Annotated in this window: 109 protein-coding genes, 1 pseudogene and 1 riboswitch (1 of these 111 only partly in view); of the genes and pseudogenes, 47 read left to right on the forward strand and 63 right to left on the reverse strand. The window is 59.2% G+C overall.

Going from position 1 to position 113,761, the window contains the following annotated elements:
* The first annotated feature begins 166 nt into the window (after positions 1–166).
* The 8 genes from FHT85_RS20640 to FHT85_RS20675 all read left to right on the forward strand — a co-directional run bounded on the left by FHT85_RS20640 (position 167) and on the right by FHT85_RS20675 (position 7,788).
* On the forward strand, positions 167–376 hold the full coding sequence (locus tag FHT85_RS20640) for a hypothetical protein (protein ID WP_310234476.1): 210 nt from the start codon (positions 167–169) through the stop codon (positions 374–376).
* A 332-nt stretch (positions 377–708) separates the two neighbouring features.
* The gene (gene tauA / locus FHT85_RS20645) at positions 709–1,689 is read left to right on the forward strand and encodes a taurine ABC transporter substrate-binding protein (RefSeq protein ID WP_405048036.1); all 981 of its coding nucleotides are present in this window, start codon (positions 709–711) and stop codon (positions 1,687–1,689) included.
* Positions 1,690–1,744: 55 nt separating this feature from the next.
* Positions 1,745–2,533, forward strand: a complete 789-nt coding sequence (locus tag FHT85_RS20650; protein ID WP_112411316.1) for a taurine ABC transporter ATP-binding protein — start codon at positions 1,745–1,747, stop codon at positions 2,531–2,533.
* The gene (locus tag FHT85_RS20655; RefSeq protein WP_112411315.1) at positions 2,530–3,384 is read left to right on the forward strand and encodes an ABC transporter permease subunit; all 855 of its coding nucleotides are present in this window, start codon (positions 2,530–2,532) and stop codon (positions 3,382–3,384) included. The genes FHT85_RS20650 and FHT85_RS20655 overlap by 4 nt, the downstream gene beginning before the upstream one ends.
* 84 nt (positions 3,385–3,468) lie before the next feature.
* Positions 3,469–4,539, forward strand: coding sequence for an LLM class flavin-dependent oxidoreductase (locus FHT85_RS20660; RefSeq protein WP_112411314.1), 1,071 nt, complete (start codon positions 3,469–3,471; stop codon positions 4,537–4,539).
* Between the two features lie 152 nt (positions 4,540–4,691).
* Positions 4,692–5,141: a manganese-binding transcriptional regulator MntR gene (gene mntR / locus FHT85_RS20665; protein WP_112337240.1), complete on the forward strand. Its 450-nt coding sequence runs from the start codon at positions 4,692–4,694 to the stop codon at positions 5,139–5,141.
* Positions 5,142–5,358: 217 nt separating this feature from the next.
* Positions 5,359–6,828, forward strand: coding sequence for a sensor domain-containing diguanylate cyclase (locus tag FHT85_RS20670; protein WP_246780046.1), 1,470 nt, complete (start codon positions 5,359–5,361; stop codon positions 6,826–6,828).
* Positions 6,829–6,948: 120 nt separating this feature from the next.
* Entirely contained in the window at positions 6,949–7,788 is an 840-nt protein-coding gene (locus FHT85_RS20675) for a mechanosensitive ion channel family protein (RefSeq protein WP_112411313.1), read from the forward strand.
* Positions 7,789–7,938: 150 nt separating this feature from the next.
* Here FHT85_RS20675 and FHT85_RS20680 read toward each other — a convergent pair whose 3' ends face one another.
* From FHT85_RS20680 to FHT85_RS20695, 4 genes are all read right to left on the reverse strand, one after another.
* The gene (locus FHT85_RS20680; protein ID WP_112337243.1) at positions 7,939–8,601 is read right to left on the reverse strand and encodes a hypothetical protein; all 663 of its coding nucleotides are present in this window, start codon (positions 8,599–8,601) and stop codon (positions 7,939–7,941) included.
* 414 nt (positions 8,602–9,015) lie between these two features.
* The gene (locus FHT85_RS20685) at positions 9,016–10,107 is read right to left on the reverse strand and encodes an LLM class flavin-dependent oxidoreductase (RefSeq protein WP_112411312.1); all 1,092 of its coding nucleotides are present in this window, start codon (positions 10,105–10,107) and stop codon (positions 9,016–9,018) included.
* Positions 10,108–10,234: 127 nt separating this feature from the next.
* Positions 10,235–10,984, reverse strand: a complete 750-nt coding sequence (locus FHT85_RS20690; RefSeq protein ID WP_112411311.1) for a nucleotidyltransferase domain-containing protein — start codon at positions 10,982–10,984, stop codon at positions 10,235–10,237.
* Between the two features lie 129 nt (positions 10,985–11,113).
* Positions 11,114–11,584, reverse strand: a complete 471-nt coding sequence (locus FHT85_RS20695) for an Lrp/AsnC family transcriptional regulator (protein WP_112337245.1) — start codon at positions 11,582–11,584, stop codon at positions 11,114–11,116.
* Positions 11,585–11,711: 127 nt separating this feature from the next.
* Between FHT85_RS20695 and FHT85_RS20700 the strand changes: the two genes are divergently transcribed.
* Both FHT85_RS20700 and FHT85_RS20705 read left to right on the forward strand, forming a co-directional pair.
* Positions 11,712–12,938: an argininosuccinate synthase gene (locus tag FHT85_RS20700; RefSeq protein WP_112411310.1), complete on the forward strand. Its 1,227-nt coding sequence runs from the start codon at positions 11,712–11,714 to the stop codon at positions 12,936–12,938.
* Between the two features lie 151 nt (positions 12,939–13,089).
* Positions 13,090–14,007, forward strand: a complete 918-nt coding sequence (locus FHT85_RS20705) for an ornithine cyclodeaminase family protein (RefSeq protein WP_112411309.1) — start codon at positions 13,090–13,092, stop codon at positions 14,005–14,007.
* 38 nt (positions 14,008–14,045) lie between these two features.
* On the opposite strand, the gene FHT85_RS20710 is transcribed toward FHT85_RS20705, so the two are convergent.
* Positions 14,046–14,984 (reverse strand): LysR family transcriptional regulator, encoded by a 939-nt coding sequence (locus tag FHT85_RS20710; protein ID WP_112411308.1) that lies wholly within the window; start codon positions 14,982–14,984, stop codon positions 14,046–14,048.
* Between the two features lie 104 nt (positions 14,985–15,088).
* Between FHT85_RS20710 and FHT85_RS20715 the strand changes: the two genes are divergently transcribed.
* From FHT85_RS20715 to FHT85_RS20730, 4 genes and pseudogenes are all read left to right on the forward strand, one after another.
* Positions 15,089–16,483, forward strand: coding sequence for a VOC family protein (locus tag FHT85_RS20715; protein WP_112411307.1), 1,395 nt, complete (start codon positions 15,089–15,091; stop codon positions 16,481–16,483).
* 57 nt (positions 16,484–16,540) lie between these two features.
* Positions 16,541–18,073, forward strand: coding sequence for an aldehyde dehydrogenase family protein (locus tag FHT85_RS20720; RefSeq protein WP_112411306.1), 1,533 nt, complete (start codon positions 16,541–16,543; stop codon positions 18,071–18,073).
* Positions 18,074–18,078: 5 nt separating this feature from the next.
* Positions 18,079–19,305: pseudogene (locus FHT85_RS20725) on the forward strand (pyridoxal phosphate-dependent aminotransferase); the annotation flags it as partial.
* Positions 19,306–19,449: 144 nt separating this feature from the next.
* Positions 19,450–22,485: an FAD-binding and (Fe-S)-binding domain-containing protein gene (locus FHT85_RS20730; protein WP_183774280.1), complete on the forward strand. Its 3,036-nt coding sequence runs from the start codon at positions 19,450–19,452 to the stop codon at positions 22,483–22,485.
* A gap of 83 nt (positions 22,486–22,568) precedes the next feature.
* Here the strand turns inward: FHT85_RS20730 and FHT85_RS20735 are convergent, their stop codons facing one another.
* Positions 22,569–23,672, reverse strand: coding sequence for a saccharopine dehydrogenase family protein (locus FHT85_RS20735; protein ID WP_112411304.1), 1,104 nt, complete (start codon positions 23,670–23,672; stop codon positions 22,569–22,571).
* 138 nt (positions 23,673–23,810) lie between these two features.
* On the opposite strand from FHT85_RS20735, the gene FHT85_RS20740 reads away from it, so the two are divergent.
* Complete coding sequence (locus FHT85_RS20740; RefSeq protein ID WP_041678395.1) at positions 23,811–24,242, forward strand: Lrp/AsnC family transcriptional regulator; 432 nt, start codon at positions 23,811–23,813, stop codon at positions 24,240–24,242.
* A gap of 10 nt (positions 24,243–24,252) precedes the next feature.
* On the opposite strand, the gene FHT85_RS20745 is transcribed toward FHT85_RS20740, so the two are convergent.
* The 8 genes from FHT85_RS20745 to FHT85_RS20780 all read right to left on the reverse strand — a co-directional run bounded on the left by FHT85_RS20745 (position 24,253) and on the right by FHT85_RS20780 (position 33,480).
* A complete protein-coding gene (locus tag FHT85_RS20745) occupies positions 24,253–25,077 on the reverse strand; it encodes an ABC transporter ATP-binding protein (protein WP_112411303.1) in 825 nt (274 codons plus the stop codon).
* Positions 25,074–26,063: an ABC transporter ATP-binding protein gene (locus FHT85_RS20750; RefSeq protein WP_112411302.1), complete on the reverse strand. Its 990-nt coding sequence runs from the start codon at positions 26,061–26,063 to the stop codon at positions 25,074–25,076. Before FHT85_RS20750 ends, FHT85_RS20745 begins: the two co-directional genes overlap by 4 nt.
* 3 nt (positions 26,064–26,066) lie before the next feature.
* Entirely contained in the window at positions 26,067–26,924 is an 858-nt protein-coding gene (locus FHT85_RS20755; RefSeq protein WP_015342901.1) for an ABC transporter permease, read from the reverse strand.
* 3 nt (positions 26,925–26,927) lie between these two features.
* Positions 26,928–27,932, reverse strand: a complete 1,005-nt coding sequence (locus FHT85_RS20760) for an ABC transporter permease (RefSeq protein WP_112337257.1) — start codon at positions 27,930–27,932, stop codon at positions 26,928–26,930.
* Positions 27,933–28,049: 117 nt separating this feature from the next.
* Entirely contained in the window at positions 28,050–29,951 is a 1,902-nt protein-coding gene (locus FHT85_RS20765; protein WP_112337258.1) for an ABC transporter substrate-binding protein, read from the reverse strand.
* A gap of 193 nt (positions 29,952–30,144) precedes the next feature.
* Positions 30,145–31,653: an alpha-N-arabinofuranosidase gene (locus FHT85_RS20770; RefSeq protein ID WP_112337259.1), complete on the reverse strand. Its 1,509-nt coding sequence runs from the start codon at positions 31,651–31,653 to the stop codon at positions 30,145–30,147.
* Between the two features lie 218 nt (positions 31,654–31,871).
* Positions 31,872–32,801, reverse strand: a complete 930-nt coding sequence (locus FHT85_RS20775; RefSeq protein WP_112337260.1) for an ArsR/SmtB family transcription factor — start codon at positions 32,799–32,801, stop codon at positions 31,872–31,874.
* Positions 32,802–32,979: 178 nt separating this feature from the next.
* Positions 32,980–33,480, reverse strand: coding sequence for an invasion associated locus B family protein (locus FHT85_RS20780; RefSeq protein ID WP_112411301.1), 501 nt, complete (start codon positions 33,478–33,480; stop codon positions 32,980–32,982).
* A 362-nt stretch (positions 33,481–33,842) separates the two neighbouring features.
* Here FHT85_RS20780 and FHT85_RS20785 point away from each other — a divergent pair, with 362 nt between their 5' ends.
* Complete coding sequence (locus tag FHT85_RS20785) at positions 33,843–34,865, forward strand: LLM class flavin-dependent oxidoreductase (RefSeq protein ID WP_112411300.1); 1,023 nt, start codon at positions 33,843–33,845, stop codon at positions 34,863–34,865.
* Between the two features lie 99 nt (positions 34,866–34,964).
* Here FHT85_RS20785 and cml read toward each other — a convergent pair whose 3' ends face one another.
* The gene (gene cml, locus FHT85_RS20790) at positions 34,965–36,161 is read right to left on the reverse strand and encodes a CmlA/FloR family chloramphenicol efflux MFS transporter (protein ID WP_112411299.1); all 1,197 of its coding nucleotides are present in this window, start codon (positions 36,159–36,161) and stop codon (positions 34,965–34,967) included.
* Here cml and FHT85_RS20795 point away from each other — a divergent pair.
* On the forward strand, positions 36,151–36,318 hold the full coding sequence (locus FHT85_RS20795; RefSeq protein ID WP_162709682.1) for a hypothetical protein: 168 nt from the start codon (positions 36,151–36,153) through the stop codon (positions 36,316–36,318). The genes cml and FHT85_RS20795 overlap by 11 nt on opposite strands.
* A 124-nt stretch (positions 36,319–36,442) precedes the next feature.
* Here FHT85_RS20795 and FHT85_RS20800 read toward each other — a convergent pair whose 3' ends face one another.
* Positions 36,443–37,318, reverse strand: coding sequence for a LysR family transcriptional regulator (locus FHT85_RS20800; RefSeq protein ID WP_112411298.1), 876 nt, complete (start codon positions 37,316–37,318; stop codon positions 36,443–36,445).
* A 169-nt stretch (positions 37,319–37,487) separates the two neighbouring features.
* Between FHT85_RS20800 and bla the strand changes: the two genes are divergently transcribed.
* From bla to FHT85_RS20825, 5 genes are all read left to right on the forward strand, one after another.
* Positions 37,488–38,381, forward strand: a complete 894-nt coding sequence (bla, locus tag FHT85_RS20805; RefSeq protein ID WP_112411297.1) for a class A beta-lactamase — start codon at positions 37,488–37,490, stop codon at positions 38,379–38,381.
* 100 nt (positions 38,382–38,481) lie between these two features.
* Positions 38,482–39,669, forward strand: coding sequence for a class C beta-lactamase (gene ampC, locus FHT85_RS20810; protein WP_162709688.1), 1,188 nt, complete (start codon positions 38,482–38,484; stop codon positions 39,667–39,669).
* Positions 39,670–39,827: 158 nt separating this feature from the next.
* Entirely contained in the window at positions 39,828–40,148 is a 321-nt protein-coding gene (locus FHT85_RS20815; protein WP_162709680.1) for a hypothetical protein, read from the forward strand.
* Positions 40,149–40,196: 48 nt separating this feature from the next.
* Entirely contained in the window at positions 40,197–40,580 is a 384-nt protein-coding gene (locus tag FHT85_RS20820) for a hypothetical protein (RefSeq protein ID WP_112337267.1), read from the forward strand.
* 397 nt (positions 40,581–40,977) lie between these two features.
* Complete coding sequence (locus FHT85_RS20825) at positions 40,978–42,195, forward strand: SfnB family sulfur acquisition oxidoreductase (RefSeq protein ID WP_112411295.1); 1,218 nt, start codon at positions 40,978–40,980, stop codon at positions 42,193–42,195.
* A gap of 82 nt (positions 42,196–42,277) precedes the next feature.
* Here FHT85_RS20825 and ftsZ read toward each other — a convergent pair whose 3' ends face one another.
* From ftsZ to FHT85_RS20840, 3 genes are all read right to left on the reverse strand, one after another.
* A complete protein-coding gene (ftsZ, locus tag FHT85_RS20830; RefSeq protein ID WP_112411418.1) occupies positions 42,278–43,285 on the reverse strand; it encodes a cell division protein FtsZ in 1,008 nt (335 codons plus the stop codon).
* A gap of 373 nt (positions 43,286–43,658) precedes the next feature.
* Complete coding sequence (locus FHT85_RS20835) at positions 43,659–44,864, reverse strand: acyl-CoA dehydrogenase family protein (protein ID WP_112411294.1); 1,206 nt, start codon at positions 44,862–44,864, stop codon at positions 43,659–43,661.
* Positions 44,865–44,937: 73 nt separating this feature from the next.
* Positions 44,938–45,981, reverse strand: a complete 1,044-nt coding sequence (locus FHT85_RS20840; protein WP_112411293.1) for a substrate-binding domain-containing protein — start codon at positions 45,979–45,981, stop codon at positions 44,938–44,940.
* 429 nt (positions 45,982–46,410) lie between these two features.
* Here FHT85_RS20840 and FHT85_RS20845 point away from each other — a divergent pair, with 429 nt between their 5' ends.
* The 5 genes from FHT85_RS20845 (at position 46,411) to FHT85_RS20865 (ending at position 52,451) form a co-directional block, all read left to right on the forward strand.
* Positions 46,411–47,418, forward strand: coding sequence for a sugar ABC transporter substrate-binding protein (locus FHT85_RS20845; RefSeq protein ID WP_112411292.1), 1,008 nt, complete (start codon positions 46,411–46,413; stop codon positions 47,416–47,418).
* Positions 47,419–47,479: 61 nt separating this feature from the next.
* On the forward strand, positions 47,480–49,030 hold the full coding sequence (locus tag FHT85_RS20850) for a sugar ABC transporter ATP-binding protein (RefSeq protein ID WP_112411417.1): 1,551 nt from the start codon (positions 47,480–47,482) through the stop codon (positions 49,028–49,030).
* Positions 49,020–50,036: an ABC transporter permease gene (locus FHT85_RS20855; protein ID WP_112411291.1), complete on the forward strand. Its 1,017-nt coding sequence runs from the start codon at positions 49,020–49,022 to the stop codon at positions 50,034–50,036. The genes FHT85_RS20850 and FHT85_RS20855 overlap by 11 nt, the downstream gene beginning before the upstream one ends.
* Before the next feature lie 3 nt (positions 50,037–50,039).
* On the forward strand, positions 50,040–51,017 hold the full coding sequence (locus FHT85_RS20860; protein ID WP_112411290.1) for an ABC transporter permease: 978 nt from the start codon (positions 50,040–50,042) through the stop codon (positions 51,015–51,017).
* Positions 51,018–51,053: 36 nt separating this feature from the next.
* Positions 51,054–52,451 carry an LLM class flavin-dependent oxidoreductase gene (locus FHT85_RS20865; RefSeq protein ID WP_112411289.1) on the forward strand — a complete coding sequence of 466 codons (1,398 nt, stop codon included), beginning with the start codon at positions 51,054–51,056 and terminating at the stop codon, positions 52,449–52,451.
* A 49-nt stretch (positions 52,452–52,500) separates the two neighbouring features.
* Here FHT85_RS20865 and FHT85_RS20870 read toward each other — a convergent pair whose 3' ends face one another.
* Positions 52,501–53,538: a dipeptidase gene (locus tag FHT85_RS20870; RefSeq protein WP_112411288.1), complete on the reverse strand. Its 1,038-nt coding sequence runs from the start codon at positions 53,536–53,538 to the stop codon at positions 52,501–52,503.
* A gap of 668 nt (positions 53,539–54,206) precedes the next feature.
* Between FHT85_RS20870 and FHT85_RS20875 the strand changes: the two genes are divergently transcribed.
* From FHT85_RS20875 to FHT85_RS20885, 3 genes are all read left to right on the forward strand, one after another.
* Entirely contained in the window at positions 54,207–55,310 is a 1,104-nt protein-coding gene (locus FHT85_RS20875; RefSeq protein ID WP_112411287.1) for a helix-turn-helix domain-containing protein, read from the forward strand.
* 277 nt (positions 55,311–55,587) lie between these two features.
* Entirely contained in the window at positions 55,588–55,809 is a 222-nt protein-coding gene (locus FHT85_RS20880; RefSeq protein ID WP_112337277.1) for a hypothetical protein, read from the forward strand.
* 189 nt (positions 55,810–55,998) lie between these two features.
* Entirely contained in the window at positions 55,999–56,442 is a 444-nt protein-coding gene (locus FHT85_RS20885; protein ID WP_112411416.1) for a VOC family protein, read from the forward strand.
* Positions 56,443–56,584: 142 nt separating this feature from the next.
* Here FHT85_RS20885 and FHT85_RS20890 read toward each other — a convergent pair whose 3' ends face one another.
* The 3 genes from FHT85_RS20890 to FHT85_RS20900 all read right to left on the reverse strand — a co-directional run bounded on the left by FHT85_RS20890 (position 56,585) and on the right by FHT85_RS20900 (position 58,656).
* Positions 56,585–56,956: a hypothetical protein gene (locus FHT85_RS20890; RefSeq protein ID WP_181476262.1), complete on the reverse strand. Its 372-nt coding sequence runs from the start codon at positions 56,954–56,956 to the stop codon at positions 56,585–56,587.
* A 157-nt stretch (positions 56,957–57,113) separates the two neighbouring features.
* Complete coding sequence (locus tag FHT85_RS20895; RefSeq protein ID WP_246780047.1) at positions 57,114–57,539, reverse strand: hypothetical protein; 426 nt, start codon at positions 57,537–57,539, stop codon at positions 57,114–57,116.
* Positions 57,540–57,657: 118 nt separating this feature from the next.
* On the reverse strand, positions 57,658–58,656 hold the full coding sequence (locus FHT85_RS20900; RefSeq protein WP_112411286.1) for a LacI family DNA-binding transcriptional regulator: 999 nt from the start codon (positions 58,654–58,656) through the stop codon (positions 57,658–57,660).
* 168 nt (positions 58,657–58,824) lie between these two features.
* On the opposite strand from FHT85_RS20900, the gene ltnD reads away from it, so the two are divergent.
* The 6 genes from ltnD to FHT85_RS20930 all read left to right on the forward strand — a co-directional run bounded on the left by ltnD (position 58,825) and on the right by FHT85_RS20930 (position 64,385).
* Complete coding sequence (ltnD, locus tag FHT85_RS20905) at positions 58,825–59,733, forward strand: L-threonate dehydrogenase (RefSeq protein WP_112411285.1); 909 nt, start codon at positions 58,825–58,827, stop codon at positions 59,731–59,733.
* A gap of 3 nt (positions 59,734–59,736) precedes the next feature.
* A complete protein-coding gene (gene otnK / locus FHT85_RS20910; RefSeq protein WP_112411284.1) occupies positions 59,737–61,011 on the forward strand; it encodes a 3-oxo-tetronate kinase in 1,275 nt (424 codons plus the stop codon).
* Positions 61,008–61,658: a 3-oxo-tetronate 4-phosphate decarboxylase gene (otnC, locus tag FHT85_RS20915; RefSeq protein WP_112411283.1), complete on the forward strand. Its 651-nt coding sequence runs from the start codon at positions 61,008–61,010 to the stop codon at positions 61,656–61,658. Before otnK ends, otnC begins: the two co-directional genes overlap by 4 nt.
* A gap of 2 nt (positions 61,659–61,660) precedes the next feature.
* Entirely contained in the window at positions 61,661–62,425 is a 765-nt protein-coding gene (locus FHT85_RS20920; RefSeq protein WP_183774283.1) for a hydroxypyruvate isomerase family protein, read from the forward strand.
* 200 nt (positions 62,426–62,625) lie between these two features.
* Entirely contained in the window at positions 62,626–63,612 is a 987-nt protein-coding gene (denD, locus tag FHT85_RS20925; protein WP_112411281.1) for a D-erythronate dehydrogenase, read from the forward strand.
* Positions 63,609–64,385, forward strand: a complete 777-nt coding sequence (locus tag FHT85_RS20930) for an SDR family oxidoreductase (protein WP_112411280.1) — start codon at positions 63,609–63,611, stop codon at positions 64,383–64,385. Before denD ends, FHT85_RS20930 begins: the two co-directional genes overlap by 4 nt.
* 57 nt (positions 64,386–64,442) lie before the next feature.
* Here FHT85_RS20930 and FHT85_RS20935 read toward each other — a convergent pair whose 3' ends face one another.
* From FHT85_RS20935 to FHT85_RS20945, 3 genes are all read right to left on the reverse strand, one after another.
* Entirely contained in the window at positions 64,443–65,405 is a 963-nt protein-coding gene (locus tag FHT85_RS20935; RefSeq protein ID WP_112337285.1) for a S1C family serine protease, read from the reverse strand.
* Positions 65,406–65,566: 161 nt separating this feature from the next.
* Positions 65,567–67,150 (reverse strand): diguanylate cyclase domain-containing protein, encoded by a 1,584-nt coding sequence (locus FHT85_RS20940; RefSeq protein ID WP_112411279.1) that lies wholly within the window; start codon positions 67,148–67,150, stop codon positions 65,567–65,569.
* A 129-nt stretch (positions 67,151–67,279) separates the two neighbouring features.
* Positions 67,280–67,762: a MarR family winged helix-turn-helix transcriptional regulator gene (locus FHT85_RS20945; RefSeq protein WP_246780048.1), complete on the reverse strand. Its 483-nt coding sequence runs from the start codon at positions 67,760–67,762 to the stop codon at positions 67,280–67,282.
* A gap of 39 nt (positions 67,763–67,801) precedes the next feature.
* Here FHT85_RS20945 and FHT85_RS20950 point away from each other — a divergent pair, with 39 nt between their 5' ends.
* On the forward strand, positions 67,802–69,070 hold the full coding sequence (locus FHT85_RS20950) for an FAD-dependent monooxygenase (protein WP_112411277.1): 1,269 nt from the start codon (positions 67,802–67,804) through the stop codon (positions 69,068–69,070).
* A gap of 78 nt (positions 69,071–69,148) precedes the next feature.
* On the opposite strand, the gene FHT85_RS20955 is transcribed toward FHT85_RS20950, so the two are convergent.
* On the reverse strand, positions 69,149–69,655 hold the full coding sequence (locus FHT85_RS20955; RefSeq protein ID WP_112411276.1) for a hypothetical protein: 507 nt from the start codon (positions 69,653–69,655) through the stop codon (positions 69,149–69,151).
* Between the two features lie 167 nt (positions 69,656–69,822).
* Between FHT85_RS20955 and FHT85_RS20960 the strand changes: the two genes are divergently transcribed.
* Positions 69,823–70,455, forward strand: a complete 633-nt coding sequence (locus tag FHT85_RS20960; protein WP_112337289.1) for a lysozyme inhibitor LprI family protein — start codon at positions 69,823–69,825, stop codon at positions 70,453–70,455.
* Between the two features lie 151 nt (positions 70,456–70,606).
* Here the strand turns inward: FHT85_RS20960 and FHT85_RS20965 are convergent, their stop codons facing one another.
* The gene (locus FHT85_RS20965) at positions 70,607–70,855 is read right to left on the reverse strand and encodes a hypothetical protein (protein WP_112411274.1); all 249 of its coding nucleotides are present in this window, start codon (positions 70,853–70,855) and stop codon (positions 70,607–70,609) included.
* A 276-nt stretch (positions 70,856–71,131) separates the two neighbouring features.
* Here FHT85_RS20965 and FHT85_RS20970 point away from each other — a divergent pair, with 276 nt between their 5' ends.
* The gene (locus tag FHT85_RS20970; RefSeq protein ID WP_112337291.1) at positions 71,132–72,352 is read left to right on the forward strand and encodes an ROK family transcriptional regulator; all 1,221 of its coding nucleotides are present in this window, start codon (positions 71,132–71,134) and stop codon (positions 72,350–72,352) included.
* Between the two features lie 82 nt (positions 72,353–72,434).
* Here FHT85_RS20970 and FHT85_RS20975 read toward each other — a convergent pair whose 3' ends face one another.
* The 8 genes from FHT85_RS20975 to FHT85_RS21010 form a co-directional block, all read right to left on the reverse strand.
* Positions 72,435–74,462, reverse strand: a complete 2,028-nt coding sequence (locus FHT85_RS20975; RefSeq protein ID WP_183774286.1) for a beta-N-acetylhexosaminidase — start codon at positions 74,460–74,462, stop codon at positions 72,435–72,437.
* Between the two features lie 22 nt (positions 74,463–74,484).
* Positions 74,485–74,955, reverse strand: a complete 471-nt coding sequence (locus FHT85_RS20980; RefSeq protein ID WP_112337292.1) for a GNAT family N-acetyltransferase — start codon at positions 74,953–74,955, stop codon at positions 74,485–74,487.
* An 11-nt stretch (positions 74,956–74,966) separates the two neighbouring features.
* Positions 74,967–75,893 (reverse strand): ABC transporter ATP-binding protein, encoded by a 927-nt coding sequence (locus tag FHT85_RS20985; RefSeq protein WP_112411273.1) that lies wholly within the window; start codon positions 75,891–75,893, stop codon positions 74,967–74,969.
* Entirely contained in the window at positions 75,890–76,705 is an 816-nt protein-coding gene (locus FHT85_RS20990) for an ABC transporter ATP-binding protein (protein WP_112411272.1), read from the reverse strand. The genes FHT85_RS20985 and FHT85_RS20990 overlap by 4 nt, the downstream gene beginning before the upstream one ends.
* A complete protein-coding gene (locus FHT85_RS20995) occupies positions 76,702–77,604 on the reverse strand; it encodes an ABC transporter permease (RefSeq protein ID WP_112411271.1) in 903 nt (300 codons plus the stop codon). Before FHT85_RS20995 ends, FHT85_RS20990 begins: the two co-directional genes overlap by 4 nt.
* Positions 77,601–78,584 carry an ABC transporter permease gene (locus tag FHT85_RS21000; RefSeq protein ID WP_112411270.1) on the reverse strand — a complete coding sequence of 328 codons (984 nt, stop codon included), beginning with the start codon at positions 78,582–78,584 and terminating at the stop codon, positions 77,601–77,603. Before FHT85_RS21000 ends, FHT85_RS20995 begins: the two co-directional genes overlap by 4 nt.
* Before the next feature lie 22 nt (positions 78,585–78,606).
* The gene (locus FHT85_RS21005; protein WP_409527345.1) at positions 78,607–80,202 is read right to left on the reverse strand and encodes an ABC transporter substrate-binding protein; all 1,596 of its coding nucleotides are present in this window, start codon (positions 80,200–80,202) and stop codon (positions 78,607–78,609) included.
* Between the two features lie 494 nt (positions 80,203–80,696).
* Entirely contained in the window at positions 80,697–81,092 is a 396-nt protein-coding gene (locus tag FHT85_RS21010; protein WP_112411413.1) for a RidA family protein, read from the reverse strand.
* Positions 81,093–81,446: 354 nt separating this feature from the next.
* Here FHT85_RS21010 and FHT85_RS21015 point away from each other — a divergent pair, with 354 nt between their 5' ends.
* Together FHT85_RS21015 and ligD are read left to right on the forward strand one after the other, a co-directional pair.
* Positions 81,447–82,241 carry an SDR family NAD(P)-dependent oxidoreductase gene (locus FHT85_RS21015; protein WP_112411268.1) on the forward strand — a complete coding sequence of 265 codons (795 nt, stop codon included), beginning with the start codon at positions 81,447–81,449 and terminating at the stop codon, positions 82,239–82,241.
* An 83-nt stretch (positions 82,242–82,324) separates the two neighbouring features.
* Entirely contained in the window at positions 82,325–83,218 is an 894-nt protein-coding gene (gene ligD, locus FHT85_RS21020; RefSeq protein ID WP_409527344.1) for a non-homologous end-joining DNA ligase, read from the forward strand.
* A 2-nt stretch (positions 83,219–83,220) separates the two neighbouring features.
* Here ligD and FHT85_RS21025 read toward each other — a convergent pair whose 3' ends face one another.
* The 5 genes from FHT85_RS21025 to FHT85_RS21045 all read right to left on the reverse strand — a co-directional run bounded on the left by FHT85_RS21025 (position 83,221) and on the right by FHT85_RS21045 (position 85,861).
* Positions 83,221–83,787 carry a methyltransferase family protein gene (locus tag FHT85_RS21025; protein ID WP_112411267.1) on the reverse strand — a complete coding sequence of 189 codons (567 nt, stop codon included), beginning with the start codon at positions 83,785–83,787 and terminating at the stop codon, positions 83,221–83,223.
* A 3-nt stretch (positions 83,788–83,790) separates the two neighbouring features.
* Positions 83,791–84,528, reverse strand: a complete 738-nt coding sequence (locus tag FHT85_RS21030) for a glutathione S-transferase family protein (RefSeq protein ID WP_112398532.1) — start codon at positions 84,526–84,528, stop codon at positions 83,791–83,793.
* 225 nt (positions 84,529–84,753) lie between these two features.
* Complete coding sequence (locus FHT85_RS21035) at positions 84,754–85,068, reverse strand: plasmid stabilization protein (protein WP_112411266.1); 315 nt, start codon at positions 85,066–85,068, stop codon at positions 84,754–84,756.
* A gap of 38 nt (positions 85,069–85,106) precedes the next feature.
* Positions 85,107–85,358 carry a hypothetical protein gene (locus FHT85_RS21040; RefSeq protein ID WP_312861353.1) on the reverse strand — a complete coding sequence of 84 codons (252 nt, stop codon included), beginning with the start codon at positions 85,356–85,358 and terminating at the stop codon, positions 85,107–85,109.
* 233 nt (positions 85,359–85,591) lie between these two features.
* A complete protein-coding gene (locus FHT85_RS21045; RefSeq protein WP_112398567.1) occupies positions 85,592–85,861 on the reverse strand; it encodes a DUF2934 domain-containing protein in 270 nt (89 codons plus the stop codon).
* A 326-nt stretch (positions 85,862–86,187) separates the two neighbouring features.
* On the opposite strand from FHT85_RS21045, the gene FHT85_RS21050 reads away from it, so the two are divergent.
* From FHT85_RS21050 to FHT85_RS21060, 3 genes are all read left to right on the forward strand, one after another.
* Positions 86,188–87,651 (forward strand): phosphatidylserine/phosphatidylglycerophosphate/cardiolipin synthase family protein, encoded by a 1,464-nt coding sequence (locus FHT85_RS21050; protein WP_183774289.1) that lies wholly within the window; start codon positions 86,188–86,190, stop codon positions 87,649–87,651.
* 123 nt (positions 87,652–87,774) lie between these two features.
* Entirely contained in the window at positions 87,775–88,617 is an 843-nt protein-coding gene (locus FHT85_RS21055; RefSeq protein ID WP_112411263.1) for an endonuclease/exonuclease/phosphatase family protein, read from the forward strand.
* A 102-nt stretch (positions 88,618–88,719) separates the two neighbouring features.
* Positions 88,720–89,517, forward strand: coding sequence for an NAD-dependent epimerase/dehydratase family protein (locus tag FHT85_RS21060; protein ID WP_112411262.1), 798 nt, complete (start codon positions 88,720–88,722; stop codon positions 89,515–89,517).
* Positions 89,518–89,520: 3 nt separating this feature from the next.
* On the opposite strand, the gene FHT85_RS21065 is transcribed toward FHT85_RS21060, so the two are convergent.
* The 15 genes from FHT85_RS21065 to FHT85_RS21135 all read right to left on the reverse strand — a co-directional run bounded on the left by FHT85_RS21065 (position 89,521) and on the right by FHT85_RS21135 (position 105,469).
* A complete protein-coding gene (locus FHT85_RS21065) occupies positions 89,521–90,567 on the reverse strand; it encodes a sulfate/molybdate ABC transporter ATP-binding protein (RefSeq protein WP_112411261.1) in 1,047 nt (348 codons plus the stop codon).
* A gap of 11 nt (positions 90,568–90,578) precedes the next feature.
* Positions 90,579–91,451: a sulfate ABC transporter permease subunit CysW gene (gene cysW, locus FHT85_RS21070; protein WP_112337308.1), complete on the reverse strand. Its 873-nt coding sequence runs from the start codon at positions 91,449–91,451 to the stop codon at positions 90,579–90,581.
* Positions 91,441–92,298, reverse strand: coding sequence for a sulfate ABC transporter permease subunit CysT (gene cysT, locus FHT85_RS21075; protein ID WP_112411260.1), 858 nt, complete (start codon positions 92,296–92,298; stop codon positions 91,441–91,443). Before cysT ends, cysW begins: the two co-directional genes overlap by 11 nt.
* A 6-nt stretch (positions 92,299–92,304) precedes the next feature.
* Complete coding sequence (locus tag FHT85_RS21080; RefSeq protein WP_112411259.1) at positions 92,305–93,333, reverse strand: sulfate ABC transporter substrate-binding protein; 1,029 nt, start codon at positions 93,331–93,333, stop codon at positions 92,305–92,307.
* 161 nt (positions 93,334–93,494) lie between these two features.
* Positions 93,495–93,950 carry a PTS sugar transporter subunit IIA gene (locus FHT85_RS21085; RefSeq protein ID WP_112337311.1) on the reverse strand — a complete coding sequence of 152 codons (456 nt, stop codon included), beginning with the start codon at positions 93,948–93,950 and terminating at the stop codon, positions 93,495–93,497.
* Between the two features lie 99 nt (positions 93,951–94,049).
* Entirely contained in the window at positions 94,050–94,742 is a 693-nt protein-coding gene (locus FHT85_RS21090) for a response regulator transcription factor (RefSeq protein ID WP_015342832.1), read from the reverse strand.
* A complete protein-coding gene (locus FHT85_RS21095; protein ID WP_112411258.1) occupies positions 94,739–97,450 on the reverse strand; it encodes a sensor histidine kinase in 2,712 nt (903 codons plus the stop codon). The genes FHT85_RS21090 and FHT85_RS21095 overlap by 4 nt, the downstream gene beginning before the upstream one ends.
* A 59-nt stretch (positions 97,451–97,509) precedes the next feature.
* Positions 97,510–98,115 carry a K(+)-transporting ATPase subunit C gene (locus FHT85_RS21100; protein ID WP_112337313.1) on the reverse strand — a complete coding sequence of 202 codons (606 nt, stop codon included), beginning with the start codon at positions 98,113–98,115 and terminating at the stop codon, positions 97,510–97,512.
* A 12-nt stretch (positions 98,116–98,127) separates the two neighbouring features.
* On the reverse strand, positions 98,128–100,215 hold the full coding sequence (gene kdpB / locus FHT85_RS21105; RefSeq protein WP_112337314.1) for a potassium-transporting ATPase subunit KdpB: 2,088 nt from the start codon (positions 100,213–100,215) through the stop codon (positions 98,128–98,130).
* Positions 100,216–100,263: 48 nt separating this feature from the next.
* Positions 100,264–100,425, reverse strand: a complete 162-nt coding sequence (locus FHT85_RS21110; RefSeq protein WP_162707999.1) for a hypothetical protein — start codon at positions 100,423–100,425, stop codon at positions 100,264–100,266.
* Between the two features lie 12 nt (positions 100,426–100,437).
* The gene (kdpA, locus tag FHT85_RS21115; protein ID WP_112411257.1) at positions 100,438–102,141 is read right to left on the reverse strand and encodes a potassium-transporting ATPase subunit KdpA; all 1,704 of its coding nucleotides are present in this window, start codon (positions 102,139–102,141) and stop codon (positions 100,438–100,440) included.
* A gap of 27 nt (positions 102,142–102,168) precedes the next feature.
* Positions 102,169–102,258 (reverse strand): K(+)-transporting ATPase subunit F, encoded by a 90-nt coding sequence (gene kdpF / locus FHT85_RS21120; RefSeq protein WP_041678183.1) that lies wholly within the window; start codon positions 102,256–102,258, stop codon positions 102,169–102,171.
* A gap of 502 nt (positions 102,259–102,760) precedes the next feature.
* The gene (locus FHT85_RS21125) at positions 102,761–103,771 is read right to left on the reverse strand and encodes a zinc-dependent alcohol dehydrogenase family protein (RefSeq protein ID WP_112398521.1); all 1,011 of its coding nucleotides are present in this window, start codon (positions 103,769–103,771) and stop codon (positions 102,761–102,763) included.
* 318 nt (positions 103,772–104,089) lie between these two features.
* Positions 104,090–105,088, reverse strand: coding sequence for a Tim44 domain-containing protein (locus FHT85_RS21130; protein WP_112337317.1), 999 nt, complete (start codon positions 105,086–105,088; stop codon positions 104,090–104,092).
* Positions 105,089–105,247: 159 nt separating this feature from the next.
* Positions 105,248–105,469, reverse strand: coding sequence for a hypothetical protein (locus FHT85_RS21135; protein ID WP_112337318.1), 222 nt, complete (start codon positions 105,467–105,469; stop codon positions 105,248–105,250).
* A gap of 354 nt (positions 105,470–105,823) precedes the next feature.
* Between FHT85_RS21135 and FHT85_RS21140 the strand changes: the two genes are divergently transcribed.
* The gene (locus FHT85_RS21140) at positions 105,824–106,102 is read left to right on the forward strand and encodes an HU family DNA-binding protein (RefSeq protein WP_112411256.1); all 279 of its coding nucleotides are present in this window, start codon (positions 105,824–105,826) and stop codon (positions 106,100–106,102) included.
* 153 nt (positions 106,103–106,255) lie between these two features.
* Here the strand turns inward: FHT85_RS21140 and nrdF are convergent, their stop codons facing one another.
* From nrdF to FHT85_RS21175, 7 genes are all read right to left on the reverse strand, one after another.
* Positions 106,256–107,230, reverse strand: a complete 975-nt coding sequence (nrdF, locus tag FHT85_RS21145; RefSeq protein ID WP_112398517.1) for a class 1b ribonucleoside-diphosphate reductase subunit beta — start codon at positions 107,228–107,230, stop codon at positions 106,256–106,258.
* 20 nt (positions 107,231–107,250) lie between these two features.
* The gene (gene nrdE / locus FHT85_RS21150) at positions 107,251–109,362 is read right to left on the reverse strand and encodes a class 1b ribonucleoside-diphosphate reductase subunit alpha (RefSeq protein ID WP_405048035.1); all 2,112 of its coding nucleotides are present in this window, start codon (positions 109,360–109,362) and stop codon (positions 107,251–107,253) included.
* 86 nt (positions 109,363–109,448) lie between these two features.
* Positions 109,449–109,844 (reverse strand): class Ib ribonucleoside-diphosphate reductase assembly flavoprotein NrdI, encoded by a 396-nt coding sequence (gene nrdI, locus FHT85_RS21155; protein WP_112411255.1) that lies wholly within the window; start codon positions 109,842–109,844, stop codon positions 109,449–109,451.
* A gap of 11 nt (positions 109,845–109,855) precedes the next feature.
* Positions 109,856–110,077 (reverse strand): glutaredoxin-like protein NrdH, encoded by a 222-nt coding sequence (gene nrdH, locus FHT85_RS21160; protein WP_015342817.1) that lies wholly within the window; start codon positions 110,075–110,077, stop codon positions 109,856–109,858.
* 247 nt (positions 110,078–110,324) lie between these two features.
* Positions 110,325–110,543, reverse strand: a riboswitch (cobalamin riboswitch).
* Between the two features lie 121 nt (positions 110,544–110,664).
* On the reverse strand, positions 110,665–111,762 hold the full coding sequence (locus FHT85_RS21165) for an FUSC family protein (protein ID WP_112411254.1): 1,098 nt from the start codon (positions 111,760–111,762) through the stop codon (positions 110,665–110,667).
* 224 nt (positions 111,763–111,986) lie between these two features.
* Positions 111,987–112,529: a DUF1269 domain-containing protein gene (locus tag FHT85_RS21170; RefSeq protein ID WP_112411253.1), complete on the reverse strand. Its 543-nt coding sequence runs from the start codon at positions 112,527–112,529 to the stop codon at positions 111,987–111,989.
* 54 nt (positions 112,530–112,583) lie between these two features.
* Positions 112,584–112,874, reverse strand: coding sequence for a hypothetical protein (locus tag FHT85_RS21175; RefSeq protein WP_112337326.1), 291 nt, complete (start codon positions 112,872–112,874; stop codon positions 112,584–112,586).
* A 281-nt stretch (positions 112,875–113,155) separates the two neighbouring features.
* On the opposite strand from FHT85_RS21175, the gene FHT85_RS21180 reads away from it, so the two are divergent.
* Together FHT85_RS21180 and FHT85_RS21185 are read left to right on the forward strand one after the other, a co-directional pair.
* Complete coding sequence (locus FHT85_RS21180; protein WP_246780049.1) at positions 113,156–113,422, forward strand: hypothetical protein; 267 nt, start codon at positions 113,156–113,158, stop codon at positions 113,420–113,422.
* 62 nt (positions 113,423–113,484) lie between these two features.
* Positions 113,485–113,761: the 5' portion of a pyridoxamine 5'-phosphate oxidase family protein gene (locus FHT85_RS21185; RefSeq protein ID WP_112411252.1), read on the forward strand. It continues 203 nt past the right edge of the window; 277 of the gene's 480 nt are visible here — the first part of the coding sequence; its start codon is at positions 113,485–113,487; its stop codon lies beyond the right edge, outside the window.

Genomic DNA, 113,761 nt, shown 5'->3' on the forward strand with positions numbered 1-113,761 from the left:
GATGCGGAAAAAAACGGCAGTGTCGTGCGAGCTGGCAGTGAATTCACGATTCCAAGCGCATTCGGCAAAGGGAAAAGGCACAATCGACGGCGATTGCATGCAATAGATTGCCAAAACCCGCAAATCAGTTCACCTTTCGACCATGCCAGATATCGCACGACCATTCGTGACCGATGATGACCCTGATCGGGACATTCGCTGCCAGGACGCGCTTCAAGCCGCTTATCGAGAATTGGTGAGCGCTGCGATCATGGCGGGATGGTCTGAACGTGAGGTCGTTCTCGCGATTGGTGAGCTTGCGGACAAGCACTTGCTCTCGCTTGAAACCAATGACAACGCAGATGCTTTGATTGCATTGCTCCGGCGGATGACCTGATGGCCCCATCCGGGCCACGTCGCAAGCGACCTTAAATTTCGGCTCTTTCGCTATTGAGGCGTGGGTAGGTTATCCTCACGAGGGCAGGCGCTACAGTTCATATGTTGATGGCAGCCGGTTGTTTCTCTTGCTGGAAAGATGCCACGGTCGCAGTCTGTACGAGTTCAGACAAACAATTCCTATTATAGTCTATAAAAATAGTTTGCTATTTCTATCGATCCAGTCCCCGATTTCGCTAGGTTCTGCGCATTGCATTCACGGAACCGCCGGCAGATCTGATCCGGCCAAGGGGACTAGTTATGAAGTTCAACACACTGATCACTGCGGCCGTGATGGGTTTCGCCAGCATTTCGATGGCGGTCGGCGCGGCCGCTGCCGACAAGAAGGTCGTCGTCGCCTATCAGACCGATGCCCTGCCCTCCTCCGTCGCGATCGCCAACGGCGAGTTCGCCAAAGAGACCGGCTATGAGATCGACTTCCGCAAGTTCAACTCCGGAGCGGAGATCTTTGCCGCCATCGCATCCGGCGACGTCCAGATCGGCTATGTCGGCTCAAGCCCGTTTGCCGCTGCCGCCTCGCGCGGGCTGGAGGTGAAGGCATTCTACCTCTCGTCCATCTCCGGCGTCGATGAAGCGCTCGTGGTGCGCAATGGCTCCGGCATCAACACACTTGCCGATCTGAAGGGGAAGAAGCTCGCGGCAGCCCCCGTTTCCACCGACCACTATCAGCTGCTCGCTCTCATCAAGTCCCTTGGTCTGAGCGAAAAGGACGTACAGGTCTTCGCCGTTCCGCAGCCGGAAATCGTCGCAAGCTACAATCGCGGCGATATCGACGGCGGTTTCGTCTGGGACCCGGCACTCACCGAGCTGAAGAAGAACGGCAAGGTGCTGGTGACATCCAAGGACGTGGCCGACAAGGGTGCCCCGACGTTTTCCGCCTGGGTCGCAACCTCGAAATTTGCCGCGGACAATCCAAAATTCCTGAAGGCCTATGCCTCGGTGATCAACAAATACTACGCCTCGTTTGCAGCCGATAAGGCCGCCTGGGGGCCGGACAGCGACAATGCCAAGGCGCTCGCCAAGCTTCTGGGCGGCACGGCAGACCAGCAGGCAGCCGCGCTCAAGAACCTCACACTGTTGACGCCCGACGTGCAGGCATCGGCCGCCTGGCTCGGTGGCGGCGATCAGTCCGGTGCGGCCAAGATCCTCAAGGACACGGCAGCCTTCCTGAAGAGCCAAGGAAAAGTCTCCGAAGTCCTGCCGAACTACGGCGCGTTCGTCACCGCCGACGCGCTTGTCAGCGCAAGCAACTGATCCTCCCTGGCGTCGGCGCGCTTGTCGCGCCGGCGTCGCAATATCGAGAGAGTCCATGCTTCAAGTCGACCATGCTAGCGTCTTCTTTGCGGCGCGTGACGGCAGAACCGTTCACGCGCTCGATCGTGTTTCCTTCACCATTCCGGAGCGCGGTATCGTCGTAGCGCTCGGCGCGTCCGGCTGCGGCAAATCCACCCTGCTCAATGCGATCGCCGGCTTCCTGCCATTGTCCGAGGGGAAGATCACCCTCGACGGCAGGCCTGTTTCAGGACCAGGTGCCGATCGAGGCGTGGTCTTCCAGAAGGATTCGCTGCTGCCATGGAAGTCCGTCATCGACAACGTGGCTCTCGGCCTCCAATTTGCCGGATTGGGCAAGCGGGAACGCCGTGATCGCGCTTCCGAGCTTTTGCGGCTGGTGGGCCTCACCGACTTTGCCAGCGCTCTGCCCTATGAATTATCGGGCGGCATGCGCCAGCGCGTCGGCATTGCCCGGGCACTCACCACTGATCCCGACATATTGCTGATGGACGAACCCTTCGGCGCGCTCGACAGCCTGACGCGCGAGCAGATGCAGGAACTGCTGGTCTCCGTCTGGGCCAGAACCGACAAACGCATTTTCTTCATTACCCACTCGATAGAGGAGGCGCTTTTCCTCGGAACGGAGGTTCTGGTCATGTCTCCGAGACCGGGGCGTGTCGTTGCGCGTTTCGAACTCGATTTCGTACATCGCTTTGCTGCCAGCGGCGATACGAGAGCGATCCTGTCATCTCCCGAATTCGGCAACCTTCGGGACGAGATTCGCGCGATCCTTCACAGCGCCGATCACGTCAGGAGCGCGGCATGAGCGATATTATCGAAACGCGCCCAATCGCCGGACCTGAAAAGGAAACGCGCCCGAAGCTGGTTCGCATTCCCGGCTTCGGCGTTGGTGAAAAACCCACCATCGCCATCAGCATCGCCACTGCGGTCGCCTGCCTGGCGCTGTGGTGGCTCGTCGCCAAGCTCGGGCTGGTGTCGCATCTCTTCCTGCCTCGACCTGACGAGGTGCTGACGCAGATCGGCGTCGTCTACCGCGATGGCTATGCCGGCGCCTCGCTTTCCGAACACATATTGGCGAGCTTGTTTCGTATCGTCGTTGCTGCGGCCATCGCGATCGGGATAGGCATTCCCGTTGGTTTACTGATGGGTCTCAACCGCTGGGCAAAGGGAATTCTGGATACGCCAATCGAATTCTATTGGCCGCTGCCTCCCCTTTCCTACCTGCCGCTGATGATCATATGGCTTGGGATCGGAGAGACCTCGAAGATCACCCTTCTCGTGCTCGCCATGTTCGCGCCGATCTGCCTATCCGCTCAGGCCGGCGTCCGTTCGCTGCCGCTGGAGCGGGTCAATGCCGCGCGTTCGCTGGGGGCAAACCGGCTGCAGCTTTTCCTGAATGTCGTCCTGCCTTCGGCCCTGCCGGAAATCCTGACCGGCATACGGATCGCCTTCGGCATCGGCTGGGGAACGCTGGTGGCTGCGGAACTCATCGCTTCGACACGCGGCATCGGCTTCATGATCATGTCGGCATCGCAGTTCCTTGCCACGGATGTCGTCTTCGTCGGCATCGGCATCATTGCGGTCTGCGCCTTCGCATTTTCCGCCGCCATTCGGATCCTCGAGGCGGTCCTCGTTCCGTGGAAGGGCAAGCTTTAGTCGCAACGGCCGGAAGCCGAGATCGCTGACGGCTTTCCTCTCCATCAAGTCCCTCGTTGGGTTCAGAAGACTGACAGGCACAGCATGAGCAGCAATTGCGAATTTCTTTGGTACATCCCCAATGACGTCAAACCAGGCCATCGCGGCGATTCCGCCGTCGAGAATCATAACAGCCTGGAGACCCTGACCAGCCATGCCAAAACCCTGGAAGATCACGGCTGGAAGGGCGCATTGATCGGTACCGGCTGGGGCCGCCCCGACACCTTCACCGTCGCGGCCGCACTTACCGCACGCACCACGACCTTCGAACCGCTCATCGCAATCCGCCCCGGCTACTGGCGGCCGGCGCACTTCGCCTCCGCCGCCGCCACGTTGGATCAGCTGAGCGGCGGCCGGGTGCGCGTCAACATCGTTTCCGGCAAGGACAATCTTGCCGCCTATGGCGACAGCGAGGGCGATCAAGCCCACCGCTATGGCCGCACCAAGGAATTCATGCGGCTCACCCGCAGGCTCTGGACCGAAGAGAACGTCACCTATGAAGGCGAACATTTTCGCGTCAGCGAATCCACGACTGCGCCCCGCATCGAGCCTCGCGGCAAACGCCTGCATCCCAAACTCTATTTCGGCGGCGCTTCGGATGCGGCAGAGCGTGTCTCAGCAACGGAGGCCGATGTGCAGCTTTTCTGGGGCGAGCCGCTCGCCGACATCGCTGAGCGGATCAGCCGGCTCAGGACACTCAGCCGAGATCTTGATCGCGATCTGCCGCCGCTGGAATTCGGGCTGCGCATAACGACGCTTGTGCGCGACACGACGGAGCAGGCCTGGATCGATGCCGAGGCGAAAGTCGCCGAGATGGCTGAGAATAAGGGCGTCGGCTGGAACGATCACCGGCAATCGATCGCGGTGGGCCAGAAACGGCTATTCGATCTCGCCGCGCGTGGCGACGTGCTTGATGACAATCTCTATACCGCGCCCGGCAAGTTCGGCGGTGGCGGCGCCGGCACCACATGGCTGGTCGGCTCGGCAGAGGATGTCGCCCGCTCCCTGCGCAAATACCGCGATCTCGGCATCACGCACTTCGTCCTCTCGGACACGCCCTATCTGCCGGAGATCAAACGGCAGGGCGAGCAGCTGCTGCCGCTTTTACGCGGCTGAAGTCTCTCAGACGCCATATCAGCTTAGGCAGGACTATTTCGATTCCACAGACGGCCGAAATCGGCCATCGGGGTTTCATAACGTCGCTGAATTATTTATAGTCGAGGCTAAACATCATTACACGGTTCTTAATCATGGGGAGATGAGCCGCCTTGACGAAATTGCCTGCCGCCGCGGAAAGCCGTCTGTCGTCGACCGAGATCGAGACGCACGCCGAGGCCTTTCAGAAAAGCCGCGAAGATCGACGCACGGAATTGATGGAAGACTATGTCGAGCTCATCGCCGATCTGATAGAACATGCCGGCGAGGCACGCCAGACCGATATTGCACAGAGGCTGGGAGTAACGCAGCCGACAGTTGCCAAGATGCTCAAGCGGCTAGCCGAGGAAAACCTCATCACACAGCGCCCCTATCGCGGCGTCTTTCTGACCGAAGAAGGCCAGCGCCTGGCCGCGGCAACCCGACGACGTCACGAGATCGTGGAGGCGGTCCTCTGCCGTCTCGGCGTCGATCCCGATACGGCAAGAAATGACGCCGAAGGAATTGAACATCACGTCAGCCAAAGGACACTCGAAGCCTTCGAGCGCTTCTTGAGGACGTGACTGCTTGCAGCTGACAAAAACCGATTGCAATCAAGCCAGAGCCTCTTCTGGGCATATTTTCAACAAGAATGAGTTGAAAAGAAATCGATGCGCAGCGTCCGGCTTGACCCGCTACTTGATGTCAATGCAAGCTTTACGAATGCTTGCTAACCAGAACTTAGCGAACTGCTGGCCTTTGTATTACGAATACCGATTTTTATTGCCGGCGCAGGGAATCATGATGAACGCCCAGGACTTCAGCAGCACCATTTTCGATCTTGCCCCCGTCGCCATGTGGCTGGAGGACTTCAGCGGCGTCAAGGAGCAGTTCGAATTCTGGCGCGCTGAAGGCGTGACGGACCTGCGTTCCTATCTGCTTGCCGATTTACAGCGCGTTGCGACCTGCTCGCAGAAGATCAGGCTTCTTGCCGTCAACGCCAGGACGCTTGAGCTTTTCGAGGCGCCGTCCTTCGAAACGCTTGTCGGAAATCTCTCGCAGGTGTTCCGGGACGAGATGCTGCAAAGCCATGTAAACGAACTTGTGGCGCTCTGGGAAGGCAAGACCGAATTTTCCGGCACCGCGGTCAACTACTCGCTCGGCGGCAAAAGGCTCGACATCCAGCTGCGCGGCATCATCCTGCCCGGTCACGAGAGCTCCTGGAGCCGATTGTTGCTGACCACGGAAGACGTGACCGCTCGTGAGGAGGCAAGACGGCAGGAAGAGCGGCAGCGCCGCTATGCGGAAGGCATGTTCGAACATTCGCCCGTTTCCCTCTGGGTCGAGGATTTCAGCCGCGTAAAAATCCTGCTCGATAAAATCCGCGACCGCGGCATCGTCGACTTTCAGGTCTTTCTCGATGTGCATCCGGAATTCGTCCAGCAATGCATGAGCGAAATCAGCGTCCTTGACGTCAATCAGGCAACGCTCGATCTCTTCTGTGCGCCGGATCGCCAGACCTTGCTCCACCGGATCGGTGAAGTGTTCCGCGGCGATATGGAGAAGCATTTTCGCGGGCAATTGATGGAATTGTGGAACGGACGCCTCTTCCATCAGCGCGAGGTGCTGAACTACGCTCTCGATGGATCGGAGCGCCATGTCCTCCTGCAATTTTCCGTATTTCCCGGTTACGAGAACGACTGGTCGCTCGTGCAGGTGGCACTGACGGATATTACCGCCCGCAAGAAAGCGGAAGCCTATCTCGAATATCTCGGCAAGCACGATGTACTCACCCGGCTTTTCAACCGCGCTTTCTATATGGAAGAGCTCAACAGGCTGGAGCGCAAATCGCTTCGGCCTGTCTCCGCCATCATCATCGACCTCGATGGCCTCAAGGAAGCCAATGACGAAAGCGGCCACGACGCCGGCGACGCGCTGTTGCGCCGCATGGGCGAGGTGCTTAACAGCGTCGTCTCGCTGCCAAATCACGCGGCGCGCATCGGCGGCGACGAATTTGCCGTTCTCCTGCCGGGTGCCGACGAAATCACTGCCGCCGCAATGGTCGAGACGATCAACGAGTTGCTGAAGATCAACAACCAGTTCTACTCCAGCGCGCCGCTCAACGTCTCCGTCGGCGTTGCAACGAGCCAACCCGGCGAGACCATGGAAGCCATGATCAAGCGCGCGGATATCGGCATGTACGAGCAGAAGAAGGCTCATTACGCCGCGGCGGCTACCACACGCGCCCGTCGCGCAAAGAATGGCGCCTGAGGCCCTGCGCTCAGCTAGAGCCCTATAATCCATTGAAACAATTCGTTTTCACAGGCCCGATCACCGGGAACAAAGATCGCGACTTCTCATTTGGCTCGCGGGGAAAGATGGAGTTTTGACATGGACGATCAAGCCGCCAACATCGTCGTCGCAACCCGGACCGCGCTCGACCAGGCCTCAGCACTCGCGGTCCAATACGGTTTCTCGCTTCTTGGCGCGATCATTCTTCTGATCGGTGGCTGGCTTCTTGCGGGTGTTATCAGCCGCTCGGCCTATCGCGTCATCTCACGCATTCGCGGCATAGACGAAACGCTGGCGAGCTTCTTTCAGAATGTGCTGCACTATAGCTTGCTCATCCTTGTCTTCATCACCGTACTTGGCCAGTTCGGCGTGCAGACCGCCTCCATCATCGCCGCTCTCGGCGCCGCGGGTCTCGCGATCGGCCTCGCGCTGCAGGGCACGCTTCAAAACATCGCCGCCGGCATCATGCTGCTGATTCTGCGGCCGTTCCGGGTTGGCGAATATATCGAGACGACGAACGTCAAAGGCTATATCAAGGAGATCGGGCTCTTCGCGACGGAGATGAGGACGGCCGACGGTCTCTACCTCATGGCGCCGAACTCGACGCTCTGGAACACGCCCATCCTCAACCACAGCCGCGAGCCGGACCGCCGCCAGCAATTGTCCGTTGCAATGGGTGAGAAAATCGACATCGATCTTGCCCGCAAGACAATCCTCGACATCCTGAAAGCGGATCAGCGCATCAAGGCCGCGCCTGCACCGAAGGTCTACCTCGATGATCTGTCGGCCGATCAAGCCGTGCTCGACATAGAATATTGGACAGTCACATCGTCCTGGTCGGATGTCCGGCATGACGTGGTGTCCAAGCTGAAGGCTCGCCTTGCCGAACCGGACATCACAATCAAAACGACGGCAGGCGTGGGTGGATCCGACGAATGATCTCGACGAAAGCCAAGCCTGCCGCCGGCAGGGAGCTGAGCAAGCGGCAGGCTTTGCGAGGCACGACACCTCAAGCAAGATCGATTTCTTGCGAGGTCTAAACTTCCGCTAGCGGCATTTGTTCCGCATCATCCGAACTCTGCGATTACCCTACCATTTGATGCGGTAGTCCAGACGGACATTGCCAGCTGGCGTCAAAGTCTGCGGATCAGCAAAAGACGCTGAGAAATTCAGGTTCGGTGCCAAGGGTTGCCGAAATGAGACCGTGCTGGAAAAGGCACTGCCGACGTCCTTCAGGTTGCCGATCGCGGAGATCGAAGTTCCTGTCCAGGGAACGGCAACGGTAACGGCCTGCGTCGCGACAATGGAGTTTGCCGCGCTCCGCGTGCCCGCGTAGTTGACGTTCAGCGACCTCGAAGTGCTCATGTCCAGGTTTTCCGACACCGTCCAGCTCCGCGAGCGTTCGAGGCAAAGCGTTCCCGTGCTGTTAAGCGCATCGACCCTCAATGACACCTCGCGGCGCCATGCGGTGGAAAAGCGCTTGTGATCGTCGATTGCCGTGCCCCAGAGGGTCGCCAAGCTGCTGCTTCGCAAGATCGCGCCGGTGGCCGCGCTACCAAGTCCGAGATCCATGCCGGCGCTGACATCCCAGGCCATCGGCAGCCGGAAACCGAGAGTGGTCTTGTATGTTCTGGGAGCGACCTTGACCGGCGACCAGATCATCAGATCGCTGGCTTTGGTGACCTGCGGCAAGCTGACACTCGCAAGAAGACCAAGAACGCCGCGGAGGACGCGTTTTGACTTGAAGCCCATGTTAAAGCCCGCATTCTCTATGCCCCGACCTGACGATATTCAGGCGTACCAAGGCAACAGCCAGATGCGGAACAACCGCATTCCGGCTTCAGATTGATTTTTTCGGTTAAGCGCCGGCAAAATTGCGGCACATCGGAGCCAAGGATGACGGCATCCGGTTGAAGGGAACAACGCTGCTTCCAGTCAAGCAGCACCCTTCGCTTAAAAGAATCCCATCCGGGGCCACGCTTGTAAACCCCTTGTTCTCAAGTTTTTTGCTGCGTTGCACACATGTCGCACCTGCGACACCATCTCATGAAAGCGACAGTGCCGTGAGTGGCCTGAAAAACCAGCCTTGCGGGGACAAATATGTCGCCATCAAAGGGATGGTCACATTCGCGCGAGCCGCGAGGTGCAAAGCATCGAAGCGGTGGCTCACTCCGCCCGGAGGCCAGCCTTCTTCAGAATCGGAAGCACTCGATCGCAGAAATAGGGCAGTTCCTGCGTATAATTGACGAAGGACAAGGCGATGCCGGCATAGCCTTGCTCGGCAATGGCGATCATCTCTTCGGCGATGCGTTGCGGCGTGCCAATCAGCGGATAGCTGCCCGCTCCACCGGCAAAGCGCTGGCGATAGTGGTCATAGGCCTCGCGATCATGGGATTGCGAGAACTCCTTCTTGCCGGCCATGTGCTGATCGACGGCAGCGTGATCGGCCATGGTCACGGCATAACGCGTATAGTAGTCCTCCGCCTCCGCTTGCGTCTCGCGGCAGACGACGTGACAAACCGTATAAACGCCGACCTGCCTGCCCGTGCCTTCCGCCCGTGCAGCGATGTCGGTCACATGCTTTCCGGCTTCATCAATCTCGGTAAAGGTGGTGAAGAGATAGTCGCAATGCGCGGCGGCAAAGTCTCGGCCGGGGCCGCCGAAAGCCGCATTCATTGTCACCGGCCGCGGCGCCTGCAGACTTGCGGGGCGGCTGACGGCTTCTTTCAGATTATAGTAGCTGCCCACATAGTCGATCGGCTCATCGGAGGCGTAGAGCCTCTCGACGATTTCGAGCCATTCGGCGGCCTGATCGTAGCCCTTTTCGACGAGCGGCACGCCGAACATGCCGAATTCCTTCGGGTTCCAACCACAGACAATGTTCAGCCCCGCTCGCCCCTGGCTGATATGATCGACAGTCGCAAGCGACTTGGCAGCATAAAGGGGATGGACGAGCGGCACGTGCACCGTCATGAAGAGACCGATCTGCTCGGTCGCGGCCGAAAGAGCCGCCGCCCAGGTGAAGGTCTCGAACGACCATTCGCGCACGCGGTTCTTGCCGCCGAAGCCGCGCCAGCGGGCAATCGGCAGAAAGAATTCGAGCCCCGCCCGGTCGGCGATTTGTGCTGCAGTCAGATTATCCTGCCAGCCTGCCGTCCAGCGCTCCGGTACATCGGTAATGGCAAGGCCGCCATCTGCATTGGTCGAGAAAACACCGAGCTTCAGCCGGTTCGGCCCCTTCAGCGGATGCATCTTCATGGCGGCTTCCTCCTCCCCCGAGTTCACCTCGCGTCCATCCTGCAAGATCCGCAGCGACCCGATAGGAATGTGTTAGCGTTGCCATAAAGAATTTCAAGCTTAAAATTTTACGATCAGCGGATAACGATCAACTCAGTGAAACAAGGCTCTTTCGTCTTGCCTGTTGCGACGCCATACGCTTGTCACCGGCGAAAAACGGCCCACCATGCCGGCCCAATTCGCTAAGCGTCAGGTCGCACAGTGCCTCAACATCTCCCGCTGAGGCCCGACCGAAAGCATCGTCGAAGCCATCGGCCAAGTCCCGATCCACCTCATGAAGCAGGCGGGGAATCCATTTGCCCCTGCCTGACCATCTTCCTCGTCCCAGTAGCATAAGGTCGGCCAAAGGCTGGTAGAGTTGCGCGGCAATCGCTTGTATCTCCGGAGCCGTCGGCTCACCATGAAGGTCATCGAGAAGATCGGTGATCTGATATTTCAGAGCATTCAGCTTCTCACCTTCCAGCTCGGGTGGGCTGGCGTGGAGAATGCTGGCAGCATAGTCCCTCCAGATCTGCCCCTTGTCGGGATTTGGCCCGAGGATCTGGCCTGTCGCAACCATATGAATGATAACGGGATAGCCGCGCGCAACATCGCTCTCAAAGAACCAGCTGAGCGTCTCCGGGTCGTGAACAAACACTTCGAATGGAAACTCGCCCTCGATAAAGGTTTCGCGCCAGGCGGTTTCGAGCCGATCGAAGACCACAACCAGATCGATGTCAGAGCCCTTTCTTCCCTCGCCTCGTATGATTGACCCTGAGGCAAAGGCAAAGGAATAGCCCGGAAAACGGTTTGCGAGAACCGGGCGTGTCGCCTGCATCGCCGTTTCGAATATGCTCATTTCGCTCTCCAAACATCAATTCTATTGCAGGTCCGATATGCCCGCCAGGGTCCGAGCAGGCAGGCATCGGCTCCGTGAGCTGAACGGCACTTCGCCGCCGCCATAATTGGCCGACAGCTGGCCGCAATGCTACGAGGCCAAGGGCAACTCGAAGCTTCGCTTCAGCGTTTCCATCGGCACATCGGTCTTGACGTTCAATACGCTCGGGATGCGAGTCAAGTGGTCGGCCTGAAACCGCCAATAGCTGTGCAGATCAGTTGTGACGATGCGCAGGACGGCATCGCACTCGCCGGTAGTCAGATAACATTCCATCACTTCGGGAAACCGCCTGACAGCCTCCGCAAATTGCATGGTGACCTGCGCATCCTGCGTCTTGAACCAGACGCGGGCGAACACGGTAAGGCCCGCACCCACCTTTGCCGGGTCCAGTACGGCAACATAGCGATCGATGATGCCGGCATCCTCCAGCAATCGCACGCGGCGAAGACAGGGTGATGGCGAAAGCCCCACTTCCTTCGCAAGATCGACATTGGAAATGCGTCCATCCCGTTGCAACACCTTGAGAATACGCCGGTCTATCTCGTCCAGAGTCGATGACACTATATAGCTCCCATGAACAACAAAGTGGCATAATATGCCAAATTCTCTCGTATTCTTGAACTCTTTGCAAACTCATTGCGCACAGATTGGCCTATCGTTTCATGGATTAACATGGAGACGAAAGCTGATGTCGAAAAAGCTCAAGAAAATCGTGCTGGCCTATTCGGGAGGACTGGACACATCCATCATCCTGAAATGGCTGCAGCAAACCTACGACTGTGAAGTCGTGACCTTTACCGCCGACCTTGGCCAGGGCGAAGAGCTTGGGCCTGCTCGCCGAAAGGCCGAGCAATTGGGCGTGACAGATATCAGGATCGAGGATGTCCGCGAGGAATTCGTTCGGGATTTCGTCTTCCCGATGTTCCGGGCAAACGCGCTCTATGAGGGGCAATATCTCCTCGGCTCCTCCATCGCCCGCCCGCTGATCACCAAGCATCTCATCAATATCGCACGCGAGGTGGGTGCCGATGCCATTGCCCACGGCTCCACAGGCAAGGGCAATGACCAGGTGCGTTTCGAACTGGCGGCCAATGCGCTCGATCCATCGATCAAGATCATTGCGCCATGGCGCGAGTGGGCCATCCAATCGCGCACCCAGCTGATCGAATACGCCGAAGCGCACCAAATTCCAGTGCCGAAGGATAAGCGTGGCGAGGCTCCCTTTTCGACCGACGCAAATCTCCTGCACACGTCTACCGAGGGCAAAGTCCTCGAAGACCCGGCCGAGATCGCGCCATCCTATATCTATCAGCGCACCGTCGATCCTCTGGAGGCACCCGATGAGCCGGAAATCGTCGTCATCGGCTTTGAAAAGGGCGATGCCGTTTCCTTGAATGGCGAAGCAATGGCAGCAGCAGCGCTCCTGACGAAGCTCAACCAAGCGGGCGGCAGGCATGGGATCGGCAGGATCGATCTCGTCGAGAACCGTTTCGTCGGGATGAAATCGCGCGGCGTTTACGAAACTCCTGGCGGCACGATCCTGCTTGCCGCCCATCGGGGGATCGAATCCATCACGCTCGATCGCGCCGCTGCACATTTGAAGGACGAGATCATGCCTCGCTATGCTGCGCTGATCTACAACGGATTTTGGTATTCGCCCGAGCGGGAAATGCTGCAGGCATTGATAGACCGGAGCCAAATCCATGTCAGCGGCGAAGTGACGCTCAGGCTCTACAAGGGCTCAGCCAGTATGATCGCCCGCACCTCGCCCGCTTCGCTCTACTCGACCGACCTCGTCACCTTCGAGGAGAGTTCCGGAGCATACGACCACCGCGATGCCGAGGGCTTCATCAAACTCAATGGCTTGCGCCTGAAAAGCTGGGCAACGCGAAACGCTAGAATAGCCGCACCGTAAGAGTGGTCGTGAACTTGGATAGCCGTGCGATATGATTCATGCTTGCCGACACCTTGCGTCCATTGTTTTCAAACCTGCTATTGCCGGCCGCTATTGACCTCAGGTGCGCTTGAGGTTGCAGAGTGGCCGGGAACAAGGAGGGCGTTCCGCAATGAAGATATTGAAGGACGAAGATTTACGCCCAGCCGCAATCATGCGGGGAGCGATCGATGCCTTGGAAATCGCCTTTCGGGCAAAGGCGGCGGGAGAGACGGTGTCCCCACCCCGGCATCATGTCTCCTTTCCAAAGCGTGGAGATATCGTGTTTACCGTCGGCGGCATCGATGGTGAGCGGCCGCTTGCCGGCTTTCGTGCCTATGAGACCTTTGATGGCGGGCAGCATTCACAAGTCGTCGCTGTCTGGCGTGCCGACACTGCTGAACTGCAGGGCGTCATCCTGGGCGAGCGGCTTGGCCAGATAAGGACCGCGGCAATCGGCGGCGTGGCCATCCGTTACCTCAGCGCTCCAACCGCCAGAACGCTCGGCATCATAGGCAGTGGTGCGCAGGCGCGAACCCAGCTGGTCGCCGCGGCCGCCGTTCGCGACATAAGCTCGGTCCGCGTCTTCAGCCGAAGCCCAAGAAACTGCGCCGCATTCGCTGAGGAGATGCAATTAGAACTCGGCATTGCGGTTGAACCGGTCACAAGTGCCGCAAAAGCCGTGGCCGATGCCGATATTGTTTTATGCGCCACAAGCAGCGACATACCGGTGATCGATGCTTCTGATTTAAAAGCCGGCGCCCATATCAATACAATCGGTCCGAAGACGCTCAAGGGGCATGAACTCGGCCTGGGTGTCGCGGACATCGCTGGCGTCATCGCCACGGATTCTCCGGAGCAAACGCGCGCCTATGCGTCGCCATTTTTCCTTTCCGGGACTATGCACGAGAAGCGAATGATCGATCTTGCGACAATAGTCGCCGGCCATACGGCCGGTCGAACATCGCTTCTCGACACGACACTCTTCTGTTCGGTGGGCCTCGCGGGTACGGAAGTCATCGTCGCTTCGGCCATATTCGACGCGATCTAACGTCGGGTCGGAGATCGCACCGGTTGCGCCTAACGACATTACCTTTCATGCGCAAGGCGCTCCGGGTTCATCGCTTGTGGTCGCGGCGCGACCTCGCTCAGCAGCCAATCCTGAAACAATATCGCCGTCTCATTCGTCTGCTTCTTTTCCGGCATAACGACGTAATAGCTGTTCTCGGTCGGCATCGGCAGATTAAACAGCGGCAGAAGCGTGCCGGCCTTGAGCTCATCCTCGATCAGATACGTCGGCAGAAGCGCCACGCCGAGCCCGGCGATGGCGGCGGCGATGATCATGGAAAACTGGTCGAAGCGCGCGCCGGGATAGGCGTTCTCGGTCGGCAGCTCCTGAAGATCGAACCATTGCGCCCAGAGCTTCGGACGCGTCGTCAGATGCAGGAGCGGCGCTCCCGACAGCTCGTCCGGCGCGGCAAGACCCAGCCGTGCGGCAAGCTCCCGGCTGGCTACAGGCAAGACGGTCTCGTTGCAAAGAAAGGTCGCAACAGCGCCCGCCCAAGCCGGCAGGCCGTAGTGGATGGCGAGATCGAAATTATCCTCCTCAAAATTGAAGGGCCTGGAGCGCGATTCCACCGTGATGGCGACATCGCGATGTTCGTCGAGAAACCGGCCGAGGCGCGGCACCAGCCAACGCGTACCGAAAGTCGGCAAGGTCGCGACCTTCAGCGATAATTTCATCTGGCCGGCGGCAACAGCGCCGATCATCAGCCGCTCGGAGCGCAGAAGCAGGTCCTTCACCTCCGGCAACAGCCGAAGTCCGGCCTCGGACAGCACGACGCGCTGCCGAACACGCTCGAACAATTTCAGGCCCGTCTGCTGCTCGAGATCGCTGATCTGGCGGCTGACGGCGCTTTGGGTCAGATTGAGTTCTTCGGCGGCGCGCGAAAAATTCTGATGGCGCGCGGCGCATTCGAATGCCTGCAGGTTAACGATGTCAGGGATGAGACGGCGGCGCATGGTCATTCCATTTTCGCATCAAGTTAGAATTTTCTCTCACAAGACCGGTAGTCGAACAAGAGATATTCTGCCAGATAGGAATGACATAGTCTTTCAGGAAGAGATCCCACATGAAGCCTGATCACGTCTCGACCAGCGATATTCGCAGCGCTTTTTCCGCCGCCATGTCGGCGATGTATCGCGAAGAAGTGCCCGCCTATGGCACGCTCATGGAACTGGTCGCCCGCGTCAACGACGAAACGCTGACAGCACAGCCCAAGCTGAGAGAGCGGCTGGAAGCGACCGATTATCTCGATCGCATCTCCGAGGAGCGGCATGGCGCCATCCGGCTCGGCACGGCGGCGGAACTTGCGATGATGGCCCGCGTCTTCGCCGTCATGGGCATGTACCCGGTCGGCTATTACGACCTCTCGACCGCCGGCGTACCGGTTCATTCGACCGCATTCCGACCGACCGGCGATGCGGAGCTGAAGCGCAATCCCTTCCGCGTTTTCACCTCGCTGCTGCGGCTTGATCTCATCGCCGACGAAGACCTTCGCAAGGCCGCCGCAGACATTCTCGCGAAGCGCCAGATTTTCACCGATCGCGCCGTTGCACTCACCGAAAAGGCCGAGCGCGAAGGTGGCCTGAACAAGGACGACGCCCAGCGCTTCGTCGGCGAGGTTTTGGAAACCTTCCGCTGGCATGACGAGGCCAATGTCGATGCCGACATGTACCATCGCCTGCACGATGCCCATCGCCTGATTGCCGATGTCGTGTCCTTCAAGGGGCCGCACATCAATCATCTGACGCCGCGCACGCTGGATATTGATCGCGTCCAGGCGCTGATGCCGGAGTACGACATCGCGCCAAAAGCAGTGGTCGAGGGGCCGCCCACGCGCAACTGCCCGATCCTGCTACGCCAGACCTCGTTCAAGGCGCTCGAAGAACCCGTTTCCTTCCGTAGTGCCGATGGCATCTGGGAAGCCGGCTCGCACACCGCGCGCTTCGGCGAGATCGAACAGCGCGGCATTGCGCTGACGCCGAAGGGTCGCGCGCTTTATGACAAGCTGCTCGATCAGTCGCGCAAGATCGTACGCCCGGCAGCCGACGGATCGAACGCGCGCGACTATGAGGCGGCACTTGCCCAGAGCTTTGCCGAATTCCCGGATGACTGGGCGGCAATCCGCGCCGAAGGGCTCGGCTATTTCACCTATTCGCTGACGGCCAAGGGCAAGACTGCCGCGATGAGCCATAGGGACATCGACACGCTGATCGACCAGGGCCTCGTCCAGTTCGATCCGATCGTCTACGAGGATTTCCTCCCCGTCAGCGCCGCCGGCATCTTCCAGTCCAATCTCGGCGATGGTGCGCAGCAGGACTTCGTCGCCAGTCCGAACCAGCAGCGCTTCGAAGCCGATCTCGGCATGAAGGTGCTGAACGAATTCGACCATTACGCCGGCATCGAACAGGCATCGATCGATGCCTGCCTGCACGCCCTTTCCAAGCAAGACGCCGCCGAGTGAGACCGAGCCCCCAATCGCCGCTCACCCCCGGATCAAAGATAATTGGAGTTTCTAAAGATGAACATCGCTGCAAAAACCTCTTCCGTTGCTGCGGAAGCTGCCGCCATCCTCGAAAAGCTCGGCGTCGACAAGGCGCTCTATGCTGAAGGCGACATGCCCTCCTACTCCCCGGTCACCGGCGAGAAGATCGGCAGCCTCAAGACCGTTTCTGCCGAAGAAGCAGCAAGCAAGATCGAAAAGGCGCATGCAGCATTCCGCGCCTGGCGCCTCGTGCCGGCCCCGAAGCGCGGCGAACTGGTGCGCCTGCTCGGAGAAGAGCTACGCGCCGCCAAGGACGATCTCGGCCGCCTGGTTTCCATCGAAGCCGGCAAGATCCGCTCCGAAGGACTCGGCGAAGTGCAGGAAATGATCGACATCTGCGATTTCGCCGTCGGTCTTTCCCGTCAGCTCTACGGCCTGACGATCGCCACCGAACGCCCGGGCCATCGCATGATGGAAACCTGGCATCCACTCGGCGTCGTCGGCATCATCTCCGCCTTCAACTTCCCGGTTGCGGTCTGGTCGTGGAATGCGGCGCTGGCGCTGATCTGCGGAGACGCCGTCGTCTGGAAGCCCTCGGAAAAGACGCCGCTGACCGCGCTTGCCTCGCAGGCTATCCTTGATCGTGCGCTTGCCCGCTTCGGCGATGCGCCGGAAGGTCTTTCGCAGGTACTGATCGGCGATCGCGCTATCGGCGAAATCCTGGTCGACCATCCGCAGGTGCCGCTCGTTTCGGCAACCGGCTCGACACGCATGGGGCGTGAAGTCGGGCCGAGGCTTGCCAAGCGCTTTGCCCGCGCCATCCTCGAACTCGGCGGCAACAATGCCGGCATCGTCTGCCCGTCGGCCGATCTCGACATGGCATTGCGCGCCATCGCTTTTGGCGCCATGGGCACGGCCGGCCAGCGCTGCACGACGCTGCGCCGTCTCTTCGTCCACGCAAGCGTCTACGATCAGCTCGTGCCGCGGCTGAAGAAAGCCTATCAGAGTGTCTCGGTCGGCGATCCCCTGCATTCCTCCGCGCTCGTCGGCCCGTTGATCGACAAGGCCGCGTTCGACAACATGCAGAAGGCGATTGCCGAGGCCAAGGCCCATGGCGGCTCCATCACCGGCGGCGAGCGCATCGATGTCGGCCATGCCGACGGCTATTACGCGAAGCCGGCGCTTGTGGAAATGCCGAAGCAGGCAGGCCCGGTGATGGAAGAAACCTTCGCGCCGATCCTCTATGTCATGCCCTATGACGATTTCGACGTCGTCATCGACGAGCACAATGCCGTGGCCGCCGGCCTCTCGTCCTCGATCTTCACGCGCGACATGCAGGAATCCGAGCGTTTCCTCGCAGCCGATGGCTCCGATTGCGGCATCGCCAACGTCAATATCGGCACCTCGGGCGCTGAAATCGGCGGCGCATTCGGCGGCGAGAAGGAAACGGGCGGCGGCCGCGAATCCGGTTCGGATGCCTGGAAGGCCTATATGCGCCGGGCGACGAACACGGTGAACTACTCCAAGGCCCTGCCGCTTGCGCAGGGTGTCTCCTTCGACATCGAGTAAGCTCCATGACGATCGCCACGAAAATCGAAGAAGCGGGCTTCAAGCCCGCTTCGCGGATCACCTCCATCGGCGTTTCCACCATTCTTCAGATCGGCGCGCGCGCCAGCGCGATGAAGCGGGAAGGCCTGCCCGTTATCATTCTTGGTGCGGGCGAACCGGATTTCGATACACCCGACAACGTGAAGGAAGCGGCTAAGGCCGCCATCGATCGCGGTGAAACGAAGTACACCGCTCTCGACGGCACGCCGGAGCTGAAGAAGGCGATTGCCGGAAAGTTCCAGCGCGAGAATGGCATCGACTACGCGCTCGACGAAATCACCGTGGCGACGGGTGCCAAGCAGATCCTGTTCAACGCCTTCATGGCCTCGATCAATCCGGGCGACGAAGTCATCATCCCGACGCCCTATTGGACCTCCTATTCCGATATCGTCGAAATCTGCGGCGGCGTGCCTGTTCTGATCTCCTGCGATGCCAAGGCCGGTTTTCGCCTCAGGGCGGATCAGCTCGAGAAGGCCATTACCCCGAAGACGCGCTGGCTGTTGCTCAATTCACCGTCGAACCCATCGGGTGCCGCCTATTCCAAGGCCGATTATCTGCCGCTGATCGATGTGCTGTTGCGCCATCCGCATGTCTGGCTGATGGTCGACGACATGTATGAGCATATCGTCTATGAGGGCTTTCAGTTCACCACGCCCGTCGCGATCGAGCCGAGCCTCAAAAGCCGGACGCTGACGGTCAACGGCGTTTCCAAGGCCTATGCCATGACCGGCTGGCGCATCGGCTATGCCGGCGGCCCCAAGGCTCTCATCAAGGCGATGGCCGTTATCCAGAGCCAGGCGACCTCCTGTCCCTCCTCGGTCAGCCAGGCCGCGGCCGTTGCTGCGCTCAACGGCCCGCAGGATTTTCTTGAGGGTCGCAAGGCAAGCTTCCAACGTCGGCGCGATCTGGTGGTTGGTCGGCTTAACGCCATTGAAGGCCTGGATTGCCTGGTGCCGGAAGGTGCCTTCTACACATTCTCGGGCTGTGCAGGCATACTCGGAACGAGGACACCATCCGGAAAGATGATCGAAACGGATGCGGATTTCTGCGCCTATCTGCTCGATGAGGCCCATGTAGCCGTCGTGCCCGGCTCGGCATTCGGATTGTCGCCCTATTTCCGTATTTCCTACGCGACGTCGGAAGCTGATCTCATCGAAGCCCTTGATCGTATCGAGCGCGCCTGCGCGGCGCTCCGACGCCAGAACAGTGGCGGCAGACGCGCAAGACGGCTGCCCATACGGAATTGCGTGAAAACAAAGAGATAGAGCATTTCCATAATTCCGTTTAAAAGCGGGAATGCTTCAATCACCGCGTAAGACGCCGGAAGTCTTCATATCATGATACCACGCCTCGTTTCGGCGAAAGACAGTTCGCAACATCAGATCGGCGCCTTCGAGCGCCGACTGGGCGCACTAGGCTTTCAAGGAGATGTTGAGACGGATGACGGCGCGCGGACGGTCGCCTCGACCGACAATTCCATCTATCAGGTCAAGCCAACGGCAATCCTATATCCACGCGGCGTCGAAGATCTGAAACTCGTCGCCAAAGCCATATCCGAGCCCGCCTTTTCCGATCTCGTCATCGCACCGCGCGGCGGCGGCACCGGAACGAACGGACAATCGTTGACCTCGGGCATTATCGTCGATTGCTCCAGGCATATGAACCGCATCCTGGAGATCGATCCGGTCCGAAAGACCGCCCGTGTCGAGGCCGGTGTCGTCAAGGATCAACTCAACAAGGCATTGAAGCCCTACGGCCTGTTCTTCGCCCCAGAGCTTTCCACCTCCAACCGCGCCACGATCGGCGGCATGATTTCCACCGATGCCTGCGGCCAGGGCTCGTGTCTCTACGGCAAGACCAGCAACCATGTTCTCGGCCTGCATGTGGTGCTCTCAGATGGCAGCGATTGGTGGTCGCGCCCGCTCGCCGAGACCGAGCTGAACGAGATCAAGGCGCGTGATGATCGGATCGGCGAAATTCACCGGGTGGTCGATGCGATCGCCAGGGACAAAAGCGAGCTGATAGCGGCGACCTTTCCGAAGCTTAACCGCTACATGACCGGCTATGATCTCGCCCATATCCGGCGAGAGGACGGCCGCTTCGATCTGAATGCGGTACTGTGCGGCTCGGAAGGCACGCTTGCTTTGATTGCCGAGGCCGAACTCAACGTACTGCCGATACCGGCGCAATCGGCCCTCATCAACATCCGCTATGATGATTTCAACACGGCGCTCGAGGATGCCCGGCGGCTGGTGGCGCTGAAGGTCGCCTCGGTCGAAACGGTCGATGAGAAAGTGCTGGGTCTCGCCAAGGGCGACATCGTCTGGAGCGGTATCGCCCACTTCTTTCCGGAGGATGCGTCCGGCTCGGCCAACGGCATCAATATCGTCGAGGTGCTGGCCGACGATCGCGATGAGCTGGGGCGCAAGCTCGCAGATGTCACCACCGCGCTTGATGACCGCTCTTCAGCACGCCACAAGGGTTATACAATCGCACGCGAAAAGGCCGAGATCGAAGCAATCTGGTCGATGCGCAAGCGCGCGGTCGGCCTGCTCGGCAATGTCGAAGGACCGGTGCGCCCGGTGCCCTTCGTGGAGGACACTGCCGTTCCGCCCGAGCATCTGGCTGCCTATATAAGGGAATTCCGCGCCCTTCTTGATGCCGAAGGGCTGGATTACGGCATGTTCGGCCATGTCGATGCCGGGGTGCTGCATGTTCGCCCGGCGCTTGATCTTACCCGCGCCGACCACCAGCCGCTTGTCCGCAAGATCAGCGACGGCGTCGTTAGCCTCACCCGCAAATATGGCGGTGTGCTCTGGGGCGAACATGGCAAGGGCGTTCGCTCGGAATATGTCCCTGAGTATTTTGGCGAGCTTTATCCCAGCCTGCAGGACATCAAGCGCGCATTCGACCCCAGCGATCGCCTCAATCCCGGCAAGATCGCATCCGGCTCCTCCCGCCCGTTGCTGAAGATCGACGAAGTATCACTGCGCGGTGACTTTGATCGCATTATCGGCAACGATATCCGCGCCGCCTTCGATAATGCCGCCTATTGTAACGGCAACGGGGCCTGTTTCGATTTCGATACCACGAGCCCAATGTGCCCCTCCTTCAAGGCGACGGGCGATCGGCGCTATTCGCCGAAGGGTCGCGCGGCAATGATGCGCGAATGGCTGCGCCTGCTTGCCGAGCGTAAGGTCGATCCGCGGCGAGAGGCGGACATGCTGCGCCGAGCCAACCCTATCGGCAACCTCCTGCGGCGGACAGTTAACTCGCTCAATCCAGCCAATCGGAACGATTTCTCTCATGAAGTGCGGACGGCAATGGATACCTGCCTCGCCTGCAAGGCTTGTGCCGGCCAATGTCCCGTCAAGGTCAGCGTCCCGGCTTTCCGCTCGAAATTCCTGGAGCTCTATTACGGCCGATACCTCAGGCCCTTCAAGGACCCAATCGTTGCTGCCATCGAGACGACCCTTCCGCTAATGGCGCGTTTCAAACTAGGCTACAATGTGCTGACCGGATCGACCGCCGGCCAGGGCTTGATGCGGCTTGCCGGTCTCTCCGCGCTTCCCGTCATGCCTGCGATGTCGCTGGAAAGGGAAGCCGCTCGTCTCAACGTGCAGGTTGCTACTCCGGAACGGTTGGGAAAGCTCTCCGCAGAGGAGCGAGCCCAAGCGATCGTCATTGTAGCCGATATCTTCTCCACCTATTTCGATCCAGCCGTCGTCATCGCCGCGCTCAAGCTTGCCCTGAAGATGGGCTTCCAACCGTTGCTCGCTATGTCGCAGAACAACGGCAAGGCCCTGCATGTGCATGGCTATCTCGGCCGCTTCGAGAAGGCGGCAGCGAAATCGCGTGATTATCTCGATCGTATTTCGCAAATGGGCATTCCGCTTGTCGGCATCGATCCGTCAATGACGCTGACCTATCGCAGCGAATATGCCGCCCTGCGCTCTGCGCGATTGCAGGCGCCCGTGCTGCTGCTTCAGGAATGGCTTGCCTCCAATCTCGAGCGATTGTCGCCGGCACAGACTTCGCAGCAAGAGCGTTTTACGCTGCTTGCCCACTGCACGGAGAGAACGAATGCGCCGGCTGCTCTCAAGCAATGGTCCGTGCTTTTCGGGAAATTGGGTATCAAGCTCGACATGGCCGATGTCGGCTGCTGCGGCATGGCCGGCACCTTCGGCCATGAAGTGCGCAATCGCGCCATTTCGGAAAAGCTCTACGCGATGAGCTGGCAGGACAAGATCGCCGAAAACGGCAATCAGACGATGGTTATGGCGACCGGCTTTTCCTGTCGTTCGCAAGTTGCCAAGATCGATCACCAGGCCATCCCGCATCCCGTTGAGATCCTCGAACGGCTGATTGCTTAGCCGTTGCAGAACCGTTTCCAACGGTCAAAACACATGTGGCGCCAGAAGGCGCCACATACGAAAATAATAGAAAGAAAAGCCGCTTAGACGGCTTCTCTCATCTTGATCTTCTCAAGGCTGTAGACCTGCCCGAAGCGATTGGCGAGGAAATCACCGAGATCGATTTCCTCCTGGCAGACAAAACCCTTGGCGGGCAGCTTACCCTGAGCCAGCAGATCGAGCACCGTGGTAATGCCGGCAGCCGTGGTGATCTGGATGGCGCTCATCTTCTTGCCGGCGACGATGCCTGCATAGACCTTGTTGGCATAGGTTTCCTGCATATAACGGCCCTCGCGCCAACCGCAGACTGTGACGAAAACGACGACCACGTCCTGCATGGTGGCCGGCAGCGCGTTCTCGAAGAGATCTTTCAGCACATCACGGCGGTTCTTGAGGTTGAGGTCGTTGAGCAGCGCCTTGATGATGGCCTGATGGCCAGGATAGCGGATGGTGCGGTAGTTCATCGTGCGCACGCGGCCAGCCAACGTCTTGGCAAGAGTTCCAAGGCCGCCGGACGTGTTGAAGGCCTCGTAGGTGACGCCGTCGAGCGAGAATTCCTCGCGTTCTTCCATGGCAGGCACGGTGACGAGCTTACCTTCGACGATCGCTTCGCAGGGCTCGATATATTCGTTGATGAGGCCGTCCGTGCTCCAGGTCAGATTGTAGTTCAGAGCGTTGGACGGATATTGCGGCAGCGCGCCGACGCGCATGCGCACGCTGTCGAGGCTATCGAAATGCTTGGTAAGATCATTGGCGACGATCGAGATGAAGCCCGGCGCAAGTCCGCATTGCGGGATGAAGGCGGTATTTGCCCCCTGAGCCAGTTCCTCGACCTTCTTGGTCGTAGCCACATCTTCGGTGAGGTCGAGATAATGGACGCCGGCTTCAAGTGCCGCTTCCGCGACGAAGCCTGTAAGATGGAACGGTGCGGCCGACAAGACAGCGAACTTGCCCTTCAGAACGCCAACGAGCCCAGCGCGGTCGGCGATATCGACGGCGGCGGTGGAAATCGCAGGATGGTGGTCGATCTTGTCGAGCTGTTCCTGGCTGCGGTCGGCGACAACGACCTTGTAATCGCCTGTTTCGGCCAGCATCAGAGCGATCGCCCCACCGATCTTGCCCGCGCCGATGACCACTATGTCTTTCATATGACTCCCCTGCATTTCATTGATAAGATTTTTATAAGTGTAGGTAGGAGTTGAACGATTCATAGCGACGAAAAATGCATTTCGTTGTACAAATCTGTACAAACTGACGAATAGAATTTGCACAATGCAGGAGTCGCTATGCAGGTCACCGATAAGGACCGCGAACTGATCGCCTTGCTCGGCCAGAATGCCCGCATGCCTGTCGCGACGCTCGCCAAAAAACTGTCGCTGTCGCGCACCACCGTCCAGGCGAGGCTTGAACGGCTGGAGCGGGAGGGTGTGATTGCGGGTTATGGTGTGCGGCTGTCTGAGACCTATCTTTCTGGTCTTATTCGGGCACACGTGCTGATCACGATCGCGCCGAAAGCGTTGTCAGCCGTGACGGCATCGCTGAATGCTATCCCCGAGGTAACGACACTTCATTCCGTCAGCGGCACCTTCGATCTGATCGCCATCATCGCGGCACCCTCGATCTCCGAGCTAGATCAGCTGATCGATGGTATCGGCACCATCGACGGCGTCGAACGTACCCTGTCGTCCATCATCCTTTCGACGCGGATCTCGCGTTGAAATTGACCGATCATGTGATCGGTGCCGGCTCCGCTTCTGGCGTGGTGGAGAGGACAGCCTCCTTCAAAGCCCGCGAATAGGGATGCTGCGGATTGTCGAGGACGGCTCGCGCGCCGCCTTGCTCGACGATCTCACCTTTCTTCATGATGATGATCCGATCGCTGATATAATAGGCGGTCGCCAGATCATGGGTGATGTAGATGATCGACAGCCCGAGCTCTTTCTTCAGCTGACCGAAGAGATTGACGATCGCCATTCTCAGCGAAGCATCGACCATCGAAACCGGCTCGTCGGCTACCAGCAAACGGGGCTGCGGTATCAGCGCGCGGGCAATGGCGGTGCGCTGCAGCTGGCCGCCCGAAAGCTCATGCGGAAACCGTCCCTTTACCTCGGCAAGGGTCAAGCCGATATGGGCAAGCGCCTCGTCTGCAATACGCTCGACATCGGCTCGGCTTGGCCTTGGACCCATCGGCGCGAAATTCCTTGCCGTTTCAAAAAGATATCGATCAACCCTCTTGAGGGGGTTGAACGCTTCGAACGGATTCTGAAGGACCGGCTGCACCTCCCGCATGAAGGCGCGCCGCTCGGACCGTCCGTGAACAGCCACCGGTCTGCCGCGAAAATTCAGGCTGCCCGATGTTGGCGCCGTCTGGCCGAGGATCATCGCCGCAATGGTCGATTTGCCCGAGCCCGACTCACCGACGATAGAGAGGATTTCCGGCTCCTCTCCCAGGCTCAGACCGACATCGCGAACCGCCGTGATATGACGACGGCTGAGCATGCCACCTTGACGATAGATCTTGCTGACATGCGAGAGTGAAAGAAGATCGCTCATCGCGCTCCTCCCGTCACTGCGAAGCAGGCGACACGCCGGTCCGGCTCGATGGTCACCATAGGCGGCACTTCGCGGCTGCAGATGTCCATGCGCTTCGGACAGCGCGGATGAAAGCGGCATCCTTCCGGCGGCATGGCGAGATTGGGCGGCCTGCCCTCAAGTGAGGGGCGCGTGGAGACATCCCCGATCCGCGGCAGGCTTGCGACCAGATGCTGCGTATAGGGATGGAGCGGCATGTGAAAGAGTTTGCGCGTCGGCGCCTCCTCGACCAGTCGCCCGGCATAGACGATGCCGATGCGATCAGAAACGGCGGCGTGCACGCCCATGTCGTGGGTCACGAACAGGAAGGACGACCCCATCTCGCGCTGTATCTCGCGGATCATTTGCAGCACGTCGCGCTGGACGATGACATCGAGCGCCGTCGTCGGCTCATCGGCGATGATGAATTCGGGCGTCAGGATGGTGGCGAGCGCGATCGTCATGCGCTGCCGCATGCCGCCAGACAATTCATGCGGATAGGCATCGAGAAGATTCGCATCGAGCTTCAGCCGCTGGAGATGAGCGCCAACCCGATCGAAAAAGGTGGCGCGATCGGCCTTCATGTGGCGGAAGGCAAAATCGGTGAAGGAGTGCCGGATACGGCGGACGGGATTGAGCACATTCATCGATCCCTGCATGATATAGGAAAGATGCCGCCAGCGAAGCGATGACCGCTGCTCCGCCGTCATGGCGTAAATATCCTGAGTTCCATTGTTGAAATGGAATTTGACGGCACCGGAGACAACGCGAAGCGGCGGCCGGATCGCGCCAGCGATCGTCTTGATAAGCGTCGTCTTGCCGCTGCTCGATTCACCGGCAACGCCATAGATCTCGCCACGGCCGATCGACAGGCTGATATCGTCAACCGCCCGCACCTCGCGATCGACGCCATAAAGGAAGGCCCGGTAATAAGCCTTGAGGTTGTTGACCTCGACGACAGCCTCCATGCCTCAGCCTCCCATCCGGTTCAAACGACTGCGGGGGTCGTTATATTCATTCATCGACATCGACAGCAGAAAGAGCGCCATGAACAGCACCACGATGGCAGCGACCGGCGCTGCAACCCACCACCATGTTCCGGCGATCAGCGCCGAATGCGCATTGGCCCAATAGATCATCATGCCCATGGTCGGCGTTTCGATATCGGTGAAACCGAGCACCGCGAGCGTGATCTCCATGCCGATCGACCAGATCATGTTGTTCATCGTCGTGGCGAAGACGATCGGCAGCACATAGGGCAGATGTTCCTCGACGAGGATCTTGCGCATGCTCATGCCGGAATACACGCTCTGCGTGGTGAAAGGCCGCGTCTTCAGGCTGATCGCCACCGAGCGGATCAGGCGCGCGTCGTAGGACCAGCCGAGCGAGGCCATAACGATGATGAGCACCGTCCAGGTCATTTCATCCTTGAGCACGAAGTAGAACAGGATCAGCAACGGAAACTGCGGAATGACCATGATACTGTCATTAATCGCCATCAGTACGCGATCGACAGCACCGCCGGCATAGCCAGCCACCAACCCCACGACAAGCGAGATGATGCGCGAGAGGATGGCAACGCCGATGCCGAAATAGAGCGTGTTGCGGAGCGCTGTCGTGAGCTGCCAGAAAACATCCTGGCCGCGCGATGTCGTACCCAGCCAGTATTGCCCATCTGGCGGCATGTCGGGCGGCAGCAGATAAAGATCGGCTGGGCCATAGGGCGAGAAATAAGACAGGATCACCAGCCCGACGATGATGGCGAGCAACAGAAGACCGAAAAGGAATTCCATATTCTGGCGAGCAAGGTCGCGAACGATCGTCAGCATGGCCTACTCCACCTTTATGCGCGGGTCGATCAGCGGACCCAATATGTCGATGATGAATACGGCCGCCGCGACACCGACGATCGATAGCGCGCTGAGCCCCAGGACGAGGCTGTAGTCGCCGGCATGCACAGCCGAAATCAGGAGATTGCCGATACCGGGATAGCCGAAGACGATTTCAGTGATGACCGTGCCGTTGAAGACCGCGCCGAGCGACATGGCAAGGCCGGTAAACTGCGGCACCATGGCATTGCGGGCGATGTAGGAGCGCAGGATCTTGCGCTTCGGCACGCCGCCAAGCTCGGCGAAAACGACATAATCCTCGGTGATGATATTGGAGACCAGCGCCCGCATGCCGATGAGCCAGCCGCCCGTCCCGACAAGGATCAGCGACAGCGCCGGCAGGATGGAGTGGCGGAGAATATCGAGCACCAGCGTAACCGAGAGATTGAGGTTAGTGTTCATCTCATAGCCGCCATTGATCGGCAGGATCGGCCAGACATAGCCGAAGAGAATGATCAGCACGAAGGCGAGAATGTAATAGGGGATCGGCTGCATGGCGATGAAAACGAGGCTGACGGCCTTCAGCACCGCGCTCTTGCGATAATAGCCGGCGAGCGCGCCGATCATGTTGCCGAGGATGAAGGTCAGGATGACGGAAACAGTCATCAGACCGATCGTCCAGGGCAGCGCCCTCGCGATGATGGCGGAAACAGGCGTGGGAAAGGCCGAAAGCGACGGCCCGAGATCGCCGGTCGCAAGGCGCCCCCAGAAATGCAGGTATTGCTGCCAGATGGTGCCCTCGAGACCATAAAGCTCACGCAACGACTGACGCATCAGCTCGACGGCGCGGGGATCGGATTGGCCCATCTGCTGGATGGTCCCGATGCTTTCCTCGACAGGATCGATCGGCGTCATGTGAGTGATGAAGAATGTTGCGGAAATGCCGAGGAAGACAACGAGCAGGAATTGGCCAAATCGTCTCAATACGAAAACTGGATAGGACGTCATGCCGCCGTCTTCCTCGCTGCTTGCGCTTCATCATCAATTCAAAAGATTCGCCGGACCTGCCTAGTGTCCGGCGAAAGGTGCCTGATGCGGCAGTTGCCGCATCAGGGTCGGGAGAAATCAGGGCTGTGCCGGCTTCAGCTTGACCATCATCAATCGGGAGTTCGCCCAATTGGGAACGGGGTCCGTATAGGGGTCGGCAATGGTCGGATAGCCTTTCCAGTAGGTCGTATCCATCGAGGTGAAGACGTTATAGGACATCAGCGGAATGGTCGGCATCTGCTGCGCGACCAGCTTCAGATAGTCCTTGCCAAGTTCGATGCCCTTCGGATCATCGGCGCTGACGCGGCGAATATTTTCAATGATCTTGTCGAGATCCGGATTGGACCAACGCTGCCAGTTGCGCGGTGCCTGGTTCTCACCCTTCTTGGCGACGAACTCCGAATGCCAGCTGTCGAGGAAGAAGGACAGATCGGGATCGCCACCCCAGGTCTCGACGCTCCATGCAATCGCAACCTGATAGTTGCCGGGCTGTAATCCCGCCTGCCAGACGCTGGTGGAAGGAGCAGCTTTGGAATCGATCCCGAAGGCTGCCCATTGCTGGGCGATCAGAGTGCCCGCACGGGTAAAGACGGAGCGAGTATCGCCTTCGACCGTCAAACGGATCTTGAACGGCTGCCCGTCAGGCGTCATCCATTTGCCGCCCACCTTCTTGAAGCCGGCCTTTTCCAATAGCTCAGCGGCGGCCTGCGGATCGGGCTTCCACCAGCCGTAACCGAAGGCAGCACTGATGGCGGCCGGATCGGTCGGGATCTGATCCTTGTATTTCGGCTGCTTGCGCAGGATATCGGCGATTTGCTGGCCGATCGTAGGATCGTAGGGCTTTATCTTGCGCTTGCCGGTGTCAACTTCGAAATTCTTCAGCCAATCCTGCATCGGCGCCTGATAATCCGTCATGGCGATTGCCGTCGGCGGAACGCCGAGCGCGGAAAGCGTGGCCGCGCCACGATAGCTCGCCATATCGACAGCCTTGATATCGATGAGCAGTGCCAAGGCCCAGCGCACATCGGCATTCTGGAACAGCGGATCCTGATTGTTGAAGATCACAGCCGGTAGCGTCGGATCCGGATGGGCAAAGGGGAAGCCGGGGAACCAGCTATCGACGGTCTTCGACTTTTCCTTCAGCGTGAACATGCCTTCCGGCGTGTTGTCGTGAATGATATCGAGATTGTGCTCGAGCTGCGCGATGGTACGCTTATCCGGCGGACCGGGATCGACATAGGTGACATATTTCGGGGCCGGTTCGCCGAAACGGCCAAGCGAGGTGCGCTGCCAGTCGTCGCGCTTCTCCCAGGTGTACCATTTGCCCTGCGGATCGAAAGCCTTCAGCTTGTAGGCGCCAAGCGAAACGGGATTGGCATTGTCATAGCGTACGGGATCAGCGACCTTTTCGAAGACATGCTTGGGCATGATCCAGGCGCCGTTCCAGCGAACGGTGAAGATAGCGTGGAAACGGGAATTCGGCTTCTTAAGCTTGAAGACGACCGTATAAGGATCCGGCGCTTCGACACTCGCAACCTGGACCGAAAAAGCCGCGCTCCAGTTCATGCCCGGATGGTCCATCTGCGTCTTGACGGTGTAGACCACATCGTCGGCGGTGAATTCGACGCCGTCACTCCAATAAAGGCCCTTGCGCAGTTTCACCGTCATCTGGGTGAAATCGTCATTATATTGCGGCTTGTCGGAGGCAAGCGAGTTGTCCCAGGCCGAGCCGCCCAGACCTTTCTCTGGATCGATGTACCAGAGCGTGTCCATGGTCAGCTGCTGGAGGCCGGTCGAAACGCCGCCGCCGCCATTGACCCAGATGTTGAACCAGCCCGGATTCTTGATCGTTCCCTCAGGATTTTCGACAATCAAGGTCTCCTTGCGGGGCAAAGAGGTATAGTCTTGAGCCTTGGCCGCCGCGATGAGGCCGAACGTGGCCAGCGCGACGCCGAAGGCAAGCTTCTTCCACTGCTTCATGATCTCCTCCCATTTTTATCGACTGCGCGGTACACTCAAGCGATGATGAGCAAGCCGCGATTTTCACCCCTTTTTCCCGGCCGGCCGCTCAAAACAGCGCGCGGCGGTCCGGGCCTGCAATGGGTCGTCAGCCGCCTCCTCGCGACTGTTCGACCGCTTTTAGTGCCGGGCGTATCGCCCCGGCGACACGGCGTCAGACCGCCAGCCGGATCACCGTGTAGGATAGCGGCTTCAGCGTGGCACGAAGCCGGCCATCCTCGATCTTGGCATCGCCCGTATTGGTTGGCACGACCGCGTTCGGATGCGCTGCAGTGTTGGTTGCCTGCAAATCGTTGTTGACGATTTCATGCTGTTCGACGACACGGGCTCCGGCAAAGCCTTCGAGACGTGTATCTAGATCGAGCGCGCTGTCAGGATGGCGGTTGACGGCAAAGAGCGTAACCATCTTTCCCATTTCGTCGTGAACGGCCGACACATCGAGATAAGGCACATCATCGGCCTCGTCGCTGTCATAGGTCGGACCATCCGTGACGAGGCGCAGCGCATAGCCGCGACCGTATTTCGAGGCGAAATAGAGCGGATAGTAAATGGTCTGGCGCCATGCCGGCCCGCCGTCCTCCGTCATGATCGGAGCAATCACGTTGACGAGCTGGGCTATGCAGGCAATGCGCACGCGGTCGGAGCGGCGAATGAAGGTGTTGAGAATGCCGCCGACCTGCAGCACGTCCTCGAAATTATAGACATCCTCAAGCAGATGCGGCGCATCCGGCCATTCGTCACGGGCGAGAATCTCCTTGTCCTGCTGGTTTGAGTGATACCAGACGTTCCACTCGTCGAAGGAAATGCCGATAGTCTTCTTCGAACGCTTCTTCGCCTTGATATAGTCGATGACGCCGCCGATAGTGACGATGTAGCGGTCGAGCTTCTCGGCCTTGGCGAGATAGTTCAGCGTGTTTTTCTCGCGGTTGGCGAAATACATATGTAGCGAGATATGGTCAGCGCTGTCGTAGCACTGATCCAGGACCTCAGCTTCCCAATCAGGATAGGTCTTCATGTCGGAATTGGACGAGCCGCAGACGACGAGTTCGAGCGATTTATCAAAGCCGCGCATGGCCTTGGCAGTCTCATCGGCCAGGCGTCCATATTCATAGGCGGACTTGTGACCGACCTGCCAGGGGCCGTCCATCTCATTGCCCAGGCACCAAAGTTTCACGCCGTGCGGATCGGCCCAGCCGTGCTTGCGCCGCAGATCCGACCAATAGGTACCGCCCGGATGATTGCAATATTCGAGAAAGTTTCTCGCTGCATCCAGCCCGCGCGAGCCGAGGTTGACGGCAAGCATCGGTTTGGTATTGGCCTTCTTGCACCAATCGACGAATTCATTGACGCCGATCTGGTTGCTCTCCCGCGTCCGCCAGGCAAGATCGAGACGCACAGGGCGCTCGGACCGCGGCCCGACGCCATCTTCCCAATTATAGGCTGAAACGAAATTGCCACCGGGATAGCGGCAGTAGGGCGAGTTGAGCTCGCGCACAAGCTCAATCACATCCTTGCGAAATCCATTCTCATCGGCGGTTGGATGGCCCGGCTCGTAGATGCCGCCATAAATCGCCCGCCCCAGATGCTCCAGAAAAGAGCTGTAAAGCCGATCATCGATGTCGGCAATTCGGAAATCACGGTGGACGATCACATGCGCCTTCACGGCCTTCCTCCCATATATATCAGATATTTCGTTCTTATACCTTGATCTTGATACACTTTTGGAAGGTCGTCAACGCATTCAAGACGGAAAATATCGCGAAAGCTATGGTAGCGACACTCACGAGATAACGAAATAACTTTTAAATTCAGCAGCTTATGAAAAATATGACTTGTCGGCACTTGGCTCCGACACGATACTATGTATCATAAATTACGATACTATTGAGCCAAATCGATGCGCATAAGGATATCGCGGCCATAGTTGCCGAAACCGCGGCCGAAAATATTGATGCCACCGGTGTTGCGCGCATCGTCGGCAATCCCGATCCGCAGGCGGATCGACGAATGCTGACTGATGGCAAGATCATCGATCGTCACATCGGAAGAGGCAACTCCGTCGATGAAGGTACCCTTCTTGGAGATTCGCCAGGTCTTGAGCTTGCCGTATTGAGAGCCTTCGAGCTTCCACCAGCTTGGCGTAAAAGCCCCGCGCTTATCGCCATAATCGCCCGGAGACGTCCATGTGCCAACGGCGACGCCGTTGACCCACACAGTGATGTCGGACGGCCAGTCCGGATTGGTGCCAGGCACTTCGGACGAGAGCTCCATCGAGAATTCGATGGCATTGACGTTCCTGTTCAAGATCTTGGCATTGTTCGGGAATTTATATTCGACATGGCCACGGCCGAACCAGAGAAGACCTGCCTGCATGCGCTGCGGATCAAGGAAATAGTCGGGAACATCAAGCAGGCCAATGACGCCCTCGGTCGAGCACAGGCCGCATGGCGCGTGCGTCTCGCAGCTCGTATAAAGGCCGATGGGCATGGCGACTTCGATCACGTCCTCATCATGCTTGAAGGCCTGATCCTCAAAGCTCAGCAGGATCTCGTCGTAAAGCGCGGTACAGATCTTCTGGTAACCCTTGCGCGCCTTTGCAGCCTTGGTCTCGACAAGACCGGCCTCCTCAAGGATCATGATACCAGTCGCGACAGTCGATTGCGGCAGATCAAGCTCCCGGGCGATCTCGTTGACATTCAGCGAGCCCCTTGCGCAGAGCAGCTTCAACATATCGACACGTGCCGGCGCCGATAGCGCCCGGAAAACCGCAGCGTTCTCACCCGCATAAATTGTCAGAAAGCCGCGCTGCATAAAATTCTGAATTCCCCATCAATAGATTTCATTTATATCAGGATTTTTGATTTCACAAGAGATATTACTCGAGATGGCCCGGCCTGGCGCCTTCTGCGCGCAATGAGAAGACGCCAGCCAGCTCGCGGCTATACAACTTGACGGGACAGAATCCCAGATCGCCGCTCAGCCTCCAGTTTTACCGGCATGTCTCTATCCGCTTCAAGGCAGCGGTAATACCTGACAGCGAGTAGGAATAACTCGTCTCGGTGCCTCGCTTCGAGGTTGCCTGTAGTTGCAACTGCGCACCGCCTTTCATGGCGTTGACCATGGTCGGCTCCTGCGCCTCATTCCTTACCCAGCCGTGCCGGTCTTTCGTAAACATCGGGAATGTCTTGTCGCCGACGGTCGCCGTCATCTGAGCACCGTCTTTCAGGTCATAGCCCATCGCGGCCTCCGGAACCAATTTATCGCCGGGAGACAGACGCGAGACGATGAAGAAATTGTCGCCATGGTCGACACTGGCGGGCTGCTGCGCAACCGGCCTCGATAGAACATAGCAATTCACATTGTCGCCGGACTTATAAGAATATGCGCCCCAATGATCGAATTGATCGATACGGACGGGCACTTCCGCATACGCGATACCGGCGCTGAATGCGACGAAGACCAGAGCGGGGGCGAAATTTCTTGCAAACATGGTTTCCTGCCATTTCTTGTTTCAAGGACATTGAAAGCGAGAGATGCACTCACACGCGCGGCAGTTTCGGTGCGGTGCGTTATCTGATTGTTAATGTCTTCGTTAAAATTTGTTCATGTTGGAAAACAGGCCCGAAACCATATCTGCGAAGAACACAACCTCGTCGGCATTGACGATCAGTTCACAGATTGCGCTGTTCCATCCGCTGCATCCATGCACATATAGCCGCCTGAACCTACGGCCTTTGCAAGTCATACCATGAAGACGCAAGCGAGCGGCAGCTTTGACGTGCCGGTTTCTGCATAGACATGCGTGATGCAAAATCGGGCCGTGCTAACCGGATATAGTAGTAGGACTGTACCATGAAGAAGATCGGTTTCCTTTCATTCGGCCACTGGACGCCCTCGCCCCAGTCGCAAACCCGTTCAGCTGCCGATACGTTGCTGCAATCGATCGACCTTGCCGTGGCGGCCGAACAGCTGGGTGCGGACGGCGCCTATTTCCGAGTGCATCATTTCGCACGTCAGCTTGCCTCACCCTTCCCACTGCTGGCAGCTGTCGGCGCCAAGACCAGCCGCATCGAAACCGGCACTGCCGTCATCGACATGCGCTATGAAAATCCTTTCTACATGGCCGAGGATGCCGGCGCTGCCGATCTTATCGCCGGCGGCCGGCTGCAGCTCGGCATTAGCCGCGGCTCGCCCGAACAGGTGATCGACGGATGGCGCCACTTCGGCTATGCCCCAATGGAGGGCGAAAGCGATGCCGATATGGGCCGCAGGCATACGGAAGTGCTGCTCGATCTGCTGCGCGGCGAAGGCTTCGCACAGCCCAACCCTCGGCCAATGTTCCCCAACCCGCCAGGCCTGTTGCGCTTGGAACCCTATTCCGAGGGCCTGCGCGAGCGGATTTGGTGGGGTGCCGGCTCCAATGCCACGGCCGTATGGGCCGCGAAGCTCGGCATGAACCTGCAGAGCTCGACGCTGAAGGATGATGAAAGCGGCCTGCCCTTCCACGTCCAGCAGGCAGACCAGATCAGACTCTATCGCGAAGCCTGGAAAGAGGCCGGACACAAGCGCGAGCCGCGGGTTTCTGTTAGCCGCAGCATCTTCGCGCTGGTGAACGATCTCGACCGCGCCTATTTCGGCCAGAGCGGCAAGGATGCCGACAAGATCGGCTTCATCGATGAAAAGACACGCGCCATTTTCGGCCGCAGCTATGCCGCAGAACCGGATGTGCTGATCGAGGAGTTGGCAAAGGACGAAGCCATCGCCGCGGCCGACACCCTGCTGCTGACGGTGCCGAATCAGCTTGGGGTCGACTACAACGCCCATGTCATCGAGAGCATCCTGACGCATGTCGCACCGGCATTGGGGTGGCGCTAGGAGGGTTCTGAAACTGGACGAGACAAAACTGACCGCCCGCGAAGCTCACCTTCGCGGGCGGTCGTTTCAGATTTTTCCCTGTGAGGAGCATATGGCAGATCAAGTCAAGGCGTTGTGACGCCGCAAGCTATGAAGTGCCGACAATACCAGCAGCGCCATGACGGTGGAGAACGCCACAAGCGGCCATGCGGTATCGCCATCCAGCACAGTGACCGCCAGTGTCCCGGCCAAACTCACAATCAGGCTTTGAATACAGAAATAAAACGCCACTGCCGATCCGGCGATATCGCCGAATTCCGCCAGCGCCCCGTTCGCCGTCACCGATCCTGCAAGGATGATGCCAACAGCCATGACCCACATTGGCAGCACGAAGCTTGAAAAGGACGGGGAGCTATAGAGCTGGCCGAAAGCAAGAGCTGCCGCACCGAAGAGGAGCAACCCCATACCCCGTCCAACGCAGCCTGCGACGCCCCACATTTCGACAAACCATCCGGCCAAGCGCGATGTCGCGATCATTACGACGGCGACGGTCGCAAAGGCAATGCTGAAGCCGAGCTCCGAGTAGCCGGCCCTGCCGATCAGCACGCGCGGTGCGGTTGAGAAGAACACGAAGAATGTGCCCATGCCCGCGCTGAAGGCGAGAGTATAGGTCCAGAACGACCGGCTTTTGAAGATCGGCCATATGGAACGGCGCGGGCCGATAGAGCCTTGAGGCCTCGTTTCATGCCACTTCGCCACGGCTTGAAAAGTCGCAGCCAGCGCCAAAAGCGCAAGCAATATGAAAATAGCACGCCAGCCGAACCGATCGGCAATCATGGCGCCGGCTATGGGGCCGAGCGCGGGCACGAAGGAGAGTATCGATCCGAACGTGGTATAGATAATGGCCTGCTCCGGGCGATTGCCGTAGACATCCCGCACGGTCGCGAAGGTCGCGACCAAGGCTGCCGACGCGCCTATGGCCTGCAGCAGGCGGCATAGCACGAAGACAGGCGCACTCCATGACAGGGCCGCTCCGAGAGAGGCGACGGCAAACAGAAGCGCGCCGGAAAGCAGGACTGGGCGGCGACCGAGACTATCCGAAAGCGGGCCGAACACCACCTGCCCGAGACCGAGCATAATCATATAGAGGCTAAGCGTCAGCTGGATCACCGTAGGCGTCGTGTTAAAGATGCCAGGCATCGACGGCACGACGGGAAGGTAGATATCCATGGCCAGTGAGGCGAGGATGTCAAAAGGCGCCATCAGCAGCAGTGCCGCCGGCAGCGAGTAAGCCCAGGACGGGCGTATGTCAGACATGAGAAAATTCCGCTCGAAAGAGAGATCGGGCGGCGTCTGCCATTGGCTCAATTGCAATGAATTCGACAGCACGCCGCAACAACAAAAAGCTGTTGCGGCTTATCTATCTGCTGACTTGGAATTCCCCATGCCGATGGCCTCGTGGCGAGATGCGTGATGACAATAGCGCTTAGCAGATGACATCGAATATGACAATGGCGCGGGGGCGCACGTGCCAATCGGCAGTTCATTCCAAACGGCTCCAGCTCTAGGTTCGGGCCGTTTTCGCCGGCGCTAACCTCTCACGGCATCTCCTCGATTTCAGCCAACAACCATTGGCGAAACACCTTCATGGACGCCGTCTCCGCTCGCGATTTCAAGCGCGTCAGCCAGTAGCTGCCGGTCATCGCGGTAATCCGGAACGGCTGCATGATCCTGCCGGCTTCGATGTCATGGGAAAACATGGCGACCGGCACCAACCCGACACCGACGCCGCGTGCTGCAGCCTCCACCAGCGTCAGCGACGAATCGAACATCCAGCCACGAAGATGCGGTGGCGGCAGGCCCGCCGCCCTGAACCAGAGCGACCATTCGTCGATCCGATAGGATCGCAACAGCTCCACCTCGGCAAGATCGGCCGGCTTGCGCAAGCGTTCGCCGATCGCCGGTGTGCAGACTGGAGACAGCGGCGCATCCAGGAGATGGATCGCCTCGGTTCCATGCCAGGCGCCGTCACCGAAGCGCAGGAAGAAATCCAGTCCGTCGAGCACCATGTCGGCGCGGTTGTTGTTGGTCTTCAGGCGCAGATCGACATGGGGATGCTGCGCCTTGAAACTGCCGAGGCGCGGCAGGAGCCAGCCGATCGCGAAAGTCCCGACGACGCCGATCGTCAGGATCTCGGCGAAATTCCCCTCCTCCAACTGGCTGAGCGTGGCGCTCATGCGGCGGAAGGCGTCCGTCAGCACCGGAAGCAACGCATGCCCCTCGTCGGTCAACGCGAGGCCCCGTGGCAGGCGCTTGAAGAGGGTCACGCCCAGCACGTCTTCCAACGCCTTGACCTGATGGCTGATCGCCGTCTGCGTGACCCGAAGCTCCAGGCCAGCCCGAGTGAAGCTGCCATGCCGCGCCGAGGCCTCGAAAACCCGCAGCGCGTTCAGCGGCAGTTGGGAAATGTCCATTTGTGTCCTAAGGCCAAGTTTTTCTCATGTCTAAGCCCAGAATTGATCGTTTGTCTAGGGCAGAAACCAGAGCCATAGTCTGCCTCGCACGGTGATTTGCCACACTCCAATGACGTCCACGGGCTGATAGGCGCACCGTTGCCCAACGCAAAATCGAAGTGGAAACAAGATGACGATCTTATTGTCGCGCCGGCAAAGCCTTGCCGGCAGCTTGCTTGCGCTGCCTGTTCTGGCAGGGCTGAGCTCGGTTGGACGTACTGCAGACGATAATACAGGCGAGGCGCAGCTTGCCGCGCTCGAAAGCAAGCATCCAGGCCGCATCTGTGTCAGCATTCTGGACATGGCGAGCGGCAGGCGCATCGAGCACCGCGCCGGCGAGCGCATCCTGATGTGCAGCACCTTCAAGGCGCTGGCCGCAGCTCTCGTGCTTGCTCGCGTCGACAAGGGAGAAGAGAAGCTCGACCGACGCATTCATTACAAGAAGAGCGATCTCATCGACTATTCTCCGGCGACCGAACCCAACGCCGGAGAAAATGGCATGACCGTTGGCGAACTTTGCGCAGCGGCAGTGACGCTCAGCGATAATACCGCGGCCAATCTGCTGCTCGCGAGCTTTGGCGACCCAGGGGCAATTACGACTTTCTGCCGCAGCATAGGCGACGAGATCACCCGCCTCGACCGCACCGAGCCCACGCTGAACTACCATGACACCCCGAACGATGAGCGCGACACGACGACAGCTTCGGCGATGCTGGAAAACCTGCAGCGGCTTCTGTTCACCAATGTGCTGACGCCCGCCTCGCGATCGCAGCTCGCGGCCTGGCTGATCACCAACAAGACGGGTGACGCCCGTCTGCGCGCCGGCCTTCCGAAGGATTGGCTGGTGGGTGACAAGACCGGAACAAATGGCGACAAACATGGCAATGCCAACGACATCGCGGTGCTATGGCCAACGAAGCGCGCGCCCATCATCGTGACGGCCTATTGCGAGATCCCCGCCATCGCAGCTGACGAACGCAATGCCATCATTGGCGAAATCGGCCGCATTGCCGCGGCGATCTGAGATCATACGCGCCGGATAACAACCGCCGCCAATCATTACCTCTTTTTCGACCGTACGATCCTGCACAGTCGATCATCACAATGAGGATATCATCTTGAATATACGTACCAGTTCTTTGCAGAAGCTCGGCTTCGTCGCCAGCTGCCTTTTCTATGGCGTCGGCGCACACGCTGCCGACGGCAATGATCAAGATCGGCTGGAGCGGGCCGTCAACGAGATCGTCCGCCCGCTGATGAAGGAAAACGATGTGCCGGGCATGGCGATCGCGCTGACCGTCAAGGGCAAGCGTTATGTCTTCAACTACGGCGTCGCCTCGAAGGAGAGCGGCCAGAAGGTGACGAACGACACGATCTTCGAGCTCGGCTCCATCAGCAAGACCTTTACGGCGACGCTCGGCTCCTACGCTCAAGTCCGCGGAAAACTGTCCTTTTCCGACAAGGCGACGAAATATATGCCGGAACTTGCGGGCAGCAGCTTCGAGAGGATCAGCCTGCTCGATCTCGCCACATACTCGGCAGGCGGTCTGCCACTGCAGTTTCCCAGCGACGTGACGGATCAGGACAAGATGGTTGCCTATTATCGCAAATGGCATCCCACCTTTGCGCCCGGTACGTATCGGCAATATTCCAATCCCAGCATCGGCCTTTTCGGTCACCTGGCAGCGCAGGCCGTCGGAGAGCCGTTCGATAAGCTGATGCAGGAAAAAATTCTTCCTGGTCTTGGCCTCCGTCACACCTATGTCCGCGTTCCATCGGCTGAGATGGCCAATTATGCCTACGGCTATTCCAAGCAGGGCAAGCCCATCCGCGTCAACGGCGGCGTTTTCGATACGCAGGCCTATGGCATCAAGACTACCAGCTCCGATATGCTTGCCTTTCTTGAAGCGAATATGGGCGAAGCAAAGCTCGACGATAAGCTTCAGCAGGCAATCGACGCGACGCATGTCGGCTATTACCGCGTCGACAACACGACGCAGGCGCTCGGTTGGGAGATCTATGCCTATCCAACGACGCTTGCCCGGCTGCTTGCCGGCAATTCGTCAGACATGGCATTTGAGCCCCATAAAATCACCCGGCTCGACCCGCCTCAGCAGCCGCGCAAGGATGTCCTGCTCAACAAGACGGGCTCAACGAACGGTTTTGGCGCATACGCGGCCTTCATACCGGCTAGACAGGTCGGCATCGTTTTGCTTGCAAACCGGAATTTTCCGATCCCCGCGCGCGTCGCGGCAGCCTACAAAATCCTGACAGCCGTCGAGGACATGCTGGGATCCAATGCGGTCCAGTAAAGAGCTGTTATGAGGATTTAATTGCTTCAACAAACGGCCGGCCTTGCGAAGTATCGAGGCCGGCCACCGTCATTTATCGATTGCCGGAAGACCGTCGCGCGGCAACATCAGCTTGGGAGGCTTCCGTTCCGTTGAAGAATTCCTGCAGAAGGCGGGTAATGCGCTCTGGTGATGTACCCTTTGCATATTCTTCCTGCATCCGGCGTCTGACCAATATTTCTAAGACTGACATGTCTTTCACCTCATATATCCGGCGCAAGGAAACTGTCGCTCTCAATGGCGCGGGAGGCAAGTTACAGTTTTTTCATGATCTTAGCGGCGCGACCGAAGAAGCTCTGATCTTGCCAACATCGCATTTCACCCCAAGCGGGGTTTACCGAAGCGTGATCAATCTGCCACTTGCCAAATCCCGGCTCATCGTAGAATTGAAAGCGGCCAATCGGTCGGTTGTTTGCGCTTCCTTAACTTCCGTGCTTTAGCGGGCCACACCCCGACCATTGGATGATGTCGCCTGCAAGGAATGAATAATGCCCATAAAAAAAAGCTCCGCCTCTGACGTTTTCCAGCGCAAGATTTCAGATTTTTGCGATCTGCGGCTCAAGCCGCTGCTTCAGCCGCGTAGCTTCGAGAATATCAAAGGCTTCATGATCGGCCTTATCGTTTTCCAATCGCGCCCTCCTCTCCGGGCAGGACGTGTGGATTTCCAGGAAATAGCCTCTCTTTGCGGCATGGACGAGGAAATGAGCCCCGAGTTCAAGCGGGCTGCCCAGCCCGGCTTCGATGCGATTCTTCGCTGGCTTGGGGCGCCCAAAACCAGCACGGCACGGAAGCCCCCTGTCGCCACGAAGCTCCCTTTAAGAGTTCCCGCCAAGCCTATTTCTGCACGGCCTCTGCGTCGTATGGCTTCCTAAAATGAACTGCGTACCGGCCATGATGGCCGGTACGTCGTTTATCTGCCCCGTCGGCAGAACACAAAACCCCACACAGCTTCGAGTACCGATCCAATCGGCAACGCCTGCAGGCAGGACGCAGCCCCATCTCGTCCGCGACCGGGCTTGTTCCGACGCGACGAGTGGTTGGCGTCCGCCGAATGCTTTGAAGACCGGCGAACCGGGCGTCGACAGCTGGGTAAGATTGGCGAGACTGTGGATGCTTACCAACGTGGATACACCTTCAGGCAGCAATTGACCATCAATTCTATAGAGAAAGGAATGAAGAAGCGACGACCTCTTCAAAAATGAAATGCCTTTTCTCGAAGACCGGCGTTGAATGCGGCATCGTGGCGCCAAATGAAATCGGAGCCCGCCCATGAACGCGCAACTGCACCATATTAACGCCACGCATCCTGAGGCCACCGTGCTGGAGACCGAACAGCAGGCGCTGGCCGTCGCGCAGGAGCTGGCCCAGCGTTTTGCCGCCACCGCCTCGGAGCGTGATAGCGAGAGGCTGCTTCCCTTTGCCGAGATGGATGCGCTGGCACAATCCGGGCTCTTGGCAATTACGGTTCCCGAGGAGTATGGCGGCCTGGATGTCTCCAATGCCACCCTGGCGGAGATCACGGCGACGCTCGCCCAGGCCGACGGTTCGATCGGACAGATCCCACAGAACCACTTCTACATTCTTGAAGCCTTGCGCGTCGATGGTTCGGAAGATCAGAAGCGCTATTTCTTCGCGCGCGCATTGGCCGGCGATCGCTTCGGCAACGCTCTTTCCGAGCGCGGCACGAAGACAGTCGGGCATTATGATACGCGTATCACCCGCGATGGTCCGGGCTATCGCATCAATGGTCGCAAGTTCTATTCGACTGGCGTTCTCTTTGCGGATTGGGTCACCGTCTTTGCGCTTGACGAAGTCGACAAGCTGGTCATGGCCTTCGTCCCGAAGGGAACGGAAGGCATCGAAATCATTGACGATTGGGATGGCTTCGGGCAGCGCACGACCGGCAGCGGCACCACGGTCCTCAACAATGTCTATGTGAATGCCGACCATGTCGTTCTTCACCACAAAGGCTTCGAACGGCCGACGACGATTGGCTCCGTCGGTCAGATCATTCATGCGGGCGTCGATCTCGGCATCGCTCGGGCAGCCTTTGCCGAAACGCTTGATTTCGTGAAGACCCGATCGCGCCCCTGGATGGATAGCGGTGTAGAGCGGGCGAGCGACGATCCGCTGACAATCGCCAAGGTTGGGCAGATCGCCGTCCGGCTGGAAGCTGCTACCGCGACCGTCGAGCGCGCCGGCCGCAAGGTCGATGCCGCCCAGGTCGAGACAACAGAAAAGAGGGTGGTCGAGGCGACGCTCGCGGTAGCGGCCGCAAAGGTGCTGACAACGGAAATTGCCATCGAAGCGAGCAACACCTTGTTTGAGCTCGCCGGCACGGCCTCGGTCAAGCTCGATCTCAATCTCGATCGCCACTGGCGCAATGCCCGCACGCATACGCTCCACGATCCGGTTCGCTGGAAATATCACGTCGTCGGCAATTATCACCTCAACGACGTCATCCCGCCGAAAAACGGCGCGCTTTAACGGATAGACGAAAGCCCCGTCGCCGGCGACGAGGCTTTCACATAATCAAAGGCACAGATCCACAGCGCCATGCTGAAGCCAATTAGTGCCGATCCATATTGGTTTCCATGGGCTGACCGGCTGACATCGCGAGACTTTCCAGACCGGTTGCAACGACCGATACCCTGAATACCCCGTCGAGAGTCTTGTCGAAGATGGCACCGACGACGATATCGGCATCCGCAAAGACTTCGTCGCGGATGCGGCTGGCGGCCTCATCGACCTCGAACAGCGTCATGTCCGTTCCGCCGGAAATGGAGATGAGCACGCCGCGCGCGCCCTTCATGCTCATGTCGTCCAGAAGCGGATTGGAGACTGCGGCATCTGCCGCTTTCAATGCGCGGCCCGGCCCTGAGGCTTCGCCCGTTCCCATCATCGCACGTCCCATTCCCCGCATCACGGATTTGACATCGGCGAAGTCGAGATTGATGAGACCTTCCTTGATGATCAGGTCCGTGATGCAGCTGACCCCCGCATAAAGGACGCGGTCCGCAGTCACAAAGGCGTTTGCGAAGGTGGTCGTGGCGTCCGCAATGCGAAACAGGTTCTGATTGGGAATGACGATAACGGTGTCCGCACTTTCGCGCAGTCGCTCGATGCCCTCGTCGGCCGTGCGCATGCGCCGGTTGCCCTCGAACGTGAAGGGCTTGGTGACGACGCCGACCGTGAGGATGCCCGCCTGCCGCGCGACCTGAGCGATGATCGGCGCGGCGCCCGTACCGGTGCCGCCGCCCATTCCGGCCGTCACGAAGCACATGTGCGTGCCTTGGAGATGATCCATGATCTCATCGATGGATTCCTCGGCGGCGGCTCGTCCGATTTCCGGCAGGGAGCCTGCACCGAGGCCCTCCGTCACCTGTGCGCCAAGTTGAATGCGCCTGGTCGCTTTGGACGTCGCAAGCGCCTGCGCGTCTGTATTTGCCGCGATGAATTCAACGCCCTGAAGTTGTTGCGCGATCATATTGTTGATCGCGTTGCCGCCGCCACCGCCGACACCGACGACAGAAATCTTCGGTATCACCCCGGAAAGTGGTGCGCGCGCGTCAGCCATGAAGGACTCCATTGGATCGATTTCATTCTCAATCGAGATCGCCTGCCCTTCTGGAGGTTGAAAACGATTCGTGAGCGAAGAGATCCTAATGAGGAACGTGTGCGGATTGCGGCATGCACCGGCAACCCTCCACAGAATAATGAGTTGAGCACAGGATTTGTAAGCCGGATATTGAAACATCAATCATCCAGCATTGAGTAAAGGCCACAATCGGCGAGCCTGCTTGAAGCTGTGGTGTGTTCCAACCCTGGCCCACACCACACCAGATATAAATGACGCTGACCGATCTTGAGTACAGGTGGAGTCGGCACCAGCGCAGCGCAGATTATGAGCCTATGCCCTTTTTAGACTGCGCCACGCCCTCGCCCCCGTGTCAGCTGTAGAGACTGACTTCGGGAATCCGGTCGTTCAAAACGAATTCGCCAACTTCCTTGGCCTTGTAGAAAACCGGATCGTGCAGGGTGTGCGTCCGCACATTGCGCCAGAAGCGGTCGAAACGATATTTCTCCGCGGTCGAGCGGGCTCCGGTGAGCTCGAAGACGCGCGAGGTGATATCGAGCGAAACATGGGTCGCATGCACCTTCGCCGCATAGGCTTCGGCTGCCGCCTCGCCACGCTCGCGCGCCGTTGCCCTGCTTCCTCTCGCAAGCGCCTCCTGCACCGTTGCCGCAGCGCTATCGGCCAGCGCAGCGGAAGCCTTCAAGGCCGCGGTGAACTCGCCGACACGCTCGAGAATATAGGGATCGTCCGATGCACGTTCGACGCCGGATGTGACCCACGGTCGAGTCGTGCTGCGGACATAGTCGACCGCCTCTCGCAATGCGCCTTCAGCCGTGCCGAGATAGAAGTTCACGAAAACGAGCTGAATGAGGGGTGTGTTGAAGGTTGCGAGCACCGGCGCTTCACCGCCGACGGCTGCTGCCCTGTCCAGATCCTCTTCATAGACGGGAAAATCGTGGAATTCGACGCTGCCGCTGTCCGACAGTCTCTGGCCGAAATTGTCCCAATCGTCATTGGCCTTGTAACCCGCCCGATTGGTCGGAACGGCAAAACCGACGATCCTGTCATCAAGGGCGGCATTGGCGTTGATGTAATCCGACACGTGAGCGGCTGTGGAGAAGGATTTGCGGCCGTTCAGAACATAGCCATTGCCACGGCGCGTCAATACGAGGCCCGGATCGCGCGGATTGACGGCAGCACCCCAGTAGAGGCTGTTTGCCACCGTCTTGTTGCCGAGCTCCTGCGCACGCGCCTCCTCGAAGGCCCAATAGACATATTGGCTGTTGACGTAGTGATAACCGAGAAGCTGGCCAATGGAGCTTTCGCCGCGCGCAAGGATGCGCACCAACCGCAAGCCATCCACCCAATCGAGGCCGCCGCCGCCAACCTGCGCAGCATGCAAGGCGTTCAGCAAGCCCGCATTCTTTAGCTTGACGATTTCGCCGAGCGGTGGACGACCTTCGCGATCAAGTTCTGGAGCGCGCTTGGAAAGATCGGCGGCAATCTCTTCCGCTCGGGCAAAAAGGTCTTCCCGCGTGGCGTTTCGACTGCCCGCAAAGACGACGTTGGACTGACTCATTATATGAACTCCGGTTCATGGACGTAGTCCGGCGAGATTAAGAAATTCTCGCCAGCAGATCGCGGACAGCTGCTTAGAAAAGCTTCTCCGGTATCCAGCTGGCGGTTACCGCGTCGCTTGTGTTGAAAGCAGGAACTTTCTTGGCCAGTTCCTCGATCGTCCGGACATTGGCGGCACGAAGTCCCTCCTGCGTCAGCAGCGTCGGCTTAACGGTGATCTGATGCGGAACCTCTTGGCCCGCCACCTGCAAAGCGGCGGCTCGGATGGAAACCGCACCGACGACGGCTGGATTGGTCGCCACCGTCGCAACCCACGGGCTATCCGGTTCGGTTATTTCCTGAATGTCGGCCGTCGATACGTCAGCAGAATAGATCTTCAGCCTGCCCGTGATGCCGAGATCCGTCGCGGCAAGCTTCACGCCGCGCGCGAACTCGTCATAGGGTGCGAAAACGACTGATATGTCGGGATTGGCCGTCAGCGCCGCCTTTGCCTGATCCGCAGTCGAGGTCGCCGTCGTATCGCTGACATTGCCGAAGCGAGCCTTTTCAACAACCCCTGCATTCTGCTTCTTGAAAGCGTCCCAAACCTCGTTGCGGCGATCGAGCGGCGCAAAACCGGCGACATAGACATAACCTGCCTTGAAGCTGCTGCCGTTGTCCTTGACGGCCTGCTTCAGGGCAAGATCGGCAAGCTCATGATCGCTCTGCTCGACCTGGGGGATCTTGGGATTGTTGAGGTTGACATCGAAGGCAACGACCTTGATGCCCTTGTCGAGCGCCTGCTGAACGACATCGCCGAGAGATTCCGGCAGGCCGTGATCGATAACGATGGCGGAGACACCAAGATTGATCGCCTGGAGGATCTGTTCGCGCTGCGCAGCCGCATCCTGGCGGCCGGGGAAGACGCGCAGATCGATGTCGAGCGCCTTTGCCTGAGCTTCCGCGCCGGCCTGATAAGCCTGGAAGAAGTCGCCGGCCGATATGTAGCTGATCAAGGCGATCTTCACGCCGCCCTTATCAAAGGGGGCGGGAGCGCCACTCACACCGCCAGCCAGCGCAGCCTGCGTAAGAAGAAGAGGAGCAACGGCCGTTAGGGCAAGCCGTGTGAGAAATTTCATTGTCGCGATCCTCACGATCAATCGGAAGCGTCGTCTGACGGAATGATGACCCTGCGACGCATGCAATTATTTAGATATAAACTCTATGTTTTTAGTAGATTAAATCATCTGATTTTACCCGCCTTCGGAGATTCTTTGTTCGCGACGGGAAGGCTTGGCGGCAAGGGCTTGCCTAAAAGATCGCGCAATCTCGCGGGCAGTCTACGCGGGTCTATGGCTGAGGGGCGATAGACCGGCATTCGAAAAAGTGACCATAAAGCTAACGATCATTACGCGGGCTGTGGAAACCCGATCTGTACATTAGAAAGGCAGATGACGGAAATTTCCCATGCACCGTCAGTTTTGGAAAAACGTTCCTCCCTTAAATCATTTAAATCTACCTATTTTATATTCTATTGGCATTTATGAATTGCTGGAGAGGATGCTTTCATGACCAAGGGACAGACGACGGGCCTCGGACGCCGGGATATTCTTAAACTGACGGCGGTTGCCGGAACGGCGCTCGCGGCTTCGAGCATTCTGTCGAAGACCGCCGTTGCTGCCGACGACGCATTGTCGTTGAAAGGCAAGCGGATCGCTATCAGCGCGACGGGAACCGACCACTATTTCGACCTGCAGGCCTACAATGCGCAGATTGACGAGGTGAAACGGCTGGGCGGCACGCCGATCGCCGTCGATGCCGGCCGCAACGACGGCAAGCTTGTCTCGCAGCTTCAGACGCTGATTGCGCAGAAGCCGGACGCCATAGTCCAGATCCTCGGCACGCTGAGCGTCATCGACCCCTGGCTGAAGAAGGCCCGCGACGCCGGCATTCCCGTTTTGACCGTCGATGTCGGCTCGACCAATTCGATTAACAACACCACATCGGACAATTGGGGTATCGGCAAGGACCTGGCGCTGCAGCTCGTCTCCGATATCGGCGGCGAAGGCAATGTCATCGTCTTCAACGGCTTTTATGGCGTGACGCCCTGCGCAATCCGCTACGACCAGCTCGTCAATGTGGTCAAATACTTCCCGAAGGTGAAGATCATTCAACCAGAACTTCGGGATGTCATTCCGAATACGGTTCAGGACGCCTTCACGCAGATCACCGCCATCCTGAACAAATATCCGGAGAAGGGCTCAATCAAGGCGATCTGGTCGGCCTGGGACATTCCCCAGCTCGGCGCCACACAGGCGCTCGCGGCCGCCGGACGTACCGAGATCCGCACCTACGGTGTCGACGGCAGCCCGGAAGTGCTGCAACTCGTTGCGGATCCCAATTCGCCAGCCGGGGCCGATGCAGCCCAGCAGCCGGCAGAGATTGGCCGTACCGCGATCCACAATGTCGCCAAGCTGCTTTCGGGACAGACGCTGCCACGCGAAACCTATGTTCCTGCCCTCTTGGCAAACAAAAGCAATGTCGCCGACGTGATCAAGACGCTCGGCATCGGCTGACGTGCAAACCGGCGATGCGGATTTTCCCGCATCGCCTCTCGAAAGGCGAAGGGCCTCTTTCATGACCGCAGCCGAGCATGCGACCAAAGCAGACAACGAGTCGCACATCCTGCGCTTCGACGGCATCGTTAAACGTTTCGGCGGCGCGCAGGCGCTGGCCGGAGCGTCGCTTGCCATCAGGCGCGGCACCGTCCATGGGCTTGTCGGCCAGAACGGAGCGGGCAAATCCACCTTGATCAAGCTGCTGGCCGGTCTGCACACCCCGGATGAGGGACGGATCGAGATCGAGGGGCAGGTCTATGAGCGCCTGACGCCGCATCTGTGCGAAGAGCTCGGCATTCATTTCATCCACCAGGATCGGCTGCTGGTCCCAACCTTCACTGTCGGAGAATCACTTTTTCTCGGGCGAGAGACCCGCCTCGGCAAGACACCGTTCCTCGACCGCAGCGCCATGCAGCGGCGGGCCGCGGAACTCCTTGCCAATTATTTCGGCGTCGATTTGCCGAAGAACGCGCTGATCAGCGAACTGTCGACAGCGGAACGGCAGATCGTCCAGATCACCCGCGCGCTGCTGCACAAGCCGAAGATTCTCGTTTTCGATGAGCCGACCGCAGCGCTGGTGCGTCAGGAAGCTGAGATCCTGTTCCGCCTCATCCGCCGCCTGCGCAGCGAAGGCGTGACCATTATCTACGTCTCACATTATCTCAATGAAATCGAGGCCTTGTGCGATGATGTTACGGTTCTGCGCAATGGTGTCGATGTCGCGTCTCTGAGGGCAAGCGAAATCTCGGCAGGCAAGATTGCCAACCTGATGGTCGAACGCGATATCGCCGACATGTTTCCCAAGCGGCAGGTCGAACTAGGGAATGAGATACTCAGAGTCAGGAATCTCTCGGCAACAGGCCGCTTTCACGATGTCGACTTCTCACTGCATCGCGGCGAGATCCTCGGCATTACGGGCTTGCTCGGCTCGGGGGCAAAGGATCTGGTTCGCACCCTCTTCGGGTTGCAGGCGGCAACAGGCGGGACGATCGATGTCGATGCGCGTGGCCTGAAGCTGCGCACCCCGGTCGAAGCCGTCAATCGTCAGATCGCCTTGGTGCCGGAGGATAGGCGCGGCCACGGCGTAGGTCTGGAGCTCAGCGTCCGTGAAAACATTACGCTGTCGAGCCTTCGCCGGTATACGCGTTTCGGCTTTCTCAACCGCAAGCGGGAAAGCGACGACACCGACGAGCTGATCAAGCGGCTGCAGATCAAGACGGCTGGGCGCGAGGCACTGGTGCGGACACTCTCAGGCGGCAACCAACAGAAGGTGGCGATTGCCAAATGGCTGAGCCGCCATTCGGAAATCTACCTACTCGACGAGCCGACCGTCGGCGTCGATATCGGCTCGAAGGTCGAAATCTACACTTTGATCGGCGAGCTTGCCGCCCGCGGTGCCGGCGTAATCGTGCTGTCTTCGGATCTTCAGGAGCTTGTCGGCATCACCGACAGGATCCTTGTGCTGTTTCGCGGTCGCGTGACGCGCGAACTCATCTCCTCCGAGACGACAACGGACGAAGTTCTGTCGGCATCGACCGGTGCCTTGGAAGGATTGCGCCATGTCGGCTGACGTTCAATTTGCCTCCCTACCCGAAACTTCGACGACAAAGGCGTCGCCGGCCAGCGGCAAGCCTGCCGCCGCCTTGCGCTTCGGTTCGCTGCTTGCCTTTGCAGCCATTCTGGTGATTTTCGCGGCGACGGCGCCCTATTTTCTGACGGTCGGCAATATCGGCAACGTGCTCGGACAATCGGCCATTTCGGGTGTTCTCGCCATCGGCCTCACGATCGTCCTGATCGCCGGCGGCTCCAATGTCGTCACCGGCGGCATCGACCTCTCGCTAGCCGCCAATATGGGGCTTAGTGCAGCAGTTTACGCCACCCTCATTCAGCTTGGCTTTAGCGATGTGGTCGCCGCGGCGGCGGCGCTGGTCACCGGGCTGGCGATCGGCGTCGTCAATGCGCTGGCGATCGTTTTTGCGGGCATTGTGCCGTTGCTCGCGACGCTTGCCGTGATGAATGTGGTCGCGGGGCTGGAGCTGGTCCTGACGCAGAATACCGTGCTTCCGGCCTCGACTGACCTTCTCACCGCACTTTCATCGTCGGACGGGTTTGGCATTCCGATCCTCGCCTATGTGCTGATCGGCTTTACCATCGTCGCGACGGCGATCGTGCAATTCACCCCGCTTGGTCTCAGGCTTTATGCCGTCGGCGAGTTTCCCGAGGCCGCACGCGCCGCCGGCCTGCCGTTGAAGGGCCTCGTTGCGGGAGCGTTCGTAGCCAGCGGGTTCTGCGGTGGAATCGCTGGCATCCTCTCCGTCGCCTATCTCAGCGGCAGCACCACCGGCTCCGGCGAGATGCTGCTTCCCGTCGTCGTCACCGCATTGCTCGGCTCGGTGTTTTCCCGCCGGCTCGTGCCGACCATCGGCGGCACGCTGATCTCGACGCTATTTGTCGGCTTTCTCATCAATGGCTTCCAGTTGCTCAATCTGCCGAGCACGCTGGTCAGCGGCGTTCAAGGTCTTCTGATCCTCATCGTAGTTTCGGCCACCACACTGCTTCGCAAACGGGAGATCTGAACCGTGATCACTGCCATTGCCCCGACACGGTCATTCGCTGGCCTTGCCCGCTATGGGCTCATCGTCGCCCTTGTGCTCGTCTTCTCGCTGTTTTCGACCGTGGCGCCGACATTTCTCAGTGTCGGCAATCTGCAGAGCATTCTCGTCAACAACTTCACTCTGCTTGCCATTGTCTCGATCGCCATGACTTTTGCCGTTGCAGCCGGCGGCATCGATCTCTCGGTCGGGACGGCCGTCGATTTCGCGAGCTTTGCCTTCGTCTCCGGCATATTGGCTGGTCTACCGGTGCCGCTGGCCGCCCTAGCGGGCCTTGGCGCGGGCGCATTGGTCGGCGCCTTCAATGCCATCCTGATTTCGGCAATCGGCGTATCGCCATTCCTCGCAACGCTCGGAACGCTATTCATCGGCCGCAGCATTCAGCAACTCCTGACGGATGGCGGCAATCCGGTCTATCTGCCGCCCTCCGGTGTTCCCGCAGCATTCCGCTTTATCGGGCATGGAACGCTTGTTGGCTTTCCGGTGCCGCTTCTGATTGCGGCCGTCATTATCGCCGCAGCAGCACTGTTATTTGCCCGCATGCGCTTCGGCCGCGTTGTGCTTGCGATCGGCATTCAGCCGCGCACCGTTCGTTATTCGGGCATCGGTCTCGCAAAGCATGTCGCTGTGACCTTTATCCTTGCCAGCACGATTGCCGCTTTTGCCGGCCTGATCCTGACAGCGACCGTGACGGTTTATATCCCCTCTTCCGGCAACGGCTTCATGCTGAACGCCATTGGGGCCACTTTCATCGGCACGACCTTTTCGTCGCTGGGGCGGCCGAACATCGCCGGCACGGTGCTTGGCGTTCTGCTCTTGAGCATCGTCGCCAACGGCCTGCTGCTGACGGGCCTGAACTTCTACTGGCAGCAGGTCGGCACAGGCCTGCTGATCTTCGCCGTGCTCGCCTTCAGCTTCGTCAACAAGAAAGCGGTTGGCGCCTGAGCGCCGACCGAACGATACAATCGCAGGAATAGCAAGATGACACGCGAAATCAGGCTCAATGCCTTTGACATGAACTGCGTCGGACACCAGTCACCAGGCCTCTGGCGCCATCCTCGCGACAAATCCTGGACCTACAAGCATCTCGATTATTGGGTCCATCTGGCGAAAACGCTGGAGCGTGGCAAATTCGATGGCTTGTTCATCGCCGACGTGCTTGGGGTTTATGACGTCCTAAACGGCAACGTTGATGCGGCCTTGCGCCATTCGGCGCAGGTGCCGGTCAACGATCCGCTGCAGCTCATCCCAACCATGGCCTATGAGACGGAGCATCTCGGTTTCGGCCTGACGGCTTCGCTCTCCTTCGAGCATCCCTACACATTCGCGCGGCGCATCTCGACGCTCGATCACCTGACGAAGGGACGCGTCGGCTGGAACATCGTGACCTCCTATTTGAACAGCGGTGCCCTCAACATCGGCCAGTCTGCGCAAACGCAGCATGACGACCGCTATTCCCTGGCCGAGGAATATCTCGAAGTCTGCTACAAGCTGTGGGAGGGTAGCTGGGAAGACGACGCAGTCATTCGCGACCGCGAGAGCGGCATCTTTACGAGACCGGAAAAAGTCCATCCGATCCGCCATTCCGGCAAGCATTTCAGTGTGCCCGGCATTCATCTCAGCGAGCCGTCGCCGCAGCGTACCCCCGTGCTTTACCAGGCGGGCGCCTCCAGCCGCGGCAAGGATTTCGCCGGTGCACATGCCGAATGCATTTTCGTCGCGGCACCTTCGAAGGCAGTCCTGAAGCGCTATGTCGCCAATGTTCGCGAGGCAGCCGAGCGCATCGGGCGCAATCCCCGCGAAATCCTTTCCTTCAATCTACAGACGGTGATCCTGGGCGAGACCGATGCCGAGGCGCAGCGCAAGTTCAACGAATACCGTCAATATGTTTCGCTCGAAGGGGCGCAGGCGCTGATCTCCGGTTGGACCGGCATCGATTTTGGCCAATTCTCGCCTGACGAGGTGCTGCGCCATCGCTATACCAATGCAGTGCAATCGGCCGTCGAGACCTTCACCACCATCGATCGGGACAAGGAATGGACGGTGCGCGAAATGGCCGATTGGGTCGGCATTGGCGGCTTCGGCCCGGTCTTTGTCGGCTCGCCACAGACGGTTGCCGACCTGATGCAGGAATGGATCGAGGATACCGACGTCGACGGCTTCAATCTCGCCTATGCCGTCACCCCCGAAAGCTTCGAGGATGCCGTCGATCTTCTGGTGCCGGAACTGCAGAAGCGCGGCGTCTACAAGACCGAGTATCGCACAGGCACCTTGCGCGAGAAGCTTGGCGGCAGCGGACCCCGGCTTGCAGCCCCGCATCCAGCGACCGGCTATCGCAATCTTGGCGAAGCCAACGCTCTTCCCAGACGCGTCGGATAGGCTTTAGACAAAGGTGCGTGCCTTTGGCTGAGACGGGACAATTCCCGTCTTAGCCGCCCCATGTCTGTTCGAGGACTCGAAGCCAGTTTTGATGCGCGATCTTGGCAAGCGAGGGAGCGTCAAACCCATGCGCGCGCAAGGCGTCGATCAGCTTCGGCAGGCCACTCGCATCACCGAGCGCTGCCGGAATGGTCGTACCATCGAAATCGGAACCCAGCGCGACATGCTCGATGCCGATGCGCTCTGCAATGTAAGCAACTTGGCGAACGAGGACTTCGAGAGGCGTATCGGTGTTCCTGACGCCATCGTCACGCAGGAACAACACGCCGAAATTTATACCGACCAAACCGCCGGTATCGCGGATGGCGTCAAGCTGCTTGTCGGTCAGATTGCGGCTGTGCGGGCTGATGGCATGCGCGTTGGAATGCGAGGCAACTAGCGGCGCATTCGACAATTTGGCGATATCCCAGAACCCCTGCTCGTTCATGTGCGAGAGGTCGATCATGATCCTGAGCTCGTTGCAGGCGCGGATCAGATCTTTGCCGGCGTCGGTGAGCCCGGGGCCAATATCCGGCGTCGAAGGAAACCGGAAAGGCACACCATAGGCAAAGACATTGGGGCGGCTCCAGACAGGTCCAAGCGTGCGCAAACCGGCCTGATGCAGGACGTATAGGGCATCGAGATCGGCCGCGACCGCCTCCGCGCCCTCGATATGGAAAACGGCGGCGAACTGGCCTTCGGCAATCGACCGCCTGATATCGGCGGCCGAACGGCAAACCTTTACGGCTCCTTGCGACCGGGCCTCGATCGCAAGCAAAAGCCGCGCCATGGCCAGGGTTTCGTTCAGCGCGTCCGGCTGGGCGGGCGTCGCAAAATCGGCATTTCCAGGCTTCGGCTGATCCGGCGAAGGGATGAAGATGGCGCAGAGCCCGCCGGCAAGACCGCCACGACGCGCGCGAGGCAGGTCGATATGTCCGGCAGCTTCGCCGTTCAGGAAAGCATCGATGGAATTCAAGCCGCCGCGACGCAGCCGGAGCAACACGTCGTTATGGCCATCGAATACGGGAATTATTGAGGATTCGGTCATGTCTCATTCCAAACACCGCAGTTGCTATCTGCCTAGGCAAGCTTGGCGGAATGGGCAACTGCAAATTATTCATAGCTCTGCAAAAAACGAATTGGCCGCTCGCAAGACACCTGGCTAAAAACTCCTGCGAAAGTAAGATGGGGTGGAAGCCATGTCAGGTCGAGTGCAATAAAAACAGATAGTGTTGCCTTGAGCGTTGCAGAGGGCACGCATTGAGCGATTTGCGCTTTCGTTTCAAGCTCCTGGAATGGAGACGCCGACCCTCTGTCGCGTCGACCAGCAAACGCATCTGCACAGATCGATGCGAACTGGTGCCATATATTGGGACAAGTGAAACGGGAATATTGATTTGCCAACCCGCAAGACTTGCCTTTTCGAAAATGCGCAGCAAATGAAAACCGTATTGAGGTGAAAAAACCCGGGATAAGGCCAGGATCGCCGCGTATCGGCTCGCTGAAAAGAGCAATTCATAGCAAGTTTCGGGCATATCCGATGGAAGCAGGCAGCAGGAACCTGTCGGTATGGCGGATGGAGAGTTGACAGCGATGCTTATCTTCCGCCCGACGGCATTCGGAGAGACTTGATTGTCTGATTTGCGACGCGAAGACCGATCCCAATCCGCGTCAGACGAGGCGCAGGACGAGTCATGGCGTGGCGATAGGAAATCCATGCAGTCCGAACGGCGGCGCTTTCCGCGGCCGGAGAAGGCAGCGACGGAGGGCGCCCTGCCGCCGCCAGCCTTGCAGCCGTTGAAATTTTCGACACGTGGTATGGAGCCAGGCGATCAATTTGCCGCTTGGCAGACCTATGTCGCTCCCTTGGCCGACGTACGGCTGCCGGACAATGCCTCTCCGGAAGCCGGCTTTCCGGCGGACCATACAGCATGGAATCTGGGCGGCATGCTTGTCGTTCAGCAGGATGCGCCGCCTCACAGTTACATGCGCTCGCAGGCGAAAGTGAAAGCCAATCACGTCGATCACTGGCACATTTCCGTATTGTCCAGCGGCCGGACGTGGACGGAAGTCGATGGCCATGTTCTGGATGGCGAGCCAGGCAAGGTGGAATTGCGTTCGCTAGGACACCCTTTTCGAGGGCGCTCGACCGAGGCGAAGGTCCTCTCGCTCTTTCTGCCGAGGGCGTTGTTGCTCGACGTTCCCACACCGGTAGAAATCGAGAACAATATTGCCCTCTCGGGCGTCTTCACCAACATGCTGATCGAATTTCTCGATAGCGTCGAACACAATCTCGCGCGTCTTGCAGCCACTGATCTGCCCCATGTCGTACAGACGGTGCGCAACATGATCGTGGCTGCCATTTCGACCTCAGCGGCTCAATCGACCGGCACAGAACAGCATAGCGCCCTCGCCCTGACGGAACGGGTGCGGCGGTTCGTCGAAGCCAACCTGATCTCGGGCGATTTGACCGCCGAACGCATATGCCGCGAGCTTGGCGTATCCCGCACCAGGCTCTATCAGATATTTGAACAATATGGCGGCGTGCATCACTATATTCAGCGCCGCCGTCTCCTGTCGGCGCATGCGGCTCTCAGTGATCCCGCCAATCGCGAGCAGATCGTCGACATCGCCTTTGCCGTAGGTTTCTCCTCGGCGGCGCATTTCAGCCGGGCATTCGGCAAGGAATTCGGCTATAGCCCTCGCGAAGCCAGAAACCTTACCATCCCACGCTATGTCGGACAGATCATCTCACCGGCGCCGTCCGGCAACAGCCACTCTTTCGACGAATGGCTGAAAACCCTGGGCTATTATCATTAGACAATTCTGCATAGCGGGCTTCAAAATCTCCTGAATGAAACGCAGTCGAATGACTCCGATGCGCGGCGTCCCGTCGCGCCCATCCATGCACAAGCGGAAACACCGCACTTCAGCAATCGCGAAAATGGACGCTGCTGCAAGTTTCGGGATGCATGGCTAACGACACCCGATAGGTAAACCATTAAAAACGAAAGGGAATACTAGCTCAGACACCAAAGCCCCAATGTTTGGTGAATGTACCCTGCGTCCATCGGGGCAAGCTTTAGGGAAAACAGCAATGGTATCTACTCGCCAAACAATAGAGATCAGCAAGCCCCAGCATCCCGTCACTGATTCATACCGCGCGGTCGAGCGCGAAGAGGTCCTTGAACTGGCCTTTCGCGATTTCGTCCAAACGGTGGTCGCCGCCGGCTGGAATGAGCCTGAGGTTGCTTTGACCTTGGCCGATATTGCCGACGACTACGTGATGGCTCTCGCCGGTAGAGTTGCGGAGAAATAGTGTTGCGGCCTCCGTCCGCGCTCCGCAGGGGTGAGCACGAACGGTAAGAAGCAACTCTTCAGCATGCCGCCGGCGGCACCGTTCCATAAGAAGCGGGTCATCGGCGGCATGATTTTTTATTCGGCGAACGGCAGGCGCAGCTCCTTTATGCCAATCGCCATCCATCCAGGATTTGACGAAAGCGCTACGATGAAGGTCAGGCAGCATCTTTGGTTTCGCCGGGATATGGAAAGAGCGATAGAGCTCTATACGGCGCTTATCCCTGGTTCGTCCGCCGGATGGATCTCGAACATATTGACCGATCAACCGAATGGACCGGCCGGCAGCGTAAAATTCGCGGGCTTCAAACTCGGAAACCGTTCCTACATGGGATTCGAGGCTGGGCCATTCGACTACCTGGAGCATAATTCTTCGGTCACCGTCGAGTGCGCGACGGAAGACGAGGCAAGCCGTTTGCGTTATGCGCTGGGGAAGGGTCGCCCGGATGATCGCGGCGGAGTGACAGATCCCTGGGGCATATATTGGCAATTTCAGGTCAAGTCACCAGCTGCCGATGTTGGAACATCAGCCAAAGCTCAACCGGAACATGACGGCGATATCGTTGCCGCAAAACCACGAGCCGCCGCAGCCTGACGCCCGAGTGAAGCAAGATCATCGGAAAAATGATCGCCGCTGGCGGCATATGCGCCAACTTCAGCTAGTCGAAAGTATGCCCTGCCGCGAAGCAAGCGGAGGCCGATCCAGGCTCGGCTCCGCTCACATGCTGACTTGAGCGTCAGTCGATAACCGGGCAGCCGCGCCGATTGGCGAAGACCATGCGGTCGGGGCCGCCGTCATTCCAGCCGCGGACGACAATTCGGCGCCCGTTGCTATCAACCGAATCGATGCGGCGGAAGCCTTCCGCGCGCGCAGCGCGCATCAGGTCACGTCTGTCACAGCCCCGATCGCGGTCCCAACCTCTGTCGCGATCCCAACCACGATCGCGCGGCGGCCCTCTCCAGTCGCGACCTTGATCGCGCTGCCAGGGCGGCGGTGCATAACCGTCGTCGCCGCCGTAATACTGAGCCGATGCCGCAGAGGTCATCAGCTGCAACGCGGCCAATCCGACCACGGCGACACGCGAGATCCGTACCAAACCTTCAAGCATTTTCCTTACCCCCAATTTCCTGTCTTGCGGATAAAAATAGAGATACGCCGATTCGCATGAACTCTGCCTGAACACAGCCAGAACCAAATCGCGCGCCGTGTCACACGGTCGCGCGAGCTTCGGATCGGCGCCGATCCGGCGTTCGGGTGGACAACATCTATTGTGACTTGGAACCTTTGGATGCGAAAGAGGATGATGTGCCATCGCGGCGTGGACGCGAAGCCACTTGCGAAAGCCGCGCATCCCCATGCCAGTCGGTGATTGCCGAATGAACGGATTGGGAAAGAAGCATCGCCCCTGCCAGGCAATAGAGCAACACAATGATGGCCGTTTCGACGATCAGCGGCAGAAAGGCAAAACGAGCGCTGGGGTTGTCATCCTCTTCGGGGAGCAGATCCGGCAACCCAAGCATCATCGCCGTCAGCGGCGAAGTCAGGATCGCGAGGAAAGCGGCGCTATGAATCCACAGGCGCAAACGAGGCAATTTTCCCGCCATCCAAAAGGCTAGAAGCGGAGCGCCGATATTGCATAACAAGCCAAGCGAAACGGCGAACTCTATCGGCAGGATCGAATCGTCATGCATGAATTGCCAACCCTTCAATGCGGCACAGATTAGTGCCGCGCATCCGAAATGACAACTTTCTCTTGCGCTGCTCCTGTCCCTGCAGTCTCCAAAAGACGATGCCGTCTTGACCTAAATCTTAACCGTCAATTCCCACGATCGTCGGCTTGAACACTATTGTTTTCCGCATCGGTTCCCGGCCTATCCCGACTGCTTGGCGCACCAATTGCGCCGCAGCCTCACCGATAGCGCGCCGGGGCGAGCGCGAGGTTGCGATCGGCGCGGGCAAGGAATTGACCAGATCCAGCCCGTTGAAGCCGGCAATCAGCATTTTATCAGGAACCGCAACCCCCAGTTCCATGCAGGCAAACAAGCCGCCGCTCGCCATATCGTCATTGGAATAATAGATGCAATCGAGGTCTGGTACCGCCGCAAGCAACGATGTCGTGAGCTGCTTTCCGAGCGCGATCGAGGAAAAGACGTCATCGGTCCGCTGCCCGGCAAACCCAAGGCCATGCGCATGCAGGACGCGCTCGAAGCCGGCCTTTCGCTTGCGCGCGCGCAGATCTCGAGCCAGGGCACTGCCGACATAACCGAACCGTCTTCGCCCGGCCGCAATCAACGCTTCGGCCATATTCTCTCCCGCCGCACCATGAGACAATCCGACATTGAAATCGATCGGCGTGCCGTCGAGATCCATGAGCTGGATGACCGGAATATTGGCGTGGCGGAGCAACTCCACCGTCTCCTCCGGTTGATCGAGCCCGGTGACGATGATGGCGCAAGGCTGCCAGGAGAGCATGTCGCGGATGATCTCGCGCTCCTTTGCCATGTCATAGTCGGATATGCCGAACACGGCTTGCATGCCGGAACCATCGAGCCCGGCGGAAATACCGGCAAGTACCTCTGGAAAGACGATGTTCGACATGCTGGGAACGACGACAGCGACTAGGTTTGTGCGTTGCGAGGACAAGGAGAGCGCCAGCCTGTTGCCGACATAATTCATCCGCGTTGCCGCTTCGATCACCCTGTCACGCGTTTCGCTGGAGACGTCGGCTACGCCACGCAAGGCGCGCGATGCCGTCATCTTGCTGACGCCCGCCTCGATCGCGACTTCCTCCAGAGTGGGTTTGCGCATCCCCAAGCAACCCTCGATGACCCATAGCGGCTGGCACGATGCCGCTCTTCTTCATAGAATGTTTCCGCGAAAAGGCAAACATCAGCCTATTGACAATTCCGGGGAAAATAAAGCTATGTTACCGATACCGGTATCGGTAACATAGTTGAAAATAGCAGAGGTAGCACCGTGCAGAACACGAAGAAGGCAGCCATTATCGGCCTGGGGTCCATGGGCTGGGGCGCTGCTCTTTCCCTTCTGAAAGCGGGCTTTGCCGTGCGCGGCTGCGATGTTCGCAGCGAGGTCCTCGCCCGTTTTGCAGAGAACGGCGGTACGCCCTGCACGACGCCGGCGTCAGCGGCAGAAGATGCCGACGTGATCCTCGTCTATGTCGTCAACAGCAAGCAGGTCGAAGACGTGCTTTTCGGCCAGGACGGCGCGCTGAAGACCGCACGGCCCTCCACCGTGTTCCTGCTCTGCACCACCATGGCCCCGAGCGCCACGATCGCCATTGCCGAAAGACTGGAGGCAGCTGGCATGCTCGTCATCGACGCTCCCGTCTCCGGCGGCCATGTCCGTGCGCTTTCGGGTGAGATTACCGTCATGGCATCCGGCATGCCCGAGGTTTTCGATAAGGCATCCGCAGTGCTCGAGGCTATCTCCGCCAAGGTATTCCGCCTCGGGGATCGCCCCGGCGCCGGCTCGCAAGTCAAGATGATCAACCAGTTGCTGGCCGGCGTGCATATTGCCGCAACGGCAGAAGCCATGACGCTTGCCGCCAAGGCCGGCATCGATCTGAAAACGCTCTATGACGTGATCTGCGTATCCGCCGGCTCGTCGTGGATGTTCGAAAACCGCGGCGAACACATCGTGTCCGGCGATTATACGCCGCGCTCGGCGGTCAATATCTTCGTCAAGGACCTCGGCATCGTTACATCCGAGGCCGGCAAAGCGGGTGCCGTCACTCCGCTCGCAACAACGGCGCTCGATCTCTTCGTCGAAGCATCGGAGGCGGGCCTGGGCCTGGAGGATGACGCCGCGGTTGCGAAGATTCTGGCCGCCAGGAGCGGCGCCAGCCTGCCGGGCGTTAAGGGGTAGGCCATGACACTCCTGCTTGGCTGTATCGCGGATGACTTTACCGGAGCGACCGATCTTGCCGCGCTGCTGGCGCGCGGCGGACTGCCCGTTTCGCTGCGGATCGGCATTCCGCAAGACAGACGCTACCCGAACGAGACGGCGGCTTTTGAAGTCATCGCCCTCAAATGCCGGACATCGCCGGTCGAGGCCGCCGTGAAGCAGGCCCGGCAAGCACTGAATTGGCTCAAGGAAGCGGGAGCGAGTCGCTTCTTCTGGAAATATTGCTCAACATTCGACAGCACGGCCGAAGGCAATATCGGTCCGGTCGCGGATATGCTGATGGCGGAGACCGGCGCGACCCAGGCGATCCATTGCCCAGCCTTTCCGGAAAATGGGCGTAGCATCTTCATGGGTCATCTTTTCGTCGGCGAACAGCTTCTGTCGGAGAGTCCGATGAAGGACCATCCGCTGACGCCGATGCGCGATTCAAGCCTTGTACGGCTTCTGATGCCGCAGGTGAATGGCGCTGTCGGCCTTGCCAACCATAATATTGTCTCGAAGGGAGCGGAATCGCTGAGAGCAAAGTTGGCACAACTCGGCAACGACGGCATTCGGCATGTAATCGTCGATGCTGTATCCGACGACGATCTTCGAACGATCGCAGCAGCATCTTTCGACATGCCGCTGGTGACAGGCGGCAGCGCGATTGCCGGCCAGCTTCCGCAATTCTACATGGAGGAAGGTCTCGTCAGCCTTTCCGAACATCGACAGGCACTGCCAAAGATCACCGGCGGTTCGATCGTGCTCTCCGGTAGCTGTTCTGCCATGACGCGGAAGCAGGTTGCCAATTACGCCGGCAAGGTCGCCAGCCTGCGGCTCGATCCGATCGCGCTTGCAGAGGAAGGCCCCGGTACCGCGCTGGAATGGCTGCGCCAGCAATCCCCCGACGCGCCGAAACTCATTTACGCCACCGCCGAGCCTAATGAAGTGCGGCAGGCGCAAGAACGTTTGGGGCGGGACAAGGCAGGCAAAGTGGTCGAGGACGCTCTTTCCGTGATCGCCCGCACGGCCTTCGATTGCGGCACGCGCCGCTTCGTCGTTGCAGGCGGCGAGACGTCCGGTGCAATCACGCAGGCGCTCGGCGCGGCGCATCTGACTCTCGGGCCGGAAATCGCACCCGGCGTGCCTTGGACTTTCACGACCCTTGGAGGTGAAACAGTCGCTCTAGCTCTAAAATCCGGCAATTTCGGCAAAGAAACCTTCTTTGCGGACGCTTTCGACCGATTGGAGACGGCATGAGCGAAGAAGCGAACTTGCGCGAACAGATATGCATGATGGCCAAGTCGCTCTACGACCGCGGGCTGACCGCCGGTTCTTCGGGCAATATTTCGGCACGCCTCAGCGACGGCAGGCTTTTGGTGACGCCGACGGGCAGTTCCTTCGGGCGCCTCGATCCGGCACGCCTCTCGCTATTCGACGACAAAGAGCGTCTGATCGGCGGCGACAAGCCGACCAAGGAAATGCCGCTGCATGCCGCCTTCTATGAGACACGGCCGAAGAAGACGGGCGCCGTCGTTCATCTCCATTCGAGCCATTCGGTGGCCCTCTCGATCCTGCCCGGCGTCGATGTCGACAACATGCTGCCGCCGTTGACGGCCTATTCGATCATGAAGCTCGGCAAAGTAAAACTCCTGCCCTATTTCATGCCGGGCGACCCGGCGATGGGCGATGCCATTCGCGGACTGGCCGGCAAGCGCAGCGCCGTCATGCTGGCGGCACATGGACCTGTCGTTTCTGCGAAAGATCTGGAAGCGGCTGTCTATGCAATTGAAGAACTGGAAGAGACGGCAAAGCTTGCCATCTTGACACGCGGGGCCAATCCTTCGCTGTTGACGGAGGCGCAGATCGCCGATCTCATCCGCACCTATGATGTGGAATGGGACTGACCATGACGCGCTTTTCGGCCAATCTGGGTTTCCTATGGCAGGAGCTTTCCCTTCCCGACGCTATCCGCGCCGCCAAGCGCGCCGGCTTCGATGCGGTGGAATGCCATTACCCCTACGACACGCCCGCTGAAGCCGTGCGTCAGGCATTGGAGGAGACTGGTCTTTCCATGCTCGGCCTCAACACCGCCCGCGGCAATATCGCGGCCGGTGACAATGGACTTGCCGCCGTTCCGGGCCGCGAGGATGAAGCCCGTCGTCTCATCGATCAGGCGATCGATTATGCAGCGGCCATCGGCGCGCGAAACGTGCATGTGATGGCGGGCAAGGCCGCCGGCGACGAGGCACGGGGCGCTTTCATCGCCAATCTGCGTTATGCCTGCGAACGCGCTGACAAGACGGGGACGACGATCCTGATCGAGCCGCTCAACTATCGCGATGCGCCAGGCTACTTCCTGCAGACTGCCGATCAGGCACTCGATATCATAGCCGCGATCGATGCCGCCAACCTCAAGCTGATGTTCGACTGCTATCACCTCCAGATCATGCAGGGCGACCTGACCCGCAGGCTGCAGGATCATATGGCGGCAATCGGCCACATCCAAATCGCCGCTGTTCCGGATAGACGGGAACCGGACCACGGGGAGATCGACTACCGTCATATTCTGCAGTTCCTGGAGAAGCTTGGCTATGACAGGCCGATCGGCGCGGAATATCGGCCGGTAACCACGACGGAGGCAGGGCTCGCCTGGCTGCAGGCATTCAAATAAAAGGTGATTGGCATCCTCAATGCCGGATGGCCATCAAAGACATTTGCTCGGGATCGATCCCGAAGACTGATATCAGTTTGGAGTGGTTCAGCTTTTCATTGAATCCTTGAGCCGCTCCGTCTGCTTGTTTTCTCGCAATTCCGGATGGAAAACCGCTAAGCACTTTTCCGGGAATTGCTCTATTGGGAGGAAAATCCAATATGCATGTTTTGATCCTGGGCGCTGCCGGCATGGTCGGCCGCAAGCTCGTCAACCGCATCGCCGACGACCCAACGATTCTCGGCAAGGCTATCGATCACCTGACGCTGGTCGATGCCTTCCAGCCGCCGTTGCCGGAAGCGCTTCAATCCATATCAAAAGCCCTAACGATCGATCTTGCGAGCCCTGGTGTTGCGGAAAAGCTCATCGAAGACCGTCCGGATATGATCTTCCATCTCGCCGCCATCGTTTCGGGCGAGGCCGAGGCCGATTTCGACAAGGGATACTCCGTCAATCTCGACGGCACGCGGGCACTCTTCGAAGCCATTCGCCAGCAAGGCCTGAAATCGGCCTATACCCCACGCGTCATCTTCGCCTCTTCCATCGCCGTGTTCGGCACCCCCTTCCCCGATGTCATCGGTGACGAATTCCTGACCGCGCCGCTGACGAGCTACGGCACGCAGAAGGCAATTACGGAACTGCTGCTTGCCGATTATTCACGCCGCGGCATTTTCGATGGCATCGGCATCCGACTGCCGACCATCTGCGTGCGCCCCGGCACTCCCAACAAGGCGGCCTCCGGCTTCTTTTCCAACATCCTGCGTGAACCGTTGGTCGGCAAGGAGGCTGTTCTGCCCGTCAGCGATACGGTGCGGCACTGGTTTGCAAGTCCCCGCTCCGCCGTCGGCTTCTTCGTGCACGCCGCAACGCTCGATACGGCGAAGGTCGGGCCGCGTCGCAATCTCACCATGCCGGGACTTTCGGCGCTTGTTTCTGATGAGATCGATGCGCTCCGGCGTGTCGGTGGCGACAAGGCGGTTGCGCTCATCCGCCGCGAGCCGGATCCGATGATCGAGCGCATCGTTTCCGGTTGGGCGACACAGTTCGACGCCAAGCGTGCGACCGATCTCGGTTTCAAGGCCGAACAGAGCTTCGACGAGATCCTGCGGGCGCATATCGAAGATGAACTGGACGGGAGGGTCGTATGACGCAGGCATCATCGGATGTAAAAAATGCGATCGCGTTGGTGACTGGTGGCGGCACGGGCATCGGTCGAGCCATCGCCAAGGCGCTCGGCTCGGCAGGCTTCAAGGTCGTCATCTCAGGACGCAGGGCTGACGTTCTAGAAAAAACTGCCCGCGAGCTTGCCGAGGAGACCGGAACGGAATTTCTTGCGGTTGCCGCCGATGTCAGTGACCCCTCATCGGTCCGCAGCCTTTTCGATATGATCGCCGACCGCTATGGCCGCCTCGACCTTCTGGTCAACAATGCCGGCATGGGTCTGCCGGCCGTGCCGATGGAGGAGCTGAGCTTCGAGCAATGGAACGCCATTCTCGGTGCGAACCTGACGGGCGCGTTCCTCTGTACGCAGCAGGCATTCCGCCTGATGAAAGCCCAGGCGCCGCAAGGCGGCCGCATCATCAACAACGGTTCGATCTCAGCGACGACACCGCGGCCGCATTCCGCACCCTATACGGCCACGAAACATGCGATCAGCGGCCTGACGAAATCGACGGCGCTCGACGGTCGTCCCTTCGACATCGCCTGCGGCCAGATCGATATCGGCAATGCCGCCACCGACATGACGGCGCGGATGAGTGCCGGCGTGCTGCAGGCAAATGGCGAGACCGCAGCGGAGCCGACGATTTCGGCAGAGCATGTTGCCCGCGCCGTCGTCTATATGGCAACCCTGCCGCTCGACGCCAATGTTCTTTCCATGACTGTAATGGCAACGAAGATGCCGCTTGTCGGAAGAGGATAAAAGAGAACGGCAGCACCGCGAGTGCAATGCTGCCGTCTCAAGGATTAGCACCATTCGTTAGATGGCAGGTCGTGCCGAAGGCTTGACCTGCCTTCGCTCGATCAGGCCGGCAACGCTGAAGATCAAGACCTCGATCTCCATGCCGATCTTGTCGCCATCAAGTAGCCTGACGACATCATCTATGCCGGAGACGGCGTGTCCATCGATGGCAAGCAGGTAGTCACCCTCCTGCAAGCCGCCTTTTTCGGCCGGACTATCCTTCTCGACACGACGCAGACGCACGGCGGTCGAATGTGTGACGCCGGCCTCGAGCGCGATGCGCCGATGCAGCTCGACCGTATCAGCGGCAATGCCGATATAAGCACGCCGGACATGGCCGAAACGCAGGATTTCGGACACCACATGCTTCGCCGTATTAGAGGCGACCGAAAACGCGATGCTCTGGGCGCCCTGAATGACGGCGGTATTGACGCCAATCACTTCGCCGGCGGAAGAAACCAGCGGACCGCCGGAATTGCCGGGATTGAGGGCGGCATCCGTCTGAATGATATCTTCCATCAGCCGACCGCTGGCCGCGCGCATCGACCGGCCCAGCGCCGAGACGATGCCGGCGGTGACGGTCCATTCGAAGCCAAGCGGATTGCCGATGGCGATCGCGATGTGACCACGCTTCAGCGATTTGGAATCGCCAAGTCGCGCCCAATTGCCCGGCCAGTCGTTGGCGCGAATGAGAGCGAGGTCGGTATCCGGGTCGCGCCCAAGCACCCTGCCCTCAACGGTCGCCCCTTCCGGGGTCTTGATGCGTACCGCCTTGGCATCGTCGACGACATGATTGTTGGTGACGACCAGGCCATCAGGCGAAATGGCAAAGCCCGAGCCATGTCCGGTACGGCCGCCCAAACGCTCGATGCGGCTGACGGCCGGACCGACGAGATCGACGGCACTCGATACCGACTGAGAATAGGCATCCAGCAGCCCGGCATCGGATGACGGCTGGATGTCGCGATCAATAAAGCCCATGAAAACTCCTCCGACGCGGACGCGTCGCATAGAGGAACGGCAGCAACTGTTGAAAAGCAGGAGGCTGTCGGTTCGACAGATTGAAACAGTGACTACTGAAATGAGGAGAGATCAAGCCAAGTTCAAGAGCCACATATGCCCGTGCGTTTTTGGACCGCCTCTTATCTCACGCGTGCTGAAACAGTCTGTTGGCGGTGGTCACTGCTCGCCATGCGCCATGTGTTCCGGCCGTTGGCTTTGGCTCGGTAGAGCGCGCGGTCCGCTTCCTGAATCAGAACTTCTCCGTTCTCGCCATTCTCCGGCGCCGCCGAAACGCCGATGCTGATACCGATATCGACGGTGGTGCCCTCAATGCGAAAGGAGGATTTGAAGGCAGCAATGCAACCCTTCGCCACATCGGCGACATCGCCCACTTCCCCGGTCATCAGGATGGCAAACTCATCACCGCCCAAGCGCGCAACCATGTGGCCTCTGGCCGCACCACGCAGCCGCTCGGCCACCATCTTGAGAACCTCGTCGCCGGCAGCATGGCCGAAAGTGTCGTTGACCGGTTTGAACCCATCGAGATCAAGACAGAAAACGGCGACGCTCCTTCCGTTATTTACCTTCAAGGCGTCATCGAGAGCCTTGTAGAAGCACATCCGGTTCGGCAATCCGGTGAGCATGTCGTGCCGTGCCAGGCGATTGGCTTCGGCCTCCGCGAGAATGCGATCGCTGACATCGGCAATGGTCAGCAGGAGGCGGCGTTCCAGGCCTTCGTGGAGCAATCGAACGTAAACAAGCACGTGGCGTTCCGACCCATCGGCCACTCTCTGCCGCCAGACGGTTCTGGCCTCGCAATCGCCTTCGAGTTCGAGAAGCCCATCTGCAAAGCGATCCGCCTCGCTCTCGGCATGCATGTCGCACGCCCTCCGCGAGAGCAGCGTCGCTTTTGAAAAGCCATAAAAGTCGATAGCTGCCCGGTTGACCTGAAGAATCTGCAGATTGCTGCCATCGCATAGGAGCATCGGCATCGGATTGGCATCGAAAAGCTGCCGCAACCGCTCTTCGCGCTGTTTCAGCTCACTAATGTCTATCCGCATTCCGATGGCCCCGCCGTCAGGCGTGCGCCGATCATCATGCCGAAGCCATCGCCCATCCTGGAGCTGCTGCTCCTCCTGTGAAACCGGCTGGCGAAACTTTCGCATGCGCTGCTTCAGCCACATATCCTTGTCTTCGACAACCTCCGGCATGCGGCCGCTTGCAAGGCTGATCTTAAGAATATCTTCGAAAGCGATGCCCGGTTTGAGGTGATCGGCGATATCCGGATAGAGCTCCGCATATTTCTCGTTCCACAGAACGTAGCGATCACTCGCATCGAAGACGCAGACCGCTTCCGGCAGCATCTCGATCACATATCGAAGGCGCAGATTGGCCTCTCTCGCCGCCACCGCAGCATGGCGGTCTTCGCTCCCTGGTTCGATAAGAACCGCCGTCAACCTTCCTGACGCCGAGGGCCAAGTCATGACGTTGACCCGGCAATCCCGTCGATGGCCGGCGCCTGTCACGAGCAATGGCTGCGACGCAGCGCCCGGCAGCGGCCACTCCGGTATCAAATCCGAGACGGATAGGTCGTGAGGCGCATCTGAAAGGATAAAGAGCTCCAGGGCTCCCGCATTGGCGAAGACGATCGTGCCGACGGCGTCGAGCACAAGTGCCGCCATCGGACACGCTTCCAGGAATGCGACGATTTCCGCGTCCAGCATCTTCTCCCAGCGGGCCTTCAAATTTAACCCCAAGCCCGACTATAACATCGGATAGTAAAGAAATGTCGTAGATCATGACAAGACGTACCGCGTTCCTAAAATCGGAGTATCGTCCGCCGGCGATTGAATTCAGCTCTTGTCCTGCTGCAACAGCCGCTCGAGCTCTCGCTCCTGCATCTCGATGGCTTGCGTGACGAAGCGCAAGATCACCTGCTTTTCCGCCTCGGAAAACTGTTTAAGCATCTGCGCGCCGGCCTGCTCGATTGGGCCATAGGCTTCTTGTCCCAGCCTGATCGCCTTCTCGGACGGTGCCACCAGCACGCGACGCCGGTCGTTCGGATCGGGAACGCGGTGGAGAAGGTCCCGGGCCGAAAGGCGATCGATCAAGGCAGTAACCGATGGCGGTGCAAGGCCGATAGCCTTGGCGACGGCGTTTGCGGGCTGCGGCGCGCGCATGATTACGCTGAGACAGCGCCGCTCGGCGCTGTTGAGCCCATGCAGCTTGCCGAAGGTTTCGTCGAAGCTCTCGGTCGCCTCCTGCCAGCGCATACAAGCGAGGCTGATCGCCTCCACGAGGCGGTGCTGTTCTTCATTTGACTTTTCTTCGATCATCGAATAATTCAGTTATCAAACCATTAGAAGGAAGAACCAATGTGCCCCATTGACGATCCTGCCGCAACCATGAATCGAGCGACAAACTCCGAGGCGACGATTGGCATATGCGGCGCCGGCATAGGCGGGCTTGTGCTCGCACTCCGGCTGGCAAGATTTGGCTTTCATCCGATGCTGTTCGAAGCCCGCTCCAAGGAAGCCGCCTTGTCCGAAGGAGAGTTTCTGACGCTCGCGTCCAACGGCATGAACGGGCTGCGGGCGGTGGATTGCTACGAAGAAGTATTGCGCGAGGGATTGGAAACCCGCGCCATCGAGCTCTGCAACGCCCGCGGAAAAAGGCTCGCGCTCATCGACCAGAGCGACCATTTGGCGGCATTCGGCACGCCCGCCGTCACCATCAGGCGCGGCGTTCTCACAGGCATCCTGATCGAAAAGTGCCAAGCCGAAGGCATCACCATACAATTTGGCCGGCGCGTGACCAAGGTCGACAATCATGCGCATGCCGTAACGCTTAATTTCTCCGAAGGGACTGGTCTTGCCGTCGACATGCTCGTCGCCGCCGACGGACTGCGATCCTTCGTCCGTACACAAATATTTCCGGATTATCCCCAGCCGCAATTTACCGGCCTGATCGGCACAGGCGGCATCGTCGATGCCGACATACCGGCTACGGATGGCGTCATGCGCATGACCTTCGGCGAGAAAGCCTTCTTCGGCTACATCAAGACGGCATCCCATCCCGTATATTGGTTCGATTCCTTCCCCGCTGATACACCGGACACAGTCCGCGCACTGGAACCGGCAGCACTCACCGCTCACGTTCGTCACGTGCATGCCGACGATCCCGAACCAAACAGATCGATCCTTCAAGCCGTCGGTCAGGTCGAGCGCAGCTATCCCATCTTCGATATGCCGCAGCTTCCGGTCTGGTCGACCGGGCGTGTCGTCTTGCTGGGCGACGCCGCACATGCCATCGGCCCACATGCCGGCCAGGGTGCCTCGATGGCAATAGAAGATGCGGTAGTCTTGTCATCCTGTCTCGCAGCGACGCTCGACTACGGCGCAGCCTTTGCCCGCTATGAGGCCCTGCGGCGCCCGCGTATTGCCCGCGTAGTGAAGCTCACCCGGCAAAATGCTTCCAGGAAACGAAAAAACAGTCGGCTTAGCCTGTTTCTGCGAGATTTGCTTCTGCCTCTGCTTATTCCGATGACCGTCAGAGCTAGCCGTAGATTGTTCGCATATCGGGTCGATCTCGATCCGCTGGAGGCAAATACCTCGTTCGAAAGCGGTCGCAAGGATGCCGCCTGACATTCGATCGATCTGTTGAAACCGATCTAGGAAGGCGAGAATAGCCGGCGAAGTTTCTCCCCCGTCGACACAAGAAAGCTATCTCCGCGGCCAAGCCAGCCTGCTCCAATTTGCAATATAGATCACGAATGCGATGAACATTCCCGATCCGATAAGATCGAGCCGATGCCGGCCGAAAAGGAAGAGGCCGAGAAGTGCCAAGCCGATCGAGGAGGCGATCAGGAAAAGAGAGGGGATTACGCTTGTGATGGGTACCCCCGCCTCGCCTTCGGCTTCGACGCCATCGCCGGTCACGTGACTATTGAAGCCTGGGAACCTATTGCCGAGCCTGACCGTCACCTTGCCGCGTCTGGTGACGAGCCTGCCCCTAACCTTCTTTCTCGAAGTCAGAAGCACGAGCACCATCGAAATGAGCATGCTGCCGAAGCCCCAGGAGAAAACCGTGCATGCTGCCATGGCGGTCGCGTTTGCGTAGGTCCGATAAAGGTGAAGTGCCAAGGCTCCCATCGCTATGGCAATGGCAAGAAACAAGGAACCGACAATCAGGAACGTGATCCTGCCGGACAATTGCGTTTCGCCTTCCACGCGACCTCCCATCAACATCAATCCGCTCAGATTGTCCAAACTAGGAGAATATCGACGATCTTCAAACACCGGTGCGACATTTGCCGAGTTTGGCCGTCTGCCGGGATGACCTTTACGAAACCGCCAGCAGCCATAATTAGCTTCGGTGTCGGAGGATGGAGGTACCCATGAAGATTGCAAGATCGCCCTCGGCGGTGGCCATCATCGGTTTATTTGCCATGAACGTCGAGGCCGCAGGGATCGATTGCGCAAAACCTGGTTCGACAGGTGACCACATGATTTGTCGGGACAAATCGCTGCTGGCCCGGGATGCGATTGTGAGCGATCTCTATGCTGCCGCGCTGAAGCACGACGATGCGGGCAAAATCCGGGAACAGCAACGGCACTGGATTACGACGCTACAGTCCTGCAGCGACGCTGAATGCATTCGACAGGCCTACGACGACCGGATCGCGTCTCTTCTGAGGACCAAGGGTGGACAAAGCGCATCTATGGACTTCCAGTCGAACAGCACTGACGGCAATGAGGGTCATCTCGCGATCTTCGGGCCGGTTGGGGGCTTCCTCGCGGTCTCGCTCGCCTCGACCTTTGTCGGTCCCGGCGGAGCCGACGCGGGCGACGTCAATGCCGATGGCATCGACGGTGTCGTCCCGCTGACGAGGGAGCACGCTGAACTCACCAGAGAAGCGTGCAAGATCGGCCTCGACCGTCTCAACGCAAGGACATGGCGCGTATCACAGGCGGGTGTGTGTGATTTTGCCGATGGCGTGACCCTGAAAGGTACCTACCGCAAGGAATAATATGATCCGAACTCGGTTGCCTGCTGGATGAAGCATAGCTCGCGAGACTGGAATATACCGATCGCCGGATCGACGTCGGTAGCGAGGCGCTTTTTGATCCGGCCGCCAACGGCGGCCGAAGCCTCTTGAGACAAGACGAAAAATTGGGCGATCAGCTGCCAGTGGCGTCGGACGTGCACTTCTTGACGAAGCTGGTCTTTGCGGCGCCAGCAAGCTTCTTCGATGCTGCTTGGGTATCGCAGGCGGCTGCGGCATCCTTCTCGCATTTCTTGGTAAAACTGGTCAAAGCGGCGCCTGCCAGCTTCTTGTCGGCGGCCTGGGCCTTGCATGTCGCATCCGCCGCCATCGCACCACCGGCAATGCAGGTCGAGATAATGGCGATTCCGAGCAGTCTGATCATCGAATTCCTCCGGGGCTTACCGCGGCAAAAGGCCGAGGTAACCAGACACTAACGCAATGTCAGCCGCAGTAAAGAGACGCGCGGATCATCTATAGAAGAGAAAAAGCGCTATGCACTCCCGTTCAAACGGCGCAACCTCAATTGATCGCCGCTTGAACGCATCGGCAAAAGCATAGAAACTACATATAGACGCAGAAGCGGCATGCGGCCCCTCCTCCACGCCATGGCAAAGCGTGGCAAGCAACAACATAAAATAAAGTCATCTCCGGTCCTCCCATGAAGACAATTTCAGGCACGAATCTCGAACAGGCCAAATCGCATAATCGGCGTGTCGTGATCGAGGCCATTCGCACCAACGGGCCGATGTCGCGCGCAGCGATTGCGCGCATGACAGCACTGACCACACAGACGGTTTCGAATATCGTGGAGGAACTCGCGCGTTCGCACCTCCTCATCCCGATGGAGGCACAGAAGATCGCCCGCGGCCAGCCCATCATCCCATACACCATCAATCCCATGGGAGCCTACTCCATCGGCCTCGAACTCGGCCGCCAGCGTGCGGCCGGGGTACTCACGGATCTTTCCGGCACGGTTTGCGCCCGCATTGACCGCCATGTCGACAGGCCGGGACCGATCGAGGCAATGCCGGTCTTTGCCGAGATCGTCAGGGATCTGCAGGAAGCCTTTTCCTTCGATCGCGCCCGGTTGCTGGGCATCGGCATTGCCCTGCCCGGGCGCTACGCCGATGGCGGCGTCACCTCGCTAAGCCCACTGAACCTGCCGGGCTGGCAGGATTTTCCCGTGGCCCGTGAACTCGAACGCCTGATCGGCCTGCCTGTGCTTGTCGAAAACGATGCCACAGCGGCGGCGATCGGCGAGCGGCTCCATGGTGTTGCCCGCGGCCTCGGAAGCTTCGTCTATCTCTTTCTGGCGGGTGACGGCGGCATCGGCGCCGGCATGTTCCTCGACGGCCACCTCTACAAGGGCAGCCGTGCCAATGCCGGCGAAATCGGCCACATCATCGTCGAGCCGCATGGCAGGCTTTGCACCTGCGGTAAGCGCGGCTGTCTCGACCGCTATGTCTCGCCATCCGTCGCCTACGAATGTCTGGAGATCGAGGATGCGCAGGAGCTGGACCCGGATCAACTGGACGCGATGATTGCGGCCAACAGCCGCGGCCTGGAGGTCTGGTTGGAACAGGCTGTGCAGCCGCTTCGACAGACGATCGATTTCCTCGAACTGGCCTTTGATCCGCAGACGATCGTGCTTGGCGGCAGCGCTCCCACATCCCTCATGATCGGACTGGCCGAGCGCGTGGAGCCGCTGTACACTCCAGTGAATCCGATGGAAAAGCGCACCATTCCCCGTTTGATGATCGGCGCCACCGGCAAGGATACCGCCATCCTCGGCGCGGCGGCCTTGCCCATTTTCTCGGAAACCAACCCTCAATTCGATGTGCTTCAGAAGCCGCTGACGCACCGCGCCGTCATAGGCTAGGCAAGCGGCTCGACCTGCGTTCTGGCAACCTTGCTCAGGCGCGACCCGGCTGGGTCGCGCCTGAGGGCCGTGCATCAAGCTGTCAAAATTGATGCAGGCCGTAAAGCAGCGGCATCGTGCCCGCGAGCGCCTTGAACCGCTCCCAGGATTTGGCCGAAGGCTTGGTCCAGCCGGTTTCCGCCAGCGCCGAAAGACGTGGGAAGACGAGCCGGTCGAAAACGGCGCGGTCGGTCATCGGTTCCGACCAGATGCAGGCCTGGATGCCGCGAAGCTTCTCCTTCTGTGCATCCGTCCAGCCGCCGACGGGATCGAAGGTGTAGATCTTCTCCGCATCAGAATAGCCGGCCCAACTGCCGCCCGGCTCGTCCCAGTCCGGGCGGATCGCCATGTCGAGATAATAGACCTGGCCAGGGCAGACGACGATCTCGTAGCCACGTCCAGCGAGTTCAGCCGCCACTTCGACGTTGCGCCAGCTGCAGAGATAGCTCTTGTCCTTGTCGATCCTGTCACCATGCGCCGCCTCTTCCCAACCGCCAGTTATGCAGCCCTTCGAGGCAAGAAACGCCTGGATACGCTCCAGGAATTCGGCCTGCAGGATAGCAGCACCCGAGCCGTGAATATCGTCGGCCCCGTGCGTGTTGGTGATGACGTTCAGGCGCGTGGCATGGGCGTCCGCTAACTCGTCGCCGGCCAGTTCGCGCAGACGGGCAAGCGCCTCCGGCGAGCCGGACCAAGCGCCAAGCGGCACTTCATCGGCGCCGATATGGATCGTCTTGAACGGGAAGAGTTCGATCAGTTCGGAAAGGATGGTCTCGATAACCTCATAGGTCTTTTCGCGCGCCGGATTGACGCAATTGTCCGGGAAGCCTTGCACCGAATAGTAGCTGCCGACCTCGTTCGGATCGCGAAGCTCCGGGATTGCCTGCTGCATCGCATAGCAATGGCCGGGCATATCGATCTCGGGCAGGATCTCGATGCCGAAGCCCTTGGCGTATGCGACGATCTCGCGCACGGCCGCCTTGGTATAATAGCCGCCGGTGCGAGCCGGGCTGGAGCCGAGAAGCGGCGGCAACGGCAGTCCGTGGCCCCGCCATGCGCCGATCTCCGTCAATGCCGGATAGGCGTCGATCTCCACACGCCAGGATTCGTCGTCCGACAGGTGCCAATGGAAGCGATTGAGCTTGTTCCAGGCAAGAACCGCCATCAGCTTCTTGATTTCAGCCGTGCCGTAGAATTGGCGCGAGACGTCGAGATGCAGGCCGCGCCAGCTCATGGACGGCTCGTCGACGATCTCGCCGGCGGCCGGGAAATGGAAAGCCTGTGGATGCAGGCGTGCCCCGCGCCAGATCTGGCCGATGGTCACGAGGCCATAGACGAAGCCGGTCTGGGTGCTCGCCTCGACGGTGACGCTCTCCGAGGCAAACTCCAGCCTATAGGCTTCGGGGCCTAGACCTTCCGTTTGACGCAGCACCACCGTTGCAGCGCCTTCCGTCTCGGCGCGGACAAGTCCCTCGGCCGCGAAGAGATGCTCTACGAGAGCCGTGAAGCTTGCAGCCGCCGCCTGTGCTTCTGGTGTCGTCGCCTTTAGCGCAAAGCCCGCCGGCAGCGGACGGCGCGACGAAACCGCAACGCGGTTCGGCCAGGGAATGATCGCTAGTGGAACAGGAGGATTGGCCGGAACGGGATAGATTTCGGCGCCGCGCTTCAAAGGCGCATTGCTTGACGATGTGCGCGTCGGCTCAGTGGCAAGGGATACGGCAGTTCCATCGCAAAGCGCCAGATAAGCACTGGTGGCACCATCCGTCCAGTGACGGAAGGGCCAGCTCAAAGCATGAACCGTAATGGTCCATGTCTCACCACCAGCCAGTATGAAGCCTTCCGGCGGCTGGAATTCGGTGAAATTGGACAGCCGTTTCGTGACCGTTGCGCCCTCGACGATGCCGGCAGGATCAACGCGGCCGGGGCCGCTGACGCAGAGCGCGAATCCGGAAAGCGGCTCTGATGACAAGTTCTTCAGCCGCAGGACATAGGAAAATTCCTTATCGTCCGTCGGCGGGTTCCAGGTTGTTTCAAGCCGCAAAGCCAAGGATCGCGGTGTCGACATGAGCATTCTCTCTTCCTGAAGGTATCGTTCAAAGTTTGAGCATGCCGGCGTAGATGCCGGGTGCGGAATTGGGGATTTGGATCGCGCCGACCGTCTTCTCGTAGAATTCCGACGGGCCGACATCGCCGATGACCGTATAGGCGTAGCCCATAGCCTTCTGGTCGTTGAGGCAGGCAAACAGCAGCGCGCGCCCGATGCCGAGGCCGCGAACGCTTTCGTCGACGCCGGTCGGGCCGAAGAAGCCGCGTGCCGTCGCCTCGTGGCAGGCAAAGCCAACAAGCTCCCGATTGCGCGTGGCGATAAAGCATGTCGGCGGCTGGCGGCTCATCGCGACCGTCGTCTCGCTCGCCCAGCCCTGGCTGAAATGTTCCGCCACCCAACCGGTGATAAGCCTCAACTCGGGCGGCAGTGCCCGCCGAATGGTGACGCCTGCCTTCGCCATGCGCTCCGGCGACTGGGTGTCGATCGGCAGGGTCGATAGATTGACCAGATAGTCCAAGGGAATTCCTCCTAATTCGATGTGACGAGCGCACGCATGAAATGATTGGGACCGACTTCCTCGACCACCGTCGAGACCGGCCGGCTGAGCGCGCGGATCTTTTCCGCCTGCTCCAGAAAGCGGGCACTGCCGCCGGTCACGAACCTGCGGCCACCATCCGGCACGGCAGAAAGCAAAAGCTGCGTATAGGGGTGCTTCGGACTGGCGAGGACGGCATCGGTCTCGCCCCACTCGACCATCTGGCCGGCAAACATCACCACGATCTCCTCCGCAACATGGGCAGCCGTTGCGATATCATGGGTGATGTAGAGCATGGCGAGATCGTTTTCCCGTTTTACCCGCGCCAGCAGATCGAGAATATCCTTGCGGATCGAGACGTCGAGCATCGAAGTCGGCTCGTCGGCCACCAGTACGCTCGGAGAAACCGCAAGCGCTCGGGCAATATTGACGCGCTGGCGCTGACCGCCGGAGAGTTCGTGCGGAAACTTCTGGCGTGTCACCGCAGGATCGAGCCCGACACTCTCGAGCAGCTTCGCGATATCCTCCTCTCGCTCGGCCTTCGGCTTGTCCCCACCGTGCAACTGCAGTGGCCTTGCGATGTGATGATTGATCGTGAAGGCCGGGTTGAGCGAGGAGAACGGATCCTGAAACACCATCTGCACATCCTTGCGGTACATCCGCTCGTCTTTGCTCGCCCCTCGCGCCGTGCGATCCCGTCCGCGAAAGAGGAGCCGGCCGGCAGTTGGCTTGTCGAGGCGGGCAATGATGCGGGCGCAGGTGGTCTTGCCGCAGCCGGATTCGCCGACCAGTGCCAGTGCCTTTCCCGCGAATAGTGAAAAGGAAACGCTTTTCAACGCGTGCACGGGGCCGAAATGGCGCTGGATATCATCGAGCCGGATGAAGGGTTCTGCAGTCACAGCCTGTATCTGCGGTTTCATGCGAAAACTCCGAGAGGATGCGCGCTGACCGGAAGCTGTGGAATGGCATTCCAAAGCTTGCGCGTGTACTCATGAACGGGCGACTGGCTGACCTGAGTGACATCACCGACCTCGACCAGTTCGCCCCTCAGCATGACGCCGATACGGTGGCATAGCTGCGCCATCAGATGCAGGTCATGGGTGATGAACAGCACCGAGAAGCCATAGGTCTGCTGCAGGTCGAGAACCTGTTCGAGAATCTCACGCTGCACGACGACATCGAGCGCTGTTGTCGGTTCGTCCATGATGATGAGTTCAGGACGTAGCGCCAGGCAGATGGCGATGACGATGCGCTGGCGCATGCCACCGGAAAACTGGTGCGGGTAATCGCCGACGCGATGCGGGGGAATGCCGACCAGCTTGAACATTTCTTCGGCCCGCGCACGCGATTCCTGACGCGTGCATCCGGTGTGGCGACGCAAGACGTCGTGGAATTGTGCCTCCACCCGCATCAGCGGATTGAGAGAATTCATAGCGCTCTGGAATACCATGCCGATGCGCTTCCAGCGGATCTTCTGCAGCTCGCCTTCCGGCATCTTGAGCAGATCCTGCCCGTCGAGCCGAATGCTTCCGCCGCTGATCCAGGCCGGAGCCTTGGAGAGCCGAGTGATCGCATAGGCGATCGTGCTCTTGCCGCAGCCGGATTCGCCGGCAAGACCGAAGATTTCGCCGCGGCCGATATTGAAGGATACATCCTTCACCGCGCGGAAATCGCCCTTGTCGAGCAGATAGTCGATATTAAGATGTTCGATCTCAAGCAGATTGCCGCTCATTGCTCGGTCCTCATCATGCGGTTGCGAGCGCGTGTCAGGCGGAACCAGCGGGTCAAGGCCGGGCCGGAACGCAATTGCGGATTGGCGATTTCATCGAAGGTGAAGTTGATCAGCGCAAGACCAAGCCCCGTCAGCGCGATGCCGATAGCCGGTATGCCGATATCCCACCAGGCGCCAACCATGATGGCCGAGGCATTCTGAGCGTTGTAAAGCATGGTGCCCCAAGTAACCTTCAGCGGATCGCCGAAGCCGAGATATTCGAGCGTGGTCTGGGCAACGATCGCGTAGATGATGCTGCCGACCAGGTTGATGCCGATGAGCGGCGTCAGGTTCGGCAGGATCTCGACGAAGATGATGCGCCAGGCGGGCTCGCCGATCATCTTGGCGGCGGTGACGAAATCGCGGTTGCGTAGCGCCATCGTCTGGGAACGCGTCATGCGCGCGCCCCATGGCCAGGACGTCATGGCGATGATGGTCATGATCGTTATCGGCCCGACTGTGCCGGCAAAGGAAGCAAGCAGGATGAGGAGCGGCATGTTCGGGATGACCAGCACGGCATTCGTGGCAAGGTCGAGTGCAGCATCGGTCTTGCCGCCGGTATAGCCGGCGATGAGGCCGATGGCGGTGCCGAGCACGGTAATGGCGATGCCCGTGGCGAAGCCGACCGAAAGCGAGCTTCTGGCGCCCCAGACGAATTGCTTGTAGACGTCGCGGCCCATCTTCGTCGTGCCGAAGACATGCTCGACGGATGGTGGCTGATGCGAGCGACCGACACGGGCGCCTGGTTCGCCCGGCGCGATGACCGGCGCGAAGATCGCCATCAGGCATAGCGCTGCGACGATGACGAAACCGACAAGCGCCTTCTTCTGGCTGAAAATGGATCGGAAGGAGAAGCTCATCGGCCTGCCTCTCTCAATCGCGGGTCAACGAGACCGTAGATGATGTCGACGAGGAAATTTGCGCCAAGCGTCGCAAGCGTCATCAGCAGCAACTGCCCCTGGATGACGGGATAGTCGCGCGCCACACTGGCGGTGAACAGCGTCAGCCCAAGACCCGGATAATTGAAGACGATCTCGGTGACGATCGAGCCGCCGAAGACGGCGCCGAGAATCAGCGCAAGATTGGTGAGCACCGGCAAAAGCGCGTTACGCGCGCCATAGCCGAACATGACGGCGAGATTGCTCAGCCCCTTGGCGCGGCCCATCGTCACGTAATCCTCGCCAAGCACGACGATCATCGAAGAACGCATGGTGGTCTGGAACTCACCGATCAGGAATGGTGACAGCGTCAGCACCGGCAGGATCGCGTGCATGAACACGCTGCCGAAGAAGGTGAAATTGAAACCCGGATCGAGGTTGGGATCATAGGCATATCCCACGGGAAACCAGCGCAACGATACGGCGAAGACGAACAGGGTCGTGAGCGCCACGATGACGGGCGGTATCGAAAACAGGATGACCGCGAAGGGCGATACGACCGTATCGAACCGCCCGCCGCGCCTCCATGCCGCGACCGCACCGAGCACGACACCGACACACAGCGAAAATATGATCGCGGTGACCACAAGGAAGATGGTCCAGAGAGTCGCCCGGCTCAGCACCTGGACCACCGTCTGCGGATAGTATTTGACCGAAACGCCAAGATCGAAGGTGGCGAGGCCTTTAAGGTAATCGAGGAACTGCATCATGATCGGTTGGTCGATCTCGCCGAAACGGGCCTTGATCGCCTCGACTGCCGCGGGCGTGGCCCGCGGCCCGAGCTGGGCGACCATGGCATCGACGGGGCTCCCCGGCATAAGCCGGGGAAGAATGAAGTTCACGACGATCGCGAAGGCCAATGCCACCGCGTAGACGCCGAGGCGCCGGCTCGAAACACGCATGTCTGCTTCCTTCGCTGTGGCCTTATTGGACCGGCTTCAGACGCAGAAGATGCATGAGACGCATGCGGTTGTTGTCGTGGTTTTCCGGATTCATCACCGGATCCTTGTCCGTGACCCAACCGGTGAAACGCTTGCTGGAATACTGATACCAGGTCGGGCCGTTGAAGACGGGAACGACCGGGAAATCGTCGGCGATCATAACCTGGATATCGTTGAAGATCTTCTTGTGATCATCATCGGAAGACGACTTCAGATACTGATCGAAGAGCGCATCGAGCTTCGGGTTGGAGTAGCGTGGCGCGGCGACGGTGAGCTTGCCGGCATAGGCCGTCGACAGGCTCTGATAATAGCCCTGGAACGGCGTCGCGCTATCGGCGCGCGAGTTCATGACGACATCGAAGCTGCCATCGAGAAGCTGCTTGCGCCACTGCTCGTATTCCGGCGTGGCGACGGAGGCATTGATACCCGCGGCGCGAAGCCCTTCGACGGCGATCTGCACGGCATCGATCCAGTCGGTCCAGCCGTTCGGCACGATGACCGCGAAGGTGATCGGCTTGCCGCTTGGCGTGGTGCGGAAGCCGTCCGCGCCCTTCTTGTAGCCGGCGTCATCCAGGATCTTGTTTGCCTTGTCGGTGTCGAAGCCCATAAAGGCGTCCTTGTCGCCCTCGGCAGCCTTGTTGCGCCAGCTTTCGAAGCGCGGCGGCAGGCCGCTGGCATGGAGGTTGACGACCGGATAACCGAAGCCGGCAATATCGACCATCGATTTGCGGTCCATCGCCAGGCTGAACGCATGGCGGAAGTTGAGATCCTTGAATGCCTCGAAATTACCGACACTCGAAGATTTGAAGTTCATCTCGAAGGCAACGGTTTCCGCCGGCGGCTGCCAGTAGCCATTATGCTGCGGGTCGAGCGCAACGAAAGTCTTGTCGATTTGCGGCAGGAACGAGCCGATCCAGTCCACGGTGCCTTCCGGCAGCAGCGCCAGCATCTGGTCGTTGCCCGAAATCTGCGGCAGGCGCAGGCAATCGACATGAAGCGATGCGCCATCCCAATAGTTCGGATTGCGGCACTGCTCGTAAACCTGCGGCGTGAAGCGGCGAACTTCGGTCATCGGGCCGGAACCGATGGGCTTTTCGTTCTTGAAAGCGACCGGATCGGCCACGTTCTTCCAGATATGCTCGGGCACGACGGCGAGATCGGCGAGGGATTCCGGGAATTCGGAATTCACGGCCTTGAGCTTGATCGTCACCTCTGTCGGCGACGGTGCTTCGACGGAGGCGACTGTCTCGCCGACACCAACGGTGTCGACAGCCGGGTTCTTCAGCATCAGGTCGATCGTGTATTTCACGTCGGCCGACGTCAGCGGCTGACCGTCCGACCATTTCACCCCGGGGCGCAGTTCGTACGTAATCGACTTGAGATCGTCGGAAAACTTGTAGCTGGTCGCGAGACGCCAGACCGGCTTGCCGCCGCCATTGGCGTTGAAGATGACCAACGGCTCGTAGATGAAATCCATCGTGCTCTGGCGACGACCGGCCAGATCGAAAGGATTGAAGTTGCTGACCCAGCTGGTCTGCTCCTCGATGTGCATCGTTAGCACGGATTCCGCGGATGCCATGCCTGCACCGAACGCCAGCGAAGCGCCTAGCGCCGCCGCTGCCAGTGATGTCCGATAAAATAGATTGCGCAATGACTTTTTCCTCATTCTCATTTCCAGCCCCTCTTGCTGCTTGTGAGTAGTCAATCAAATTGATTTAATATCGAGTTTCAGAGCTCGTCAATCGCTGATTGGAAATCAACAGGCATCGATTTTAAGATTTGGAAGATTGCCGCTGATGTCGGCACGCAAGCCCCCCGCTACCGGAAATTGCGTGGGGATATCGCGAGAGCTGTGTTCTGGTGGCAGCAGAGCGAGCCGCGACTAGAGGGGCCGCAATCGGGAAAAAAGCGTGCGCTTATCCAAAATCCCAAAGCAGACAGCGTGCCTGCTTTGGGATTGAAGAGCAGATATTGGAGAAACTGATTATTAAATTGCGTCACCATAAATGGACGCGAGATGGATTGCGATGCAGCCCTTGCCGCACCGCGATCGAGGCAAAAAACAGCGCTCGGTCAGTCGAGCGGTTTGTAGGCGATGACGTCCATTTCCACCTTCACATCGACCATCATTGGCGACTGAACGGTCGAACGGGCTGGCGGATGATCGATGAAATGCTTTTCGAATACCGCATTGAAGCTCGAGAAATCACGAGCGTCATCCAGCCACACATTGACCTTCACCACATGCTCGAGCGTGCAATCGGCAAGAGCAAGGACATCCTTGATATTGGCAATGACCTGCTCGGTCTGCGTGACGATATTGCCCGTAACGATTTCGCCGTTGATGGTCGGAACCTGACCCGAAACGTACACGAAATCGCCTGCCCTGACGGCCTTGGCGAAGGGGCGACGCTGGCCGCCGGCCTGATTGTCGGCGACGTCGAAACGGATCAGCTTGTTCTTGCTCATGATATCCTCAGTCTCACCCCGTTGCTGAAAGTCGCAGTCACCATCATTCATCGTGAACAGGCCCAAGCGTTCGACTCTCCTAGTAGCTTCCTTATCTGCCGCAACGGCGCTACGCCAGATCGTTTTGTTCGCTTGCGGGATGGACATGGAGCGATGCTTCTGCGACTTCGATCGAAACCTTAACTTCAAAAACGAGAAAAAGCCTTTTATTTTCCGGCGACTAAGGACGCTTCCTCGACAAAGGACATGTCCGTCCTTTTGTCGCGCTTGGCATGATTGCCTTTTCGCCCCCGAGCCTGATAAGACAAAGGCATATTTCGTCGTATGATTGGTTGACGTTCAGGAGGAGTCGTCATGGCAGAACTCACGCAATCGCTTGCGTCCATTCGCATTCCCGATCTTGCCGGCAAAAGAGTATTGATAACGGGCGCTTCGACCGGCATCGGTGCCGCCGTGGCACGCGCCTTTGCCGCACAGAGCATGAAGATCGGCCTGCACTTCAATGCAAGCCGCGAGCCGGCGGAAAAGCTGGCCGATGAAATCAAGGCTGGCGGCGGAACCGTCCATCTTATTCAGGGCGATGTCTCGCAAGACGGCGGGACCGAGAGCGTCGTCAAGGATGCGGTAGACGCGCTGGGTGGCCTCGATGGCCTGATCAATAATGCCGGCGGCATGCTCGGGCGGCTGCCGACCGCCGAAATGACAGATGAGCATTATGAGCGGGTGATGAACCTCAATGCACGCTCCGTCCTTGCGGCGACCCGCGCCGCTCATCCACACCTGAAAAAACAAGGCGGCTTCATCATCAACACGACCTCGATTGCCGCGCGCAACGGCGGCGGCAATGGCGCAATTCTCTATGCCGCCTCCAAGGGGTTCGTCTCGACCATTACCCATGGCCATGCCAAGGAATTCGTCAACGACAAGATCCGCGTCAATGCCGTCGCACCCGGCGTCATCGCGACGCCGTTCCATGAGCGCTATACCAACGACGAGCAGATGGAACTGCAGCGCAAGACGATTCCCATGGGATTCGTCGGCACGCCGGAAGACTGCGTCGGCGCTTATCTCTTCCTCGCCTCTCCCACCCTGTCCGGCTACATCACCGGCCAGATCATCGAGGTCAATGGCGGCCAGCTCATGCCGTGAGATGCGGCCAGCGGTCGCTTTGTGCGTCGGGCAGTGTTAGTCTTGCCCGGCGCGGGGCCTTCGCGTCGGGGAAGATGGAGCGCATGCAGATGGCAAAGACGCCCACTCATGACGGCATCGAAACGTCGGTGGAATTGACCCATCCGGAGCGGGTCTATTGGCCCGACGATAATATTACCAAGCATGATCTTCTCGAATATTATGCCGTGGCGTGGGAGCGCATGTCGCCATTCGTCATCAATCGCCCCCTCGCCCTCTTGCGCTGCCCCGATGGTATCGACGGGCCACGCTTCTTCCAGAAACACGCCTGGAAAGGCATCAATCATCACATCACCGAAATCGCCGATCCCGGAGACAAAGACGCCGCAAAGCTTTTGAAGATCGAGAATTTTGACGGGCTTGCTACGCTCGTCCAATCAGCCGCCCTGGAGATACACCCCTGGGGCACCACGATCGATCATTGGGAAAAGCCCGACATGATCATCATGGACCTCGATCCCGGCGAGGATATCGTATGGAGCAAGGTCGTGACTGCAGCGAAAGAGATCAGGGAGCGGTTCGCGGCCCTGGGTCTAACCTCCTTCGTCAAAACCTCCGGCGGCAAGGGCCTGCATGTGGTCGCGTCCGTCAAACCGCAGGCGACCTGGCCTGATATCAAGGATGCCGCCGAAACGATCGCCCATGCGATGAGTGCCGATAGTCCGCAGACATATTTGTCGGTCGCCAGCAAGGCGAAACGAGCTGGTCACATCTTCATCGACTATCTGCGCAACGGTCGCGGCAATACTGCCGTGGCACCCTATTCGACACGCGCCAGAAAGGGCGCGGCCGTTTCGATGCCGGTCTCTTGGGAAGAATTGGACGACACGATCGGGCCGGCTTCCTTTACGGTCAAGAATGCTGCATCGCGCCTCGGCCACTCGAGCGCCGATCCTTGGGCAGATTTCTTCAAGGCGGCATCGCCGCTCAAAGTCTGACGCTACACGAGAAACGGGACCAGCGCCGGCGTGCTGGCCTTATAGTCGGCATAGGCCGAGCCGAAGGTCTCGCTCATCCAGCTTTCCTCAATCTGCACACGGCGCAGCACGGCATAGAGAACGGCGACGATGGCCAGGGCCGCCGCGATGTCGCCTCGCGCAATTGCCGAGCCGATGATGGCAAGCATCAGGCCGGAATAGATCGGATGCCGCACAAGCGCATAGGGACCGGAGCGGACGAGCGCGTGATCCTCCTTGAGGGTAATCACGCCGCTCCAGTTTCTACCGATGTGATAGCGCGCCCATACGGCGAAGAGCAGGCCGATCAAAGTCAGAGCGGCACCGATAGCATAGGATGTCAGGTCTTGCGGAATGATGCGATGTCGCAAGGGGCCGAACCAGGATGGATTGATCGCAAGCAGGAAGGCGCCGATCCAGATCGGCGCGGTATTGCCGAGCCGCGACCACGGATCCTCCTGCCGCACGCTCTTCTTGACGCCGAACGAAGCGAAAAGCCAGATCAACAACCAGGTGATCCAGCATGCAGGAATGAATTGATAAAGCAGCATCGCTCAGGCCACGTCTTTGTCCAGTTCCGGATAGTGCCGGAAAATGCCGTTCTCATTGAAGGGAATACGGCGATCGGACTGAAGATAGCGAGCAATGTTGGGCCGTTTCATGACAGCTGCGTGCAGCGCAGTCAGATGCGGATAATCGCGTTCAAAATGCTTTGTCGCGCGCGGGAAGGCATAGTGTAATCCCTCATAGACCTGGAACAGCGATAGATCGACATAGGTCAATTCGCCGCCGAAGATATGGCTCGATCCTTCGGGGTTCTGCTGAAGCACTTTCTCGAAATAGCCGAGAAACTTGGGAATGCGGTTTTCGATGAATTCTGCAGAGCGCGCTTTGGCCTCTTGCTTCTGGTCATCGTAATATTTCGACGTTGCGATCGGGTGATGCGTGTCGTGTACCTCGGCGACGAGATCGGTGATGGTCAACTGCAGGCCGTTCAACACGTGGCGCTTTCCTTCGTCCCTCGGTGCCAGACCTAGTTTCGGCCCGAGATACATCAGGATATTCGCCACATGCGGAATAATCAGATCACCGTCCTTCAGAAATGGCGGCGCAAACGGAAGATCGAAGTCGGATTTTCCGCCCATGATGGCGAACATGGCGGGCATTCCCTGCCCCTTGCTTGCCGGTCCGCGACAAACATCGACATACTCCGCACCCGCCTCCTCCAGCGCCAGCCGAACGAATTCGCCGCGCCCTTGAATGCCATCCCAATAATAGAGTTCGTAAGCCATTCGGTTTTTCCCTCCCGAGAATTGAAAACGCCAGCCGCGGCAGTCGTAGCGACGGGCATATTCTCGTCACCGTCACCATCGGCGCATCGCAAGCCTACAATTTAGCGCCGATGGTAGAGAAGATAAGTGGCAACCGACGGTATGGGCTACACATATGCGCCAGAAGCCCTGTGAATGTGATCTTCGGCCTGTGAAAAAGGTCCGGCGAGACCTCCAACGGGGAGGCTAGCTGCGCGCATTATGCTCGTGGCGTTTACGTGTCGCCGCCGCCTTCTTGGCGGAAGCAGAACGCTCCGCTGCGGGCCGTTTGGCGGCGGCGCGTCCGCCGATCCTGCCGCCCTTTTCGGACGATTCGTGATTTTCGGGATGGCCGCGACCGGAGCCGGATTTCTTGCCGCCGCCGCTTTCCTTATTGACCGTCGCCCAGGCACGCCGCTCCGCCTCCTCATTGGAAATGCCGCGGTCTTCATATCCTTCCTCGATATGCTCAGCCTTGCGCTTCTGTTTGTCCGTATAGGCCGATTTGTCTCCTCGGGGCATGATCTTTCTCCTTGTTAGGACGAAAAACCAACCCGTCGTCAGAGAAAAGGTTCCGAGATCCGCCCGGGCGAATTGCGATTACTGGACAGCAGATTGGCTGGAAGCATTCGGAAGCGCCGATCATGCCGCGCGGCGGCAGATTGCTTGGCCGAAGCCGGGAAAAAGATGCCGACTGAACGATCGATGATCAAAATCAGGACCAAGGCGGCCAGCAGATAGAGCGCGGTCAATATAAGGAGGGAGGTCATCGCATCGCTCCAAACCCATTGGCAAAGCAGGCAGCGCAGCACGCCGCAACGATTGCGGCAACCGTCATTTCCCTATCATCGATGTCGCTACGACCCATTGCTAAGCTCCCTTCGCAATTCGTAGCATCGATGTGTGACAACTATGTCGCGCAGGAGAGCCAAATCACCGGAATTATTGCAAATATTCCGCCGGCCGCCGTCTTTTGAAAGAGAGAGGGCCTGCCGTTGCCAACAGGCCGCTCCTGTCTCCGCCACACTCTTAAGACCGACACGCCTTACACCTTCGGCGCTACAGCCTTCTTCGGCGTTTTCTTCGCGGGTTTGGCCGACTTCTCCTCGGCAACAGCCGCCGCAGCGACCGCCGTCTTGCGCTTCGCCTTTGGCTTGATATCGATCGTGCTGCCGTTTGCTACAGTCTTTTCAAGCGCAATACGCTCGCTGCTCGCCTGCGCCCAGTGCTCGGCGTCGCGTCCCGAAGGATGACCTTCCTCTTCCCATATGGCGTATGCGCGTTTCTTGATCCATTCGTCCCGAGGTTCCAACATCTGCTGTTCTCCGTTCGCATCATTGAACATGGTTTTGATGAACAATGCCCGTTCTTGAAATGCGGGCTTTACGCCTCCCCCGAGCAGTCAAGACACTAGGTCAAGCGTTCTTCGGTCTCGACTCTCGAACCGCAGTGGCGCTTCAAACGAAAGACAGATTTACCGTGGGGGACGGTAGCGAAGCAGCCGAAGCACCCTAACTATGAAGGCGGTGACAACGGGGTTCAATTAAAATTATCTAATAGGATGAATTTTCGCACCGATAGCCTTCTGATGACCGCAAGCCGGCTCATTGCAGCTTTTGCGCGCAAGGATATACTTGCATCATGATCGACCTCGTGGCCGCCCATTGGGGCCAAATTCTCGCCGTCCTTTCCATCGCGATGGGTGCCGCCGCTGCAATCCATGCAGCCATGACCAAAGAGGATGTCCGCGCCGCGATCGGCTGGGTCGGCGTCATCATCCTGTCCCCCATCATTGGTGCCGTCCTCTATGCTGTCGCCGGCATCAATCGCATCCGCCGGGCCTCCCTCACCTCGCAGCGAGATGCGCTCTTTCGCAAGGATGCGAATGGCGAGCTCTCCAGCTTCGACGCGGATGACGGCGAGGTGCGGCGGCTCTTCGGCGAACGTTTCGGCTCGATGAAGACGCTCGGCGACCGGGTCGTCCGTTACACGATGAGCACCGGCAATACGATCGAGATGCTGACGAACGGCGATGTCGCCTGTGCCGCGATGAAAGCCGCAATCGATGGCGCCGAACGCAGCATCCTGATGGAAACCTATATTTTCGATCGCGACCCGATCGGCCTTCGCATCGCCGATGCGCTGATTGCCGCGACCAAACGCGGCGTCAGCGTCCGCGTGCTGATCGATGCCGTCGGCGCCCGCTATTCCGTGCCGAGTATCATGGGTTATCTGCGCCAGGGCGGCGTTCAGGTCGACGTCTTCAACGGCAATGTCATCATCGGCCTCCGGTTGCCCTACGCCAATCTGCGCACCCACCGTAAGATCCTCAGCATCGACGGGCGAATTGCCTTTACCGGCGGCATGAACATACGCCAGGGTTTTACGCGCGAATTCGCTCGCGATCACTGCGCCCGCGACATGCATTTCTGCGTCACAGGCCCGGCAATCGCCGATCTCTTCAATACGGCAGCCGAAGACTGGCGCTTTACCACGGGCGAGGTCCTGAACGCCCCGGAATGGCGAATTGCCGCCCCTTCCAACGAGCCGGGTGCCCCCGTCTTTATGCGGGTCGTCGCCTCCGGCCCGGATCGCAGCGTCGAGACCAATCATAAGATGCTGATTGGTGCGCTGTCGGTGGCGCGCAAATCCATCCGCATCATGTCGCCTTATTTCCTGCCCGATCGAGAATTGATCAGCGCTCTGGTGACAGCAGCCCGGCGCGGCGTCGAGGTCGATATCGTCGTGCCGACAGCCAATAATCTCGTGCTCGTCGACCGAGCTATGACGGCGCAATTCGACCAGATGCTGAAGAATTATTGCCGCATCTGGCGCGCCGAAGGCGCTTTCAACCATTCCAAGCTTTTGGCCATCGACGGCATCTGGGCCTATGTCGGCTCTTCCAATCTCGATCCGCGCTCGCTGAGGCTCAATTTCGAGGTGGATCTCGAGGTGCTCGATCGCGGCTTTGCCGGCACGATCGACGCGCATATCGGCGCAATCCTCGAAACGGCGCATCCGGTCGATCTCGAAAAGCTTCGGGCGCGGCCCTTCATCGTCAGACTTATCGAAAAGGTGCTTTGGCTCGGTTCGCCCTATCTCTGACGCTGGCTTAACCGAATAATCTGGCCTGGTCGCAGCCTTTTTACATGACAAGGCCAACGATCGCTTCTTATACTCTTTCCCATGTGCCCGACATGGTCTGATTAAGGAACGGTCGACGGATAGATGCGAAAGAAGAAAGAAAGCCTCCGTGCGAGCATTCTGGAAAGCCTGAAGAACCGCAAGAAATCGCGCCCCAAGCCGGCTGGCGGCCAGGTGGACCGACCGGAAGGCACATTGATCGCCTCCTACAACGTCCACAAATGCGTCGGTGCCGACCGCCGCTTCGATCCGGAACGCACCAGCCGCGTCATTCATGAAATCGATGCCGATATCATCGGCTTGCAGGAAGCCGACACCCGTTTCGGGGAACGCACGGGTATCCTTGACCTGCGCCGCCTCGAGCGCGAGACGGGGCTTATTCCGGTGCCGATCTCTGGCGTCACCAAGGCCCATGGCTGGCATGGCAATGTCGTGCTTTTCAAGCAGGGCACGGTTCGCGATGTCCATCAGATCAATCTACCCGGGCTGGAGCCGCGCGGCGCACTCATTGCCGAACTGGAATTGGCGCGCGGCGGGAGCCTCAGAATCATTGCCGCGCACCTCGGCCTGCTGCATCGCTCGCGTGCCCAGCAGACACGCCTGATCGTCGACCTCATGAACGACGGCAGCGAGATGCCGACCATTCTGCTGGGCGATCTCAATGAATGGCGGCTGGGCGACCGCTCATCGCTCAATACTTTCCAGGCCGCCTTCGGCCCGCTTCCGCCTGCTGTTCCGAGCTTTCCCTCGACGCTGCCACTCCTGGCGCTCGATCGCATCATGGCAAATCGCCGCGGCATGATTTCCTCGGTCGAGGTGCACGACTCACCACTGGCGCGCATGGCGTCGGATCATCTGCCCATCAAGGCGGTCGTCAGTCTCGAAACGTTCGACAACGAAGCGCAGCGGCATCCACAGACAGCCTAGACGTTATCGACATGCTTCATGTTGATCCCACCGATATATGTGATGACGGGCGAAGGACCATCTTATAGGCTGCCCGCAATTGACCGATCCGGGAGACAATCCATGCTGAAGACTTTGTTGCTGACTGGGGCCGCCGGTGGCGTCGGGCAGGCGATCAGGCCGCTTCTGTCGCAAATTGCCGAGAATGTCGTTTTATCCGATCTCTCGCCGATAAGCGACTTGCGTCCGAACGAGCGTTTCGTCGCTTGCGATCTCGCCGACCGTGGCGGCGTCGAGGCAATGGTCAAGGGCGTGGACGGGATCATCCATCTCGGCGGCATTTCGGTCGAGAAGCCATTCGATCTGATCCTTCAAGGCAACATCGTCGGCCTCTACAATCTTTATGAAGCAGCGCGTGCCGCCGGCAAGCCGCGCATCGTTTTTGCAAGCTCCAATCACACGATCGGCTTCTACCGTCGCGACGAGCGGATCGACAACAAGATGCCGACACGGCCGGACTCGCTCTATGGCGTCTCAAAAGTATTCGGCGAGGCCGTCGCCAGCCTCTACTTCGACAAGTTCGGCCAGGAAACGCTTTCGGTGCGTATTGGTTCGTGCTTCCCGGAGCCGCGCAATACGCGCATGCTCGCCACCTGGTTCAGCATCAGGGATTTCGTCTCGCTGTGCGATTGCGCCTTCAACGCCCCGCGTCTCGGCCACACGATCGTCTACGGTGTCTCGGACAATGACGAGCAATGGTGGGACAACAGCAACGCAGCCTTCCTCGGCTGGAAGCCGCGCGATAGCGCAGCGCCGTGGCGGGCCGAAATTCTGTCGAGAACGCCCACTGAGGATCCAAACGATCCCGCAATCGTCTATCAGGGCGGCGGCTTCGTTTCTGCCGCTCATCCCGAGGACTGATCGTCAGACGCCGTTGCGAAAGAGCTTCCAACGGGTCGGCCTGAAGGCGATGCGGTTGCGGTCCAATGCGTCCGCCTTGTTCGGCGGCAGTTCGATCTCCATAGGATCGTGCTCGGCACCGATGTTGATCTCGAGATGGCGGGTACCTGCCACGCGCCTGCTGGCAACGAGCAAACCCGCAATCGCGCCGCTATCGCCGTCGCGGATCTCGATATCGTGGGGTCGAAAATAGAGATAGGCTTCGCCATCGGGCTCATGCGGCGTGCTGAGCCCCAGCGGCTTGTCATCGAACCATATCTCACCGCTGGTGATGCGCACCTTGAGGCGATTGGATTGACCGATGAATCCATAGACGAAAGGCGAGTTCGGCGTGTCGTAGATCTCGTCCGGCGTGCCGACCTGTTCGATCGCGCCCTTATTGAGCACGACGACGCGATCGGCGAGCTCCAGTGCTTCTTCCTGGTCATGGGTCACGAAAACGGTGGTGTGGCCGGTGCGGTCGTGAATCTCGCGCAGCCATTTGCGCAGGTCCTTGCGCACCTGCGCATCGAGAGCCCCGAAGGGCTCGTCGAGAAGCAGGACATTCGGCTCCACGGCCATGGCCCGCGCCAGCGCAACACGCTGCCGCTGGCCGCCCGAAAGCTGCGTTGGATAGCGCTTCTCCAGGCCATTTAGCTGCACCAGTTCTAGCAGCTCCGTTGCACGGCGGCGGATTTCATCGCGCGGCGGGCGCCGCGATGCAGAGCGAACCTTCAGGCCGAAGGAGATATTGTCGAGCACCGTCATGTGCCGGAACAGCGCATAATGCTGAAACACGAAGCCGATGTTGCGCTGCTGCACGGTCTTCGACGAAGCATCATCCTCGCCGAAGAAAATCTTGCCTTCCGTCGGCGTTTCCAGCCCGGCAATCAAGCGCAGCAGCGTCGTCTTGCCGGAGCCGGATGGCCCGAGAAGCGCGATCAGTTCGCTCGAGCGGATATCCAGGGACACGTCATGCAATGCGGGAAAGCGACCGAATTCCTTACGCAGGTTTTGAACGCGAACTTCCATCAAAAATTCCTTCAGTGACGCCGGCTAGCTGCGATCTCTTCGCTATAGCGCATTTCCAGCAGCGTCTTCAGTATCAATGTGACAAGGGCAAGCAGAGCCAGGAGCGTAGCAACGGCAAAGGCCCCAGAGAAATTATATTCGTTATAGAGAATCTCGACCTGCAGCGGCATGGTATTTGTTTCGCCGCGAATGTGGCCGGAAACCACCGAAACGGCGCCGAACTCACCCATGGCGCGGGCGTTGCAAAGCAGCACGCCGTAAAGCAGACCCCATTTGATGTTCGGCAGCGTGACATACCAGAATGTCTGCCAGCCATTCGCTCCAAGCGAAAGTGCTGCCTCCTCGTCTGCGCTGCCCTGCTCCTGCATCAGCGGGATCAGTTCACGCGCCACGAAGGGAAAGGTGACGAACATCGTTGCCAGGACCAGCCCAGGAACCGCAAACAGGATCTGAATGCCGTGGCTCTGCAGCCAAGGGCCGAATATGCTGTTCGAATTGAACAACAGCACGAAGACCAGGCCCGATATGACCGGCGACACCGAGAATGGCAGATCGATCAGCGTCGTCAGTAAGGCCTTGCCCTTGAATTCGAATTTGGCGATCGCCCAGGCGGCAGCAATGCCGCAGACGAGGTTCAGCGGCACACTGATACCTGCAACGATCAATGTCAGCCGGATCGCCGCGAAGGTTTCCTCGTCAACCAAGGCTTCGAAGAAAGTCTCGATCCCCTTGCGGAATGCCTCGACGAAAACGGCAGCGAGAGGCAGAAGCACCATCAGCGTCAGGAACGCGAGCGAGATCAATATGAAGACGATGCGCGCAAGCCGGCTTTCGGTGATGACGGAATGATCGGTTTCGACTGATGCAGAAAGATCATGCGCCATAGCCATATCTCCTTCTGCTCCAGGACTGGATGAGATTGATGATCAAAAGCATGGTGAAGGAAATGAACAGCATCACCGTCGCGATCGCCGTCGCTGCGGAATAATTATATTCCTCCAGGCGAATGACGATGAGCAGCGGCGCGATTTCTGAAACATAGGGCTTGTTGCCGGCGATGAAGATGACCGATCCGTATTCACCGGCCGCGCGCGCGAATGCCAACGCAAACCCCGTCAGCGCCGCCGGCGCAAGACCTGGCAAGAGCACGCGGGTTATCGTCTGGAAACGCGACGCGCCGAGGGTCGCTGCCGCTTCCTCGACCTCGCGGTCGATCTCTTCCATGACGGGCTGCGCGGTGCGCACCACGAACGGCAAGCCGACGAAAATCAATGCAATGACAACACCGACCGGAGTGAACGCGATCTTGATGCCGAGCGGCGTCAGGAACTGCCCAATCCAGCCATTCGGCGCGTAGAGCGTCGTCAAGGCAATACCGGCGACTGCCGTCGGCAGGGCGAACGGCAGATCAACCATGGCATCCAGGATGCGCTTACCCGGAAAGCGGTAACGCACCAGCACCCAGGCCAGGATAAGTCCGAGCACGGCATTGACGAGCGCGGCGATGAAGGCGCCGCCGAAGCTCATGCGCAGCGCATAGAGCGTGCGCACGTCAAGCGCGAGGGCCCAGAAATTCTGCCAGCCGAGCGCGCTGCTCTTCCACAGCAGTCCCGACAGCGGAATGAGAACAATGAAGATGAGCCAAGCCAAGGTAACGCCGAGCGCCAATCCGAATCCCGGAATGACGCTCGGCTGCCGTAACCGCCACCGTTTGCGGGTTATAGAATGCATTCAGTCTTATTGTCCCGGCTTATAGATCTGATCGAAGACGCCCCCGTCAGCGAAGAATTTCGGCTGAGCTTGAGACCATCCGCCGAAGTCGTCAATAGTTGCGAGCTTCAGGGACGGGAAACGAGCGACATCCTTCGGATCGGCTGCTTCCGGCTTGATCGGCCGGTAATAGTGCTTCGCAGCGATCTTCTGACCTTCATCCGAGTACAGGTAGTTCAGATATGTTTCCGCGACTTTGCGCGTGCCCTTAGTGTCGACATTGCCGTCGACAACGGCAACCGGCGGATCGGCGCGGATCGAAACGGACGGTGTCACGATTTCGAATTTATCGGGGCCGAGCTCGTCGAGCGAGAGATAGGCCTCGTTTTCCCAGGCGAGCAGCACATCACCAAGACCACGCTGCACGAAGGTCGTCGTCGCCCCGCGCGCTCCGGTGTCGAGGACCGGGACATGCTTCAGGAGCTGCCCGACATAGTCCTGCGCCTTGGTATCATCGCCGCCATTGGCCTGCTTGGCCCAGGCCCATGCCGCCAGAATGTTCCAGCGGGCACCACCCGATGTCTTCGGGTTCGGCGTGATGACTTCGACGCCATCCTTGACCAGATCCCCCCAGTCCTTGATGCCCTTGGGATTGCCCTTGCGCACCAGGAAAACAATGGTCGAGGTATAGGGCACGGAATTGTTCGGGAACTTGGTCTTCCAGTCGGTGGGGATCTTGTGCGTCGCCTTGGCGATAGCATCGATATCGCCTTCAAGGGCGAGCGTCACGACATCGGCATCGAGACCGTCGATAACCGAGCGGGCCTGCGCGCCGGAACCGCCATGCGAAGCCTTGATATTGATGGTTTCACCCGTGTCCTTCTTCCACTTGGCAGCAAAGGCCGTGTTGAAGTCCTTATAGAGTTCACGGGTCGGATCGTAGGAAACATTAAGAAGCGTCTTGTCCGCCGCCCAGGTCGGCGCGACGGCCGCGATCGAGAAACTGCCGATCAGAACTGCCGTGGCGAGCAGCCGTGAAAGCTTTATCGTCTGCATGAATACACCCCCTTCGTTTGTCCTTAAACCCTACCAACTTGGTCGTATAAAGTAACGAAGACAGTTCCCGTTTTCGGCAACCGTGGAGAACAGCATCCCATAGAATCCAGAAAAGTGAAATCACATTCCCGAATGACATCAGATGCCCGACGAATGCGTCGTCAGCAAATTGTGTCGGACATAAAGACGGAATAGAGTTCGTCAGCGCTCTTTGTCTGCCGCATTGCCGTCAGAACGCCTTCCGTGCGCAAACGCCTCGCGATCGCGGCAAGCACGTTCAGATAGTCGCTCCGACCGCCCTCTCCGAACAACAGCACGAAAGCCCATTCCGTCGGCACGTCGTCGATGGCTTCGAAATCGACGGGATGTGCAAAATGCACCATCAATCCCCGAGGCCTCGTCATGGCAGCGATGGCGGCATGCGGAACCGCAACGCCATTGCCGATCCCCGTCGTGCCCAATTTTTCGCGCGTCTCCAGCGCCCGCAGGACCACCGCCTCGTCCAGGCCAAAGCAATGGGCTGCCTTCGACGACAGCATCTGCAATGCCCGCCATTTCGTCGGAGTGGAGACGCCGACAAAGACGTGTTCGGGAAGAATGATCGTGGAAAGGTCCATGGTCGCACTCAAGGTCCGGCAATAAATTCTGAAATGGCATTCATCGCCACAAGTCCGAGGCCAAATCGCCTCGACAATGGGCTCGAAATCTCCGACGCCTCAATCCGGCTCGCGCAGCCGGTAGCCGACGCCTGTTTCGGTGGTGATATAGCGTGGCTGATCCGGGATTTCTTCGATCTTCTGCCGGAGCTGCCGCACGTAGACGCGCAGATACTGCACATCGGCCGCCGGCCCCCAGATCTGCTTCAGCAGGAACTGATGCGTCAGGACCTTGCCCGCATGCTGGGCGAGCACGCGTAGGATGTCGTATTCCTTCGGCGACAGCTTGATCTCCCTGCCATCGACCTTGACGATGCGCTTGACGAGATCGATGGAAAGGCCGCCGGTCTGGAAAATCGCCTTTTCACCCTGCTGCTGCAGGCGATGGCGCAGCGCCACACGGATACGGGCAGCAAGCTCGTTGACGCCGAAAGGCTTGGTCACATAATCATCGGCGCCGCTCTCGAGCGCCTTGACGATACCAGCTTCATCGGTGCGGCTCGACAGAATGACCACCGGAATCTGCACCCCATCCTCACGCCATTCCAGAAGCAGGTCCTGGCCGGATTTGTCGGGCAAGCCGAGATCGAGCACGATCAGATCGGGTTGATCCTCGGCGACCGATACCCGAGCCGATGCGGCGCTCTGTGCCTCGTTGACGACGTAGCCCTGGGCACCAAGACCGACGCGAAGCAACTTGCGGATCGGCGGCTCATCATCGACAACGAGAATCTTGACGGCGGTAGTGTTCATTTCAATTCATCCAGCTTCAGGACATCTGTTGGTTTCGGCAGGCGGATGGTGAAGACCGCTCCCTGCCGATCCGTTCTGTTACCGGCGGCAATCGTGCCACCCATCGCCTCGATGAAACCGCGGCAGATGGACAGGCCAAGACCAGTTCCGGCGCGCACCTGATCGCCCTTTCGTACGCGGTAGAATGTATCGAAGACGCGCTCGAGGTCGGTGGGCGGAATACCCGGTCCCTCGTCCATTACCCGGAAGACGATGTTGTCGATATCGGACCAGGCCTCCAGCCGAATGGCCGATCCTTCCGGCGCATACTTGGCAGCATTGTCGAGCAGATTGAACAGCACCTGCTCGAACAGCACCGGGTCAACCTTCACCATCGGCAGATCGACGGGCATCTGCACGTCGACACGGTGATGTGCCAGGATTTTTTCCGCTCGCCGCAGCGCGCTGCCGACGATATCGCCGGCATAATGCAGGGCATAATTCGGCTCCATCGCACCGGACTCGATCTTGGTCATATCGAGAAGATTGGCGATGAAGCGGTTGAGGCGCTCGGATTCGTCGATGACGGTCGAGAGGAGATCGACGCGATCTTCGTGCGGCAGGGTTTCCAGATAATCGCGCAAGGTGCCTGCCGCTCCAAGGATGGCAGCGAGCGGTGTCTTCAAATCATGAGAAATGGACGTCAGCAATGCCGAGCGCAGCCGGTCCGCCTCGACGGCAAGCTTCGCCCGATCGACATCGGCAACCAGTTGTACGCGCTCGATGGCAAGAGCCGCCTGATCGGCGAGCGCGTCGAGCAGCCGCTGTTGCTCCGGCGTCAAGAGCGGGCCGTCGCGCCGGTCGCTATCGAGGCCAATGACGCCCACGGCAGTGCGGCCGGTGCGCAAGGGCACATAAAGACGTTTGGCACCCGGCAAGGTATCGGCGCCGCGGCCGGCGGCGTGATTGTGCTCCCAGGCCCAGCGCGCCGCCGCAATATCGGCATCGTCGAGCGTATCGTCAGGCGGATAGCCGGCCCTGACGGCGATGGTGCCATGTTCCGGCAGAAGCAGCACGACACGCAGCTTCAGCATCGAGGCCAGCTGAAAGGCGGTCGCCCAGAGAACATCATCGAGCGTGCCGGTGCCGGCGAGCTTCTTGGAGAACAAGTAGAGGTCTTCCGTTGTTCTCGCGCGTTGCCGCGCCGCCGCCGCCTGGCGCTGCACCGTCGCCGTCAGGTTACTCGCGATCACCGCGACACCGAGGAAGAAAAAGAAGGCAAGCACGCTTTCCGGATCGCTGATCGTCAGTGTGTAGCGCGGCGGCAGGAAGAAGAAGTTGAAGGCAAGAGCGCCGAGAAAACAGGAATAAAGCGCTGGGCGCAGGCCCTGCGTCACCGCGCTGGCCAGAACCGCCATCAGGAAGACGAGCGCCAGATTTCGCACATCCAGCACCTGGTCGAGGATGACGCAGAAACCGAGCGCGATGGCGACATAGAGCGTTGCCAGGACATAACCACGAAGCTGGAAGGGCGGCGGCGAAGGCGCCACTTTGACACCCCGCCTTGCAGCCTCGCCATCCACTTCGCTGCCGGAAATGACATGGACGCTGATGTCCCCGGCCCTGCGGATGAGATCGTAGGATACTGAACGGCGCGACCAATCGCGCCAGGAGCCGATTTTCGGCGAACCAATGACGATATGGGTGACATTGTTGCTCGCCGAATGGCGAAGCAATTCCTCCGCCACCTCGCGGCCCGGGAGAGTAATCGCCTCACCGCCGAGCTGTTCGGCGAGCCTGAGCGTTGCGGCAATCGTATCGCGCTGCGCCTCGCTCAAGCTGATCGAGCGGTTGGTCTCGACATAGACGGCTGCCCAGGGGGCCCGCAGGCGCGCAGCCATGCGGGCGGCATAGCGGACCAACGATGCCGAGCGCGGGTGATGATCGATGGAAACGAGCACACGCTCGCCGGCAGCCCAGGGCCCCTGGATCGCGTGCGCCTGCATGTGGGTCAGGAGCTGGTCGTCGACGCGCTGGGCGGTGCGTCGCAGCGCCAGTTCGCGCAACGCCGTCAGGTTGCCCGGCGTGAAATAGTTGGTCAGCGCCCGTTCTGCGGTCTTCGAGACATAGACCTTGCCGTCATGCAGCCGCTTGATGAGATCATCAGGCGTCAGATCGATGATCTCGACATCGTCGGCCATGTCGATGATCGAATCCGGTACCGTCTCGCGCACGCGGATGCGGGTAATCTGCGAGACGACGTCATTCAGGCTTTCGACGTGCTGGATATTCAACGTCGTATAGACGTCGATCCCACGGTCGAGAAGCTCCTTCACATCGAGATAGCGTTTGGGATGCCGGCTGCCATAAGCATTGGTATGGGCAAGTTCGTCGACAAGCACCAGTTCGGGGCGGCGCTTCAGGATGGCATCGAGATCCATTTCCTCGAGCGCCCTGCCCTTGTAATCGACGTTGACGCGCGGAACGATTTCGAACCCTTCGAGCAGGGCCTGTGTCTCGCGGCGGCCATGGGTCTCGACCACGCCGATCACAACATCGACGCCGTCGGCGATCTTCGCCCTGCCGGACATCAGCATCTCATAGGTCTTGCCGACGCCGGGTGCCGCTCCCAGGAATATCTTCAACCGACCGCGCGTCTCGGCCCGCGCCCTTTCGAGAAGCGCATCGGGAGAAGGCCTGCTCAACATGTCGCGGCTTTCATCTGCCATTCGCGGGTCGTCTTTCCTGATAAGGTTGAAACGGCGCTAACCGCCTCAACCTCTTCAACTCATTGAGTCATAGAAGCATCGAGCGCCTGGTTCAATGCCAGCACATTGACCACAGGTTCGCCGAGAACGCCGAGCTCACGCGGCTCGATGGCCGCATCGACAAGCGACTTGACCTTAGCCTCATCCATACTGCGGGCCTTGGCGACGCGCGGCACCTGGAAATAGGCATCCTCAGGCGAGATGTCCGGGTCGAGACCGCTGCCCGATGTCGTCACCATGTCGATCGGAACCGGCGCGTTCGGATTCTGGGCCTGCAGCGTTGCGGCATCGCCCTTGATGCGTGTCATCAGAGCCGAATTGGTCGGACCGAGATTGGAACCACCGGAATTGGCGGCATTATAGGGTGCGGAAACCGATTTGGTCGGGTCATTCGGATCGGCGCCGGTCGTGGCCGAGGGACGACCGTGGAAATATTTATCCGCCGTAAAATTCTGGCCGATAAGGCTGGAACCGATCACCTTGCCGTCTTTCTCCACCAGGCTGCCATTGGCCTGATGGGGAAAGAGCGCCTGGGCGACACCGGTCATGGCAAGCGGATAGGCAAGGCCGGTCAGGACGGTCGTGGCGACGATCATGACGATCGCAGGTCTGATTTGTTTCAACATGAGAGAAACTCCTTAGACAAGGCCGATGGCGGTGATCGCCATATCGATGGCCTTGATGCCGATGAAGGGAACGATGATGCCGCCGAGGCCGTAGATCAGCAGATTGCGGCTGAGCAGCGCGCCGGCGCCGATCGGCCGGTAGCGGACACCCTTCAGTGACAGCGGGATCAGTGCGACGATGATGAGCGCGTTGAAGATGATCGCCGAGAGGATGGCGCTTTGCGGCGTTGCCAACCCCATGACGTTCAGCATCTTCAGCTGCGGATAGAAGGCAATGAACATCGCCGGGATGATGGCGAAGTACTTGGCGATGTCGTTGGCGATGGAGAAGGTCGTCAGTGCGCCGCGTGTCATCAGCAGCTGCTTGCCGATCTCGACGATCTCGATGAGCTTCGTCGGGTCGCTGTCGAGATCGACCATGTTGCCGGCTTCGCGGGCGGCGACCGTACCGGTGTTCATGGCAACGCCGACATCAGCCTGGGCGAGTGCGGGCGCGTCGTTTGTGCCGTCGCCGCACATGGCGACCAGCTTGCCCTGCGCCTGTTCCTGACGCATCAGCGCCAGCTTCATTTCAGGCGTTGCCTGGGCAAGGAAGTCGTCCACGCCGGCTTCTGCGGCAATGGCGGCAGCCGTCAACGGGTTATCGCCGGTGATCATCACGGTGCGGATGCCCATGCGGCGCAGTTCCGCAAAGCGTTCGCGGATGCCGCCCTTGACGATGTCTTTTAGATGGATAACGCCGAGCAGACGGCCATCGCGGGCAACGGCAAGCGGCGTGCCGCCGGCCTTGGCGATCTCGTCGGCGATCGTTTGCAGCTCACGCAGCATTTCGCTGGATGTGCGCGAGATGACGGCTGTACCTTCCGTCGCACCATTGGCTGCACCTTCGACATAAGCCACCACGGCGTCGACCGCACCCTTGCGGATCGAGGAGCCATCCAGATCGACACCGCTCATGCGGGTCTGCGCCGTGAAAGGAACGAAGGTCGCCTTCAGGCTCGTCATGTCGCGACCGCGGATCGCATATTTCTCCTTGGCGAGCACGACAATCGAGCGTCCCTCCGGCGTCTCGTCGGCAAGCGAGGCGAGCTGTGCGGCATCCGCGAGATCCTGCTCGCTGATACCCCGAACCGGGCGGAAGGCGGTTGCCTGACGGTTGCCAAGCGTGATCGTGCCGGTCTTGTCGAGGAGCAGCGTATCGACGTCGCCGGCAGCTTCGACGGCGCGGCCCGACATGGCAAGCACGTTGAAACGCACCAGGCGGTCCATGCCGGCGATACCGATCGCCGAAAGCAATGCGCCGATTGTGGTCGGTATCAGCGTCACGAAGAGCGCAACGAGCACGACCGTCTGGATCGAACCGCCGGCATAGGCGGCAAAGCTCGGGATGGTGACGGTCGCCAAAACGAAGATCAGCGTCATGCCGGCCAGCAGGATGTTAAGCGCGATTTCGTTCGGCGTCTTCTGACGCTCGGCGCCTTCGACCAGCGCGATCATGCGGTCGATGAAGGTCGAGCCGGCTGCCGCCGTGATGCGCACGCGGATCTCGTCCGACAGGACCTGCGTACCGCCTGTCACAGCCGAGCGGTCGCCACCTGATTCGCGGATGACAGGCGCGGATTCACCGGTGATGGCGGCCTCATTGACGGAAGCGACGCCTTCAATGACTTCGCCGTCCGACGGAATGATATCGCCGGCTTCCACCAGAACGACGTCACCGACCTTGAGGCTGGTGCCGGGTACCATCTTGTAGTCGGTGCGGCTGTTGCCGACGAGCAGCTTCGCCTGCGTTTCGGTGCGCGACTTGCGCAGCGAGTCCGCCTGCGCCTTGCCGCGGCCCTCGGCAACGGCCTCGGCGAAATTCGCAAACAGCACAGTGAACCACAGCCAGATATTGATCTGCAGCGAAAAGCCGAGATTGCCGCCGCCGGTGATGAGGTCGCGCAGGAAGAGAACGGTCGTCAACATCGAAACGACGGCGACCACGAACATGACAGGGTTCTTGGCAAGGGTGCGTGGGTTCAACTTCGTGAACGAAGCGCCGATCGCCGGAACGAGGATGCGAGAATCCAGAATACTCGCTGATTTTAACTGGCTCATAAGAGGCTCCAGCGTGAAGAGGAAAACGTCAGATCGGAACGCTGCCGATCAGCCGATCAAAAATCCGAAGACGACAAGGCCGAGGAACAGTGCGGCCATTGCCAGCAAAATGGCATCGGACGCGCAGGCTGTTCCGACCGGGCCACGCCCCCTGTCGAAGGGGCGTGGATCGATGGCTTTTCTAAGCTTGCCTAGAAGCGGTTGGCTCATAGCCGTCATTCCTTAGAAGGTCTGGCCTGCGATCATCGACAGATGTTCGACGATCGGTCCGAGCGCCAGCGCCGGGAAGAAGGTCAGGCCGCCGACGATCAGGATCGTGCCGACGAGCAGGCCGACGAAGAGCGGGCCATCCGTCGGGAACGTGCCGGCCGAGGCAGGAACCGTCTTCTTGCTGATCAGGGAACCGGCAATCGCAAGCGCCGGAACGATGACCAGGAAGCGGCCGATCAGCATGACGATACCGAGCGTGGTATTGTACCAGGGGGTATTGGCGGATAGACCAGCAAAGGCCGAGCCGTTATTTGCTGCCGCGGAGCTGTAGGCATAGAGGATTTCAGAGAAACCATGCGGGCCGGAATTGCCGATAGCGGCGACTGCTGATGGCAAAACTGCGGAGATCGCGGTAAAGGTCAGCATTCCGAAGGGGAGGCAGAGCACGGCGAGCATCGCCATCTTCACTTCCTTCGCTTCGATCTTCTTGCCAAGATATTCCGGCGTGCGCCCGACCATGAGGCCGGCTACGAAGATCGCAATGATGACGAACATCAGGATGCCGTAGAAGCCGGCACCGACGCCGCCGACGATGACCTCGCCGAGCTGCAGGTTGATGAGCGGGATCATGCCGCCGATCGCCGTAAAGCTCCCCAACATGCCATTGACTGCGCCACAGGACGCCGCCGTGGTGATAACTGCGAACAGCGAGGATGCAGCAAGCCCGAAGCGGACTTCCTTGCCTTCCATATTGCCGCCCTGGACACCGAGCGCATGAACAAGCGGATTGCCTGCTGCTTCGGCCCAGTAGGTGACGATGACGCCAGCGATGAAGAGCGTGCCCATCGCAGCCAGGATCGCCCAGCCCTGACGCTGGCTGCCGACCATACGGCCGAAGACGTTCGTCAGCGCAGCACCGATGGCGAAGATCGACAGCATCTGGAGGAGGTTGGAAATCGCATCCGGATTTTCGAAGGGGTGCGCCGAGTTGGCATTGAAGAAGCCGCCGCCGTTCGTGCCGAGCATCTTGATGGCAAGCTGCGAGGCAACGGGACCCACGGCGATCGTCTGCTGCGCACCTTCGAGCGTCGTGGCATTGACATAGGGACCGAGCGTCTGCGGCACGCCGAGATAGACGAAAACAATCGTCAGCACGATGCAGATCGGCAAGAGGACATAGAGCGTCGCGCGGATCATATCGACCCAGAAGTTGCCGATCGCCTTGCCCGAGGCACGCGCAAATGCGCGGATCAGCGCGATGGCGATGGCGATGCCGGTTGCCGCGGAAACGAAGTTCTGGACCGTCAGGCCAGCCATCTGCACGAGGTAGGACATCGTGCTTTCGCCGCCGTAGTTCTGCCAATTGGTATTGGTGACGAAGCTGGTTGCCGTGTTGAAGGACAGTTCCGGGCCGACTGCGGTCATGCCCGCCGGATTATAGGGCAGGCTGCCCTGCAGGCGCTGCAGCGCGTAGAGCGCAAGGAAGCTGGCAAGGCTAAACAGCAGCATGGAGACCGAATAGGTCGTCCAGTGCTGCTCTTCGCGCTCATCCGTGCCGGCCAAACGATAAAGCCCCCGTTCCACAGGACGGAGGACGAAAGAGAGGAAGGTACGCTCGCCGGTAAAAACACGTGTCATGTAACCGCCGAGCGGTTTGACGAGCAGGAGAAGGATCCCGATGTAAATGAGGATCTGAAGCCATCCGTTGAAGGTCATGGAGGTAACTTTCCCTATCCAGCGCTGTTAGAAGCGCTCGGGGCGAATGAGAGCGTAGACCAGGTAGACGGTGAGAAAGATCGTCACGCCGCCACCGAGAATGTAATCGAGAAGCATTGCCGTCTCTCCGACTAGAGGCTGTCGCAGGCCTTGGTGTAAGCGACGCAAAGGAGGAAGAATAAAACGCCGATCCCGACAAGAAGAATGTCCATCATCGATCGCGATTCCTTGATTGTTATTGTTGAATGCAGAAACGATGGAGAGCGCCCTTTACTCAGAGCGCCTCTTTTTTTCTGCCGACCAGAAAGATCACTTGGGGTGCATCTTCCGAACACAATATGCGACCGAACCGCATTAAGGTTCGAGACGGCGGGAAAGCGGAAGATATAAAAATCTTATAAATGCCAGTGCGGATGATGATGGGCTACGAGCACGTTGATGCGCTTATCAAAGCGTCCGCCTGCGTTGCTGAACTCGTTCGAAGAGTCAGGCCGTCCGTCGATTGGAAACCCTTATCGAAGAAGCCACACCGATGGCGGCCACGACATCTTGTCAAAGTGTCTGTTACCATGATCGAGCACGAGGCCACCGGTCCCGTTTGCACATGAATGTGAAGCGCTCAGGGCCGGACTATGACCTTGATTTCGCCGGCCAGCGGCGCGCTGCCAACCACGCCTGCGACGTCTTCTAGGCCGATCGTCTTCGTAACAAGCGAATCCAGCTCCAGAATCCCGCTTCCCACCATGGCGGCGGCGCGAGCGTGGGTGAAGGGATTGAGATAGGCCGGCCTGATCTCAACCTCATTGACGAGCAGATCAAACGGCAGAATGGGCACTTCGAGGCCTGCCGGCGTTACACCGAAGAGGACGAGAGCACCGCCGCGCCGCGCCATCCGAACGCCGCTTTGAAGCGTTTCGGGAACGCCGGCGCATTCTATGATGACGTCAACGCCGCCATGGGTCACGTCCTTGACGGCGGCAACCGCATCGATCGCTGTCGGGTCGAGGGCCAGCGTCGCTCCCAGGCGCAACGCCGCCTCGCGCCGCGACAACTGTCTCGTGACAAGGATGATCTGGTCTGCGCCGGCCAAACGGGCCAGTTGGACCATGAGCAGGCCGATCACGCCGCCGCCCAATATGGCAACGCTATCGCCCGGACGGATTTGTGCCTTGTCGATGGCATGGATGCAGCAGGCCAGCGGCTCGCAGAAAGCGCCATGGACTGGATCGAGATCCGGAGGCAGAGTGAAAGCTTGGTTGCAGGGAACCGCAACATAGTCGGCAAAGCCGCCATCCCGCGTTACGCCGATAGCCGTGAGGTTGGCGCAGAGATTCGGTCGCCCACGCCGGCAGGCAGGGCAGGTACCGCAGGCAATATTCGGATCGACCGTGACGAGTTCTCCACCTACAAATGACGAAACACCCTCACCCACCTCTTCCACGAGGCCGCAGAACTCGTGACCCAGGGTCACCGGGATCGCTGTCGGATATTCGCCCTTGTACATGTGTCGGTCGGACCCACAGATGCCGGCGGCGAGAACCCGGACGATGATCTCTCCCGGTTCGGCGTTCGGCTTCTCGACCATGCGCATGGTCATATCGCCGATCGCTTCCAAACGGACTGCCCTCATTCGCCTCCTCCAAGCATAAGGTTTGATTCTTGCGCTACTGCGCTGCTCCCATCCGCACTATAGCACTCAATGGTGCGCGTAGCCGCTCCATAGCCGGTGCGCTAGACGCTCGAGCAAGCACCAAAGCACTCTCCTGAAAGTCTTCTCACAATGGCGCTGGAACGTTTTGAAAAAACGAATGACCTTCGGACAGCGCCGCGACCGAAATAAGGCTTAAATAAAAGCCGAGCCCGCCTTGGGAGCATCCATGCCTGTGCCGGATCAGCCGATTGCCCCGGCTTCCGCACGGGGCAATCTCCAACTGGGGTCAGTTCAAGATTAATGCTGGCCTGTTCCCTGGATCGCCGAAAGCTTCCAGTCCGAACCCGGCTTGCGCACGAAGGTCCAGAGCTCCGTCGTCTCGGAAGGATTGTGGTCGTCGCCATCCACAAGCTTTCCAGTCGTGCGATCGATCATCGCGTCGATGCTCGAGTAGCGCATTGCAAGCGTTGCGTACTCGGCATCTTCCTCACGCCAGGCCTCGGCGATATCACCCTGCAGCAGGCGCACATCGGAAACGCTGTTACGCACGCCATTGGTAGCGTTCTCACCGAGCTCCTCGGCCAGATAAGACATCGCCTCCGGCGTGGTCAGCCGACGGATCGCCGCATAATCCTCGGCGCCATAGGCCGTTTGGATTTCGGTGAGGAGGTGCTCGAAACGATCGAGATCGGCCTGCTGAAGCCCGATCTCGTCATTGGCTTGGCGCACCTTCTGCGCGGCCGCTGCCCCACCGCCGATGGACGGGATGGAGAAGGAAGGACGCGGCGATGCGCCGGCATTGTTCATCGGGTTCATATTGTAGGACGACCCGGATCCGGGTGCTGCATATTGCGTGCGCTGCCGGTTTGCGAAGAAGCGCATCGCAAAGCTGATGAGCAGCACGATCAGACCGATCTGCAGCAGCATTCCCAGAAAGCCGATGCCACCGCCGAAACCATGGCCGAGCAGCATGCCGAGAAGGCCACCGGCGATCAGGCCACCGATCATCGACCCGCCGAAGCCGCCGAAAAGGCCAGGACGCTGGGGCGCGCCAAGCGGCGGCTGGGTCGTCGTCTGCTGCGGCGGCCGCTGCGTCATCGTCCGGTCAATGGGTGCGGCCTGCGTGGGCGCTGTCCTCGTAATGGCCGGGGTATCGAAGGTGCGCGTTCCACGGCTTCCGAAACCGCTGGATCCAGCCCGGCGCGCATCGGCGGCATCAAAGGTCGCCACGGACGACGCGGCGGCGAGGATGACGACGGCTGCGATCTTGGCAAAGCGCGGCACTGCACTGAACATTGGCTCTCCTGTCATAGGGCAGAAAGACTAATTTGCCCTTATATGGGGATGCTTGTTCGTGATTGTAAGGCTGCGATTTTAAGTTGGCGAAACTTTTGGATTTCAACCAAACCAATCTATCCGTATACGGATGCTCGGCAGCAACGATCTAAGACGACCCTAATCTTCATCCGCTCTATCGATCAGGCCATCATAGATTTCCATCATTGCGTTGGTGATCGCCTGACCAAGTGCGTTACCGGCCGCGCGGACATCGTCGTCCGTGCCGTCCCGTGCTGCTCTTGCCAGTTCAAAGCCCTCACTGCTGATGATCTGCTTTGCGACCTCGATTGCCCACAGCCCGAAATCGCCGCGGTTGTCTATCTTGATCTCGTGTTCCATTGCTTGTTCCATTCATCCATCGTGAGCAAGCCTCTATAGAGCCAACCAGCGAAAGGCCACCCCGATCGCGCCGCCGTAGCGGGTGTCCATATGGTGAAAAGATGCGCCGTTGCCCCAAGGTTCGTCCATTTCCGGAGATTCGCGGGCTTCTGCGGATACCCGTTGGCGCTCTCTATCGGCCGCATGATCAGGTCTTCGCCTGGAAAATCACCCGCGGAAAGGCTCCAAAATGGCGTCAATGCGTCGGAACCTGTGGAAATGCAGGCTTTCTCGCCCTTTCATGTCAGAACTCCTCGTGACAACTGGCATCTCCAATGGAAATGATTCCGCCGTTATCAATGCGGGGGAAGCCTCATGACCACTACCAATGAAATTGCAGACAAGATTGCCGCAGATCACAAGCTGACCAAGACACAGGGCAAGGCAATCGTCGAAGCCATCTTTGCCGCCATCACCGGAGCCGCGACCTCCGGCGCCGAAACCTCTATTCCGGGTTTTGGTAAGTTCAAGGTCAAGGATACGCCGGAGCGCGAAGCACGCAACCCCGGAACGGGCGCAACCATCAAGGTTGCGGCATCGAAGAAGCTGACCTTCACGCCTGCAAAGGCGCTGAAGGATGCGCTCAACAAATAATCCCTGCTCTGGCCGAAAGCCCGTAGGCTCATGACCGACCCTATCCGCTAGGGCCGGTCATTTGCCGTTTCATACGAACGCAAGCGCCGCTTCGTCGTGAGGCGGTTTCGAAAGTACTGGCTCGAGCTGCCTGAGCTGCGCCAAGCTCCATCCTCAGAAATTCCAATCCTCATCCTCGGTCGCGACTGCCTTGCCGATGACATAGGACGAACCCGATCCCGAGAAGAAGTCATGGTTCTCATCCGCATTCGGCGACAACGCCGAGAGGATGGCTGGATTGACCTTGCAGGCTTCGGCGGGGAAGAGCGCCTCATAGCCGAGGTTCATCAGCGCCTTGTTGGCGTTGTAATGCAGGAATTTCTTGACGTCTTCTGTTAGCCCGACGCCGTCATAGAGCGCTTCGGTATATTTGGCCTCGTTGTCATAAAGCTCCAGCAGAAGATCGAAGGCAAAGTCCTTGATCTCCTGGCGTTGCCCGTCCGAAAGCCGCTCAATCCCATGCTGGAATTTGTAGCCGATGTAATAGCCATGCACGGCTTCGTCGCGGATGATGAGGCGGATCATATCGGCTGTGTTGGTGAGCTTGGCGCGGCTCGACCAGAACATCGGCAGATAGAAGCCGGAATAGAACAGGAAGCTCTCAAGGAAGACGCTCGCGACTTTCTTCTTCAAGGGATCGCCGGAGGCATATTGCTCGATGATCAGCGTAGACTTCTTCTGTAGGAATTCGTTCTCCTCCGACCAGCGATAGGCGTCATCGACGTCGGGCGTCAGGCAAAGCGTCGAAAAGATCGACGAATAGGAGCGTGCGTGCACGGCTTCCATGAAGGAGATATTCGACAGCACCGCTTCTTCATGCGGGGTTACGGCATCAGCCATCAGCTTTACGGCGCCGACACCATTCTGGATCGTGTCGAGCAGCGTGAGGCCGGTGAAGACGCGGATGGTGAGCTGCTGCTCCTCCGGCTTCAGCGTGGCCCAGGACTGGATATCATTCGACAGCGGCACCTTTTCCGGCAGCCAGAAATTACCGGTCAGGCGGTTCCAGACTTCGAGATCCTTGTCGTCTTCAATGCGGTTCCAGTTAATGGCGCGAACGCGGCTTGCCGGCTTGAATTGCATGTTCATTGTCATCGTCCCTCAAAGGTTCAGAGCGTGCAGGAAACGCAGCCCTGAACCTGCGTGCCTTCGAGCGCCATCTGGCGAAGCCGGATGTAGTAGATGGTCTTGATGCCCTTCTTCCAGGCATAGATCTGCGCCTTGTTGATATCGCGCGTGGTCGCGGTGTCGCGGAAGAAAAGCGTCAGCGACAGGCCCTGGTCGACATGCTGGGTCGCGGCCGCATAGGTGTCGATAATCTTTTCCGGACCGATTTCGTAGGCGTCCTGGTAGTAATCGAGATTGTCGTTCGTCATGAAGGCAGCCGGGTAGTAGACGCGGCCGATCTTGCCTTCCTTGCGGATCTCGATCTTGGAGACGATCGGGTGGATCGAAGAGGTCGAGTGGTTGATATAGGAGATCGAGCCCGTCGGCGGCACGGCCTGCAGGTTCTGGTTATAGAGCCCGCCTTCCATCACGGCTTTCTTGAGTTCCAGCCAATCTTCCTGGGTCGGAACGGCAATGCCGGCCTTTTCGAAGATTTCCGCGACACGTTCGGTCGCAGGCTTCCATTCCTGGTTCGTATATTTGTCGAAATATTCGCCGGAGGCGTATTTCGAATTCTCGAAGCCCTTGAAGCTCTGGCCTCGCTCGACCGCAAGCAGGTTCGAGCCGCGAATGGCGTGGTAGGTCACCGTATAGAAATAGATATTGGTGAAATCGACGCCCTCTTCCGAACCGTAGAAAATGCGCTCGCGGGCGAGATAACCGTGCAGGTTCATCTGGCCGAGACCGATGGCATGGCTCTCGTCATTGCCCTTTTCGATCGAGGGTACGGAGGAGATATGGCTCATGTCGGAGACAGCCGTCAGCGCGCGGATCGACATTTCGATCGTCTTGCCGAAATCCGGGCTGTCCATCGCGGCTGCGATGTTGAGCGAGCCGAGATTGCAGGAGATATCCTTGCCCATATGCTTGTAGGACAGATCGTCGTTGTATTCACTAGCTTCGCTGACTTGCAGGATTTCCGAGCAGAGATTGCTCATGGTGATGCGGCCGGCAACCGGATTGGCGCGGTTCACCGTGTCTTCGAACATGATGTAGGGATAGCCGCTCTCGAACTGGATTTCGGCGATCACCTGGAAGAATTCGCGCGCCTTGATCTTCTTCTTGCGGATGCGGCTGTCGCCCACCATCTCGCGATACTTCTCCGTCACCGAAATCTCGGTAAACGGCACGCCATAGACACGCTCCACATCATAGGGCGAGAAGAGGTACATATCCTCGTTGTTCTTTGCGAGCTCGAAGGTGATGTCGGGAATGACTACGCCGAGCGACAGCGTCTTGATGCGGATCTTCTCGTCGGCATTTTCGCGCTTAGTATCGAGGAAGCGCATGATGTCCGGGTGATGGGCGTTCAGATAGACGGCGCCCGCCCCCTGCCGCGCCCCAAGCTGGTTGGCATAGGAGAAGGAATCTTCCAGCAGCTTCATGACGGGAATGATGCCGGACGACTGGTTCTCGATGTGCTTGATCGGCGCACCGGCCTCACGGATGTTGGTGAGCGATAGCGCCACGCCTCCGCCGCGTTTCGAAAGCTGCAGAGCCGAGTTAATGGCGCGGCCAATCGATTCCATGTTGTCTTCGACACGCAGCAGGAAACACGAAACCAGCTCTCCGCGCTGCTTCTTGCCGGCATTGAGGAAGGTCGGCGTTGCCGGCTGGAACCGGCCGGAGATGATCTCGTCGACCAGATCGCGGGCAAGTTGCTCGCTGCCCTGCGCCAGCGTCAGCGCGACCATGCAGATGCGGTCTTCATAACGCTCGAGATAACGTTTTCCATCGAAGGTCTTCAGCGTGTAGCTGGTGTAGTATTTGAAGGCGCCGAGGAAAGTCGGGAAACGGAACTTCTTCGCATAGGCGTGATCGAAGAGATCGCGCACGAAATTGAAGGAATATTGATCCAGCACCTCCTGTTCGTAGTAGCCTTCCGTCACCAGGTAATCGAGCTTTTCCCTCAGGTTATGGAAGAAGACCGTGTTCTGATTGACGTGCTGGAGAAAGTACTGCTTGGCCGCCATGCGATCCTTGTCGAGCTGGATTTTTCCGTGCTCGTCATAGAGGTTCAGCATGGCGTTCAGTGCGTGATAATCCAAGGCCATTTCCGCGGCCTTGGCTGGCCGATCATTCGTGGGAGCAGAAAAAGTGCTCTGCGTTTTTTCGCCCGAATCCCGCGACAAAGAAGAGCTTAGCGTGTCCAAAATCGTTCCAATCCGTGTCTGACATTGGCGACATCCTCATCCGTGCCCAGAAGTTCGAACCGATAGAGATACGGCACCTGGCATCTGGCAGAGATGATGTCGCCGGCGATCCCATAGGTCGCGCCGAAGTTGCTGTTGCCCGCGGCGATGACTCCGCGGATGTTCGAACGGTTGCCCGCATCGTTGAGGAAGCGGATCACCTGCTTGGGCACGGCCCCCTTTCCGCCTTCGCCGCAATAGGTCGGGACGATCAGAACGTAGGGCGAGGTCGCACGAAACTCGTCGCCCGCGACAAGCGGGATACGAGCAGCCGGCAATGCGAGCTTGACAACGAAGCGATGGGTATTTTCCGATCGGCTGGAGAAATAGACGATCTCGCCCACCGCCCGGATCCTTAAGCGAGGGTGCTGATCATGTCGGGACGGAAGCCGGCCCAATGCAGTTCCCCGGCGACAACAACCGGAACCTGACGATAGCCGAGACCTTGCACCAGCTCATAGGCGGCGGCATCGGTCGATACGTCGACGATGGTGTAGTCGATGCCTTGGCGATCAAGCGCGCGGGTGGTTGCCGTGCACTGGACGCAGGCGGGTTTGCTGTAGACGGTAATGCTCATGAGGTATCCTCGTATGGATGGGCACAGAAAATCGCTCGAGCATCGGATGATGCCCGCTCGGCGGGTGAAAAGTGGAGGCAAGCCTAGCCGGCGGCCGGACGCATTTCAGCGGCCGTCATTCGCGCGGGCGACTATGAATACTCAAGAACATGGATTCACCCCGAAGTTATTCATGCGGGGTCTTCAAGGAAGCGATGACGGCGATCCTGCCGCATGAACCATCGCTCGCCAGTCGGACACCCCGCCCGTGGACGTTATTGCTCAAGGCAGGTCTCCTGGCTCGCGGGTCATAACATTCGTCCTGCCTTCCCAAGACACAAGGCCTCAGTGACGTCATCAAACGAATGCTCGCCGCTCACAGTTGCGGGGGCAGCTCCGGCTTGGCAATCATCATGCTCGCCGACCGGATTCCCATCTTAGCCTCCAATCCTTGCGAATCAGAAGAACCTCGAACACTATATATAGTATCCTCGGTTAAAATTGCGTCAACTGCTTCGACAGCCTCAATCGGATTTCCATGTTGATGGATGTCGACCATCGCACCCAACGCAGAGACTTGGGACTGGCCAAAAACAGGCTGGAGCCTTTCAATTGACGTTGCTTTCGCGGATGCGGTCGGCGAGATCGAGAAAATTCTGGCGCATGCGTCGCAATGTGAAATCGAGACCGAACAACCGGCCCGTTTCGCTAAATCCCATCGACTGGGCAGCCTCCGAAGTCTGAAGAGTGCTAAACGCGGCGTCGAAAGCCGCGTCGCCTGCCGAAAGCACATCCGGATCGATTTCACCACCGGCACGCAACGCCCGGCCGCATGTCTCCGCAAAGCGGGCCTGTGCCTCCAGCATTCCGCCTGCCTGCGGCCCGATCGCTTCGACAATCGCCGGCGGGAAAGGTGTTTCCACGATGTGGCTGAGATAGGTCATGTCGTTGCGGATGCGCCAGAGCGAACGGGGAATGGCCTCCGAAATTCCCTGTCGTGTCAGCCAGAAAGCGCGCTCGCGCTGCGCGTCGGTCAAAAGCGCTTCCGTCGCCATCAAGGACTGACGCAGGGCGATATTTGCCTCGGTGGCCGATACAGGCTCGCCCTTTTCGACCCCGACTGCAAGCCTTCGCAAGATCTGCGCCATGACATCGAGTGCCGACCCGAAGCGATCCAAAACCATAGTCCGCGAGCGCGTCGGCAGGATGAACAGGCTGGCGAGCACGCCGACGACACCGCCCAGGGTAATTTCGGCAATGCGATCGATCACGAAAATCTCGACGGGAACGGCGGCGGAATGTGTCAGCATGACGATCGCGGCCGTCAGTCCGGCATTGCGCAGACGAGGCACGCGCACCGCCGCGAAACTTGAAACGCCGACGACGCAGATCAGGGCAATGCCAATCGCAAGCGGCTCCTGCGGCGTGACGAATACCGCAACACCTCCGAGCACGGCGCCTGCGACTGTCGCAACCAGCCGGTCGAAAGCCGCTCCAGCGGTCGCGCCCACCGACGCCTGCATGACGATCAGTACCGTGAAGACGGCCCAATAGCCCTGCTGGAGATGGAGATGCTGTGAAATGGCGTAGGTGATCGTGCACGCGATCATGACCCTTAGCGCCTGCAGCGCCGCGCGTTTGGTCTGAATCAGCGATGTTTTGGGTTTTGACGGCAGCTGGCTTTGACGAATTACAGGATCGGTCATCGCGCAAGTTTTCGCCTGGAAACGTGTGCTGACAATGGCCGTCCGGGGCTTGCCCTCTCCCTGCTGCCGCTAGTGAATGACCGCATGACCTACAATGGCAGTATTTGCGCGATTAGGGAAGGCGCGCAGGCAATGGCGAGCGCGCCGTTCAATCCCTGAGCCCCGTGCTTCCCGGACGAAAGCACAGCCGCCGCCGCCGATAGGAGTAGAGATCGGATTTACGTTCAGACGGTGGCGGAAGCTTCAGGCGCCGGTGAGGTCTCGTCGACAAGCACCTGGCGCAGCCGCGCCTCCTGCTCGGGCGATAGCGAGGTGCGTAGCAATCGCGCATGTTCGCCCTTGAATTCGGCAAGCACCTTTTCCGGCTGAACCTTGCGGATCAGGAGGAAAAGCGCGGAACTCTTCGCCGGAATGGTTTCGGCCAGACGCTTCATGAGATCGTCGTCGATACCGTAATCGGCCATCGATCCGGCAAGAGCGCCGGAGCCGGCACCGATTGCGCCGCCGACGACGAGCCCAGCAAGAGGATTGAGGAAAAGCAGACCAACGAGCGAACCCCAGAGAGCGCCCGAAAGACCACCGCTTGCGGCGCCTGCCGCCGTCAGATTGACACTCTGCTTGAGACGAACCTTGCCGGATTCATCACGAACGGCGATGACGGCATCCTCCAGATCGATCAGATATTCTTTTTCGAGCTGAACGAGGCGGTTCAGGACAGCGTCCGCTTTGTCGGCATCATCGAAACCAAGCACAATAAGTTCTGACATCGAAATCCTCCGGGAGTTCCTGTTGTCGAAACGAGAAGTGAGGCGTGGAGCCCCTTAGTGAACAGCCGTGCTGACCAATCGGTAAGGATGAGTAGCATTGAACTGCGAGATCATTGCGACAGCCTGTTGCAAAAGCCGTTCGGCATTTTCCGGATCGTCGCGGGCAAGCTCGTCTGCATTGACGCGGATTGCTTCCGCCATGTTGGTGGACAGGATGGCGAATTGCTTGTTGCCTTCGACGAGGGCCTCGCGTGCATTGCCTTCCAATGTCTTCGCAACATCGATGAGAATTTCCTCGCGCTCTTCGACGCTGAGTTCCTCGATGCTTTTTGTTCTTCCTTCCATTTTGGTCACTCCTAACAGACGTGATTGTGACCGAGCTCATAAAGCCTCGGCTGCCACTCACTTAGGAAGACGCAAATTCGGGTTCAAGGTTCCATTCCGCCCAACCCTCTGGCTTCCATCGACAAAGGAAATCGGTGTTTGCCTTGCGAGTACGGAACAATGAGCGCGCCGCGCGGTTTGACCGACATGGCCGGTCGCCCCCGCACCACGGAAGGCTCTCTGCCGCGCCATTTTCAAAAATGACGCGAGACTTCGCGGACCAGACGAACAGGATGAGCGAAATGACAGACATGCGACGCGACAATGGCAACGCGAAGACCGAGCATGACGCCACCCGCAATCGCGCCGGATCGGTTCCCGCCGACCAGACCAAAGGTGAGATCGATGCGGCGTCGGAACACGTCAAAGAGCGCGCTCCTGACGACATGCCCAATATCGAAGCGGAAAAAGAAGCTGTCCGCCAGCATGGCGACGCCTTCGTCGTAAAGAACGACCTTGACGATGCGGACCAGCGTGAGGCTGCACCGGGCACTCGCGAGCAGCCATAGGCCCCTCATCGGATGATCTCAGCTCAACTCCCTCTCTTTGCAATCGAAACCAGGAGACAGCTATGACCGATATCGACGAGAACGCACGCGTTTGGGAACTGGTCGACAAGATCGGCTTTTGCATGCTGACCACGCAAATATCCGGAAGCCTGCGCGCACGGCCGATGGCCGCTCATCCCGAACCGATCGAAAATGCGATTTATTTCCTGACGGATGTCGCGGGCCACAAGGATGAGGAGATCGCGCGCTGGCCGAATGTCTGCCTCGCCTTCGCCGACACCCGGGGTCAAAAATATGTCTCGATATCCGGGACGGCTGAAGTCGGCAACGACCGCGAAC

Origin of the sequence: Rhizobium sp. BK312 (assembly GCF_014193605.1) — a bacterium.
In the GTDB taxonomy this organism is placed as follows: Bacteria; Pseudomonadota; Alphaproteobacteria; order Rhizobiales; family Rhizobiaceae; genus Rhizobium.

What these genes read in the sequence shown, in the direction of transcription:
- tauA (WP_405048036.1), top strand. Translation starts at nt 709, where the DNA reads ATGGGTTTCGCCAGCATTTCGATGGCGGTCGGCGCGGCCGCTGCCGAC.
- FHT85_RS20650 (WP_112411316.1), top strand. Translation starts at nt 1,745, where the DNA reads ATGCTTCAAGTCGACCATGCTAGCGTCTTCTTTGCGGCGCGTGACGGC.
- FHT85_RS20655 (WP_112411315.1), top strand. Translation starts at nt 2,530, where the DNA reads ATGAGCGATATTATCGAAACGCGCCCAATCGCCGGACCTGAAAAGGAA.
- FHT85_RS20660 (WP_112411314.1), top strand. Translation starts at nt 3,469, where the DNA reads ATGAGCAGCAATTGCGAATTTCTTTGGTACATCCCCAATGACGTCAAA.
- FHT85_RS20670 (WP_246780046.1), top strand. Translation starts at nt 5,359, where the DNA reads ATGATGAACGCCCAGGACTTCAGCAGCACCATTTTCGATCTTGCCCCC.
- FHT85_RS20675 (WP_112411313.1), top strand. Translation starts at nt 6,949, where the DNA reads ATGGACGATCAAGCCGCCAACATCGTCGTCGCAACCCGGACCGCGCTC.
- FHT85_RS20680 (WP_112337243.1), bottom strand. Translation starts at nt 8,601, where the DNA reads ATGGGCTTCAAGTCAAAACGCGTCCTCCGCGGCGTTCTTGGTCTTCTT.
- FHT85_RS20685 (WP_112411312.1), bottom strand. Translation starts at nt 10,107, where the DNA reads ATGAAGATGCATCCGCTGAAGGGGCCGAACCGGCTGAAGCTCGGTGTT.
- FHT85_RS20690 (WP_112411311.1), bottom strand. Translation starts at nt 10,984, where the DNA reads ATGAGCATATTCGAAACGGCGATGCAGGCGACACGCCCGGTTCTCGCA.
- FHT85_RS20700 (WP_112411310.1), top strand. Translation starts at nt 11,712, where the DNA reads ATGTCGAAAAAGCTCAAGAAAATCGTGCTGGCCTATTCGGGAGGACTG.
- FHT85_RS20705 (WP_112411309.1), top strand. Translation starts at nt 13,090, where the DNA reads ATGAAGATATTGAAGGACGAAGATTTACGCCCAGCCGCAATCATGCGG.
- FHT85_RS20710 (WP_112411308.1), bottom strand. Translation starts at nt 14,984, where the DNA reads ATGACCATGCGCCGCCGTCTCATCCCTGACATCGTTAACCTGCAGGCA.
- FHT85_RS20715 (WP_112411307.1), top strand. Translation starts at nt 15,089, where the DNA reads ATGAAGCCTGATCACGTCTCGACCAGCGATATTCGCAGCGCTTTTTCC.
- FHT85_RS20720 (WP_112411306.1), top strand. Translation starts at nt 16,541, where the DNA reads ATGAACATCGCTGCAAAAACCTCTTCCGTTGCTGCGGAAGCTGCCGCC.
- FHT85_RS20730 (WP_183774280.1), top strand. Translation starts at nt 19,450, where the DNA reads ATGATACCACGCCTCGTTTCGGCGAAAGACAGTTCGCAACATCAGATC.
- FHT85_RS20735 (WP_112411304.1), bottom strand. Translation starts at nt 23,672, where the DNA reads ATGAAAGACATAGTGGTCATCGGCGCGGGCAAGATCGGTGGGGCGATC.
- FHT85_RS20740 (WP_041678395.1), top strand. Translation starts at nt 23,811, where the DNA reads ATGCAGGTCACCGATAAGGACCGCGAACTGATCGCCTTGCTCGGCCAG.
- FHT85_RS20745 (WP_112411303.1), bottom strand. Translation starts at nt 25,077, where the DNA reads ATGAGCGATCTTCTTTCACTCTCGCATGTCAGCAAGATCTATCGTCAA.
- FHT85_RS20750 (WP_112411302.1), bottom strand. Translation starts at nt 26,063, where the DNA reads ATGGAGGCTGTCGTCGAGGTCAACAACCTCAAGGCTTATTACCGGGCC.
- FHT85_RS20755 (WP_015342901.1), bottom strand. Translation starts at nt 26,924, where the DNA reads ATGCTGACGATCGTTCGCGACCTTGCTCGCCAGAATATGGAATTCCTT.
- FHT85_RS20760 (WP_112337257.1), bottom strand. Translation starts at nt 27,932, where the DNA reads ATGACGTCCTATCCAGTTTTCGTATTGAGACGATTTGGCCAATTCCTG.
- FHT85_RS20765 (WP_112337258.1), bottom strand. Translation starts at nt 29,951, where the DNA reads ATGAAGCAGTGGAAGAAGCTTGCCTTCGGCGTCGCGCTGGCCACGTTC.
- FHT85_RS20775 (WP_112337260.1), bottom strand. Translation starts at nt 32,801, where the DNA reads ATGCAGCGCGGCTTTCTGACAATTTATGCGGGTGAGAACGCTGCGGTT.
- FHT85_RS20780 (WP_112411301.1), bottom strand. Translation starts at nt 33,480, where the DNA reads ATGTTTGCAAGAAATTTCGCCCCCGCTCTGGTCTTCGTCGCATTCAGC.
- FHT85_RS20785 (WP_112411300.1), top strand. Translation starts at nt 33,843, where the DNA reads ATGAAGAAGATCGGTTTCCTTTCATTCGGCCACTGGACGCCCTCGCCC.
- FHT85_RS20795 (WP_162709682.1), top strand. Translation starts at nt 36,151, where the DNA reads ATGTCAGACATGAGAAAATTCCGCTCGAAAGAGAGATCGGGCGGCGTC.
- cml (WP_112411299.1), bottom strand. Translation starts at nt 36,161, where the DNA reads ATGTCTGACATACGCCCGTCCTGGGCTTACTCGCTGCCGGCGGCACTG.
- FHT85_RS20800 (WP_112411298.1), bottom strand. Translation starts at nt 37,318, where the DNA reads ATGGACATTTCCCAACTGCCGCTGAACGCGCTGCGGGTTTTCGAGGCC.
- bla (WP_112411297.1), top strand. Translation starts at nt 37,488, where the DNA reads ATGACGATCTTATTGTCGCGCCGGCAAAGCCTTGCCGGCAGCTTGCTT.
- FHT85_RS20815 (WP_162709680.1), top strand. Translation starts at nt 39,828, where the DNA reads ATGCGCTCTGGTGATGTACCCTTTGCATATTCTTCCTGCATCCGGCGT.
- FHT85_RS20820 (WP_112337267.1), top strand. Translation starts at nt 40,197, where the DNA reads ATGCCCATAAAAAAAAGCTCCGCCTCTGACGTTTTCCAGCGCAAGATT.
- FHT85_RS20825 (WP_112411295.1), top strand. Translation starts at nt 40,978, where the DNA reads ATGAACGCGCAACTGCACCATATTAACGCCACGCATCCTGAGGCCACC.
- ftsZ (WP_112411418.1), bottom strand. Translation starts at nt 43,285, where the DNA reads ATGGCTGACGCGCGCGCACCACTTTCCGGGGTGATACCGAAGATTTCT.
- FHT85_RS20835 (WP_112411294.1), bottom strand. Translation starts at nt 44,864, where the DNA reads ATGAGTCAGTCCAACGTCGTCTTTGCGGGCAGTCGAAACGCCACGCGG.
- FHT85_RS20840 (WP_112411293.1), bottom strand. Translation starts at nt 45,981, where the DNA reads ATGAAATTTCTCACACGGCTTGCCCTAACGGCCGTTGCTCCTCTTCTT.
- FHT85_RS20845 (WP_112411292.1), top strand. Translation starts at nt 46,411, where the DNA reads ATGACCAAGGGACAGACGACGGGCCTCGGACGCCGGGATATTCTTAAA.
- FHT85_RS20850 (WP_112411417.1), top strand. Translation starts at nt 47,480, where the DNA reads ATGACCGCAGCCGAGCATGCGACCAAAGCAGACAACGAGTCGCACATC.
- FHT85_RS20855 (WP_112411291.1), top strand. Translation starts at nt 49,020, where the DNA reads ATGTCGGCTGACGTTCAATTTGCCTCCCTACCCGAAACTTCGACGACA.
- FHT85_RS20865 (WP_112411289.1), top strand. Translation starts at nt 51,054, where the DNA reads ATGACACGCGAAATCAGGCTCAATGCCTTTGACATGAACTGCGTCGGA.
- FHT85_RS20870 (WP_112411288.1), bottom strand. Translation starts at nt 53,538, where the DNA reads ATGACCGAATCCTCAATAATTCCCGTATTCGATGGCCATAACGACGTG.
- FHT85_RS20875 (WP_112411287.1), top strand. Translation starts at nt 54,207, where the DNA reads ATGCAGTCCGAACGGCGGCGCTTTCCGCGGCCGGAGAAGGCAGCGACG.
- FHT85_RS20880 (WP_112337277.1), top strand. Translation starts at nt 55,588, where the DNA reads ATGGTATCTACTCGCCAAACAATAGAGATCAGCAAGCCCCAGCATCCC.
- FHT85_RS20885 (WP_112411416.1), top strand. Translation starts at nt 55,999, where the DNA reads ATGAAGGTCAGGCAGCATCTTTGGTTTCGCCGGGATATGGAAAGAGCG.
- FHT85_RS20890 (WP_181476262.1), bottom strand. Translation starts at nt 56,956, where the DNA reads ATGCTTGAAGGTTTGGTACGGATCTCGCGTGTCGCCGTGGTCGGATTG.
- FHT85_RS20895 (WP_246780047.1), bottom strand. Translation starts at nt 57,539, where the DNA reads ATGCATGACGATTCGATCCTGCCGATAGAGTTCGCCGTTTCGCTTGGC.
- FHT85_RS20900 (WP_112411286.1), bottom strand. Translation starts at nt 58,656, where the DNA reads ATGCGCAAACCCACTCTGGAGGAAGTCGCGATCGAGGCGGGCGTCAGC.
- otnK (WP_112411284.1), top strand. Translation starts at nt 59,737, where the DNA reads ATGACACTCCTGCTTGGCTGTATCGCGGATGACTTTACCGGAGCGACC.
- otnC (WP_112411283.1), top strand. Translation starts at nt 61,008, where the DNA reads ATGAGCGAAGAAGCGAACTTGCGCGAACAGATATGCATGATGGCCAAG.
- FHT85_RS20920 (WP_183774283.1), top strand. Translation starts at nt 61,661, where the DNA reads ATGACGCGCTTTTCGGCCAATCTGGGTTTCCTATGGCAGGAGCTTTCC.
- denD (WP_112411281.1), top strand. Translation starts at nt 62,626, where the DNA reads ATGCATGTTTTGATCCTGGGCGCTGCCGGCATGGTCGGCCGCAAGCTC.
- FHT85_RS20930 (WP_112411280.1), top strand. Translation starts at nt 63,609, where the DNA reads ATGACGCAGGCATCATCGGATGTAAAAAATGCGATCGCGTTGGTGACT.
- FHT85_RS20935 (WP_112337285.1), bottom strand. Translation starts at nt 65,405, where the DNA reads ATGGGCTTTATTGATCGCGACATCCAGCCGTCATCCGATGCCGGGCTG.
- FHT85_RS20940 (WP_112411279.1), bottom strand. Translation starts at nt 67,150, where the DNA reads ATGCTGGACGCGGAAATCGTCGCATTCCTGGAAGCGTGTCCGATGGCG.
- FHT85_RS20945 (WP_246780048.1), bottom strand. Translation starts at nt 67,762, where the DNA reads ATGATCGAAGAAAAGTCAAATGAAGAACAGCACCGCCTCGTGGAGGCG.
- FHT85_RS20950 (WP_112411277.1), top strand. Translation starts at nt 67,802, where the DNA reads ATGTGCCCCATTGACGATCCTGCCGCAACCATGAATCGAGCGACAAAC.
- FHT85_RS20960 (WP_112337289.1), top strand. Translation starts at nt 69,823, where the DNA reads ATGAAGATTGCAAGATCGCCCTCGGCGGTGGCCATCATCGGTTTATTT.
- FHT85_RS20965 (WP_112411274.1), bottom strand. Translation starts at nt 70,855, where the DNA reads ATGATCAGACTGCTCGGAATCGCCATTATCTCGACCTGCATTGCCGGT.
- FHT85_RS20970 (WP_112337291.1), top strand. Translation starts at nt 71,132, where the DNA reads ATGAAGACAATTTCAGGCACGAATCTCGAACAGGCCAAATCGCATAAT.
- FHT85_RS20975 (WP_183774286.1), bottom strand. Translation starts at nt 74,462, where the DNA reads ATGCTCATGTCGACACCGCGATCCTTGGCTTTGCGGCTTGAAACAACC.
- FHT85_RS20985 (WP_112411273.1), bottom strand. Translation starts at nt 75,893, where the DNA reads ATGAAACCGCAGATACAGGCTGTGACTGCAGAACCCTTCATCCGGCTC.
- FHT85_RS20990 (WP_112411272.1), bottom strand. Translation starts at nt 76,705, where the DNA reads ATGAGCGGCAATCTGCTTGAGATCGAACATCTTAATATCGACTATCTG.
- FHT85_RS20995 (WP_112411271.1), bottom strand. Translation starts at nt 77,604, where the DNA reads ATGAGCTTCTCCTTCCGATCCATTTTCAGCCAGAAGAAGGCGCTTGTC.
- FHT85_RS21000 (WP_112411270.1), bottom strand. Translation starts at nt 78,584, where the DNA reads ATGCGTGTTTCGAGCCGGCGCCTCGGCGTCTACGCGGTGGCATTGGCC.
- FHT85_RS21005 (WP_409527345.1), bottom strand. Translation starts at nt 80,202, where the DNA reads ATGGCATCCGCGGAATCCGTGCTAACGATGCACATCGAGGAGCAGACC.
- FHT85_RS21010 (WP_112411413.1), bottom strand. Translation starts at nt 81,092, where the DNA reads ATGAGCAAGAACAAGCTGATCCGTTTCGACGTCGCCGACAATCAGGCC.
- FHT85_RS21015 (WP_112411268.1), top strand. Translation starts at nt 81,447, where the DNA reads ATGGCAGAACTCACGCAATCGCTTGCGTCCATTCGCATTCCCGATCTT.
- ligD (WP_409527344.1), top strand. Translation starts at nt 82,325, where the DNA reads ATGCAGATGGCAAAGACGCCCACTCATGACGGCATCGAAACGTCGGTG.
- FHT85_RS21025 (WP_112411267.1), bottom strand. Translation starts at nt 83,787, where the DNA reads ATGCTGCTTTATCAATTCATTCCTGCATGCTGGATCACCTGGTTGTTG.
- FHT85_RS21030 (WP_112398532.1), bottom strand. Translation starts at nt 84,528, where the DNA reads ATGGCTTACGAACTCTATTATTGGGATGGCATTCAAGGGCGCGGCGAA.
- FHT85_RS21035 (WP_112411266.1), bottom strand. Translation starts at nt 85,068, where the DNA reads ATGCCCCGAGGAGACAAATCGGCCTATACGGACAAACAGAAGCGCAAG.
- FHT85_RS21045 (WP_112398567.1), bottom strand. Translation starts at nt 85,861, where the DNA reads ATGTTGGAACCTCGGGACGAATGGATCAAGAAACGCGCATACGCCATA.
- FHT85_RS21050 (WP_183774289.1), top strand. Translation starts at nt 86,188, where the DNA reads ATGATCGACCTCGTGGCCGCCCATTGGGGCCAAATTCTCGCCGTCCTT.
- FHT85_RS21055 (WP_112411263.1), top strand. Translation starts at nt 87,775, where the DNA reads ATGCGAAAGAAGAAAGAAAGCCTCCGTGCGAGCATTCTGGAAAGCCTG.
- FHT85_RS21060 (WP_112411262.1), top strand. Translation starts at nt 88,720, where the DNA reads ATGCTGAAGACTTTGTTGCTGACTGGGGCCGCCGGTGGCGTCGGGCAG.
- FHT85_RS21065 (WP_112411261.1), bottom strand. Translation starts at nt 90,567, where the DNA reads ATGGAAGTTCGCGTTCAAAACCTGCGTAAGGAATTCGGTCGCTTTCCC.
- cysW (WP_112337308.1), bottom strand. Translation starts at nt 91,451, where the DNA reads ATGGCGCATGATCTTTCTGCATCAGTCGAAACCGATCATTCCGTCATC.
- cysT (WP_112411260.1), bottom strand. Translation starts at nt 92,298, where the DNA reads ATGCATTCTATAACCCGCAAACGGTGGCGGTTACGGCAGCCGAGCGTC.
- FHT85_RS21080 (WP_112411259.1), bottom strand. Translation starts at nt 93,333, where the DNA reads ATGCAGACGATAAAGCTTTCACGGCTGCTCGCCACGGCAGTTCTGATC.
- FHT85_RS21085 (WP_112337311.1), bottom strand. Translation starts at nt 93,950, where the DNA reads ATGGACCTTTCCACGATCATTCTTCCCGAACACGTCTTTGTCGGCGTC.
- FHT85_RS21090 (WP_015342832.1), bottom strand. Translation starts at nt 94,742, where the DNA reads ATGAACACTACCGCCGTCAAGATTCTCGTTGTCGATGATGAGCCGCCG.
- FHT85_RS21095 (WP_112411258.1), bottom strand. Translation starts at nt 97,450, where the DNA reads ATGGCAGATGAAAGCCGCGACATGTTGAGCAGGCCTTCTCCCGATGCG.
- FHT85_RS21100 (WP_112337313.1), bottom strand. Translation starts at nt 98,115, where the DNA reads ATGTTGAAACAAATCAGACCTGCGATCGTCATGATCGTCGCCACGACC.
- kdpB (WP_112337314.1), bottom strand. Translation starts at nt 100,215, where the DNA reads ATGAGCCAGTTAAAATCAGCGAGTATTCTGGATTCTCGCATCCTCGTT.
- FHT85_RS21110 (WP_162707999.1), bottom strand. Translation starts at nt 100,425, where the DNA reads ATGAGCCAACCGCTTCTAGGCAAGCTTAGAAAAGCCATCGATCCACGC.
- kdpA (WP_112411257.1), bottom strand. Translation starts at nt 102,141, where the DNA reads ATGACCTTCAACGGATGGCTTCAGATCCTCATTTACATCGGGATCCTT.
- kdpF (WP_041678183.1), bottom strand. Translation starts at nt 102,258, where the DNA reads ATGCTTCTCGATTACATTCTCGGTGGCGGCGTGACGATCTTTCTCACC.
- FHT85_RS21125 (WP_112398521.1), bottom strand. Translation starts at nt 103,771, where the DNA reads ATGAGGGCAGTCCGTTTGGAAGCGATCGGCGATATGACCATGCGCATG.
- FHT85_RS21130 (WP_112337317.1), bottom strand. Translation starts at nt 105,088, where the DNA reads ATGTTCAGTGCAGTGCCGCGCTTTGCCAAGATCGCAGCCGTCGTCATC.
- FHT85_RS21135 (WP_112337318.1), bottom strand. Translation starts at nt 105,469, where the DNA reads ATGGAACACGAGATCAAGATAGACAACCGCGGCGATTTCGGGCTGTGG.
- FHT85_RS21140 (WP_112411256.1), top strand. Translation starts at nt 105,824, where the DNA reads ATGACCACTACCAATGAAATTGCAGACAAGATTGCCGCAGATCACAAG.
- nrdF (WP_112398517.1), bottom strand. Translation starts at nt 107,230, where the DNA reads ATGAACATGCAATTCAAGCCGGCAAGCCGCGTTCGCGCCATTAACTGG.
- nrdE (WP_405048035.1), bottom strand. Translation starts at nt 109,362, where the DNA reads ATGGCCTTGGATTATCACGCACTGAACGCCATGCTGAACCTCTATGAC.
- nrdH (WP_015342817.1), bottom strand. Translation starts at nt 110,077, where the DNA reads ATGAGCATTACCGTCTACAGCAAACCCGCCTGCGTCCAGTGCACGGCA.
- FHT85_RS21165 (WP_112411254.1), bottom strand. Translation starts at nt 111,762, where the DNA reads ATGACCGATCCTGTAATTCGTCAAAGCCAGCTGCCGTCAAAACCCAAA.
- FHT85_RS21170 (WP_112411253.1), bottom strand. Translation starts at nt 112,529, where the DNA reads ATGTCAGAACTTATTGTGCTTGGTTTCGATGATGCCGACAAAGCGGAC.
- FHT85_RS21175 (WP_112337326.1), bottom strand. Translation starts at nt 112,874, where the DNA reads ATGGAAGGAAGAACAAAAAGCATCGAGGAACTCAGCGTCGAAGAGCGC.
- FHT85_RS21180 (WP_246780049.1), top strand. Translation starts at nt 113,156, where the DNA reads ATGACAGACATGCGACGCGACAATGGCAACGCGAAGACCGAGCATGAC.